Below are 115343 nucleotides of genomic sequence, written 5' to 3'. Positions count from 1 at the left end.
ATGGCCCAGTAGAAGATCTTAACCAAACCTCTCGTACTCAACCGGCAGTACTCGCTTCTTCTGTTGCCCTTTGGCGGCTATGGCAAAACCTAGGTTTAGATCAGCCAGCCTTGCTTGCTGGCCATAGCTTGGGTGAGTATTCCGCACTGGTGTGTGCTGGTGTAGTTGACTTTAAGCAAGCCATCAAATTAGTAGAGCTGCGCGGTCAGTTAATGCAAGAAGCCGTTCCGGCAGGCGTAGGTGCGATGTCGGCTATTATCGGTCTTGATGATGAGCTGATAGCAAAAGCGTGTGAAGAAGCTGCTCAAGGTGAAGTGGTTTCACCAGTTAACTTTAACTCGCCAGGCCAAGTTGTCATCGCAGGCAATAAAGATGCAGTTGAACGTGCGGGTCAGTTATGTAAAGAGGCCGGAGCAAAGCGCGCGCTGCCATTGCCAGTTTCTGTTCCTTCTCACTGTGCTTTAATGAAGCCAGCAGCAGACAAGTTAGCGGTTGCATTACAATCGATTGAATTTAATGCACCACAAATTCCGGTTATCAACAATGTGGATGTAATAGCAGAAATTGATCCGGCCAAAATTAAAGATGCGTTAGTTCGTCAACTATACAGCCCTGTTCGTTGGACGGAATGTGTACAGTTGATGAGTGAGCAAGGCATAGAAAAGCTGCTTGAAGTTGGCCCAGGCAAAGTTTTGACAGGCCTGACTAAGCGCATTATTAAATCGCTTGAATCAGCAGCAGTGAATGACATTGCTTCACTTGATGCCGTTAAGTAATCAAAGGAAAGAATAGATGATGAACCTAGAAGGCAAAATTGCTCTCGTGACTGGCGCAAGCCGTGGTATTGGCCGAGCGATCGCTGAATTATTAGTTGAACGCGGTGCAACAGTGATCGGCACGGCGACTAGCGAAAGCGGTGCAGCGGCAATCAGTGAATATCTTGGTAATAATGGTAGAGGCCTAGCGCTGAACGTGACGGATGTGGAATCTATCGCAGCGACGCTGAAAATCATCAATGACGAGTTTGGCGTGATCGATATTCTGGTGAATAACGCCGGGATTACTCGTGATAATCTATTAATGCGCATGAAAGATGATGAATGGTCAGATATTATTGATACCAACTTAACGTCTATCTTCCGCTTATCGAAAGCGGTGCTACGTGGCATGATGAAAAAGCGCAATGGTCGCATCATCAATGTGGGCTCTGTTGTCGGGACTATGGGTAACGCTGGTCAAACCAACTACGCAGCGGCAAAAGCGGGCGTAATTGGCTTTACTAAGTCTATGGCTCGCGAAGTTGCATCTCGTGGTGTGACGGTTAACACAGTTGCGCCAGGTTTTATCGAAACAGATATGACAAAAGCGCTGAATGATGACCAACGTACTGCTACACTAGCCCAAGTGCCAGCTGGCCGCTTAGGCGATCCACGCGAAATTGCGTCGGCAGTGGTATTTTTAGCTTCTCCAGAGGCTGCCTACATTACGGGTGAAACTTTGCACGTAAATGGCGGGATGTACATGGTATAAGTTGGTTTTTGAACGTTATTGATGAAATAAAGGCTTTGCTATTGTCAACAACGTGTAAAACTTGCTAACTATATGCGCAACATTTGTGCATGATTTAAGTCAAAAATGGTCTTAATTTCGGTTAAAATCGGTAAAATTGTGGTTTGACCAGCAATGACCCACTTGCAACTTTCCCTAGTTAGAATAAACTACGGAACCATCGCATTAGGCGAAATCTGTAAAGGAAAAGAAAACATGAGCAACATCGAAGAACGCGTAAAGAAAATCATTGTTGAACAGCTAGGTGTAGACGAAGCAGAAGTAAAGAATGAAGCTTCTTTCGTAGAAGATCTAGGTGCTGATTCTCTAGATACAGTTGAGCTAGTAATGGCTCTAGAAGAAGAATTCGATACTGAAATTCCAGATGAAGAAGCTGAGAAGATCACTACTGTTCAAGCTGCAATCGACTACGTAAACAGCGCTCAGTAATATCTCTCCCCAGGCGGCCCTCTGGCCGCCTGAGTTTTTCTAACTCTTCTATACCTCTCATAGAACTTTTCAACTCCGGAGAATATGATCGTGTCCAAGCGTCGTGTCGTTGTCACTGGCATGGGTATGTTGTCACCGGTAGGCAACACTGTAGAATCTTCTTGGAAAGCCCTGCTAGCTGGTCAAAGCGGTATCGTTAATATCGAACATTTTGATACCACCAATTTTTCAACTCGTTTTGCAGGTCTAGTCAAAGACTTTAACTGCGAAGAGTATATGTCTAAAAAAGATGCCCGTAAGATGGATCTCTTTATCCAGTACGGTATTGCGGCGGGTATCCAAGCACTTAATGATTCTGGTATCACAGTAACTCCAGAAAGTGCCCCAAGAATCGGTGTTGCTATCGGCTCTGGTATTGGTGGTCTTGACTTGATTGAAACTGGCCATCATGCCTTGGTAGAAAAAGGCCCACGTAAAGTGAGCCCGTTCTTTGTACCCTCAACGATTGTCAACATGGTTTCAGGCAACTTGTCTATCATGCGTGGTCTTCGTGGTCCAAATATCGCTATTTCTACCGCATGCACAACAGGTTTACATAACATTGGCCATGCGGCACGTATGATTGCATACGGTGATGCCGATGCGATGGTGGCGGGTGGTGCAGAAAAAGCATCGACACCACTTGGCATGGCGGGTTTTGGCGCAGCAAAAGCATTGTCTACGCGTAATGATGAACCGCAAAAAGCGTCTCGTCCTTGGGACAAGGGCCGTGATGGCTTTGTTCTAGGCGATGGTGCGGGCGTTATGGTTCTTGAAGAATATGAACATGCTAAAGCACGCGGTGCGAAGATTTACGCTGAGTTAGTTGGCTTTGGTATGTCTGGTGATGCTTATCACATGACTTCACCAAGCGAAGACGGTTCAGGTGGTGCGTTAGCGATGGAAGCCGCGATGCGTGATGCGGGCGTAACAGGTACTCAAATCGGTTACGTCAACGCGCATGGTACTTCGACTCCAGCTGGTGATGTTGCGGAAATTAAAGGTGTTAAGCGCGCTTTAGGTGAAGAAGGTTCGAAACAAGTTCTTGTCTCTTCTACTAAATCGATGACTGGTCATTTGCTAGGCGCGGCTGGTTCTGTAGAAGCCATTATCACCGTTATGTCATTAGTTGACCAAATTGTTCCACCAACCATTAACCTTGATGATCCAGAAGAAGGTTTAGGCATTGATCTTGTTCCACACACTGCCCGCAAAGTGGAAGGTATGGAATATGCAATCTGTAACTCTTTTGGTTTTGGTGGTACAAACGGCTCGTTGATTTTCAAAAAAATCTAATGATTGTGGTTGTGACACTTGAGTTTGAACGGCTTGATGCTTAGCATTGAGCCGTTTCTTTTTGTGGGGTAAGCACGATGTTTTGGGTAAATGGACAACCTAGTGACACTCTATCTCTTACTGATCGCTCTTTTCAGTATGGGGATGGTTGCTTCACAACGATTCTCGTTTGCGATGGTGAGCTTCAATATTGGGATATGCACGTTGAACGCATGGAATCTTGTTTGCGGTGTTTAGCTATTCCCGTCCCTGATTGGCGGCAAGTTGAACATTGGCTCTCAACGATCGTTCCTAGTACCGCAAAATCCGGTGTGAAAATTCATATTAGCCGCGGACAAGGTGGTCGGGGTTATAGCCCTGCTAACGTTGGCGATTCTCAAGTCACTGTCAGTACCTTTGAGTATCCAGCCCATTATGGTCAGTGGATAGCCGATGGTATCGAGCTTGGTGTTTGCCAACAGCGGATGGGACTCTCGCCATTATTGGCGGGTCACAAACATAACAATCGACTAGAACAAGTTTTATTGAAGTCAGAGATGGATGCAAAAGGGTACGCTGACGGCATCGCGCTAGACATCAATGAGCATGTCATAGAAACTACGGTTGCAAATATTTTTTGGGTGTCAGGGGATAGGTTATGTACGCCAAGCTTAGACAATGCAGGCGTAGCTGGGGTTATTCGTCGTGTATTATTGGCGGCGGCTACCGATCTCAAGGTTGAGGTGAGAGCATTCTCATTAGAAGAGTTATTGTCGGCAGATGAAGTGTTTATTACTAACTCCTTATTAGGCGTTGCGCCTGTCACGGCAATTGCAAATACGATTTTCCCTATTGGTAAAATAACACGCTATTTTCAGGAGCGTTTTAACTCGTGATTAATCGAATTCTCGTTGTATTACTACTGATCATTATCGCCGTTGGAGCTGGATATTTCTACATTGAGCGACAGGTAGATGCTTATTTAGAACAGCCTCTATCGCTTCCTTCATCGCAAGTCGTGACCATAAAATCTGGTACAAGCCTTAATGGCGTATTAACGCTATTGAATGAGAAAAAATGGATAACGGATTTTTCGATGTACAAGTTAGTGCGACGTCTGCATCCTGAAATAACCAAAATTAAGGCGGGAACTTACCAAGTACAACCCGGAGATCGATTGATCGATCTCTTAAGTGACGTGATATCCGGTAAAGAGCATCAGTTCTCTATTACCTTTGTCGAAGGGAGCCGCTTTAATGAGTGGCGAGCTCTGCTTGCACAAACCGAAGGCGTGACAAACACGATAGCTGATTTGGCAGAAGCCGACATTGCCCAAAAATTAGGCATTGAGCAGCAAAAGCTTGAAGGATTGTTTCTAGCGGAGACTTATCATTTCCCTTTTGGAACGACCGATCTTGAGATCCTAAAAAGGGCCAATAGACGTCTTGAGAAAATACTCGATCAACATTGGGCCAATCGCCAGCCAAATCTGCCAATTAAAACGCCTTATGAAGCGTTGATTTTGGCGTCAATTATTGAAAAGGAAACGGCTATTGCTTCAGAGCGAGGGCGCATTGCCTCCGTTTTTGTCAATCGACTCAATAAACGGATGCGGCTGCAGACAGATCCTACGGTCATTTACGGGCTTGGCGATGCCTACGATGGCAATCTTCGTAAAAAAGACTTAAGAACACCGACGCCATTTAATACTTATACTATTTTTGGTTTACCTCCTACGCCTATTGCGATGGCGGGGGAAGCCTCAATCAAAGCGGCATTAAACCCAGAGCAGAGTAATTATTTGTATTTTGTTGCCAGTGGCTCTGGTGGACACGTTTTTTCTAAAACATTGAATGAACATAATCGCGCTGTTCGCGCTTATTTAAAACAGTTAAGAACCCAGTCATGAATGCTAAATTTATTGTTGTAGAAGGTTTAGAAGGCGCAGGAAAAAGCACTGCTATTCAATCCATTAGAGAAACACTTATTGAGTTCGGCGTGACAAATATCACTCATACTCGTGAGCCGGGCGGGACTGTTTTAGCAGAAAAAATGCGCGCTTTAGTCAAAGAAGAGCATGACGGTGAAGTGCTTCAGGATATGACTGAGCTGCTATTAATGTACGCCGCTCGTGTTCAATTGGTTGAAAATGTGATTAAGCCTGCACTTGCGGCTGGTTCGTGGGTGGTTGGTGATCGCCATGATATGTCCTCTCAAGCCTACCAAGGTGGTGGGAGGCAAATTCCGCTAGAAACGATGCAAAACCTTAAAAAGGTAACGCTAGGTGATTTTAAGCCAGATTTTACTCTCTATTTGGACCTAGATCCGAGCATCGGTTTAGAAAGAGCCAGAGGTCGAGGTGAGCTTGATCGTATCGAAAAAATGGATATTGGTTTTTTTGAGCGCACGCGTGAACGTTACCTTGCCCTAGCTAAGGAAGATAAAAGCGTGGCTGTGATTAATGCTGAACAAACAATAGAAGCGGTGGCATTCTCTATCAAAGCAGCGTTAACCCAGTTTCTAGAAACCAATATGCTAGAGAGAAACTAGGGCTAAACATTGAGTAACAAATTAATGATAAATGATCTGTATCCTTGGTTAGAAGGCTATTGGCTTCAGTGGCAAACCAGCCTCAATAACCAGCAGTTCCCTGCGGCAAGCTTACTCATTTCTCCCTCAGGACTGGGCGCTGAACGGCTCATTGAGAAGTTGAGTGCAGCAGTGATGTGTTCGCACAGCCATTCAGAAGCGTGTGGGTTTTGTCATAGCTGCGAATTGATGAAGTCTGGTAGTCACCCTGATTTTCATCTGATCTCGCCTGAAAAAGAGGGGAAGGCGATTACCGTTGATCAAATTAGGCAATACAATAAGTTAGCTCAAGAATCGGCGCAGCTTTCTGGTGCTCGCTTTATCGTTATTAATCCCGCCGATTCCATGAATGAATCAGCAGCGAATGCACTGCTCAAAACGTTAGAAGCTCCGGGGCGCAATTGTTTTTTCTTACTTGTCGCCTCTCGTATCAACCCATTACTCCCAACCATTATCAGTCGCTGTCAAAAAACGGTGCTGACACCACCGAGCAGTGAACAAGTCTCGCATTGGTTAAGTGAACAGACATCGCAACCTGTCCCTCCTTATGCGGCGCATTTAAATGGTTATTCACCACTAAATACGTTGGCGTTTATTCAATCGGGAGAGTTAGCAAAATATCAGGCTTTTGAGCAAAATATTGCTCATTGCTTAACCGATGCCAGTGCCGATATTTCCGCTTGTGTGAAGCAGATTAATGAGGCGCCTACCCAATATTTGGCTTGGTTGTGGACCATGTTGACCGATACGCAAAAGGTACAATTTGGCGTGGTTGAACAGCAGCAGCTTCCTATTAGCCTTCGATTAGCAAAACAGATCTGCTACCCAGTACTTTATCGCCAAACCAAGGCATTAACTCGTTTGATGGAAGAACTAAAGACGTTTAGTGGGCTCAATAGCGAGCTACTGATCAGCGATTGGCTATTTAACTTTAATGATGAGAAAACATGTTTGTAGATTCGCACTGCCACTTAGATAAACTTGATTACGATACGCTCCATATCGATGTTGCTGATGTAGTAGAAAAAGCTCGTCAAGCCAATGTTAAGCAATTGCTTTCTGTTGGCGTAACGCTGGATTCTTTTGAACCAATGTTAGAGCTTATTCAGCCCTTTGATAATGTTCATGCTTCTTGTGGTGTTCATCCACTTGACGTTGAAAGTCATTTTGAATTGACCCGCTTCCGTCAATACGCGAGTCATCCCAAAGTGGTGGCGATTGGCGAAACGGGGCTAGATTATCACTATCAACCGGAAACGGCTGAGTTACAGAAGTTACGGTTTTCACAGCACATTGAAACCGCCGTTGCCCTTAACAAACCTTTGATTATTCATACACGAAATGCCCGGGCTGATACTCTTGAAATGCTCCGTGATGGTGGGGCAGAAAGGTGCGGTGGTGTTATCCATTGTTTTACTGAAGATCTTGCCTTTGCACAAGCCGCTATGGAGCTTGGCTTTTATATTTCTATCTCAGGAATTGTCACGTTTAGACAAGCGACAGAATTGAAAGAAGTTGTGAAGGCGCTGCCCTTGGAACGCTTGCTGATTGAAACTGATTCCCCTTATCTTGCGCCGGTTCCACACCGTGGTCAGCAAAATCAGCCAGCCTACGTTGTTGAGGTTGCTGCTTATATTGCACAGCTAAAAAGTCTGTCATTAAAAGTAATTGAAGAAAAAACGACCGAAAATTACCAAAATCTTTTTTTGCGACGGAAAGTTGAATTGTCGTGAGAAATGCGTGTAAGACGGCGTTTTTTATCAAATTAGCGTGATAATTAACAACTTATTACCTTGCTTACTTAATCTGTTGAAAAAATAAGCTTGAAAGTTAAAATTGTAATTTTGTTACTAAAAATAACAAGTGCGCTAATTTTATTCACTCTGTGAAATTAATGGTATTGTTAACAATATCATTATAAAACATAAAGTTATATTAATTGACTGGCAGGGTTTACACCCTCCCGCATTGTGATCGGTCTATTGTTTTGAAACAAAATTTCGTTACTAACTAGAAAGTTTGAGTGGCATCAAGATATATTTAGAGGCGAAAAATATAATGCGATATGTGGTTACATTTTCATTGGGTGCTAACATTTAGGCTACGGGGGTGTGCCGTTAGAACCCAAACAATTCTAATAACTTAATCAGGAGCATAAACATGTTTAAAAACCTTTTTGCAAACCTGCAGAAAGTTGGTAAGGCTCTGATGCTTCCAGTATCAGTTTTACCAGTTGCGGGTATTTTGCTTGGTGTGGGTGCAGCGAACTTTAGCTGGCTACCAGAAGTTGTTTCACATTTAATGGAACAAGCTGGTGGTTCGGTTTTTGGTCAAATGGCACTACTCTTTGCAGTAGGTGTAGCATTAGGCTTCACGAATAACGATGGTGTTTCAGGCCTGTCAGCAATTGTTGGCTATGGCATCATGGTTGCGACGCTAAAAGTAATGGCAGTCGTAATGGGTGTTGATAACATCGAGACAGGCGTTCTTGGTGGTATCCTTGCTGGTGGTGTTGCTGCTTGGGCATTCAATCGTTTTTACAAAATTCAACTTCCTGAATATCTTGGCTTCTTCGCGGGTAAACGTGCAGTACCAATCATTACGGGTTTCCTTGCGATTGCTCTAGGTATTGTTTTATCTATCATTTGGCCTCCTGTAGGTTCAGCTATCGCAACATTCTCTGATTGGGCTGCTAACCAAAATCCAGTAACCGCATTTGGTATCTACGGTGTTGTTGAGCGTTCATTGATTCCATTTGGTCTTCACCACATCTGGAACGTGCCTTTCTTCTATGAAGCAGGTACATGTACCAACAATGCAGGTACTACCGTTCACGGTATCATGACTTGTTTCTTGACTGCTGATGATGCGTCTCGCGCTGCAGGTAACGGTTTCGGTCAACTAGCGGGTGGCTACCTATTCAAAATGTTCGGTCTTCCAGCTGCAGCAATTGCAATTGCACACAGTGCTAAACCAGAAAACCGTGCCAAAGTAATGGGTATCATGGCATCAGCTGCATTGACTTCATTCCTAACGGGTATCACAGAACCTATTGAGTTCTCGTTCCTATTCATCGCTCCAGTACTTTATGTTGTTCATGCTTTGCTAGCTGGTCTTGCTTATGTATTGACTAACGCTCTAGGTGTTGTTCACGGTCACACGTTCTCGAACGGTTTCATTGACTTTGTTGTTCAATCTCCTCGTGCTGAAAACATGTTGCTATTGGTTGGTCTAGGTATTGCTTATGCAGTTCTATACTATGTCGTGTTTACTTTCGTTATCCGTACGATGAACCTGAAAACTCCAGGTCGTGAAGATGAATCTGAAGAAGCTTCTTCTGCTACAGGCAGTGAGTTAGCTGGTGAACTTGTTGCGGCCTTTGGTGGTAAAGAAAACATCACTAACCTAGATGCATGTATTACTCGTCTACGTGTTTCTGTTGCTAAAACAGAAGCAGTAAACCAAGAGAAATTGAAACAGCTTGGTGCTGCGGGTGTTGTTGTTGTATCGGGTGGCGTTCAAGCTATCTTTGGTACTAAGTCTGACAACCTTAAAACTGAAATGGATGAGTGGATCCGTAATCACGGTTAATTCATATCTTTTCATTCCCCTATAAAAAAGGAGGCGAAAGCCTAATGCCGATCAGTTAAGAGATAAATGATCAGTTGAACGATCCTGCAGATGGCTTATAAAGGCTCTAAGTTTCTAAAACTTTGAGCCTTTTATTTTGCAATTAACTACAGCCCTAACACTCGCCAATCGTTATGCCCCCAATACTGAACAGCTTGGAAAACTCAGTGACATTCTTTGCCATGATTTCATCAACCAATGCTTAGAAGCTTCCGGTGTGGCGACTATTCGTAAACGTCGTATCCCTCTCGACATGGCCGTTTGGGCGGTCGTTGCTATGTCGCTTTACCGACAAGAGCCTTTGTGGTCAATTGTCTCCAAAGCACAATTAATGTTGCCCGGGAAACGAAGTCTGGTTGCCCCGAGTGCTATCGTTCAAGCAAGACAACGGCTCGGGGCTGATGCCATGAAAGAAGTATTCCATCAAAGCCAGAGCTTATGGAATGAAACCGCTGACCATCCGACTTGGTGTGGATTAAAACTCCTCGCTGTCGATGGCGTGGTATGGCGAACGCCAGACACCAAGGAAAACCGCGATGCATTTCAATCTGCGTCAAATCAGAATGGTGAAGGTAGCTTTCCTCAGGTGCGTATGGTTTGCCAGATGGAGTTGACCAGTCACATGCTGGTCGCCAGTGCTTTCGCGAGTTACAAAACCAATGAGATGATATTGGCGGAACAGTTGATTGAAACAACACCAGACTACAGCCTCACCATGTTCGACAGAGGTTTTTACTCTCTTAGTCTTCTTCATCGCTGGGCAAATACAGGGACTGAAAGGCATTGGCTAATGCCAATGCGCAAGAATACTCAATTTACTGAAGTCAGAAAGCTGGGTCGCAATGATCGGATTGTCGAACTCAAGACAACGCCTCAAGCGAGAAAGAAGTCTCCGTCACTACCTGAAGCCATCGAAGTCCGCCTGATAAAGAAAACTATCAAAGGGAAAGAAGTGAGTATCTTGACCTCGATGACTGATCATCGTCGTTATCCGCCAGTGGAAATAGCAGAGCTTTACAGTCATAGATGGGAAATCGAAGTGGGATATCGGGAAATGAAGTCTTCACTTCTGAACAACGAGTTCACACTGAGAAGTAAGAAGCCAGAGATGGTAAAACAAGAACTATGGGGTTTATTGCTTAGCTATAACATTATTAGATATCAGATGGTTAACATGGCTAAAGCAGTGCCTGGCATCTACCCCAACCAACTGAGCTTCACAACGTGTGCTCACTCTATCATTCACGTAATTTTGGGGTTCTGGTTGGAGTCAGCGGGAACAATCCCTAAGCGCATTACACACTTGCAAGAGGAGGCGATACACCATGTCTTGCCCATTAAACGAGAAGAGCGGATATATCCGAGAGCAATAAAACCAAAGGCAAAGAAATACCCCAACAAAAAGAAAGCCAGTCAGCTTAACTGACTGGCATTAGGCGAAAGCCTCCTTTTCTTTTGCCGCTAACTCGTTCATCAGCCATCCCCTATTTTTATAAGTTGATCATTGCCATCTCATTTATTAGTTGAGTTGTCCGCTTGCGGCGATAAGACGGATCTCACGCTTGGCTTGTTGACTTAACTCTCTTTATCTCAAACGATAATCAAGTAAGGGCTATTTCGCTCTATTCCTTTGTTCACATCACTTGTTTAATTTTGCTGTGGTTTGGGTGGCATGAATAGGTTTGGCTTCAAGAGGCAGGTGTAGCGGTTGTCGACAGGCATAAAAAAAGCCGATGATGACATCGGCTTTTAGAATCAACAGGATTATTGTTTGTTCATGGCTTTTTTAATGCAGATGGCGGCGCCACCCCACGTAATGCCCAAACCAATAATCATCATAATAATTGCACTTGTCGTCATTAGTTGCACTCCTTGCGGCTTGTTGCATTGATTGTTACGCCTATAGCGAATAGTAACCCGATCATGACCCATCCTAGGGTGAGGTCATAACCACCGTAACCCTCTGTGAATAGAGCGTTCAGTTTTGTGGCGACAATAATGGCCAAAATCACAGGTGAGATAAAGCGCAGACAAATATCAAACCACACGCCAATATTGAAATCGGAAATGCTGTTCACGTATTTGCGTACGTCAGAAATCTTAAATAGCCATGCCATGAGCGTAAGTTCCACTAGACAGCTCGCCATAATGCCCACGTTGTTTGCGAAGTGGTCGACAAGGTCGAGTAGCAACAGGCCACCGTTGGTCGCAAAGGCCATTGAAACCAAAAACCCTACGCTGATAACTACATTAGCGGCCTTTTTACGGCTCCATTTTAGCTTATCGATGACGGCTGAGGTGACGGCTTCAATGATTGATATGTGTGAGCTTAGGCCTGCAACAACAAGTGCAAAGAAGAAGATTGGCCCAAGAATATAGGGCGCTGGCAATAGGTTGATAGCTGCTGGTAACGTAACGAATGCAAGCCCAACGCCCGCAGACACGACTTCTGTCAACGGTTTGCCTTGTTCATGAGCCATGTAGCCAAGAACAGAGAAAATCATAATCCCCGCCAGAATTGAGAAACCACAGTTGATCAATACTGTCATGAAGGCGTTATTCGTTATGTCTGATTTCTCAGGAAGGTAGCTGGAATACGCCAGCATGATGGCAAAACCAATACTTAGGGTGAAGAAAATCTGTCCATAAGCAGCAGCCCAAACCTTCACATCCCAGATCTTGTCAAAGTCAGGCTCAAACATGTAGTTCACACCATCTAATGCACCTGGTAGGAAAATCATGCGGCCAATCAAAAGCAGTACCATGATAAACAGTATTGGCATCATGATTTTTGAAGCGCGTTCGATTCCAGATTTCACTCCACCGACGATAGCAGCATAAGTAATGGCCCATGCAATCAGCATTGCAATGGCGATTTTCCATTGAATACTACCGAGATTTGTCGGTGAATTATCGCCTAGTGCTAAATAGTTGCTAAAGAAGAAAGCATTAGTATCGGTTCCCCAACTTTGTGTAAACGACATACCAAAGTAGGAAATAGCCCAGCCAATAACGGCCACATAATACACAGCAATAATAGCGGCAACCCCTACTTGGAACCAACCTAACCATTCAAATTTTGCGTGAATTTTAGCCAGTGTGGCTGGTGCTGAACCGCGATGCTTTTGACCCATACTGAACTCTAGGATCATAAACGGTATACCCGCTGTGATCATGGCGAAAAGGTAAGGGATGAAGAATGCACCACCCCCATTCTCATAAGCCATATAAGGGAAACGCCATATGTTTCCAAGACCGATAGCCGAACCTACGGCAGCCAGAATGAATCCTGCACGGGATCCCCATTGTTCTCGCTTCATTGTTTACTCCTTTACGACTTCCCTGAGGTATGAAGCTTCTCTTCGGCTGCGGAGCCAGTGTTGGAGTGATGAATACTATCGGTACACTAAATAGACCGTGAATATTTGCGCCATCATCCATGAACTGGCAAAAAGTTAGTGTTATATGTTGTCAGCTTTCCGAGAACTCAGAATATTGTTCTTAATAGTTCGATGTGTGTTTGCTGTATCTGAAATAATCAGCTACGCATGGGTTCGAGACTACAGACTAATCTAAGTTAAGGCAATAGATTGTAAATGTTATTCTCTGGTTTTTTGATGGTGTATTAGTTGTTAATTAATTGGGATTTAGGTGGAATGAACGTCATTTTTTAATAAGAATGGAATTTATAACTTCGTTGTCTAAAAAATATAAATGATAAAACTATTTTTTGTCGAAGAGTGTATGACTGAAAAACATACACTCACTAGTGAATCACACCACAATTTTATCTTGGTTTAAAAACGAACTGTTAGGCCGATATTAGCCGAAAATTGATTGATCCAATCAGATTTAAAACGAATCGCGCACGTTTCTGAAGAGGGCAGTGTGCAGGTTGCTGAAGTTTCGTTGTCAACAGAGGTACCTAACCAACGCACTTGGCTATTCAGCGCAATGTTATCGGTAAAGGCATACTCAAAACCCCCAAACAAGCTTGAAGAAAAACCATATTTATCTTTAGCCCAGTCAACATACGTATAAGAACCACCGATACCTAGGCCTATATAAGCGGTCAATTGTTGGCTTGTCGGATAATAAATGCTGCTTTGAAAGTGGAGATAATGGATGTTGGCATCCGCGTTAATGGTTTCAACAGAGGTGTTTTGAGTGGCATAAAACAGACCAATTCGGCCTTTTTCGTAATCAGTTTCTATAGCGAGGCCATAACCAGAGGAAGCTTTTAAATCATAGTCATTGCCAGCTTGATCCTCTACTTCTCCCCCAAGGGTATATCCAAAAAAGGGAGAAACGGTGACTTGTGCTTGTGTATAAGGAGCGGATAAAGTTCCTATGATAAGAATGATTTTATTACGTTGATGCATAATTATTAACCTAAGCCACTTTTTAACGATTAGGTTATTGTGATGGTAACTCCATAATTGTGCACGAAAAACCAACGATTCTTGAAGATACTTCACACTGATGTTATTACTTTGTTATCTGATAGGAGGTGGCTATGGAACTTGATCTAAAATATGCATTAGTGATTACTGCAACGGTCTTTACTATTCTCGTCGGTTTTGGTTTGATCGCTATCAGCCATTAATCAACGAGGGTTCTGCTGATGAACACTAGTGGAACTATCTCTGATAAAGAGACGAGAGCGGATTTAGATCGGCTCTCGAAGTACATTGGAGGAAAAAATGCATTGGTTGCCCAAGGTGGTGGCCAAAGAGGTATTTTTACCGCAGGTGTGTTAGATGCGTTGCTTCTTTCCAATTTTGACCCCTTTGATGAATTCTATGGCACCTCTGCAGGTGCATTGAATTTGTGCGCTTACCTATGCCGTCAGCATGGGTTAGGCAAGGCTTTTATTTTAGAACTCACCACGGATGCTAATTTTTTTAATCTATTTAGCTACGTTCGGCGTAAGCAGTTCATGAACTTGGATTGGGCTTTAGATCGCATATCGGAGTTTCCTTATCGGTTGGATGTCGATATGGGAGCCCAAGTCCTTGCGAAAAGAAAAGCTTATGCTGCTGTTACCTCAGCACACTCACTCCACGACCATTATTTCCCGATATTAGAAAGTAACTGGCGAGAGGTGTTGATTGCCACCTGTGCGATTCCCCGCTTATATCCGCATGAAGTCAAGCTGGGTGATGACCTATATATTGATGGTGGAGTATCGGCATCAATTCCAGTTCAGGAGGCATGGCGTAGAGGTGCCCGTTTTGTCGCGGTAATCCGCACTGAATGCCCTGATGTCGACGCGGTAGAGAGTGGGTTACCGATGAAGCCGTTGCCTTCTGCTAAGCCTTACAACGAGGCTCATTGGTTACATGAACCTTTGCAAAATATTCAAGGTCAGTGGCGACAAAAATTGTCTTACTGGAAGCAAGAGTGGAGTGGTCTTCTCCATCAACAAATAGAACGTTCTAAGCTACAAAAACGTGAGCAAATGAATTTGGAGCTACTCAATGGTGGACGCTGGTTATTTGGCGCTGATGATATTTATCGCTTGAGTCATTTAATTGGTGACAAGTTTGATTCGGGGTTAGCGGATATGTTAATGGTGCATTACCAAACTTATTCTCTTACTCAAGAATTTTTGCGTGCGCCGCCGGATGATGTTTACATCCTACAGATTGTGCCCAGCGAACCACTGAGGTCAAGATCTCTTTTAAGCAGTCAAGACGATCTGCTTTATGATTATGAGCTGGGACTGACGGCGGGTTATCGCTTTATCGACCAATTTAACCAAGCGCAGTCGGCATATCAGTCCCGTATTGCATCATCGGATTATTTTCCCCGCGACAATTAAATTAACGGGGAGCACGGGTTATTCAAGGACCGGCAGGATACGCATGCAGTTGGTTGACCCTTCGACATCCATAATGTCACCTTGAGTGATGATCACTAAGTCACCGAACTCTAACAGTTTTTTCTCCTTAAGCGTATTGAGAGCTGCAACGGCCACATCAAAACCAGTGTCTGCTTTGGTATCAAAATAGACGGGTGTGACTCCCCGGTATAGAGCGCAGCGGTTTAAACTTCGTTCATTGGGTGACATAGCAAAGATAGGCAGTACAGAATTTAAGCGTGAGGTCATAAGCGCTGTTCTTCCTGATTCGGTCAGAGTCACCATGGCTTTGATTCCTTCCATGTGATTGGCCGCATAGATAGTGGACATCGCGATGGTCTCTTCAGCAGTCACAAACGAAGTATCGATTCGGTAATTTTGTTGGCTAGCTTCGATCATTTTTTCCGCGCCGACACACACTTCGGCCATCGAACGAACCGTTTCTACTGGGTATTTACCAGCAGCAGTTTCACCTGAAAGCATCACCGCATCGGTTCCGTCAAGCACCGCATTGGCAACATCCATTACCTCCGCGCGGGTTGGCATTGGGTTCTCTATCATTGACTCCATCATTTGTGTTGCTGTGATCACTACTCTATTGAGTGCCTTAGCGCGGCGGATCAGCTTTTTCTGCACACCAACCAGCTCAGGATCACCAATTTCTACCCCCAAGTCACCACGAGCGACCATGATCACATCGGAGGCCATAATGATGTCATCAATATTGTGATCACTGGCCACGGTTTCTGCCCGTTCCACTTTCGCCACGAGCTTGGCCTCAAGGCCTGCATCACGAGCGAGGCGGCGCGCGTATTTCATATCTTCGCCATTGCGAGGAAATGAAATGGCCAGATATTCAACCTGTATTTCGGCGGCGAGTAGTATGTCTCGTTTGTCTTTTTCGGTCAGCGCTTCCGCCGATAAACCGCCACCCTTTTTATTGATGCCTTTGTTATTTGAAAGTGGACCACCGACGGTGACTATGGTGTGTATTTTAGCACCATCGACTGCTGTGACGAGTAGTTGTACTCGTCCGTCGTCCAATAGCAGCAAGTCATCCTGTTGCACATCTTGTGGTAGTTTTTTGTAGTCAATGCCAACCGAGTCTTGGTCACCTTGCCCTGGGGGGAGCTCTGCATCAAGAACAAATCGGTCACCTTCATTTAAGTAGACTTTTCCTTCTTTAAATGTGGAGACTCTAATTTTTGGTCCTTGTAAATCACCAAGTAAAGCGACATGGCGACCCAACTTAGCCGCGATAGCTCTTACTCGTTGTGCTCGCAGTTTATGGTCCTCGGAGCTACCATGTGAAAAATTCATGCGCACAACATTTGCGCCAGCTTTGATAATCGCCTCTAATATCTCGCCTTTGTCTGTTGATGGGCCTAAAGTAGTCACGATTTTTGTTCTTCTTAACACAGCGGTCATTGTGTTCTCCTGATGGGGCGGGAATCTAGATTGAGTATATGCAAGATCTGGCGAAAGAAAGGGGATAAGAGTGAAATTTATCGACAGGTGTCAGATGATTTTTGTCACAAAAAAAGAGGAGTTTCATATTTTTTGAATGTAAACAAATGGCAGTTTATTGGCTAAATACACGAAGATCTAGGTATATCCGTGATGCTTGTCACGGCAATATACTAAAGCGCTTCACAATTACTTCGCAAAGTAAAAAAATTGGCATGTTATTGATTTCTGGAGCTCCCAATGTATATGGCGCAACCAGGCCATATTGATCATATCAAACAGGTCAATGCTGGTCGTGTATATAAACTCATTGACCAAAAAGGTCCCATTTCTCGCATCGATTTATCGAAGGAGAGTGAGCTTGCTCCGGCAAGTATTACCAAAATTACTCGTGAGTTAATTGAAGCTCATTTAATCCATGAAACGACAGTACAAGAAGCGATCAGCCGTGGCCGCCCAGCCGTTGGTTTACAAACCAATAATGAGGGATGGCAATTTTTATCCATGCGTTTAGGGCGTGGTTACCTAATTATTGCCCTGCATGAGTTGGGTGGTGAAGTGTTGATCGACACCAAAATTGAGATCCATGAGCTAGACCAAGATGACGTGCTCGCTAGGTTGCTTTACGAAATTGAAGAGTTTTTTCAAACCTACTCGTCGCAATTGGATCGAGTGACTAGTATCGCAATTACCTTGCCCGGTTTAGTGAATTCAGAGCAAGGGATTGTGCTGCAGATGCCTCATTACAATGTGGAAAATCTGGCTCTTGGTCCTGAAATTTATAAGGCGACGGGCCTACCTGTATTTGTGGCGAATGATACCCGAGCTTGGGCACTGGCTGAAAAGTTGTTTGGCCATTCGCAAGGCAATGAAAATTCAGTTCTTATCTCTATTCACCACGGTTTAGGGGCCGGCATTATCCTTGATGGCAGGGTGCTGCAAGGTCGGCACGGGAATATCGGTGAGTTAGGTCATATCCAAATTGATCCGCACGGTAAACGTTGCCATTGTGGCAATATTGGCTGTTTGGAGACAGTCGCCAGTTCGCAAGCAATTCGTGAAGAAGTGGCGCTGCGTATTGCAAACGGTGAGGTTTCATCATTGACTGAGCACAGTGAAATCACTATTGAAGATATCTGTGAGGCCGCAGCAGAGGGTGACCCATTAGCGGTGGATGTGATAGAGAAACTAGGGCGTTATTTAGGGGCCGCAATCGCAATTGTGATCAACCTGTTTAACCCAGAAAAAATTCTTATCGGTGGTGTTATTAACCAAGCTAAGAACGTGTTATACCCTGCATTGCAAAAATGCATCGAAGAGCAGAGCTTACCTGTCTATCATCAAGATCTCGAATTAGTGGAATCACGTTTTTATAAACAGGCAACCATGCCCGGTGCGGCTTTGATTAAACAAGCTCTCTATGATGGACTTTTGCTGATGAAAGTTGTCGAAGGTTAATTTTTTCGCGGTTAGATCATTTATATTTTTTACAATTAACCCATATGGCTATACTGTTATGTGAGTTCACTATAATTTTCGGGATTTCGTATGTCAGGTGTTTTAAATACGGTTGACCAGCGCACCAATCTTGTCGGAGAGAATCGACTAGAGTTGCTTTTATTCAGCTTAAATAGCCGGCAAATTTTTGCGATCAATGTATTTAAGGTGAGGGAAGTGATCAAAGTTCCTCAGTTAACGAAATTGCCCGGTTCTCATCATAATATTACGGGTGTAGCCTCATTGAGGGGAGTGCCAGTTCCTGTCATTGATTTGCGCAGTGCGATCGGTTTTCCTCCATCTCGCTTGGATAGCCAGGAACAGAACCTCATCATCACAGAGTACAATCGAACCATTCAAGGTTTTTTGGTTGGGCAAGTTCGCAATATTATCAATACCGCATGGACTGAAATTCAGCCACCACCGCGTTTAGCTGGCCGGTCTAATTACCTTACCGCTATCACCCATGTTAAAGAGGTCAACAGTAGCCATATTGTTGAAATCATTGATGTTGAAAAAGTGTTAGCTGAGATTATTGATTATGACGTTTCTATCTCAGAAGGCGTTCTTGACCATGATTTGGTTGCGGAGATGGTCGGGCGAAAAATTCTGATTGTGGATGATTCTTCAACGGCTCGTAACCAAATAAAAGGGACGCTCTCACAGCTTGGTTTGGAAATTGTCGAATGCAGAGATGGCTTAGAAGCATTGAATCTTCTGAAGTCGTGGAGCGATGAAGGAAGAGATGTAACGAGTGAGCTTTTATTGATGATCACCGATGCTGAAATGCCAGAAATGGACGGCTATAAACTGACTTCCGAGATCCGTAATGATCCGAGAATGAAATCACTATTTATTACGTTAAACACGTCACTCAGTGGCAGCTTTAATGAAGCCATGGTACAAAAAGTGGGTTGTGATCGTTTTATCTCTAAATTCCAACCCGATTTATTAGTACAAGTGGCACAAGACCGATTACGTGATGTGCTTTCGTAAGATTTTTAGCCATCATTACAATAAAGTCGTCTCTAATGTAATGTGCTGACATGAAATAGTAACGTTCACCTCAAACGACAATGCCTTGCTGATGAGGCAAGGCATTGAAAGATTAAGAAAAAGCTAAGCCATTACTTTTTCGGTTGTGCATCGATACATTGACCATTCACAGCTTGGCCTTCCGGCGCCATTAAATAGAGATAAAGCGGCATGATATCTTTAGGCGTTTTCAACAACTCCACATCTTCAGCGGGATAAGCTTTAGCGCGCATGCCAGTACGCGTGCCACCGGGATTAATTGCATTCACTCGAATTGATGTGTTGCTTAGCTCATCAGCTAGCACTTGCATCATCCCTTCTGTGGCGAATTTTGACATAGCATAAGTGCCCCAAAAAGCACGACCATCATGGCCTACGGTTGAAGACGTAAATACAATTCGCGCATCTGGAGATTTGTGCAGCAATGGCAGCGCCGCTTGGCTGAGTAAGAATTGCGCTTTGACGTTGACCTGCATGACATCGTCATAAGAATCTTCACCGATCTGATCAAACGGGCTGATCACACCCAAAAGCCCCGCGTTATGTAGCACGCCATCTAAGCGACCAAACTGCTCTGCAATGGTATCGATCATATCGAGATAATGTTGCTTGGTGGCTCCTTTCATGTCCAGCGGAACAATCGCAGGTGTTGCGTAGCCAGCGTTTTCTATCTCATCATAAGTTTGTTCTAACTTTTTCACCGTGCGGCCGAGCAAAATGACGGTTGCGCCGTGGGCTGCATAGCTGATGGCGGCTTGTTTACCGATACCGTCGCCAGCACCTGTAACTAAAATGACTCTATCTTTGAGGGCATCTGCAGAAACTGAATAATCCACCTTGTGCTTCCTTATTGTTATGATTTGCTTTAAGTCTTCGTGACAAGGTGGTTACAATACACCAAATCAAAACCTATGAGGATTAGGACGTTGGAATTTTTATTGGACTACGGCCTATTTTTGGCCAAGATTGCGACAATCGTCGTCGCTCTTGTTGTGCTATTGGTCATTGTGAAATCGGTGGGCGGAAAAAACAGCGCGCAGAAAGGCGAGCTGGAAGTAGTGAATTTAACCGAGCGTCATAAAGAAATGGTCGAGCAGATGGAACACCATCTGCACGATGATGCTTTCTTGAAGGCTCGCGATAAAGCAGAAAAGAAAAGCGAAAAAGAGAAAAACAAAGCACGTGACAAAGCGATCAAAAAAGCGGCCAAAGAGGGAGCGCTAGATACCAAACGTGAACCGCATCTCTTTGTCTTGGATTTCAACGGCAGTATTGATGCCAAAGAAGTGAGTTCGTTACGCGAGGAAGTGACCGCCATTCTCGCCGTTGCTCGTCAAGGTGATGAAGTGTTGCTGCGTTTAGAGACTGGCGGTGGCATGGTGCATGGTTATGGTTTGGCTTCTTCGCAGCTCGATCGCATTAAAGCAGCTGGGTTACCCCTAACCATCGCAGTTGATAAAGTGGCCGCCAGCGGTGGTTATATGATGGCGTGTATTGCTGATAAAATTGTGGCCGCTCCTTTTGCGATTGTTGGATCCATTGGCGTTATTGCACAGTTGCCTAATTTCAATAAACTGCTTAAAAAACATGACATTGAATTTGAACAATTGACCGCAGGTGAATACAAACGCACGCTGACTATGTTTGGTGAAAACAGTGATAAAGCGCGCGATAAGTTCAAGCAAGAACTCGAAGAGACCCACGAACTGTTTAAAGATTTTATCCGCGAGCATCGCCCAGCGCTTGACCTTGAGAAAGTGGCCACTGGTGAACACTGGTTTGGGACTCAAGCTCAAGAGCTCGGTTTAGTCGATGAGATCAAAACTTCTGACGACTTAGTGGTTGCTGCGTGTAAAGATAAAACGGTACTGGCAATCCATTATGTGCAGAAGAAAAAACTGACTGATAAATTGGCTGGTGTTGCGGGCGAAGCGGCTGATAGCGTGCTTCTGAAATTGATCAGTCGCGGTCAACGGCCAATCGTTTAGGTTAGGCGCGTCTTTCTCGAAGCAGGCAGATTATTTTTCGGAGAGTATTAAGCGGAGAAGTGCGTTACTTCTCCGTTTTTTTTGATCTCAGCCATTCACCGATGGCGAGTATCAACCCGGCCAACATGCCTGCTAAATGCGCTTCGATAGCCACGCGTGCATTAATAAGCTCACTGGTGTTACTTGAAGCGCCGAAAATTTGCTCCCAGACAACTTTGACAATAACACCAACCACCAACAGCCAACTGCTGCGACGCCCTTGCAGTGCTTCTTGCAGCGCCAAATAGGCAAACATTCCATGGAGCGCGCCTGAAAGGCCGACATAGACTTGAATACGGCTCAAAAAAAGGCTGACGCCTACCATCAGGCTGGTTGCCAGAAGGCTGATTAACCATTTTTTACTGCTCGGCTGAAACACAAAATGGATAATCCACAGCCCTGCGAGGTTCATACCAAGGTGTGTAAAGTTGGTGTGTGTGAAATTTCCTGTTAGGATCCGCCACCATTGGCCCGCTTCAATGGCAGGCCGATTCCACGCACTAAGTGCGGCCAGCGGCGGCCATTGCAATCCCAAGCAGACCAAGCTGATAGCAAGTAGTGCAAAATAACGATTTTTTTGATGGTTTATGTTTAGTAAGCAAAGGCGAAAGTAATTCACGTTATGTCTCGATACTGTTCTCAATGTGGTAAAGCGCGAAAAGCCTGCATCTGTTCTTTGATCGTACCGCTTTCCTCGTCGGTCGAGCTTATCATTCTTCAACATCCGACAGAAGAACATCGCCCAATGGGCACAGCCCGAATTCTCGATTTATCTTTAGCGAATTGCAGGCGCTTTGTTGCCGAAGATTTTAGCCGGCACACTCAGCTGAATGAGTGCTTAGCTGAGCCGGATGTGCTCAACTATGTACTTTACCCGCATGAGACTGCGCAGCCCGTGTCGGCTATGAATATCAATGCTGATACCAGAAAAGTACGAGTTATTTTACTCGATGGTACTTGGAAGAAAGCGTATAAAATGTGGCAACTCTCGAGCAATTTACATTCGCTACCGTGTTTGCACTTGCCGACCGATCTCAAAGGCAATTATCGCATTCGCAAGGCACCGAGTGAAAACAGCTTATCAACTGTTGAAGCTGGTTTTCATATCTTGTCATTGCTTGAGCCTCGGCAAAATTTTCAACCGCTCCTTGATGCTTTTGATGCGATGGTTGCCTTTCAAATTAGCCAAATGCCAGCTGGGGTTTTTAAGCAAAACTATATCAGCGAGTAACCGCTATATCAGTGAGTAATGATGGCAGAAGCTACCACTCAACCAGCCATTAATAGTGATTATGAGCTGAGAAGAGTTGTTGATGGAGCCTTTGCGCATAGCCATCGGTCATAGCCGAAATATAGTCACAGATAACGCGCATACCATCGTTTTCATTGGTTTGGGCTTGCCACTTACCGCGCGTTGTTTCTGGCAGTAAGCGTTCAGGATCGGCGCTTAGCGCTTCAAATAGATCCATGATGATTTGTTGGCCTTTGTATTCAAAACGCTGCACTTGCGGAATTTGAATCACATATTGGCTCACAAATGATTTCAGTACTTCCAGTGCGGCGGCCATATTGGGTTCTAAATAGGCGTTGAAGGCGAGTAGTTCATTCTCGAAATGCGCATCAACGGCTTGAATATGAATGCTAGTCAGTAGCGCATTAACAATCCCGCCAATCGCATCTTTACGACGGTAATGTTTGCCTGCAAACAGCATTTCACTGATGGAAGCGATGTGTTCTTCAAACCACGCATCGCCGCATTCGGCCAGTTTCGAGGCTGCGGCCTCTTGCCACTGTTGGCGAGTCACCATGCCAAGCACGATGGCATCTTCTAAATCGTGCACGCCGTAGGCAATGTCATCGGCCAGCTCCATGATTGAGCAATCGAGTGATTTAAAGCGAGTCTTGTGATGTTGATAAGGCGTTGCGGGCTGACCACGCATTTGACTGAGTAGGGCTTTATCTTGCGCAGAGAGCGGCTCCGTTACCCAAGAAAAAATCGCGTGATCGCAATCGTATATTCCCTTAGCAGGCGACCACTCTTTAGCTTTCAACTGACGCTGGTGAGCGACTGCATTGGGTTGCTGTACGGCGCGAGTTTGGCTCAGCAGCGCAGGGTATTTTAATAATCCCAGCACAGTGCGGCGTGACAGGTTCATACCATGGTGTTCGGTGTAAGGCTCTAAGCTGGTCACAATTCGAAAGGTTTGTGCGTTGCCTTCAAAGCCGCCGTGATCGCGCATCATATAATTGAGCGCCACTTCGCCGCCATGACCATAAGGAGGGTGACCGATATCATGCGCTAGGCATAAGGAATCGATCAAACTATCCGAAGGCAGCAAATCACGAAACTCTGGTTGCTTGAGTTTAATTTGCGCCACTATACCAGTGCCGAGTTGCGCGGCTTCTAAGGAGTGAGTGAGGCGAGTACGATGGAAATCATTCAAGCTAGTGCCATGTACTTGAGTTTTAGCTTGTAAGCGACGAAATGCTGCCGAGTGAAGAATACGTGCCCGATCGCGTTGGAAAGGGCTGCGGTGATCATCGCGGCGGATTTTATGCTCATCATCTTGGCGTTCAAGCCATTTGGGGTCAATGGATATATCCATGCCATCTCCTGCAGTACATTTATGTTTTTCAAACACTTAACAAGTAACTTAGCGTGAGTTAGCTGATTTCGTCCAGCGTTAATTCGAAACTAGGGGCAAAGGTATTGAGAAAATACTCCATCTCAAGTGTATGGCGATCTCGTAAGGTGACGTCTAAACGTTTTTTGGCCAGCGCATATTCATGGTTGCCCGCGCTGAGTTCTTCTAAGCATTTGAGATAGGCGCAGAGTGAATCTGCCTGTTTGACTATCGCCACATCTTCAGGGTGCGCGGCGTCTGAAACGAGATATGGAGCAAAATCCTCACGCAGCTCTTTAGGCAACATCGAGAGCAGTTTTTGTTCGGCGGCGGCTTCTATCTTTTTGTATTCTTTCGCAATATCGGGGTTGTAGTATTTAACTGGTGTCGGAAGATCGCCCGTCAACACTTCACTGGTATCGTGGTACATACCTAAAATCGCAATCCGTTCAGGGTTGACCTTGCCGCCAAATTTTTTGTTTTTGATCACGGCTAAAGCGTGAGCGACAAATGCCACTTGTAGGCTGTGTTCAGAGATATTTTCACTGGAGATCGATCGCATTAAAGGCCAGCGTTGAATTAACCTCATTCGGGCTAAGTGAGCAAAAAAGTGACTCTCTTTCATTGCAATAAACATCCTTGCTGTGTCGGGGGCCAAGAGAAAAAATTGGCGATTAAAAGAAAACGGGCGCACTTTTAGTATCGAAAAGTGCGCCCGTTTAGCATATGGAAGTTTACGTCAGAATGCTACTGACTGTAGGTCGATAAGAAACGTTCGAAGCGGCCAATGGCAATTTCCAAATCTTCAATATGCGGTAAGGTGACAATGCGAAAGTGGTCCGGTTTTGGCCAGTTAAAGCCCGTTCCTTGAACCAATAGCACTTTCTCTTGTTTTAAGAAGTCGAGCACCATTTTTTGGTCATCTTTAATGCTGTACATTTTCGTGTCGATTTTCGGGAACAGGTACATGGCTCCTTTAGGTTTGACACATGAGACGCCGGGGATCTGGTTGATCAATTCCCACGCGCGGTCGCGCTGTTCGAGCAGTCGGCCGCCGGGCAAAATCAGCTCATTGATACTTTGATAGCCACCTAATGCGGTTTGAATCGCATGCTGCATGGGCACGTTGGCACACAAACGCATTGAGGCAAGCATTTCCAAACCAGCCACATAACCTTTGGCGATGTGTTTTGGCCCGGTAAGGAACATCCAACCACCACGGAACCCGCACACACGGTACGCTTTTGACAGGCCGTTAAAAGTGACCATTAAAACGTCATCAGCCAGTGTTGAAATAGGCGTATGGGTTGCACCATCGTATAAGATTTTGTCGTAGATTTCGTCGGCGAAAATGATCAATTTATGCTTGCGGGCAATCTCAACAATTTCCAGCAGGAAATCACGGCTATAGACAGCACCTGTTGGGTTGTTGGGGTTGATCAACACAATACCGCGTGTTTTGGGCGTGATTTTACTGTTGATGTCGTTGAGATCAGGATACCAATCGGCTTCTTCATCACACAAGTAATGCACAGCAGTGCCACCGGAGAGGGCGACCGAAGCGGTCCATAATGGATAATCAGGAGCAGGGACAAGCATTTCATCGCCATTATTAAGCAGCGCTTGCATCGCCATCACGATAAGCTCTGAAGCACCATTACCGATGTAAACATCTTCTACATCTAGGCTACGCAGCCCTTTTTTCTGGTAGTGCTGCACCACGGCTTTGCGCGCGGAATAGATCCCCTTTGAGTCGCAATAGCCTTGTGAAGTAGGCAGATTACGGATCACATCAACTAGGATTTCATCTGGGGCGTCAAAGCCAAATGGGGCGGGGTTACCAATGTTTAACTTCAGTATTTTATGCCCCTCTTCCTCCATGCGTTTAGCATGTTTGAGTACAGGACCCCTAATGTCATAGCAGACATTGTCGAGTTTTGACGACATCCCGATATTTTGCATTGTATAATTCCTGAAAAATAAATAATTTCTTTATTAAACTACACTAAATTGATGTTTGATAGAATAAAAATCTGCCACTGTCCGCTTTTAGGATACAGATGAGGATGCCCGTTATCACAGGAATCTGCAAAAGATAACTCGTAACCTTGATTTCGTTTCCCTCTCTAAATAGAGTAGCCGTCAGTAGAGCCCGTGTCTCAATGTTTTCGAGGTCGATTTGTCGCATTTTCATCAAGCTATTGCTCGGTTAATCGAGCAAATAAACGACGCGAAGGATGATGACGTTCGTTTTGTACAAATACTGCAAGAAGCTCCCCCTTTCGCGCCAATTGATTGGCTTGAAGCGCAACCCATTTTCCCTAAATTTTATTGGCAGTCACGTGATACGCGCGAAGAAGTAGTGGCATTAGGTCAACTGTATACTTTTTCTGAGGCTGAACCTGCCTACGCTATTCTTGGTCAGGAACAGCGAGTTTGGGGTGGACGTTCTTTTGATGGGCATACGGACAAAAATCGCCGTTGTCTATCCTCATTTTTCTTTTTACCGCAAATTGAGCTGATTTGCTGTGATGGTCAGTGGTCATTGGCGGCGAATATTACCGCTGAACGCCAACGAACCTTGGTCGCACTGCATAAACTGCAACTTGAAGTTAGTCCGTTACGTGGTATGACGTCACATATAAAACAGGTCACCCATCAACCTAATGAGGTGAAGTGGCAGCAGTTGGTCAATCAAGTGCTTGAGGGAATTGATCATCAAGCGTTTAAGAAAGTGGTGCTCGCGCGGCAAACGACACTCAGTTTAGATAAGCCGTTAAGCGCGGCGCAGTTGCTTAAGGCAAGTGCGGCGCACAATCATCACAGTTTTCATTTTTTATTAGCATTTGATCAAAAACACAGCTTTATGGGGTCGACACCTGAGCGTTTGTACGCTCGTCAAGGGCAGACTTTGTATACCGAAGCGCTGGCGGGAACTATAGGTAGGGGAGAAAATGCGAGCCAAGACATGGAGTTATCTCATTGGCTTACTCAAGACAGTAAAAATCTTAATGAAAATCAATATGTAGTGGATGACATTATTGAACGGTTAACGCCTCATTCTGAAAGGGTTGATGTTGAACAGGACGTCCGTTTAGTGCGTTTGCGCAAAGTGCAACATTTAAAACGGGGTATCCATGCGCAGCTGAAAAAGGGTGTGAATGGTGTACAACTGCTGAACGCGTTACAACCGACCGCAGCCGTGGCTGGCCTGCCGCGTAAAGCGGCGATGGATTTTATTCAGGCTAATGAGCCTTTTGCACGTGGTTGGTATGCCGGCTCAGTCGGTTATTTTAGCCATCAACAAGCGGAGTTTTGTGTGGCGATTCGCAGCGCTTTGCTGGTGGACAATCAGGTCCAACTGTTTGCCGGAGCGGGCATTGTTCCAGGTTCAGTTGCTGAGCATGAATGGCAAGAGTTAGACAAAAAAATGGCAACCTTACTGAGTTTGATCAGCGACCATTTTCCTCTAGGAGTGGCGTCATGAAGCATGACCAAGCAGTGCTGAACCGAATTTGGAGCCAAACGCTACTTGAGGAGCTTACTCGACTTGGGGTTCAAGAGATCTGTATTGCTCCGGGTTCACGCTCGACACCTTTGACCTTAGAGGCGGCCGCCAATCACAAGCTTTCAATCCATACTCACTTTGATGAGCGTGGGCTGGGCTTTTTTGCTTTAGGTCTTGCTAAGGCGAGCCAAAAACCAGTTGCGGTGATTGTCACTTCTGGCACGGCGGCGGCTAATTTACTGCCAGCGATTGCTGAGTCACACCTCACGGGTGAAAAACTCGTTATACTCACGGCTGACCGGCCCGTTGAGCTTGTAGGATGCGGTGCGAATCAAGCAATCAATCAAGTAGGTATTTACTCATCACATGTCACGCAGGCGGTGAATCTACCCAGTCCATCGACGACTATCCCATTGACTTGGTTGTTAACCACAGTGGATGAGGCTATGGCTAACCAAGATTATATGGGTGGTGCAATACATATTAACTGTCCCTTTCCCGAACCACTTTATGCCGAACATGATGTAGATCTCTACGCGGACTATTTGGCTGTGATTGAAGCGTGGCGTCAGCGTGAGCAAGCATTCAGCTCTCGCCAGTACCAAACCGAAACCAAAACGTTAGATGATGGTGCATGGCTGAGTAAAAAAGGGCTGGTGATTCTTGGTTCGTTGACGTTAGCTGAAGCGAAGAAGGCCAAGCACTTTGCCAACAAACTTGGCTGGCCAGTCTTATGTGATCCACAATCAGGCGTGAGCAGCGAATGGGCGTATTTTGATTTATGGTTGCAAAATGCGCGAGCACGTGAGCTGCTTAGTGAAAGTGAGGTGGTGATCCAATTCGGTTCACGGCTGGTCTCAAAACGACTTACTCAATGGCTAGCTAGCCATGCTCACATGGGTAACGTGCAGTATATTTACGTTTCACCCCAAATGGCACGTAATAATCAAAGCCATCTGATGCAACAGCAGTTTGTCACTGATATTGCGTGCTGGGTCGATCGGCATATTGGTAAATTAACGGCTTTAGGTGCGGCGCAAGCGGGTTGGTCGGATCGGATAAAAACGGTCGCGCAAGAGATTGCCCAACTGGCTAAATTGCATTTGAACGGTGACTCTTCTATTACAGAGATTGGTTTAGCGCTCGATATGGCCGAGCGTAGCGAAGGGGCCGACCTATTTATCGGCAACAGTTTGTTCGTCCGTTTAGCCGATATGTTTGCTCAAATTGAGGGACGTTCGGTTTACTCCAATCGAGGCGCTTCGGGTATTGATGGCTTAGTGGCAACTGCCGCAGGAGTACAGCGAGCCAATCATAATCCAATGTTGGTATTTATTGGTGACACGTCATTGCTGTATGATCTGAATTCTCTAGCTCTGCTTAGCCAAGTCAGCACGCCTCTGGTGCTGGTGGTGGTGAATAATGATGGTGGCGCTATTTTTGATCTATTACCCGTTCCCAAAACGCACAAAACCGCCTTGTACCAAATGCCCCATGGCTACCAATTTGAACACGCCGCACGGCAGTTTCGTTTAGGTTATGCGTGTCCGCAAACCTTATCTGCTTATCAAAGCTTGGTCCGTGAACATTTACAGCAGGGTACTGGCACCTTATTGGTTGAAGTGACCACGCCGTCTGGGCAAGCCGGTGAGCAAATCACACAATTTACCCAGCAAGTCTATGCTTTGTAGTCGTTTTTATTGCAGCACCAACACAGGTTCGACGTCGGTCGAGCCAGTGTTGGTTTTTCTACATGGTTTACTAGGCAGTGGGCGAGATTGGTCGAAAACGGCGCTTTTCCTTTCGCCATACTCGCAATTATGGATTGATCTTCCCGGTCATGGCGGTAGTCAGTCTCTCTTATGTGATGACTTTGATGAGTGCTGCGCTCACATTTCTGCAACCGTGCTTAAGCAGCTTGGCGAAAAAACACCTATCGTATTGGTGGGCTATTCACTTGGTGGAAGGCTGGCAATGTATGGCGTGGCGATGCAGCGTTTTTCGGCGTTGAATATTCAAGGTTTGATCGTTGAGGGTGGCAACTTCGGCTTGCAGAGTTTTTTTGAACGTGAACAACGATTGGAAAATGATCACCATTGGGCACATCGTTTCCAAACTGAGCAGATTGAGCGAGTTTTGGTCGATTGGTATCATCAACCCGTTTTTTCTTCATTAAATCATGAGCAAAGACAAACTTTAGTCACTCAACGCAGTGCTAATCTTGGGGCTGCAGTGGCTCACATGCTACTTTCGACTTCATTGGCAAAACAGCCTTATCTGCTCGCACAACTTGAGCAAGTCGCATTGCCAATGGTCTATATTTGTGGGGAGAAGGACAGCAAGTTTGTTCACCTGGCACAGCAAAGCGGTTTCGAATATCGCCAAGTGCGGGCTGCAGGGCATAATGTCCATCATGAGCAGCCCGAAGTATTTGCTCATCTTATTCAAGAATTTATCAGCCAATGCTAACGCGTTGGTTCAAAAACAATAATTAATAGAACAATGGAAAGCACCATGGCTAAAACAGTCGGTATTACTGAACAAGAATTGTATGCACCAGTCATCTGGAGTGACTGCAGCGCCGAATATGAAGATATTCACTATCACAAATCGCAAGATGGCATTGCCAAAATTACGATTGCCCGCCCTCAGGTGCGTAATGCCTTTCGCCCACAAACGGTTAAAGAGATGATCAGTGCGCTGGCCGATGCGCGTTATGATGAGCAAGTTGGCGTGATCATTCTAACTGGCCTTGGTGAAGCGGCATTTTGCTCTGGTGGCGATCAAAAAATTCGTGGCGACTACGGCGGCTATCGTGATGAGTCCGGTACGCATCATCTCAATGTGCTCGATTTCCAACGCCAAATTCGTACCTGTCCGAAACCTGTAATTGCGGCGGTTGCTGGTTGGGCTGTCGGTGGTGGCCATGTGCTGCATATGATGTGCGATTTAACTATAGCGGCAGAAAATGCCCAGTTTGGTCAAACAGGGCCCAAAGTGGGTTCATTCGATGGTGGATGGGGTGCGTCTTACATGGCCCGTATCGTTGGGCAGAAAAAAGCGCGTGAAATTTGGTTCCTTTGCCGTTTTTATGATGCTCAAGAAGCGTTGGACATGGGGCTGGTCAACACGGTTGTGCCAGTAGCTGATTTAGAAAAAGAGACGGTTCGTTGGTGTCGTGAAGTATTGCAGCATAGCCCTATGGCGCTGCGCTGTTTGAAAGCAGCGCTCAACGCAGATTGTGACGGCCAAGCAGGTTTGCAAGAACTGGCGGGTAACGCAACCATGATGTTCTATATGACAGAAGAAGGGCAAGAAGGGCGCAATGCCTTCAATGAAAAACGCCGCCCTGATTTCAATAAATTCCCTCGTAATCCTTAAGCGTAAAATCGGCTCAAATCATCCATTTTCCGTGATGATTTGGGCTAGTGGTCTCAATGAACAAAGTCGAATATCGAACAAAAGGTTGAAATTATGCGCAGAGCAACACTGTATCGCTACTGTTTACCGATGGATAGCGGCGTTATTCTCCGCAATCAGAAGCTGGTAGAACGTGAAGGTCTGATTATTGAATTACAAGATGATCACGGTTCAGCGTTGGGTGAAGTTGCCCCATTACCCGGTTTCAGTTTAGAGTCACTTGAGCAAGCACAGCAGCAGTTAATAGCGCAGCTTCAGCTTTGGGTTAGTGGCGAGCTTATTGCCTATGATGATCTTTTTCCTTCTGTTGCCTTTGGTTTGTCGATGGCGGAGTTAGAGCTGGATGGTGGGTTGCCTCAAGCCGGACACTATCACGCAGCACCTTTGTGCTCGGGAGACCCTGATGAACTGATCCCGCTTCTGAACGCGCTACCGGGCGATCATAGAGTTGCGAAGATTAAAGTTGGGCTGTACGAAGCGATTCGCGATGGGATGATCGTAAATCTGTTTTTAGAATCCATGCCTGATTTGCAATTGCGTCTTGATGCTAACCAAGCTTGGACACCCGCTAAAGCTGAAAAATTTGCTCAATATGTTTCTCCTTCGCTGCGTCAACGCATTGCGTTTTTGGAAGAGCCGTGTCCATCTCCCAGTGACAGCTTGGCTTTTGCTATCCATACGGGTATTGCGATTGCGTGGGATGAAACCTTACAGCAAGCCGTTCGCCGTGCAGATTTTCAGCTAGAAGATCTGACGGGAGCGAAAGCCATTGTGATTAAACCGACCTTGATTGGCTCGGTACAGCGCTGTATCGCTCTGATTGAAAAAGCTAAAACATTAGGCATTCAAGCCGTTATTAGCTCTAGCATCGAATCGAGCTTAGGGCTTTGCCAATTAGCTCGTTTTGCGCAGTGGCAACTGCCTAATGAAATTCCGGGGCTAGATACGATTAGTTTGTTTAAAGCACAACTCGAAAGCGCATGGCCCAACAGCGCATTGCCGATACAAACGCTCGCACAGCAAACGGTGGTTTGGCAATCTCAATGCGAGTAGGCGTTTCCTTTTGCCAAAAGCCGTGGCAACAACATGCTTTGTATTCGCCGCACGCGATCGCATTGCGTACGGCGAATCAAACCTACACTTGGCAGCAGTTAGCGAATCGTATTGACGCTTATGCTTTTGCAATGCAGCAACAAGGTTTGCAGAACCAAGATGTGCTGACGTTAGTGGGTAAGAACAGCCTTGAGTTAGTGTTAATCTACCTTGCGTCGTTAAAACTTGGCGTGATCTGCGCCATCACCATGCCACAACCTGTGATGCTGCTGAAACAGAAACTCAGTACCTTATACGGAGAGAATAAACCACATTGGTTATGGTTAGGTGAAGGAGCTAGGCTCAAGGAGAATGAGCTAACTTCATTGCTCGCTGACGCTAACATCCGGCTTTATACTCATGAACATGTTACTCATGAACATGTTTCGCAGCCCACGAGCGCTATGGTAAACAAGGCTGAGACACAGTTTGCCTCAATCATCTTTACTTCTGGCTCTACTGGGGTTCCTAAAGCCGTTATTCATACTTTTCAGCAGCATTGGTCGTCAGCCAGTGGTTTACTTGAGGTATTTTCATTTCGTTGCCATGATACGTGGCTGCTGAGTTTACCGATGTATCATGTGTCTGGGTTAGCCATTATTTATCGCTGGCTAGTAGCTGGTGCTTGCTTAAAAGTCGGCAGCGGCGATCTCACCCAAGATATAATTCATGTCACGCATGCTTCATTGGTTGCTACTCAACTGAAGCGTTTATTAGACAGTAAAACACCACTCGCATTAACGCATGTGCTGCTTGGCGGAGGGCATATCCCAAACTATCTCGCCCAGCAGGCGGCAAAGCATGGCATTGAAACTTGGGTGGGTTATGGTATGACGGAAGCGGCTTCCACTGTCACAGCAAAACGTGTTAACGCAAGCCAGAGTGTTGGTCATGTGCTACCCAAACGGCAAGTGAAACTACAAGGCCAGCGCATTTTTATTGGCGGTGAAACCATATCCAGTGGCTATTACCAACAAGGCTTAATCACGCCTCTTATGGATGAACAAGGATGGTTCGACAGCCAAGATCTTGGCTACTGGCAGAATGATGAGCTGTGCATTATTGGCCGCGTTGATAACCAATTTATCTCTGGAGGCGAAAACATTCATTGTGAAGAGATTGAAGCGGTATTATCTCACCACCCCGACATTGCTTTAGCTATGGTGATCCCTGTTCATGATGATGAGTTTGGCGCGCGCAGCGTTGCTTTGTTGCAATGCCAAACTATGCCTAAAAAAGAGGCGTTAGAGCAGTGGCTCAATGGCAGGCTTGAAAAATTTAAATATCCCATCGATTATTTTTTAATACCAAATCACTTGAGCGAAACGGGTATTAAAATATCGCGCAAGACCTTAAAAACATGGCTCACCGAACATCAGCTGCGTTATCGACCACTCAATGAGCGATCACCATTTGATGGTCTGGTGCTGCCAATCCACAAAACAGACGGGCTTATCTAACATTTCCTTTTGCTGAAGTTGATAAAGTTGCTTAGCCACAAACTCCGGTTCAAAGAGCTTATCGCTAGACACATTATGCTGAAATGGTTTAGAAAGCGGGGTGTCGGTGGTTCCCGGATGAAACAGAATGGTTTGTGTGTTGGGATGAGTGCGAGCTAGCTCTATCGCAAAACTTTTCGTCGCCATATTTAGCGCCGCTTTACTCATCCGATAGCTGTACCAGCCGCCACTGTGGTTATCCTCTAAGCTACCTATCCGCGCGCTAAAAACCGTAATTTTTGCAAAAGATTGACGATCAATAAGTGATGGTAAATATTGAAACCAACGCACTTGGCTCAAAACGTTACATTGTAAAAGCCATTGAAAGTAAGACTCGTCAAACCTTGAGATACGCTTTTCCGGTGTATAGGTGCCGTTGTGTAGTTGCCCATTAAAAAACACAATTTGATCAAACTTATGCCCGATGTCGGCCAATGTTTTGGCAATCAAGGCCGTTGATTCGATACTGTAGTCGGTTGGAAAATGTTCGCTTGAGGATTGGGCGAGATATTTTTGTCTTGAGACGGTAACGATTTCTGGCGCTAAAGTCTGCGCTTTGAGCTCCCTTATAAAAGCTTGGGCGATGATGCTTGAGGCGCCAATAATGAGGTATTTCATTGTTATCACTCTCTGTTTTTACAAACGCCATTACGGCATTGAGCATGACTAAACCAGCGAGATATCGACATGCGATGTTTTGCAAAAAGGAGATAAATTTGGTCGCTAATCCATTTTAGGATGGGCAAGCGCGTGATGAATAACCAGCGATGTTTGTTGACTAAACGCCAAGCTAGAACGGTCACATCCATCCCATAAAGCAGATTGCCTTGTTGATCTAAGCCATGCAGTATCGATAACGCCTTGCTTTTGTCGATAGAAGGAAAGCTACGCATAGCATCGCCGTCATTTATGTCGATAAGCTGAACCCGACCATGGTGATCGAAGGTTTTTAATGAACGCATTTCATTGCAGCATAAAGGACACTGCGCATCGAAAAAAATCACTAAAGATGGGGTACTCATATGTATGTCATCAGCCTAACAGCCCGTTAATAACATATTTGTACGTTCACTCTTCAGTATAAGATCAAGCTAGTGTTTGGTTTGCACTCAATCCCAATCTAACGCCAATCCCCCCTGAGTTCGGCGACTTTTTGTTGCATCACTTGTGTTGTTGCCTCTTTGGGGGGGACGGGCTCGCCAGCTTCAATTTCTATATGTGACCAAAAACGAGTCGGTAGCCCACAGCAGGCGCGCCCTTTGGCACGGCTAAAATAGCTTCCCCACAACCCCTTCAATGCCATGGGGATGACAGGCACAGAGCTGCGTTTTAAAATAATATCCATCCCGCGCATGAAATCGCTGATTTCGCCATCCGCGGTTAACCGTCCCTCTGGGAAAATGCAGACGATATGCCCCTCTGCCAATGCTTGTTCTATATCGTTAAAGGCTTGGCGGATAGAACCGCGACGCGTTGCGGAAATAGGTATCACGCCTGCACGTTTCAAAAAGCGACGAAGTGGCGGCAAATTGGCGTAATCCTCTTCCATCACAAAACGAATTAAGCGAGGGCAAACCGCGCTCAGCAACAGTGCATCCATATAGCTAACATGATTGCACACCAGCAGAGCTCCGCCCTTTTCAGGTAAGTGATGAAGATTTTTGTGGCTGACTCGATACATGGTATGCGTCAGTATCCACATTAGAAATCGCACCAAAAAGACCGGGACTTGGTAGCATAAATAGAGTGCAACAAAGCCATTAAGCAAAGCTAATATAATGAAGAACTGAGGGATCGTAAGCTCAAGAAAGCTCAAACAGACAATCCCTAATAGTGCGCTCGCCACCATAAACAGTGAGTTGTAGATATTTAAAGCGGCAATGACTTGTGCGCGTTGAGTGACTTTGGCACGCTGCTGCATTAGCGCATATAAAGGCACAATGAAGATGCCACCGCAGACGCCAATCAACAATAGGAAAAGAAACATCGGCCATAGTGATTGGTAGCTGATAAATTGATAAAAATCAGTAAATTGAGGCAGTTTTTCTGGCACGGAGGTTGCCATTAAATAGCCAAATAATGTAATGCCAAAACTGCCGATAGGCACGATGCCGATCTCTATTCTATGATGCGATAATTTGTCACAGGTCAATGAGCCAGTGGCAATACCAACAGAAAACAGTGCTAGCAAAAAAGAAACGGCGCTCTCTGTGCCATATAAATAGTGATGCGTGAAATTTGGAAATTGAGTTAAGTAGGCAGCACCTAAAAACCAGAACCAACTGATCGCCATTACGCATTGGAAAATAGTACGGTCTTGTTTGGCAATCGCAATGGTCTGCTTGGTTTGCTCAATGGGCTGCCAGCGAAAAACGAGATCGGGTGCGCAAGCAGGGGCTTTAGGAATATTACGGCTGGCTAAATAGCCTAACAACGCAAATAGCACCACCGCGCCAGCAGCCACGTATTTAGTGTAGGGCATCGAGGCAATGAGTCCTGCCCCCAATGTGCCTAATAAAATCGCTAAAAATGTGCCTGTTTCCACTAACGCATTGCCCGGAACCAATTCATTCGGTTTGAGTTGCTGCGGCAATAAAGCGTATTTGACTGGACCAAAAAAGGCCGATTGTGTCCCCATCAAAAACAGTAATAACAGTAAAATAGTGTAACTCTCAGTAATAAAACCGATCGCGCCAAGACACATGATGCCAATTTCAGCCAATTTCACTTTACGAATGAAAGCGGATTTTTCGTACTTGTCAGCAAGCACGCCGGCAGAAGCAGAAAAAAGGAAAAAAGGAAGAATGAATAGCCCTGCGGCAAGGTTAATAAATAAGTTACTGGAAACTGGTAACACGTTCGCTCCAGCAAACGCGACCAATAGCAGCAAGACATTTTTAAAGATGTTATCGTTAAATGCGCCAAAAAACTGGGTGATGAAATACGGAAGAAATCGTTGCTGAGTCAGCAATGAAGATTGAGATTGACTCATTGATGGTCCTTATCGCGCCCAGTGATTAAGATAGTTTGAGAGTAGGTTTTCAATCAGCTCTTTACCATCGATCAGTTCGGCGGCGAAAAATTTATCATCTACGCTTAATAAGGTAATACCATGTACGCCAGACCATAGGACTCGGCTTGCTTGCAGCACTTCTTGTTGCGAGTGTTGTGGAGCAAGGATGGTCAATAAACCTTCAAGCATGGCGGTCATGTTGTCGATGCGCTCTGCTTGCCACTGGGGAAGTAGTTCACCATTCATATTATGTTCAAAAATAAGTTGCCAGCGATTGGGGTGCAACTGAGCAAAATCGTGGTAGCAATAGGCCAATTGATACAACGCTTCTTTTGGATCGCTACACTTGCCTACCACTTTTTTCGCTTGCGAAGAGAGTTCATCCAAGGTTTGAGCTACCACATGCAGCAATAAAAGATTGTAACTGCCGAAGACATTGACCAAAGTGCTAGGCACGTAGCCAATCATGGTTGCGATTTTGCGCAGGCTGAGCTCGTGATAAGTGTGATTTTGAAGAAAATGCTTCGCGGTCTTGAGCGTCAATGCAATCAGTTCTTCTCGGGTGTGATCGTTTCGTCTGGCCATGGTTACGTATCAATTATGAACAACGTTCGATATTCTAGTGGGGTGGTGTATAAGCGTCAACTTATGGACGGTTAATTTGCAATATTCTGATACATGTCTGCGAGAAGCAACGGTTTTCTTGTCTATCCGAAGTGGTTATGATGAGTAAGCCTCAATAATTATAACCCTAAGGAAAAACATGAAACGTTTTTTTTCCCTTGTAGCACTGCTGATGGTTGCTGTTGCGATCACACCGATAGCAGAAGCAAAGAAATTTGGCGGTGGTAAATCGTTTGGTAAAAGCTATAAAACGGCTCCAGCACCCAAACAGCAGACTCAAAAAAATGACACCATTAAGCAAGATCAAGCAGGTAAAGCTGGTTCGACCAAAAAAGGTCTGATGGGCGGATTACTGGGTGGTTTACTCGCTGGTGGTCTACTGGCGGCTTTCTTTGGCGGCGCGTTTGAGGGTATCCAATTTATGGATATTCTGATCTTCGGCCTGATTGCTTTTGTGCTCTTTAAACTGATGCGCGGTATGCTTGGTGCGAAGCAGGGTAGCATGAATCGGCAGCAGCCTGCGTTTGGTGGCGTGAATAACCGGACGGAGTTTGAACAGCCTAACGTGCACAATTTTGAACAACAGCCTCAAGCCACAGGTGGTTTTGGAGCGAATGCACACAGCGATATCCCACATAACTATCCAGCCGGTTTTGATAAGGTAGCTTTCATTAATGGTGCGCGCGAACACTACCGTATTTTGCAAGGTGCTTGGAACCATAACCAACTTGAAACTGTTGAAGAATATGTATCGGCGAGCTTGTTTGAAGATTTAAAACAAGAGCGCGCAAAGCTAAACGGTGAACAGCACACAGATGTGATGTACGTAGACGCTGAAGTCGTTCGCGCCGATTACGATGCAAGTAAAGCGCAGTTGAGTTTGCAGTTTACTGGCCGCTACCGCGATTCCGTGGAAGGCATTGAAGAAGATATTAATGATGTGTGGCATTTAGAGCGTGATTTAACCGTACCTAATGCACCTTGGTTGATTGTCGGCATTCAAGGCTAAGACTTTTCACGATGCATCCAAAACGCCCAAGTTTGTCTTGGGCGTTTTGCTAGGTCACTAAGCTAATTTAGCCGTTGTTTCAAAGGCTTCTAATTTTGAAAGATAAGGTGTTAAATCACCAATATTGTTTTTCACCCAATCGGCACAGTAATAGGTATCTAAATAACGTTCGCCGCTGTCGCATAACAGCGTCACGATGGAGCCTGTTTCACCTCGTTGTTTCATCTCACTGGCAATTTGCAAAACCCCATAAAGATTGGTGCCGGTAGAAGGACCTGCTTTGCGGCCGAGTAGTTTTTCTAACCAATAGATTGTAGCGACACTGGCGGCATCCGCAACGGTGCGCATTTCATCGACTACGCCGGGAATAAAACTTGGTTCAACTCGTGGACGACCAATTCCTTCAATTTTGCTACCACACTGCAAGGTTAAGCTTGGGTCTCGGCTTTTGAAATAATCATGAAATACCGAGTTTTCAGGGTCGACGACGCACAGTTTGGTATTGTGTTTTTGGTAGCGAATAAAGCGGCCTATAGTTGCTGAGGTTCCGCCTGTGCCTGGGCTCATTACAATCCATGTCGGAACGGGGTGATCTTCCATCTGCATTTGGTTAAAAATACTGTCGGCAATATTGCTATTACCACGCCAGTCGGTCGCACGTTCAGCATAAGTGAACTGGTCCATATAATGACCATTCAGTTCTTTAGCTAAGCGGTGTGATTCGGCATAAATTTGATCAGAGCGATCGACTAAATGCGCTTGGCCGCCATAAAGCTCAATCTGCTCAATTTTTTTACGTGCAGTACATTTGGGCATTACAGCAATAAAAGGCAAGCCTAGTAAACGAGCAAAATAAGCTTCTGATACCGCAGTACTGCCCGATGAAGATTCAATGATAGTCGTTTCAGGGCCAACCCAGCCGTTACAGATGGCATACAGAAAAAGAGAACGGGCTAGGCGGTGTTTGAGCGAACCCGTAGGATGCGTACTTTCATCTTTGAGATAAATATCGACCCCAGCGACACAAGGCAAATCGAGCTTGATCAGATGAGTATCGGCCGAGCGTTGGTAGTCCGCTTCTATTTTTCGAATTGCGTTGTTAATCCATTGATGATCGGTGCACATGGTTCTCTCTCCATCGTTATTGTGAGGGTAATTTACCCTTAATGTGAGAGAAAAGCTTTGCTATGTTGCCTGTCATTTTGTAGTTTTAGAGAAAATTATTCTCTTATTCTGGGGGAGCTATGGAGCTTGATAGAATTGATCGCATGATCCTCTCATTACTGCAACAAGACAGCACTTTGTCGCTAAATGATTTGGCTGAAGCGGTGAACTTAACCACCACACCTTGCTGGAAGCGATTGAAAAAGCTTGAAGAATCTGGCGTGATTGCGCAGCGAGTTGCCCTGCTTGACCCAGAAAAATTAGATTTGAGTTTTACCGCGTTTGTGTTGATTAAGACCAGCGATCACTCTCACGAATGGTACAGCCATTTTGTCGTGACTGTGTCTGAGTACCCTGAGGTGATGGAGTTCTATCGTATGGCGGGTGAGTACGATTACATGATGAAAGTGTTGGTCAAAGACATGAAGTGTTTTGACCAGTTTTATAAAAAACTGGTCAATGGCGTGAAAGGGATTAATAACGTGACTTCAACCTTTGCAATGGAGTCATTGAAGTACACTACCCAATTGCCTCTGGCATAGCCTGCTCGTCCGAGTCTTTTTATTTGGTGAAGCGCATCACACCTTCTTGCACTGCTGTTGCGACTAAATCTCCTTGGCGGTTGTAAATCTCGCCACGCACTAAACCACGGGTATTGCTGGCCGTAGGGCTTTCTATTGCGTAGAGCAACCACTCATCCATTTTGAATGGGCGGTGGAACCAAATCGAATGATCAATCGTCGCGACTTGAAAGTTAGGTGTCATCAAAGAGACTTTATGAGGATGCAACGCTGTGACTAAAAACCCCCAATCAGACGCGTAACCGAGCAAATATTGATGGATGAGTTGGTTATTTGGCAACTCACCATTAGCGCGTATCCACAAGTACTGTTTTGGCTCCGCTTTTTGTGGTTTTAGCGGGTTAATTACGGTCACTGGACGCATCTCAATCGCTTTTTCGCCACAAAAAACCTTTTTTATTTTTTCAGGTAATAAGTGTGCAATCTGGGCCGCCAGTTCAGATTCAGAGGCAAAATTTTCAGGACCAGGGATGTCAGGCATGGTGTTTTGATGTTCAAAACCGGGCGCTTCACCGTGATAAGAAGCAGTGAGATAGAAAATCGGCCGACCATTTTGAATGGCTTTGACTCGTCTGGTACTGAAACTGCGTCCGTCTCTTAAATTCTCAACATCATAAATAATTGGTTTTTCAGGATCTCCGGGGTAAAGAAAATAGCTATGAAATGAGTGAACAGTGCGGTCGGAATCAACCGTATAGCGAGCCGCCGAGAGTGCTTGGCCAATCACTTGCCCACCATACACTTGTGGTAGACCTAAGTTCTCGCTCTCACCTCGGTATAAACCTTCTTCTAGCTTTTCCAGTTGCAGCAAATCCAATAGTTCATTTAATGGTTTACTCATAGACCCTCACCGAGATTCTTAATGTAATTATTATCATTGTTGACTAAGTCAATATCTTGTTAATACCAAATTGACGACCATGACAGCAGATAAAACCGAACCTATAATCATCACCTATCTAACACCATAACTGAGGTTTTATCCTTATGAAAAAGGCACTGTTGCTGATTATGTCGTCTGTTTTGGGGCTATACTTGTGGGTTGCCAGTCAGCGCCAAAATCAACCTCTTCCGAGAGCAATATTCAATCTATCATGGGTACGGTTTCATACCGTGAGCGTATTGCACTGCCGGATAAGGCGCTTGTCACTATCACTTTGCAAGATGTTTCATTGGCTGATGCACCCGCTAAAGTGATCGCAAAACACCGCTTTGAAACTAACGGGATGCAAGTGCCGCTTAAGTTTGACTTGGCATTCGACAACCGAAAAATTGATGCTCGCCACCGTTACAGCGTCAGTGCTCGTATCGAAGTAGATGGAAAACTGCGCTTCATTACGGATACCCATTACGCCGTGATTACTGATGAGAATAACACTAAACGGGTTGATTTGCGTTTGGTTGGTGTTAAACAGTAAAAACAGTAAAACAAGAAATGGTAAAACAGCCCTTTCCCGAGCTAGATAAGCGGGAAAGGCGCTTGACCGAAAGGGGCTTAGGGGCGCCACTGGTATAATCGAAGTTTTATTTTGCCATGCTCGTTCACTTCGACGCCTTCGGCGATCAATTTCTGTCGTTGACGTAATAGATCCTCTCCTTTTAGCGAAATCTCTCCTTTGCTGTTGATCACACGAAACCAAGGTAATCGGCTGTTTTGAGGTAGGTTACCTAATGCTTTTCCAACATGGCGTGCGTAGCCGGGGTATCCTGCTAAACGAGCAATTTCCCCATAGGTTGTCACTTTTCCTGCGGGAATTTGATGTATAACTGCAAAAATCTGCGCTAAAAATTGGTTCATGCTGACAATTCGTCCATACTAGCAGTGTCCTAGTTCGATAGTTACCAAGGAACGGTATAAGGAGAGGGCATGCTATTTTCTACCTTTCAATTTTTAATCACAACTGTGTTGGCTGTGGTTTGTGCAAGAGCCATAGGTTTAAGCGAAGGGGACATCCCTGTGCTGGCCATCGTGATCCCTGCGCTGTGGATTTTACCGCAAGGGGGTGTCGCGGGTGTGTTGTTATTGGCTGCAATGACCGCTTACGGTTTCACTTTATCTTATCAGCCGATCGCCCTTTCTGTCAGTGTTTGGGTGCTACTCCCGTTGTTGATGGTGGTCTTTTCTAAACGCAGTAGCATGGGTGTTATCTTAGTGAGCACGTTGATCGTACTGACGTTGCAAGTCGGTATCATCGTTACTCAATCGGCTGGGAAATTAGGCGGTACAGGCTGGCTTACTGCTATTCAGACTCTTTCTGTTATCGTTGTTTGGTGGTCGGTTGCGCACTGGAAGCCATCCAATAAGCACCGTTGGTGGGCGTTAGGGTTACTGCTACCGCTATGGATGGCCGATTTCTCGTATGCGGTGTTAGTTGCGTTAAGCATTACTGGCATTATGGCGTCGATGGAAAGTTTAACCCAATCCAAACCAGTCGCAGTGAATTGGAATGGTTTGTTATGCTGGACACTTCCAACGGTAGGCTTTGCAAGCTTAGTCGTCTCGCCCACAAGTGACGTACCAAACCCAGTATTCGTGGTTTGGATCTGTTTACTGGCTACTGCTTGGATGACTGATTATCTACTCAAGAGCACCGAAGAGAATACCGAATGACCAGAACACAACTGAATGTAGATTAGAGCATGTTGTGGGTGAAGTTGTGACTTCATTCTTATGCATATATAGAGCATTAGTATATGATGCTCACCTCTCATTACAATAATATAAACGTCATGGTTCGTGCATTTCGGCTAATAGGTCTTTTATGGCTAGCAACGGCGGCACACAGCGTCATCAGTGCTCCCATAATCAACGCTAAAACATATCGAGTAGCGACAGAAGCGGACGATGTTGTCACGCGTATTTTGTTTGATGCCATTGCTTACCAATTTCGCCTTGAGATTGACTATGTTAATTACCCCAGCTTTGATGCGATCTTGACCGCTATCGAACAAGGGGAGAGCGATTTTGCAGCCAATGTGACTTACACCGAACAGCGTGCTCAACGCTTTGATTTCTCAAGTCCTACCAATATTGAATATACCTATGCATTTAGCCACAGCAACGTACAGTTAACCGATCTGGCGAGGGTCGGGGTTCCCAAAGGAACGATTTATGGTGAGCTGATTGCCGCTTATTTTCCTCATATTATACAGGTTGAGTATGATGGTGCTCGGCGTGCCAAAGAACTTTTAAGCACGGCTGAAGTCGATGTGGTCGTAGACGCGATTAATCAATTAAAGCCGATGTTGATGGCAGGGCTCGATGCGCAATTGCTTAATGACCAACTGCCTATTCAGCCGGTTGCCATTATTACGCCAAAAGGGCACAACACTTTATTACTCAACAAAATTCAAGAATATGTACACTCAGCGTCGGTACAAAAACTGCTTAGAGAATCAGTACAAAAATACCAATTTGATATCCGCAAGCAGGCGTTGCGTCAATCCGTCATCGATAGTGGCTTAAACGTGCAGCGACCGTTAAAAGTAAAATTGGAGAACATCAGCCAATTTGCTCAGTATCAGCACGATGGTAAAGTGAAAGGAATAAACGCGGACATTGTTTTTAAAGCATGTGACATTCTGTTGCTCAAATGCGAACTGGCCAGCCAGCCAGACGAAACGTGGGAGAGTATGTATGCCGATTTGGTCAATAAACGCATTGATATCCTAGTACCAGTTACCGTCTCTCAACAACGAAAATCCGACGTTTATTTCAGTGACACGTATTACCAGCCTGAAGCCGTCTTGATTAAGCGTGAAAATTACAAAGACAATGTTTACAGCAATGTGTCTGAATTAATTGTTGAGCGCATCGGCGTGATTAAAGAAGATTTCTTTGAAGAGCTGTTAGGAAAAATGCTGCCCAATAAAGTGCTACATGTTTATAAAACTCAAAATGAATTGGTCAAAGCCTTGCTCGGTAAGGAGGTCGATTACATCGTTCTAAACCGTGCCAACTTTAACCAAATATTGCGCGAAGCGGATAACTTATTGCCGTTGGAGGAAGATCTATTTATCGGCAGTTTTTACTCGTCTGAGATTGCAATGGGCTTTCCCAAAAATAGCATGGGCGCTTCGCTGGCTCCTTTATTTACTCGTGCTATTAAGATGATTGATACGCAGAAAATCATCAACACCTATGATTATCAACCGAATTGGCGAGCAACGTTAGCGGCCGAGAAAACTTTTTCACGCCACACTCAATGGCTGTTTACGTTGGTATTTGGCTTCTTGTTAGTGGTCGCTTTCTATCTACACTCACAATCTGTTACCGATAATTTAACCAAGCTGCGTAATCGCCGAGCTTTATATCGCCGTTATTCGAGAGGCTTAAACAGCGATCTAACCTTGATTTATTTAGATGTGAATAACTTTAAGCCGATAAACGATAACTATGGTCATGAAGTGGGGGATGAAGTGTTGAAAGCACTTGCTAGCCGTATCGACTCTATTTGGCGTGGTCGTAGTTACCGAATCGGGGGTGATGAGTTTATCCTGATTGGGCAATATAGTGATGAGGAGCTTGAGCCTGTGTTAATGCAGTTAGAGTCCTTTACCTACAGCGATTCTGCTCGAAATTTAAACATAAAAGTCAATGTGGCGATTGGTGTGTCGAATTACAGAGATCATTTCATGAGCCTGGAAGAAGTATTGCACCAAACTGATATTGCCATGTACCAAAGTAAGCACCACGGTAGCGGCCAACGAGATAATACAAAGCCTCTTCTCAAGATAATCAGAAGTTCAAACAAGAGCTAAAATAGTTCACCTATTTTATTGAGTAGAAGAGAAAACAGAAGATTTGTTCAAATGGTGTTCACTTAAAACAAAAAGCTTCCATCCATTGGGATTTCGGCTTGCAATCATTACTATGATGCTTGATAATCGCCGCACTCTTTGGCTAGCAAGCCAAGAAAACAAATCAATGGAGGCTCTGGTCCTCCCGCAACACTAACTTGTGAACTCGGTCAGGCCCGGAAGGGAGCAGCCGCAGCAGGCGACGTGTGTGCCGGGATGTGGCTGGGGCCTCCACCCTTTTTGTCGCTGACAAACTTTATCCGTACACTCCCGATTTCTTCGTTTCAAAAGCTAATGCAATGATGTTTTATCATATTGCAATCTGAAACATACATTTTGTCCAAAGACATGCTGATTCATTTATAATCAATTATTATTGAAATTTGATTTATTAATAACTATTGGTTTATGACGACTATGCTCAATCCTATTTGGTTAAACACTTTTAAAACATTAGTCGATATTGGGCACTTTACTAAAACGGCTGAGTTACTCCATATGACGCAACCTGGGGTAAGCCAGCACATAAATAAACTAGAAGCTGCTTGCGGTTATCCTTTGATAAAGAGATTTAACAAGAAATTTGAGTTAACAATCTATGGGCGGAAAGTTTACGATTATGCTGTCAAACACTTTGAAGAAGAGTTTGAGTTATTACAGAATCTGGCACACGACGAACCTTTCCGTGGTCGCTGTACTATAGGCTGTTCGGGGACTTTCGCGTGGCTGATTTATTCACAATTACTTTCTTTGCAAGTGAGTTATCCAGGCTTATCCATTGAGTTAGAAGCAACGCCAAACCATCGTATATTTGAGCAGATATTGCAGGGGAAACTGGATATAGGTCTAGTGACAAAAGAACCTAACCCTAAATATTTCGCGAGCCGTATTGTTGGTGCGGAGTGTCTTGCTCTGGTATTGCCACTGTCCGCAGACGAAAGCTTGCCTATAAATGACTTGTTAATAGAATTGGGAGTCGTTCGTCATCCAGATTTCGCTCACTACTTCCAAACATATGTCAATCAAGCGAACAATGATTTGCTTCGTCTAGTCAATTTGGAAGATGTTTCGACGCAAAGCTATATTAACCAAGTGCACCAAATATTAGTCCCTATAGCTAAAGGGATCGGTTTTACAGTAGTTCCTCGATGGTGCGTTAACTTGTTCGCGGATAAAGAGCAGCTAAAAATATTCAACATTACCGAAGATATACAAGAACCTGTTTACTTGGTTAGCAAACTTAACTCACCTCTTGCTAGGCGTTATGAGCAAGTCATTGACGTTATTGATCACTCTTTTAAGATTGTTTGACTTGATTGAACCTCACATAAGCAGATGATATTGGCATTAAAGCTTCATAGCTGACCTTGCAATAGAAACCAAAAAGGGCTGGTTGTGCTACCTGCCCTTGAAATTTTATTAATGCATCAACGATCGACTATTCGTAATCAGAGGCATAAGTTTCTTCGTATGAGTGCGAGTAAAGCTCAAATAGGTTGCCAAATGGGTCTTCTAGATAAACCATTTTAGCGAGCTTGTTATCATCTTCTGGGTGGTAACGCATGATATCCATACGCGCTTTACCGCCATATTGTTCAATGCGCTTAATAGCGCCTTCAAAGTCGTCGGTTTGTAGACAGAAGTGGAAGATACCAAGGCGAGAGAAGTCTACTTCGTGACGCTCTTCGCGCTCTTTCATTTCAAACAATTCAACACCAATACCATCAGTTGTTACTAGATGTGCAATATTGAAACCTTTGAAACCCTCACCAAAAACAGCAATACACATGCGGCCAATCGCTGACTCTCGCTCTTCAATAACTTGTGTATTATTCATAACGATTTTTAAACCTAAAGCCTGAGTGTAGAACTCAACAGCTTTATCCATATCGCCAACCATAATACCGACGTGATTCATTTTCATAATTCGCTCCTAATACCTTTGATTTTTTGGCTTCGTTTCGATAGATGGGAGTATATGGAGATCGATGGATTAAATAAAATTATCAGTAATTATAAAAATGATAAATTATAATTATAAGCGAAACGCAAGATGTAACCGTGTTAGAACCAATACAAATGGCGATAGTAGAAAATGATAATTTTCCGTATCTAAGCCAATCCGTGACAGGCTCATTTAGAAAAATCGTTCAGTTCAGATTTGGCCACACATTTGCGAGTGAGCTAAGTGGTATCGGATATTCAACGGCTCCTCATTCATTGAGTTGAAGAAAAAATCTCTTATTAAGGGATTCTTAAGTTACGTCCGTTATTTTTGTTTACAGAGTAAGCAAAAAGGAAATGCCGATGAAAACCATACGCTCAGCATCTGATCTGCAATTGGCCGTAATTGATCCTTCTCATCCTCGCTGGTTGGAAGCCATACACCTTGTGCGCGAGCGTTATCAGCAAGCGTTTGATGCACGCCTTATCACTTTTATGCCTGCTTATTTAGCTTTGCTTGATCATGACGAAATGAAATCCGTATGCGGTTTTCGCGTAGCGCAGCAAGAGCCTCTATTTCTCGAACAATACCTCGACCAACCTGCCGATGAAATTTTATCGCAGCGTTTTGATTGCCGAGTATCCCGAAGTGCTTTGATTGAATTTGGCCAACTGGCCTCTTTCGGTCGTGGTTTATCGGCGCTGCACTTTACTTTGATCGCTCAACAGCTGGTTGATTTAGGGTATGAATGGTGCGTTTTTACAGCAACGGATCCACTGCATGCTTTGATGCGTCGATTCGGTTTACAACCGACATTGATCGCGAAAGCGTCAGCATCTTGCATTCCTAACGCCAACCAAATTTGGGGCAGTTATTACCAACACAGCCCTCGAATTTTAGCGGGAAATTTGGCGCAGGGGCTGGCGTTGCTCAACCGATTTCATTTAAACCAGAAACAAGCGTGAGGCCTTTGCTATGAACCGAATTTTATCGGCGCTTCATCAACATGCGCAGCAAAAGCCAGATAGCATTGCCTTCATTGGGCACAATGCCAAACAAGAAAAGATAGCGCTGAGCTATCAACAGCTCTTAGAAAAGGTGGAAGCCACAGCACGCACATTACGCCAGTGGCAGGTTCAGCGTATTGCATTAAAAGCTGAAAATAGTTTGGATTGGGTGATCATCGACCTTGCGGCCATGCACGCAAAAATAGTGCTCGTTCCTGTACCTACTTTCTTTAGCAAGGCACAGGTTGAACACTTACTGTATGAATCAGGGGTTGATGTTTGCTTAGGTGATTGGCCAACGCTAGGTGAACCTTTCTCAACGCTCAGCCATCTACCTGCTTTTGTCTATTTGGCGAATCCATCAGCACAGGTGTTGCCTTTGACGCAAAAAATCACCTTTACGTCTGGGTCCACCGGAACGCCGAAAGGGGTGTGTTTGAGTGACGAAAACATGCAAGCGGTCACGCTGGCGATCGCAGAGAAAATGTCCGCGCAAGTTGAGCGTCACCTCGTGATGCTGCCTCTCTCAACCTTGTTAGAAAACATCACGGGTGTGTATGTTCCTTTGGTTCTGGGTGTGACATCGACAGTTGTCTGTGGTGGCGAAGTAGGTTTGACCGGTTCTAGCCAGTTCTGTGGTGCAACGTTCGCACTCGCACTACAACAGTTTCAGCCGTCAAGCTTGGTGCTAACGCCTGCGTTATTGCTGGCATTAATTGAAGTCGTCAGGCAGAGCCCAGCTCTTGCGCTGCCTTTACGCTGGGTTGCCGTGGGCGGGGCGCGAGTGGCTCCTCAATTAATTGAGGCAGCTCGCCAGTTCGGCATTCCCGCTTTTGAAGGGTATGGTTTGTCTGAAAGTGTTTCGGTCGTGAGTATGAATACACCCCAACAAAATAAGCCGGGGTCGTGCGGACAGGTGCTGTCTCATCTTCAGGTTTCGCTGGCACAAGATGGCGAATTGTTAGTTAAAGGCAACACGGCTTTGGGGTATTTAGGTGAGTCGTTTAGCCACGAGTGGTTGTCAACTGGCGATATGGCCACAATCGATGATGAGGGTTTTTTAACCATCATCGGGCGTAAAAAGAACCTCATCATCACCAGTTTTGGGCGTAACGTGGCCCCTGAGTGGATTGAATCTCAAGCATTGGCTTTGATTGCACACCATCGATTTGTGGTGGTGGGCGACGGGCAGGCAGGCCTCACGGCCGTCAGTGACAGTCCTTTACCTGATCTCGTTACGCGCGTGCAACAGCTCAATAGCGTGTTGCCCGATTACGCACACATCACGCAGCTTTGGTTGGTGAGCGATATTCACTGCTGGCAAAAGTGGCTGACCGCTAATGGTCGCCCAAAACGCTTAGCTATTGAAAACGCACTGCAAGAGGCTCGCTTGGCGCACCACACCACTAATCCACAGACGGTTTTTATCTCTATTCCTTCCTTCTATTCAATGGCTGAGGAGCTTTAAAATGAGCAAATTTTTCCATATTTTAAAAACACAAACTGAGCCAGCACAGCAGCAGATGTTGCAAGCTCCGGTATTTGATGCCTGCGCAAGAGGAGAGATCAGCCTAGAGATGTATATTCGTTTTCTCACTCAAGCTTATCACCATGTTAAACATACGGTGCCACTGCTGATGGCATGTGGCAGCCGCTTAGGCGATGAATATGAGTGGGTACGAACGGCGATTGCCGAGTACATCGATGAAGAAAAAGGCCACCAAGAGTGGATCTTGAACGATATTAAAGCATGCGGTGGTGATGTGGACGCAGTGCGTCATAATGAGGGCGCAGGGCGCGTCAGCGCTTCCATCGAACTCATGGTGGCGTATCTTTATCACCAGATTGATCGCGCTAACCCGTTGAGCTTATTTGGTATGGTGTGGGTACTTGAAGGAACCAGTGTGGGTGTCGGTGGGAATATCGCACGGTTAGTCAAACAGCGTTTGGAGCTTCCTGATGCGGCGATGACTTATCTCACTTCGCACAGCGAACTTGATCAAGGGCACATCCGTTTTTTTGAGTCGTTAATGAACAACATTCAGTGTGTATCCGATCAAGAGGCCATCATCCGCTCTGCAAACATGGTGTTTGATCTGTATGGGCAGATGCTGCGAGAACTACCGCTTCCTTGCGAGTCAATGGTGCATGCAGGTTCGCAAGATTTAGCTTCGCAAGGTGTAAGGTCGCAATATGGATCTTAATCATCAACATGTTTTACTCACCGGCGCTTCCGGTGGTATCGGGCAACGCATCGCATTGCTGCTTGCTAAGCAAGGAGCCAGTCTAGTTCTGGTGGCTCGAGATGGTCAAAAACTCGAGCAACTTCGGCAAACGCTACCCATGCCTGAGAAGCATCTGATTTTGAGTGCAGATTTAAGCACAGAATCAGGAATAGAGCAGATCAACACCTTCATTCAGCGCTTTTTTATGGGCCAGAAACGAATCAGTGTGGTGATCAATAATGCGGGCATCAACCAGTTTCGCTTATTAGCCAGACGAACCGCAGTTTCAGTGCAGCAGGAGCTGCATTTGAATTTACTTGCTCCGATGCAACTGACTCAATCGGCGATACATTGGTTGAATAAACCGGGGATTATTTTAAATATTGGCTCAAGTTTAGGGGCTATTGGTTACCCGGGTTATGCCACGTACTGCGCGACCAAAGCAGGGTTGCACCGTTTTAGTGAAGCGATGCAGCGTGAGCTTGAGGGGACGGGTATCAAGGTACTTTACCTAGCGCCGCGAGCGACCAATACCGAGCTGAATAATGACACGGTGAACCAGTTCAACCAAGCCGTAGGCAACCACTGTGATGAGCCAGAGGTTGTTGCCCAACATGTGCTTAGTATGCTCGAAAGCGAATCAACAACTCGCTGGATTGGCTGGCCTGAAAAAGTGTTGGTGCGATTAAATCAACTATGGCCAGCAGTGATTTCGTCGGCAATTAAAAAGCAGCAAGCGACCATTCTTGCCTTTTTGAACCGTTAAAGCGTGATAATTCAAGGAGAACAACATATGAAAACTGTGTTTAAATGGGCCAGTGCATTGGTCATCTTTGCGGTAAGCACGACACCCGCTTTTGCGATCACTCCTTTAGCTCAGGTTCAATCTGATTGGGCCAAATGCCAATACAAAATGAAGTCGAGCGATGATCAAGAACGTTGTTTTGAGCGTGTCATTATGCGTAACACCTTAGAGATGCAATCAAGCAACAGTCCAGAACTCAAAGTGTGGCTTGCCATCAATAAATCCTCATTAGCGGGCGTAAAAGGTGGGTTGGGTGCGCTATCTTTAGTGAAAGAGGCGAAATTATTGTACGAAGAGGTTATCGATCAAGCGCCTAATACTTTAGATGGCTCGGCTTTTACAAGTTTAGGCACCTTATATTACAAAGTGCCCGGCTGGCCAGTGGCTTTTGGCGACGACGTTAAAGCGGAAGAGTTGCTGCAAAGAGCGCTGCTGATTAACCCGACAGGAATTGATGCCAACTATTTTTACGGTGATTTTCTTGCCGAGCAGGGCAGAACCGATGAAGCAAGAAAGTACCTGTTGCAAGCACAACAAGCACCAGCAAGGCCACAAAGAGCGATTGCCGATGCTGGGCGTCAGCAAGAAATTGCTCTTTTGTTGGAGAATTTAAAATAACGTATGCGTTTATTATTAGTCGAAGATGACAAACAACTGGGCGAGTCAATGCAGGTGGCGTTGACTCGCCAAGGTTATACGGTGGATTGGCTAGAAAAAGGTGGCGGCGTGGCGTGTGCGCTCAAAACTGAACAGTTTTCGGCGGTGATCTTGGATTTAACCTTACCGGATATGGATGGTCTTGAGGTGTTGCGTGGCATTAGAAACGCTGGTTATTCGCTGCCTGTGATGATCCTAACGGCGCGTGATGATATTAGCGATCGCGTCAAAGGGTTAGATGGTGGAGCCGATGAATACATTGGCAAACCCTTTGCGCTAGAAGAGCTATTGGCACGTTTACGGCTTATCATTCGTCGCAGCTCGGGCAGCGCCGATGCTCTGATTTCGATTGGTGATCTGAGCCTCTCTCTTTCCAAGCAGGAGATTGAATATCGTCAGCAACCCCTCAAACTGACGCGTAATGAATATAAAATTCTCGCCAGTTTGATCACTCAAGCAGGGCGAGTGATGAGCAAAGAGCTATTGCAACAAGCGCTTCATGGTTGGGACGAAGGCAGCAGTGACAACGCTATCGAAGTTCACATTCATAACTTGCGTAAAAAAATGCCAGAAAATGTCATCAAAAATATCCGTGGTGTGGGGTATATGATTGAAAAATAAAAAAATATTTTCGATTAAACGTCGTTTAACACAGTCGGCTGTATGGTTAAGCGGTGGCTTACTGCTCATTTCTCTTTATTTCAGTTTTTCTACTGCTCAACATGAAGTTGAGGAGGTCTACGATGCGCGCTTAGGTCAATCGGCAAAATTACTGTTGATGGCGACTTCTGTCTCTATAAAAGAAGGAGACAATGCCGATCTTCATCAACAGTTTGATCAGTGGATGCAAAGCATTGAACGTCTTTCGCAAGCCAACAAGGAGATGGCAACGCAGTATGGTCACCCTTATGAGCGGTACATTCTGTTTCAGTTTTATCGAGATGGTCAGTTGATGTATAGCTCTGATAGTCAGCAACCCGCTTTTAGCAGCAATGCCAGCAATAATGGATTTGGCAACGTCACCATTGATGGCCAAACATGGCGTTATTTTCAATTGGCGCAACCTCATCCTGATCACGGTTCGGAATACATTCTGGTTGCGGAAAAACAGAGTATTCGTGATGAAATGGTCAATGAAATTGCACTGTCGACCGCATTGCCGCAATTGATCCTGATCCCATGCGTTATCTTGGTGCTGGTGATGCTTATTGGCCGAAGTTTCAAACCACTGCAAGAACTAAAATCAGCAATCGCCATTCGCAGTGTCCATAAGTTGGATCGCATTTACGTTACAGAACAAACCACCGAACTCTCACCATTAGTAGAGACACTCAACCAACTGTTGGCTCAATTAGAATTGGCTTGGCAGCGAGAAAAACGCTTCACACGCATGGCTGCTCATGAACTTAAAACACCACTAACGGTATTGAGATTAAATGCCGAAAACGCGATGCTTAGCCAGAATGAGCAGCAACTGAAATATGATCTGGACATGATTCTTAAGGGTATTGAGCGTACTGACCGCCTTATTCATCAGTTGTTGATGTTAGCCAAAGTCGAAAGCACTATGGAATTGTCATCACAAACGGTCGATCTTTCAGTCTCTATTAAGCAAGTTATCGCAGACCTTGCGCCGTTAGCCTTAAAGCACGACCAACAATTGAGCTTTGAAGGGCAGAGTTTGTCGGTTCAAGGCGACGAGCTATTACTCGGCGTGTTGTTTAAAAACTTAATCGATAATGCGATGCGCTATTCTGGCGTACACAGTCACATTGATATTACGTTGCATGGCGATGATCAGTTTATTCAAGTGAATGTGACTGATAGCGGCCCCAACATCACGAACGAAGCCCGAGAAAAAATATTTGATAACTTTTATCGAGCTAACAGTGAAAAAGGCGATGGGGCAGGGCTTGGAATGTCGATTTGCCGTGATATCGCCGCGCTGCATAATGCCACCGTCGAGTTGCTGCCGAGACACAACGACAGCAACATCTTCAGGGTTTGTTTTCATCTAAGTTAACAGGCCTCTTCTGTTTTTATCCACACTCTTTAGCGGCATGGCGCAAAAATATCTTGCGCTTTCTCGTATGCATTGGTTGATACATCCATAATGCCAAGTAAAGAGTGAAAGAGATTACTTTGAGCATAGGGCTGAGTGGCTGTTTGACGTAAACAGGTTTGATTCACGCCTTTCGTTCGGGCAAATTCGTCAGATAACCAGACTAAAAGCGGTACTTGAGTTTGATAATCGGGTGCTAGGCTGTACGGCATACCATGTAAGAACAGTCCATTTTCTCCCAGTGATTCCCCATGGTCGGAGACATAAATCAATGCGGTGTTGTATTGCGCTTGCAGTGACTTTAGCTTTTCAATCAGCTGCGCCAAAACAAAATCTGTGTAACGAATAGTGTTGTCGTAAGTATTCACTATCTGCTCAACGCTGCAATTTTCAATATCCGCTCTTGGGCAATCAGGTTGATATTTCGCCATTTCTTTAGGATAGCGCTTAAAGTAGGTTGGCCCGTGACTTCCAATAATGTGCATGAAAATCATTCGGTTACCAGTTTGGTTAGCAATTTCTTCATCTAAGTTTTCTAGCATTGTGACGTCATAACAAGTGCTGCCGTCACATCGGCCTTCTCGCGCAGTTTTATCCAGCTCTTTCTGCGGAATATTTTTCGCGACACCTTTATCTCCTCCATCATTTTCTTTCCATAAGAGGTCGACGCCTGCGCGCTGCAAGATATCGAGGACGTTGTCTTGGTTATCCGCTTTGGTACGATCAAAATTATGACGATCCATATTGGAAAATAAACAAGGTACAGAGACCGCTGTCGCAGTACCACAAGAGGCGACATCACTGAAAAATATAGGCTGATAAGGCGCGGTATAAGCATTGGTATCACGTGTGTAGCCATAGTATTGGTAATTTTGTGCGCGAGCCGTTTCTCCTAGCACAAATAAGACTAAGGTTGGTTTTTCTGCATCACGGCTATGGGTAATTTTCGGTTGCTGCTGCGCATCAGCGCCGATAATTTGATACACCACGGGCTCGGTAAAATAACGATCTTTCACAAGACCATAAGCGCTATAGACAAAGTGAGTGGGGATGATCATTTTCTTGAGGTAACTATTGTTGCGTCCAACCGACGAATAGTTCTGATAATACAGCGCCGCAATAATGACGATGCCGAGTAAAGAGAGCAATATTGATAGTGCTTTATAGCCTAAAAAGCGGGAAATGGATTTTTCTACTTTAAGTGGCGAAAGCAGTAATAGAGCAGCAGGGAGGATGCCCAACGCTGAGATCCAGACAATGGAATAGAGACTGACATAAGAGCCTGCCTCACTGCTATTGGTTTCAACGACATTGAGCAACATGTCTCGGTCGACAATCGTGCCGTAATTGTAACTCGCATAACTCACCACAGCAGAAAGGATGAGTAAGACCGCGAAAAAAGGTTTTAGAAAATAAGGCCACGAAAACAGTTGGAAAATAACGTTCAGCGCCAAAAAGAAAAAAATCGGTATTGAGAACGCAAACCCCCAATTGAACTGCTCAGCAGCCGAAAAAATCTGTGCCAATTTGGCATAAATAGGGATGTTGAGTACCAAGCTGAAATAGAGAGCAAGCAACAAGGTAATACTTGCGTATGAGAAGCGAGGATTTTTCATTGTGGGTTCCATAACATACCGTGTGATGAGAAGACGTTATGGAACTTATAAAGATCTTTTCTTAATAAAGGCTTAAGAAATTCAATCGTTAGAATGAGATGAGTTTTTAGTAGTTACTTATCTTAGTACCTTGCGCACCTTGTCGAATGCTAAAAGTGATGGCGTAAATACTATTGCCGTTCGTCTTTAGGAGAGTCCATGACCACCATGGTGGTGATCGATTTCACCGTTAAGCACTCACCAAGCACATCGGCGTGAAAACGTTTATAGGCGCTGAGATCTTTGCTTTCGACACGCAGCAAATATTCGTTCATCCCGGTAATGTTGTGGCATTCGACCACCTCCTTGGCGTAGCGCACATGTTCTTCGAAACTGAGCTGCGCTTTTTTCGTATGGCTGTTTAAGCCAATTGCCACATAAGCGACAAACCCGACATCAAGTTGGGTTTTATTTAAGACCGCTCGATAGCCTTTAATGATCTGCTTACGCTCGAGATCCTGCACGCGGCGCAACGTGGCGGAGGGCGATAAGCCGATGCGTTCGGCTAACTCGACATTCGAGACTCGGCCATCAAGTTGTAGCTCTTGCAATATTCTCTCGTCAAATCTGTCCATGGCTTATTTTTATTGCTCAATATTGGTGGTATTGACCAATATAAGCACAATGTTGCCAGCCGATACCATTATTATTTGTTCATCATTATTAAATAGAGAAAGAAGATGGATTACACACAATGGTGGCCACTGGTGGCTTTTGCTTTTGTTTCGACCTTTTCACCGGGTCCAAACAACATCATGCTGATGACATCCGGTGCGAATGTGGGCTTTATGCGCACTATTCCGCACATGCTTGGTGTAACGTTTGGTTTTAGCATTATGGTGCTATTGGTTGGCGTTGGGTTAACGGGTTTATTCCATCGTTATCCTATGTTGCAACAAGGTTTGCAAATTGCCTGCACCATTTATTTGGTCTATTTGGCGATAAAAATTGCGCTGAGTAACCCTTCGCAGGGAGAGAAGCAGTATCAACCGATGTCATTTGTTTCGGCTGTACTGTTTCAATGGGTCAATCCCAAAGGTTGGTCGATGGCGCTGACTGCGGTGAGTGTATTTAACCAAAGTGCGAGCTGGGCGCAGTTAATGCTGATTTCATTGGTGTTTGCTTTGGTGAACATTCCGTCGGTCAGTGTTTGGACTGCGGCGGGTAAACAGTTGAGCCACTGGATGAATCACCCAAGTTATGTCCGCTGGTTTAACGGCGCGATGGGCGCGTTGCTGCTACTGTCCGTTGTTCCTATGTTGTAGAGATTTGGTGAGACGTTGCTGTATGGGAGCATTATCAACGCAGCAAAAGAAAGTGGGTACTGAGCGACCCACTTTGTTTCTCTAGTTTGCCTGATATTAACCGTTCGCTATATTGCCCATAAAATTAACGCCAATATTTGCGGTGAGAGTATGCGCAGGCACATCACTAACGGATAGACAGTGGCGTATGCCAACGCAGAGGCGCCACTGCTTTCGTGCAGCGCATTCGCAAAAGCAAGGGCAGGTGGATCGGTCATCGAGCCTGCTAGCATGCCACAGATGGTGAGATAGTTAATATGGCCTAAAACACGAGCCAGTATTCCGACGGTGATCAATGGAATACCCGTGATCAACATGCCGTAACCCATCCAACTGACGCCATCGCCTTGCACTAAGGTTTCAACAAAATTGCCCCCAGATTTTAACCCGACCACGGCTAAAAACAGCACAATACCAATTTCTCGCAGAGCAAGGTTCGCGCTGGGCGGCATAAACCAATACATTTTGCCAATGCTGCCGATACGCGCCAAAACCAGTGCGACAATCAGCGGTCCTCCAGCTAAGCCGAGCTTAATGGCGGCGGGGAATCCCGGTAGATAAAACGGAATAGATCCGAGTAATACCCCAAGTCCAATCCCAACGAAGACTGGTAGCATCTGCACATGCTGTAATTTTTGGTGCGCGTTGCCGACCATGCCACTGACCGCTTCAATCGCTTCTTGACGCCCGACTAAATTGAGAATGTCGCCAAACTGCAAGGTAGATTGGCTGGTTGGGATAAGCTCAACCCCGGCACGGTTTAAACGCGAAACGACGACGTCGTATTTCTCTTTTAAATCCAGATCGCGCAGCTTTTTACCAAGCACAATCTCGTTGGTGACGACTAAGCGCTGTACTCGCAGCTCCGTGCCGCGTGTCGAAAGTGATGCATCGACCTCTTCGCCAATCACCAAGCGTGCTTTTTCTAACGCTTTTTTATCGCCGACCAGATGAAGTAAATCATTCACTTCAACTCGTGAATCGGGTTTGGGCACGGAAAGGTGTTCACCACGTTTAAGGCGCGAGCACACAATATCGCCATCACTGAGCGCGGGAATGTCTTTTAAGAGCAGGCCATTTAAGTTGGGGTTTTTAATCGCAACGTTAATGGTGTGCAAGCTCTCTTTTTTGTGGCCGTTGTGGATCTCAAACTCTTCGGCTTCGGCGTCAACATTGACACGAAAGGCAATTCTGAGCAGCCACATGGTAAGCAAAATACCGCATATGCCAAAGGGGTAAGCAATCGCATAGCCCATACCCGTCAGGTCAAGCATGTTCTCTTGGCCACCTAACTCAGTCAGGATTTGTTGCCCCGCGCCTAATGACGGCGTATTGGTGACTGCACCGGAGAATACACCAAGAATAACGGGTAAAGGCACATCAAACAGATAGTAAAGCGCAACCGTCACCACACAGCCCAGCAACACAATCAGTGCGGCAAAGGCGTTGAGTTTTAGTCCTGAGCTTCGAAGTGAAGAGAAAAAACCGGGTCCGACTTGTATGCCAATGGTGTACACAAATAGGATAAGGCCGAACTCTTGAATAAAATGCAACGTATTGTAGTCAAGAACCACACCCCACATGCCTGTAAAGTGACCGACGAGAATACCGCCAAACAGCACCCCGCCGATCCCTAAACCAACACCGTAGACGCGCCAATTCCCTATCCACAAACCCAGCACAGCTACCAGCGAGAGAATGCTGATAGAAAGTGCAATGTCACTCATGATGAGTCTCCTGAACAATTAAAAAACGGCTGGTGGGCAAGCTTAATGAACGGCAGGGGTAGGCGTAAGAACTCGGTTAGTGGTTATGTCTACAGCTGGAGGGTTCAAATACGGCATTGAGAAGTCACCTAGTGAAATGAACTCTCGATGTCGTTTTGTGGTTGCCCTGAACTTATGACCAGTAATACTGTAATGAACTACAAATGTTAACTATAGGTATGCAAATTTGTGCACCGGAACGAATATTAAATTTCTCAGATAACTAATTGTTAGATAAGAGTTAAATTTATCCATTTCCTGTGCGTTGCTCACCACTATTTTTATCGAGAAAATAGCCCATACCGCGTTTAGTTTTAATCAGTGCTGATGAGAAAGGGTCATCAATTTTTTTGCGTAGACGACGCATATACACATCGACTACGTTGGTTAGGGGATCTTGATGGAGACCCCAAACATTAGCAAGAATCCGTTCTCGGCTAAAAATATGACCGGGTTTATGCATCAATAGCTCTAATATGGAGAGTTCTTTGGCGGTTAACTCAATGGCTTGCCCTGCCCGTGTTACGGCCATGGTTGATAAGCAGAGCGTTAAGTCTGCAATGTGTAGAGTGGGCATTGGCGCAGAGTCAGAATGTCGACGTTGCAGCGCATCTAGGCGAGCCAGTAACTCTTCAAAATGAAAAGGTTTTGCCAGATAATCATCCGCACCAATGCGTAGGCCCCGAACCCGTTCTTCAACTTCGCCCAGTGCAGAAAGCATCAAAATTCGCACATCAATACCGGCTTCACGTATTTGCTGGCAAAGAGTTAATCCATCGGTGTGTGGAAGCATTCGATCTAAAATTAAAATATCGGGCTCGCCGCTTATGAGTGTTTCAAGTGCGTATTGCCCATCATTTAGTCGCTGAATGTGGTGACCTTCTGCTTTGAGCCCTCGCTCAATAAAGTTGGCAATTCTGGCATCATCTTCAATTAAAAGAATTCTCATGATTCTTCCTCTTCCAGTTCAAAGGTAAGTGTAACGGTTGTGCCTTGAGCCAGTTGGCTTTGGAATGCGATGGTTCCGCGTTGCTGTTGCACAATGTTATAAGCCAGCGTTAAACCAATCCCCAAGCCATCAGGGCGATAGCGTTTGCCGTTCTCGGACCGAAAATAGCGTTGGAAAATCTGTACGAGGTCCTCTTGGTCAATACCAATACCGTGATCTTGCAATTGAAGATGAAATTGCTGGGGCTCAACTAGCAGAGTGAGCGTAATAGGCTGGTGATGTGGATCATAGCGCAATGCATTATCGACGATAATTCGTACGGTCATCAGTAGCTTATCTAAATCAGTATGAAAGATCCGAGCTTGCCAGTTTGCCTGTTGTGGGTGAAGACATTCAAGTTGCACTTGATGCGCGTGAGTTAAAAGGGTGGCCTGTCTCGTCACCGACTGCCATAGGTTCTCTAAGGTGATAGGGCTAAGAGCCGGTTGGAACAGCTTTTCATCTTGACGGATAAGCAGCAATAAATCGTCGATCCGGTAGGAAAGGTGGGTTGCCGATTCATTGATACGCTGTAGCGTTTGTCGATACTCTTCATCACTATTTTGACGACTGCGAAGGGTAATTTGCGCTTCTCCTAAAATGGCCGTTGCGGGAGTACGCAATTCATGGCTGACGTTCGCAAAAAACTCTTTCTGCTGACGTTTAGCTTGCTCCAATGTTTCGAGTGCATTGGCGAGTTCTTGGGTGCGTGCGGTGACTTCTCGCTCAATGAGTTGACGCGAAGCGATCTCCTTTTGCTGCGCATTTTCAAGGCTTTGTGCCATGTGATTAAAATGCTGCGCTAGGGTTCTGAGCTCACTTGGCCCGCTGACCGATACTCGATGGTTAAGATGGCCTTGTTCTAAAGCTGAAGTGCTTTTTAGCAGTTCCGCTAACGGTTTGGATAAGGTGCGCAGTAACCAGCCTCCTAGCAGCAAGCCAAAGACTACCCCTAGTAATGATAAGGTTACAATGACATTTTCTACATCAGATAATGATTTCATCGCGGCCGCTTCATAGCGTGCAGTACGTTGTTTCTGTAGAGAAATAGCTTGATTCAGCAGCTGGCGTAGGTCGGTGTTATCCACCTTATCAAAGGTGTCACTGAGTAAAAGCCAGCGATCATTATTGTCTGTGATTTTTGCGATTTCCCAGGATCGAAGCGCTGTTTTTAATCGTCCAAAGTTAGTTTCAAAGAGAGAAATGACTTTGATTTGCTGAGTGATCTCGGCAAAGTCTTGGTTGGTGATGCCGTGTTGTTGTGCTTGCTCGGTTAGCAAATAGAGCTCGCTGAGCAAATCTTCAATCTTTGAAAAGCGCATGTCTCGTTTGAGCGTGCTGCCATCTTTGGTCAATAAATATTCGGCAAGCCAAATTTTCAACTGCTGTTTTTCCGTGCTCAACTGCATAAAGCTTTGCAAGATTTGATTGGAGATCTGCCCGCGCTGAATGTGCTCATTAGCGACGTTATTTGACCATAAAGCGGTGCCAGCTTGGGCTAAGATTAGGGTGAGTAACAGAGCCAGTACGAGAGATAATTGATAACGAAACATAATGATCGCCGCATAAATTCAATAGGTGAGCAGAGTAAGCGATCCGTTGGTATTGGGTAAAGAATATTCATCTGAAGTTAATCTAAGCGCATGCTTTAGGTTCATCGAGAGGCCGTAAATTACTCCCATCAACCACATTACTCCCATCAACTAGATAATTAGATAAGGTCTTCATCATGCAACGTACACATAAAAGAATTTCTATTTCAGCATTATTACTCTGCGGGTTGTTACCGCTATCCGCTCAAGCTTCTAACGTATTAGTTAATAACAACATTAACCACCAAGAGGTGCTTGATGCCCAGCAAGCTTGGGGAGAAGCGTTAATCAAGATCAGCCAGACTTATGAACAAAAAGGTCATGCTGAAGCGAAGAAATTGGCACAGCAAGTGTTAGACCAAGCGTATGGCTATCAACAAGGTGCGGTGCTTTTCAAACCTACGCTTGCCAGTGGGGAGCAAACCTTTCGCACAGAAGTAGACGGAGCGCTATCTTATTTTGTCGGCAGTGATAAGCAATACCCACAAGATTCTGGCTTTGCACTAAAAGGTTGGAAGGAGTATAGCTTTGATAACGCAGCAGTCTACATCAACGGTGATGTGGCCTTAACCATGGGGCACGTTAAGCTCATCGACAATAAAGGAAAGCAAACCGTGGTGGATAAAAGCTGGGCATTTAAGAAAGATGAACAGGGCCAACTGCGAATTGTTCTGCACCATTCATCACTGCCTTTTCAACCTTAATTGAGGGGAAAGCTTTTAGATGTGGGTGATGGTAATACACCCACATCGCAGACCTTTCTGTTGTGCCAGTTAAACGCCAGCACGCTTGAGCAGGCCAGCCATCAGTGGCGAGCTTGAACGAACCTGTTTTGATTTGTTCTGTAATGTTTTAGCCAGCGTCGGGTTATTGATGCTTTTGGCAATGTAGGCCATTGAATGATAGAAATCTCCTGCGGATTTCATTTTATTGGCGTCATTTAATGGTGCTAACAGTTGCACCATGGTTGTGCCACTCATCGCTTGTTGGGTGGCGTACTCTTGTACTGCATCGAGTAGAAGATCGAGATCGACCATCGCTTCGGCACTTTCCACACCATGTTTTTTCATCTCTTTGCGGTTACGTTTACGCATTTGCTTAATGACAAAGGCCGGTTTGTTGAGCTTTTTAAAAGCAAAGTAACCAAGAACGACTGCAAGCACGACACCGCCCGCCACATAACCCCAAATAGAACCGGAAGATTCAACAACAGGCTTTAGGGTTTCAACGGTATATTCAACGGTAGTGGGTGTATCAGACATTATTATTTCCTTAGAATGCAGCTTCAAAATCAGAAGCTATTAATTAATCTGGCAGGGGGAAAAGCGCCTTGCGATGAATCAAAGATCCATGAAAAGGAGAGCTTCTGCCTCACATTACTCTCTTTTTGGGGTGAGGAGGCAAGAAAGCAAGTCCATTTTAGGGATTATTAATGAGTTTGTTGATAATTGTGCGAGTTGGTCACACAAATTACGCCATTGCCTCTGTGTGTATGAGCTTAACGAGGTGATATAAAGATTGAAATGCACAGTCGTCATGAGGTTTAATGTTACGGTAACATTCAGTTGGAAAACAGAATAAAAATGAGCAGTATGCAACGTAAAACTAGGCCTACCCTGCAAGATATCGCAGACCGCGTGGGGGTGACGAAAATGACCGTTTCCCGTTTTCTACGCGACCCCAACTCGGTCGCATTGGCAACCCAAGAAAAAATTGCCGCAGTGATTGAAGAGTTAGGTTATATACAAAATCGCGCCCCGGCGATGTTGTCGAAATCGTCAAGTAAGGCGATTGGTATTCTTCTGCCTTCCTTGTCAAACCAAGTGTTTGCCAATTTAGTTCAAGGGATTGAGTCGGTAACCAAAGCAAGAGGTTACGATACACTTATTGCCCACTTTGGTTATAACGTGCAAGAAGAGGAGGAGAAAATTGCCTCGCTGCTGTCGTATCAAGTCGATGGCCTCATTTTGACCGAAACACACCACTCCGAACGTACCATTCAAATGCTAAAAGCGGCGGGTGTGCCAGTGGTTGAAGCGATGGAGCTGCCAGACAAGCCGATCAATATGGCGGTGGGGTTGGATCACGAACAGGCCTCGTATCATGTGGTGACGCAGATGATTGATAGTGGCAAACAGCATATTGCCTATCTCGGTGCGCGTCTTGATACTCGAACGCAGTTGCGGATGAATGGCTATGATCGTGCAATGCAAGATGCAGGCTTAACCGCAGTTCATATCCTAACTCAAGAGCATTCAAGTTTTACTCTCGGCGGTGATTTACTCGAACAAGCCTTAGAAGAGAGGCCAGAGATCAATGGCATCTTCTGTACTAATGATGACATTGCAATTGGTGCCATGATGAAGTGTGCACATCGAGGGCTGAAGATTCCTCAAGATATTGCAATCGTGGGGTATAACGCGCTCGATATAGGTCAAGCGATTTCGCCAAAGCTAACCAGTGTAGAAACGCCTCGGTTTGAGATTGGCAAGAAAAGTGCTGAGCTATTATTGTCCGCATTGGCTGGTGAAGTGATTGAGCAGAAAGTGTTCGACTTAGGCTTTAGTGTCACCGATGGCGAGAGCCTGTAGTCAGCTTGTTATTCAGCCATTGAAGTGGTTGGGTTTGTCACTTCAATGGCTACATCAAACTCATGTTGTATCAATTAGGGTAGAGGAACGAAGCCCCTTGATTGGCGGCAGAGACATTATCTCGGCACACTTTAAACAGATCGCGCCCCCAAGTTTGCTGTGTGAGCTCAGTATCACAAGTGGCGATATCACGGCCTTCGGTTGGCGTTAAGTTCTCTAATCGGCCTGTCACCGCATCGACGCGGATCCTATCTCCCTCTTCAATAAGCGCAATTGCGCCGCCTCTTAATGCTTCCGGTGAGACGTGAATAGCCGCTGGAATTTTACCAGAAGCGCCGGACAAACGACCATCGGTTACTAACGCAACCTGATAGCCTGCTTTTTGTAAGTTGCCCAAAATCGGCATTAACTTATGCAGCTCAGGCATGCCATTGGCTGCTGGCCCATTGAAGCGGACTACAACCACGCAATCTTGATTGAGCTCGCCGCGTTGATACGCCTGCTCAACCTGATGTTGGCAAGCGAACACTTTGGCGGGCGCTTCAACAATGCGATGTTGCTCAGCCACGGCAGAGACTTTGATCACCGCTTGCCCAAGGTTACCCGATAACACTTTAATACCACCAGAGCGCTGAAATACCTTATCAGGCAGGGCGATTACTGAGGGGTTTTTAGTTTGAGTACAGGCTTGCCATTCTAATGTATGGCCCACTAATTGCGGTGATTTTAGCTGATCTGCAAATTCACCAAACACGGGTTTTACGTCGCTGTGAAGTAACTGCGCTTGATGCAGACGCGTCATCAACATGGGTACGCCGCCTGCGAGCTCAAATTCATTGATATCCGCCGAACCATTGGGGTAAACATTCACCACAAGAGGAACGACGTCAGACAGATCACTGATATCTTGCCAAGTCAGCACAATACCCGCCGCGCGAGCAACAGCCAGTAAATGAATGGTATGGTTTGAACTGCCACCAGAGGCGAGCAGAGCCACCAAGCCGTTGACCACACTTTTTTCGGTCACCACCTCATAAAGTGGACGGAAATGCGCCGTGCCATCGCTCATGGCGGCAAGGCGGATTGCGGCATGTTGCGTCAATGCATGGCGCAGTGGGGAAAAGGGAGCGACAAACGCTGACCCTGCCAGCATTAAACCCATCGCCTCAAACACTAATTGGTTGGTATTGGCGGTGCCGTAGAAAGTGCAAGTGCCCGGGGAGTGATACGAAGCGCACTCCATATTCAGCAGCGCGCTATCATCAACCAAACCTGCCGCGTGTTTTTGGCGAACATCGACCTTCTCATCATTAGTAATGCCCGTGGACATTGGCCCTGCGGGAATAAAAGCCGTTGGTAGGTGCGCAAACGCCAGCGCGCCCATCAGTTGTCCGGGCGCAATTTTATCGCAAATACCGAGCAGTAATGTGCCATCAAACATATTGTGGCTGAGTGAAAATGCCGTGGCTTGTGCAATCAAATCGCGTGAGAACAACGACATATCCATGCCTGCTTGGCCTTGCGTTACGCCATCACACATCGCAGGAACGCCGCCAGCAACTTGTGCCGTGTGGCCAAATGGGGCGAGCACTTTTTTGATTTGCTCAGGGTAATCTTTATACACTTGGTGCGCGCTAAGCATATCGTTGTATGCTGTGATAATGGCTAAGTTAGAACGCGTTAAATCGAGAATGTGCGCTTTTTCTTGAGAGCAAGAGGCGGCGACGGCATGAGCCAAATTACCACAAGAGAGTGACGCTTTACCCTTGCCACTGTGCTGTTGTGCCTTGGCGCGGTTAAGAAACTCATCACGCAAAGTACGGCTGCGCTGAATAATTCGTTCGGTGACGGCTGTGATGGTTGGGTTTAAGGTTGTACTCATGCTGACACCTTTTGACCATCTAAAGTGAGCTCGCGCAATGCCACTAGGGCGCGCTCTACAACCTCATCAATATCCGTATCGATATCAACGATAGCGACTTTCACTTCGTTGTCGGGGCGCTCTAGCGTATTGAACTGGCTTTCCACCATGTTCGCTTTCATAAAGTGGCCTTTACGCGCTTGCATGCGCTTCATGATTAAATCAAAACTGCCATCGAGAAAGAGAAAGGTCACATTTTGGTTACCGTCACGGATTTGATCGCGGTAGGTTTTTTTCAACGCAGAGCAAACAATCACGCCGTGCTCATTTTTACTCTCTAAGCTAAAAGCCGCGTCACGGATGCGCTCTAACCAAGGTTTGCGATCGTCATCATTTAGCGGCTCTCCGCCTGCCATTTTGAGAATATTGGCTTTTGGATGAAGGTCGTCACCGTCGATGAATTTCGCCCCTAATTTCTGGGCCAGTTTCGCGCCTACAGTGCTTTTTCCGCAGGCGCATACGCCCATTACAATAATGCTACTACCAGTCATACGGACTCCTTGAGTGGTATTCTGAGCTGGATCTCATTTTTTAAATTCACTTGGAAATATGACTTTATCTTATCCATGTTATCGGTAACATGTTACCCGTAACTTAGAGATTTGTGAACTGAAACACAAACAAAACAATACGTGATATAAGGTGAAGAACATGGAATTGATGACTCAAAGCAGTAACCCTGCTTACCTATTAGCAATCGCGGGATGTGCGATTGCAGCACTACTGATTTTAATCATGAAGTTGAAGATACACGCCTTCGCTTCATTAACCTTAGTCAGCCTCGGCACTGCAATTGCCACCGGCGTTGCGGCGGAAAAAGTGGTCCCAACCATGATGTCTGGTTTTGGTGGAACCCTAGCGTCCGTTGCTTTGCTGGTCGGCTTAGGTGCGATGATTGGTAAAATTTTAGAAGTGACGGGCGGTGCTAAAGTGCTGGCCGATACCTTGATAGGCCGCTTTGGTGAAGAAAAAGCGCCGTTTGCACTGGGTATTGCTTCATTACTGTTTGGTTTTCCCATCTTCTTTGATGCGGGATTGATCGTGATGATGCCGATCATCTTTAGTGTAGCGAAGCGCTTTGGTGGCTCACCACTGAAATACGCGCTACCTTCAGCCGGTGCTTTTGCCGTGATGCATGCCTTTGTGCCGCCTCATCCTGGGCCAGTTGCGGCTTCAGATCTTTTAGGTGCTGATCTTGGTCTGTTGTTGATTGTTGGTATCTTGGTCGCGATTCCTACTTGGTATTTTGGCGCTTACCTCTTTGGCCTGTATGCGGGTAAGAAATTTGATATTCCACTCTCGAAAGCGTTTTTTAATACCGAGCAAATTATTGATGAAAATAAATTGCCAAAATTTGCCACGGTATTAGCGATTTTAGTGATGCCAGTGCTGCTCATTTTTATGGATACAGGTCTTAATACCCTTGCGGTAGCAGGCGTGATTGACGGCAAAGCGCCATTGGTTGAATTCTTACGCATGTTGGGTAAAACCCCGGTGGCACTGTTGCTGACTCTGCTAACTTGTTTACTGGTGTTTGCCAAAGATTTTGGAATGAGCAAGCTGGAAAAACTGTGCAGTGACTCGTTAGCGCCTATCTGTGCGGTAATTCTTGTGACAGGTGCGGGCGGCATGTTTGGTGGTGTGTTGCGCGCCAGTGGCATTGGCCAAGCATTGGCTGACGTGTTATCCGATACAGGCATGCCTATCATAGTCGCGGCGTTTGTTATCGCAACTTGCTTACGTGTGGCGCAAGGCTCTGCCACCGTGGCACTAACCACCACCGCCGCTTTGATTGCGCCAATTGTGGCACAAACCACGGGTTTGAGTGAGTTGGATTTATGTTTTATCGTGATTGCGATTGCTGGTGGTGCAACGGTACTATCTCACTTTAATGACTCAGGCTTCTGGCTGGTTTCTCGCTTGATGGAAATGGATGAGAAAACCACACTCAAAACTTGGACTGTGATGGAAACACTGCTTGGTAGCATCGCGTTTGTGATTGTCGCTGTCCTAAGCTTCTTATTATAAAAAGCGTTTTACTATAAGGTTATGAAATGAAAACTCTTGAACAACGATTGAAAGAAATCAAAATCGTCCCTGTGATTGCGATTAATGATGCTAGCCAAGCGGTCCCTTTGGCCAAAGTATTGGTTGAAAATGGGTTGCCATGCGCGGAAGTGACCTTTAGAACAGAAGCGGCTGCAGAATCGATTCGTTTGATGCGTGCCGCCTACCCAGAGATGCTGATTGGCGCAGGGACAGTACTGACCACGGCGCAAGTAGACCAAGCCATTGAAGCGGGCGTGGACTTTGTAGTCAGCCCCGGTTTTAACCCAACCACGGTGAGATATTGCCAACAGCGTCATGTGGCAATTGTTCCGGGCGTCAACAACCCAAGTTTGGTTGAGCAAGCGATGGAAATGGGTTTGCGCACATTGAAATTCTTCCCAGCCGAGCCTTCAGGTGGCGTGGCCATGCTCAAAGCATTGACGGCCGTTTATCCGGTCAATTTCATGCCAACAGGTGGCGTTAGCCCAAGTAACGTTCAAGACTATTTGTCGATTAAATCCGTAGTGGCGTGTGGCGGTACGTGGATGGTACCGACAGATCTAATGGATAAAGGTGATTGGCAGGGAATTGCGGAATTGGTGAAAGCGCTATAACCCTTTCTATTTTCTTTAAGAACAACGGCTTGCTTCGGTAGGCCGTCTTTTTATTCCGTGCGCACCTCCGACCATTAACGATAAAAGTAATCGAGAGTAACGCGCGATCAAAAATCTCGTTACAATCGTTCTCCTACTCATTTCACGATAAGCCAAGCTATGTACGCAAACCGACGCGCAGAATTAATTTTAGTTATCACGACCTTATTGGCTGCTGCGGGCTGGGTGTTTTCCAAACAAGCCATTCAAGGCCTCCCGCCTTTTGGCTTTATTGGCGTGCGTTTTCTTTTAGCGTCGCTGTGCCTACTGCCATTTTGTCTTAAAGCGCTGCGCCAAGCCTCACTGCACGATTGTTTAAAATCGATGGGTGTGGGCGTGTTGCTAGGTGGCTCGATTTTTTGCTGGATCCACGCGATTTCCATTAGCGACACGCTAGGCGAGGGCGCATTCATCATGAGCCTCTCTATGCTGTTTGTTCCGTTATTAGCATGGCCGCTGTTTGGCACTAAACCGGCGCGCGCATTTTGGTTGTCGCTACCCATTGCACTGATTGGGCTTTTTTTACTGTCGTGGAATGGGGAGTGGGTCGTCGCGACTAGCCAGCTGTGGTTTATGGCTGCGGCCTTTAGCCTGGCATTGCATTTTAACTTTAACAGTCGTTTTTCGGCTAATCTGCCGCCGATGTTGCTCACCACATTACAACTGTTTGTTGGCGGCTGTCTTGGGGTATTACTCTCTTTACTGTTTGAGTCATGGCCAGATCACATAAGTTTGATGACATGGAAGTGGCTTGCTCTGAGCGTATTACTCGCCACCAGTTTGCGGTATTTGATGCAAACCATAGGTCAAAAGCACGCCAACCCCACCAATGCGGCGATATTAATGCTGCTTGAGCCAATCTGGACACTGGTTCTGAGCGTGCTGATTTATGATGAATCGATGCCAGCGAATAAGATTTTCGGCTGCGGCTTGCTGCTCTGTTCGCTTCTTTTCTATCGAATGGGCCATTTTCGTCATCGCTGAAATCATCGCAAATCTTTCAAAACGGTTTTGCTGCATAGTTTCTAGAGCCAAGGTGTGGGTTGGGCTGTAGTCATTGAATGCCTCTTTATCACAATGTGGTGCTATTGTGCATCGTCTAAAGGTTGACAAATATGCTTTTTGGCAGCTTACCAACAGGGTTGTTGATAAAGGTTTGCGCTTTGTTTTCAATGAAGTGAACGTATTTTAGATTATCGCTTAAAGCAGATGAGTATTTTTGCTTTATATACAGAGAAAGAGAAAATCTTTTATGACGTAAAAAAGCCCGATAAGAAGCAGTGTACTTATCGGGCTGAGGTACCAATTAGTGTACCGAAGAAGTGTCAACCGCGTATTTGGGTTTGGGAGCCAGCCAAATAAAGCAAGCCGCGAGTATAAAAATGGTCGCAATCGTCATAAAGAGCTGGTTAGTTGCCACCATTACACTTTGCTTTTGTACGATCCAATCAATCGCATTACGCACTTGATCTAAGCTCATTCCACTAGATTGCATGGTTTGGGTCGCCACACCATGTTGGTCGGTGAGCCCCGACAATTCAGAGTGGACATAGCGGGTATTTCGTTCCCACGCGGTATTGATCATCGAAGTGGCAAATGCACCGGACAATGTCCGAATGAAGTTCATTAAGCCTGCCGCCGATTCCATCTCACTCTCTTTGACACTCCCTAAGGCAATGGCCGTGAGCGGTACAAAGAACAACGGCATACCAATCCCTTGGAAGAAAATGGGCCAACTGACTTGGCTAAACGTCATATCTAAGTTGGCGTAACTTCGGATGAAAGTCCATAAACCCAACCACAACACACCACAAAAGACAAACGGACGAGGATCATATTTGCTCGATAAGTTGGCGATCAATGGCGCAAGAAAGACCGCTAATATCCCCATCACGGCTGTTGCGTAGCCCGATATTGTGGCTGTGTAACCCATGTAAATTTGTAACCACAAAGGCGTGATAACAGAGATGGAAAAGAACGCGCCAAAGGCTAATGAAAGTGTGACCATACTGGTGCTGTAGCCTCGATGGCGGAACACCTTCAGCGCGACAATTGGGTTACGTTCGGTCAACTCCCAAATGAGGAAAGAGACGAAGCCAATTGCCGCCACAACCGCTAAAGCCGCGATGCGTGTTGATTCAAACCAATCATGGTCCTTACCTTCATCGAGCATAATTTGCAGCGCACCGACCCAAATAACCAAGAGGATTATGCCAATAACATCAACGGGTGTTTTACTGGTTTTAGTTTCAAATTTACGCAAAATGCGCCAGCAAACGATCCCAGCAATAATGGCAAATGGCACTTTGCAAAAAAAGATGTAAGGCCAACTAAGTTGGTCACACAACACTCCTCCCAATATTGGGCCCATGATCGGAGCCACTAAGGTTGTCATACTCCAAATACCAATGGCCACATGACCTTTGTTTTTCGGGAAGATACGCATCATCAGTGTTTGCGACAGAGGCATCAATGGCCCGCCAGCTAAACCGAGAAAGACCCGAAACATCACTAAGGTCGACATGTTGGTGGCAAATCCGCACAGCAGTGAAAAAATGCCAAACAAGATAAAGCAGGTAACAAACACTCTGATTGCGCCAAAACGAGAGGCTAACCAACCCGTTAAAGGCACTGAAATCGCTTCTGCTACCGCATAAGAGGTAATGACATACGTTCCTTGGCTGGTGGAAGTGCCAAGGCTACCCGCAATACTTGAAACCGAAACGTTCGCAATAGTGGTGTCTAAGATGGCTAAAAAATTAGCCATCGCAAGGCACAAGGTTCCAAAAAAGAGGGCACTACCAGTCAGTGGCTTGATGCCTTCGGATGCTTGAGTCATCTTGACACCTTAACCTTGATCGCCGCGAATATCGTAGCGAGCACGAGTGAGGTAACTCACGTCTTCTTGTGACAAAGTATCGATAGTCACTGTCATTGAGAGGCCAACTTGCAGTGGGTGGTCATGCAGATCGCGAGGATCTAACTCGATACGAACGGGGAGGCGTTGCACGACTTTTATCCAGTTGCCAGTGGCATTTTGAGCTGGGATCATCGAAAATGCAGAGCCCGTACCACCAGAAATTCCCGTAACTAAACCGTGATAGCGCACATCATCACCATGCAGATCTGATGTCACAGTGACGGTTTGGCCAATCTGCAAATCACGCAGTTCACCTTCTTTGAAATTGGCATCAACATGGATCTGGTCGATAGGAACAATGGTGAGCAGTGGAGCGCCAACGGGCACTTTTCTACCCACTTGAACTTGACGCTTTGCCACAACACCAGCAATGGGCGCATGGATGACGGTACGGGCTAAATCGACTTGTGCTTGCTGATAACGCGCGTTAGCGAGTAGAACTTCGGGGTTGGTTTCCACCGATGTGCCTTGGATCAACGCCGCGTTGGCTTTTTGGTTACCAATGGTCGAAAGCCGAGTCGCTACCGATTGATTCGCCGCGGCCTTCGCTGCATTTAAATTGGCTTGGGCTTGAGTAAAAGACGTTTGGGCGTTCGAGAGTTCTTCACCAGACACTGAGCCTGATTTTACTAGGTCTTGACGGCGAGATAAGTCCAATTTAGCACGTTCAAAATTAGCTTGTGCTACGGCTAATTGGGCTTTAGTCCGGTTTTCATCGGCCATGCGCGCTCGCACTAGGGCATTCAAACCTTCATCGTTGGCAATGTAACTTTCGACTCGGCGTTTTGCCAAAGCCAGATCTGCCTCTGCTTGTATCAGTGCTAAACGTGCGTCGGTGTCGTCAAGCGTTACTAGCACATCCCCTGCATTTACCCATTGGGTGTCCACTACGTCAACTCGGGTCACAATGCCACTGACGGCTGGTGTTACTTCTGCAATTTCTACTGAGGCATAAGCATTGTCGGTAGTGACATAGCGTGAGGCAATGAAATACCAATAAGCAGTGCAACCAAGGGCTGCGATAAGGATAACAATGGCTAAGGCGGCAAAACCTGTAATTCGATTACGGCGCGCTTGATGCGCGTGATCAGATGGTGCGTGTGTCGTGTTCATGAATAGACCTATGGAAATTAAAGTGGGGTAGAGTGGTAACCACCACCCAAAGCATGGATAAGTGCGACATCTAAACTAAAAGAGCGTGATTCCAAATTGACCAAGGCTTGTTGGCTGTTGATCAATGCATTTTCGGCTGTCAGGACATCAAGGTAAGTTGATAAGCCGCCACTGTAGCGATGGCGAGAGGTTTGGTAAGCCACGCTGGCGGCATCAACCGCTTCTTGCATTTTAGCGATACGTGCACTGAGTTTTTGGTTGCTGGTGATGGCGTTGGCGACTTCTTGCAGTGCTTGGATCAGTGTGGCGTTGTACAAGGCGACGGCTTCTTCATAGTGTGATTCTGCAACGGTCAATTGGCCTTCAAGGCGTCCACCCGAAAACAGAGGAAGATAAATCGCGGCACCAACATTGCCGGCATCATTGCCACTGTTGAATAAGCTGTTTAACCCAAATGATTGGTAGCCGATAAACGCAGACAATTTAATGTCGGGATAAAACTGTGCTTTGGCATAGTCGATGCGATTCGCCGCCGCCTGAGCATGCCAACGTGCGATGGAAATATCGGCGCGATGACCGAGTAACCCTAGCGCTAAGTCATCGGGAATACCGATCGCGGTTGAGAACACCAAAGCAGGTCTTGATAGTGACAATCCACGGTCCGGCCCATTGCCAAGTAACGCCGCAATCGCGTTTTTTTGTAGCGCAATTGCTTCTTGAATACTCAGGAGATCGGCTTCGACTAAAGCGGCGGTTGAACGTGCTTGGCTGACGGCCACTTGTGTCTCAAGGCCATTGTTATAACGTTTTGTCAGTAGATCTAACGTGTGATGTTTGATGTCTAGCGCCGCAGTTGCAGTGTCTTGATTGGCGTATAAACGCGCAAGCTCAATGTAGTGATTAACCACGGAAGTGGAGAGAATCAGCGCTGCAGATCTTTGTTGCGCTTGAGCGGCCGCATAATCGAACTGAGCGGATTCAATGAGCGCCTTATTTTTGCCCCAAAAATCAAAATCGTAAGAAAAATCTAAGCCGACAGATCCATAATCATTCCAATTTTCTGGGGGCATATACGCTTGGTAGGCGTAGCTGACTTTGGTTTCAGACGCAGAAGCGGCCATACCCACATTGGGTTTATTCAACGCGCCCGCTTGCTGCGCCATACCTTGCGCATATTTCAAGCGTGCTTGCGCTACTTGCATATCAGGTGAACTGCGCAAGGCTTCATTTACTAATGCATTGAGTTGTGCGTCGTCATAGCGTTGCCACCAGTGATCGTTTGGCCAGTCAATCGCCTTTAGCTCATTTAGCGCCTGTGCATATTGAAAGTGTATTGCTAAATCTTGAGAAGGATCAGCAAGATAAGAGGGAGCAGAACAGGCTGAGAGTAAGACGATATTAAGTATCGAGAACACTCGCAGATGAATAGGTCGCCCTCTAAGGGTGAAGTGAGCACGGCGATGAATTTTCAATGTAGTTTCCTTATAACTAAACTGTACTGTACAGTTATATACTTGACAAGGTTTCGCTGTCAAGGGAAAATCAAAAGCTACAAATTAGAAAGTAGTGGTAGTTATGCGAGTTAAAAGTGAAGAACGTCGACAGGCTATTATCGATGTGGCAAGAGAAGAATTTATAAAGCAAGGATTTACCCGAACCTCTATGTCTGGTATAGCGAAAACCGTCGGTGGTTCAAAAGCGACGCTGTATAACTATTTCAGCTCTAAAGAGGAAATTTTCCTTGCCGTAATGGAATCTACCGCTGCCGAGCTGCGAGCGACCGCGTTCCAAACACTATCGACAAATAAACCACTCAAAGAGACATTGACCACATTTGGTTACCACTATCTCAAGTCAATTTTGTCGGCTGATCTCACAGCAATTCGCAAAATGGCCCTTTCAGAAGCAGAACATTCAGATGTTGGCCGTTATTTTTATCACAATGGCCCACGTAAAGGATGGCTAGAAGTGAGTCACTTTCTGCGCTCTTACATCGAACAAGGGAAATTGCGTGAATGTGATGAGTGGATAGCGGCAAGACAGCTGAAAGTGTTGCTTGAAGCTGAGTTGTTAGAGCCGTATGAACTTGGCGTTATTGCAGCACCAAGCAAAAATGAAATTGAAGCGGTTGTTACAAGGGCTGTTGACACTTTCGCGCTGATTTACGCTAATTGCTGATTAGGATCATCGAGTTCCTCCATCTTTTAGTGGGAGGCTAGCAGAGGGGTTTGCCGTCTCCATAAAACTCATTGAAGTTATTGAAAAAACACCCCACCCTAACCTCCCCCTAAAAGGGGGGAGGAACAGCACCTCTAAAGCATAAAGTAGCAAAACCAAGCCAGCGGTTATGTTGGCCGAATTGGTTCGTATTCTGGGCAGCTTAGCGCTCATCAATAATATTGACGAAGGGAAACGTTGAGCGCAGACTCCGCTCGTTTGTGAGTCCAGTTCGTGTTTGATTATTTTGGAGTTTGTCTTAATGTTCACCCTTCCTCCCGTCGTGATGACTATTGGGCTTTTGTTGATCAGCAACGTATTTATGACCTTTGCTTGGTACGCTCACTTAAAAGATCTCAGCCACAAACCGTGGATTATTGCAGCGTTAGTCAGTTGGGGAACTGCCCTGTTTGAATATCTCTTCCAAGTACCCGCTAACCGGATTGGCTATACGGTATTAAACCTTGGCCAATTGAAAATATTGCAAGAAGTGATCACCTTATCGGTGTTCGTGCCTTTTGCATTGATCTACATGAAAGAGCCTTTCAGGCTTGATTTTGTGTGGGCAGGGCTCTGTTTGCTTGGCGCGGTGTTTTTTATTTTCAGACCGCAAGTCCTCGAAGTACTTGCGAAAAGTATTGGCTGATTGCTGGTGAGTATTTGGCAGGCGACCAATATTTAAGAGGCAAATGCCGGATAAATAAACTCGTAAAAAAAGCCGTTGTGTGGGAAACGGCTTTTTATGGGATTATTCGCTGAATTTCTTAAAAATAATCGAGGTGTTGATGCCACCAAAAGCAAAGTTATTGCTCATTAGGTATCGCACATCCAGCTCACGTCCTGTGCCTGTAATGTAATCAAGATCGCCACATTGCGGGTCGATGTTATCTAGGTTAAGGGTTGGATTAAACCAACCGCTGCGCATCATTTCTAAACCCAACCAAGCTTCAACCGCGCCACATGCGCCCAATGTGTGACCAAAATAACTTTTCAACGAGCTGATCGGCACTTTACCCAACGCGTTTGCGGTGGCGTGACTTTCGGCTATATCACCCCGGTCGGTCGCCGTGCCGTGAGCCGAAACATAGTCAATTTTATCTGCACTTAACTTGGCATCACGCAGCGCCATCTCCATGCAGATTTGCATGGTGTCCATTTGTGGTTGAGTGACATGGGCGGCATCGCAGTTGCTGGCAAAACCGATGATTTCTGCGTGAATGACGGCACCACGTGCGATGGCGTGTTGATACTCTTCAAGCACTAAAGTTCCTGCACCTTCACCAATCACTAAACCATCACGCTGAGTATCATACGGGCGGGGGGTGGTTTTTGGCTGGTCGTTTTTGAGGCTAGTGGCAAATAAGGTATCAAATACGGCCGATTCGGTAGGGCAGAGCTCTTCACCACCGCCCGCCACCATTACGGTTTGGTAGCCGTGTTTGATCGCTTCATACGCGTAACCGATGGCTTGGCTACCAGACGTGCAGGCGCTACTGGTTGGAATGACGCGGCCTTTGAGCCCGAAAAATAGGCCTACGTTCACCGCGGCAGTGTGAGGCATCATCTGCACATAAGTGGTGGCGGTAATGGCTCGAGTGGTTTTTTCGTTGAGCATGACACCAAACGCACCGATGGCATCGGTACTGCCTGTTGATGAACCATAAGCGATGCCGGTTTGGCCATTCGTCAGCACTTCATGACCAATTAAGCCCGCCTGTAGCAGCGCATTTTCGGTGGCAACGGTCGCCAGTTGTGACACGCGGCCCATACCTCGGACTTGTTTACGTTTGTAGTGGCTAGGCAGTGTAAAGCCCATTATTGGCGCGGCGAGTTTAGTGTTTAAACCCTCATACTGCTCATAGGAAGGTATATATTGAGTGGCATTTTCACAAGCTCTGAGTTTTGGCTCAATACTGGCCCAGTCATTACCAAAAGCAGTCACGCCGGACATGCCTGTAACGACAACGCGACGGGTCATACTAAGCCTCCATTAACCGAGATAACTTGGCGAGTAACATAAGCAGCAATATCAGACATTAAATAGCTCACAAGGCCTGCGACTTCTTCGGGTTCACCCATGCGGCGTAAAGGAACTTGTGGCAGTGCGTGCTCTTTGACGTGCTCATCCACCATACCTGTATCGATTAAACCCGGAGCAACACAGTTGACGGTGATTTTGCGCTTAGCCAGTTCAAGCGCGAGCGATTTGGTCGCGCCAATCACGCCAGCTTTGGCGGCGCTGTAATTGGTTTGACCCCGGTTGCCTGTGATGCCCGACACCGACGCTAAAGTCACAATGCGCCCACCTTGGCGTTTTTGCACCATTGGCATCACACAAGGGTGGAGGACGTTATAAAAGCTGTCTAAATTGGTGTGAATTACACCATCCCATTCTTGTTCTGTCATGGCGGGAAACGCCGTGTCACGAGTAATGCCCGCGTTATTGACCACGCCGTAATAAGCGCCATGCAGAGCAATATCGGCTTCTAATACTTCGCGACACTGAGCTCGGTTGCTGATGTCAAATTGAATCAGTCGGCCTGAACCACCGTTTTGCTCGATGGTCGCTAGTGTTTGCAGGGCACCTTGCTGGTCGCCCATGTAATGGACGGCAATGGCAAAACCATCTTTGGCGAGCGCAATCGCAATCGCTTTGCCTATGCCTTTACTCGCACCAGTCACTAATACGTGTCGGGTCATGCTTGACTCCTCATTTTCATTTCTTCTAATTTTTGTTCTGATGGCACATACACATTTAATTGGCATTCGGCCAAAAGCTGGTGTTGGTGCTCGATTCTTGTCTTAAACACAGCCATGCCATTGTCTTGCATTAGCTGTTCAGCGTAGATATCGAGCGTTTGCCCTTTCAGGAATGCATCGCACAGCGCTCGATAACGGCGACTGCCGAGCAGAAAGCCAATCGGCGGTTGAATGCCTTGGACAAGTGAGTGATACCCAGACCACGCGGCAATGGCTTGTGCCATAAACTCGATACCGACATAGGCCGGTATGCTTTGTGTCGCCGGGTCAAAAAACAGGTGGTGCGATTCAATATCCACTTGGCAGTGGATAGATTCGCTCTGTACCTCAAGCGCGCGGTCAATCAAAATCATCGGCGCTTGATGAGGCAGCAGTTGATCAATTGCAGGAAGCTTTGTCATTAACGTAACCAAAAATGAGGCTAATATTGTTGCCACCAAAAGCAAAGGAGTTGCTTAAAATGGCCTTGTTTTCTAAATATTGAGTGGTTTCCACTAGCGTAATATCGATGTCTGGCGCTTTGTTAGCACAGCGCTGAATGGGCAAAGGCAATTGGTATTGCAGTATATGCCAAGCAATGGCGGCTTCGGTTGCACTGGCCGCGCCGAGCGTGTGTCCAGTGAGTGGTTTGGTTGAACTCACCGCAACGTGCTGGCCAAAAACGCGGGAAATCGCTTTACTTTCCATGCTGTCATTGAGCGGTGTTGCGGTGCCGTGAGCGTTGATATAGCCGATATCACTGGCGGTTAATTTGGCATCTTGCAGCGCGTTACGCATTGCCTGTTCTGCACCGTTTCCATCTGGGTGGGGCGCAGAAATATGGTGTGCATCGGAACTGTCGCCTGCGCCTAATAGCGCAATGGCGTGAGCGTGTTGCTGAGACGGCGTTTTACCCAGCAGCATAAAAGCGGCAGATTCACCAATGTTGATGCCATCTCGCTGTGCATCAAACGGTTTACACAAACGTTGAGACAGCGCTTCTAAACCGTTAAAACCATTGAGAGTTAAGCGGCACAAAGTGTCGGCACCACCGACAATCACCGCATCAACCAACCCAGCATTAAGCATTCTTTTGGCGGTGATAAAGACGCGGCCACTGGACGAACAGGCGGTCGAAATGGCGTAGCAGGGGCCGCTTATTGCAAAATAGCGAGCGATAAAATCACTGCAATTGCCTAATTCCTGTTTGTAGTAGTGGTAGTCGCTTGGGAATTCGCCCTGCTCTAATTTGTGGGCGAGTGCGATTTCGCCATCGGCAATGCCGGACGTGCTCGTGCCAACCACCACTGCGATGCGATCTGCACCATAGGTGGCAATCGCGTGGCGGACGCTCGGTTCAATCTGTTGCAGTGCAGAAAGAGCCAGTTGGTTGTTGCGCGTATTGAACGCACTTAAATGCGCTGGGATTTTTGGTAGCGGTTCACTCACTCGGCCTACGATGGTTGGGGTGCCAGTATTGAGCGACGTGCCGTCAGCCACCATGTTGTCACAATAGCCCTGCGCTAAACTTTGGTGAATGTGCGACGAGTCACTCCCCATCGCGCAGTGAAAACCGCAGTCTTGGACATAAATAGGTGAGCGAGAATCAATAGGAGAAGTCGTGGATGAGTTCATGATAGCTATCTACGGTTGTGTGGGCGGCAAAGGGTGCTGGGCACTGAGTGTTTTAATCGTAATGGTGTAATTCAATAATTGATTGTGGAAGCAAATATCGCCCTTCATCGCGAAGGGATGTTGATAATCAATAACAATCACTGTTTCACCCAGTTCATTGATGAGTGTTCGTCTATTCTCATCATCAATGATTTGCCACTTTACCTTATTTAACGAGGCTTCCCAAGCATTTCGCGGCCAGAGCGTGATCATCAGGTTAAAGAGTATCTGTTCGGGCTTCGGCAAGGTGTTTTCTAAGCCAGTGAGTACACTGGTCTCAATAGTATCTTGCTGATAATTGAGCGATAAAATCCTCGTTCCCCAAGATGAAAACCCTGCCAGCACAATCTTGTCATCGGTGACCTGCAACTGGACCGGAAGCTGTTGGTTATGCTGGCCGTTATCATCTTGCCAATGGGCGCTGATCAACTGACTTGCCGTGACTTGGTACCCAAGTTGCGCAGGTTTGGGCAGAGTAACGAATGTGTTGGGGCTAATTTCTACCTGCGTGGAGGCTTGGTTTGGCACTAAAGAGCAGCCAGACAACATCAGTAACAGCAAGGGCAGCGCACGGCGTATTCTCATCATCATAGTTTTTCCTCATGCGCTTTCATGGCGGCAGGTTGTGATTTGATCGCCATTGGTGAAAGCAACCAAGCAACGAAAATGCCGCTCAGTACCGTCAAACCAAAACTGTGGATGGCGTGAGTTTGGCTAAGAGCAAGCAGACCAAACGAGAGCAAAGTCGTTAGTGCCGAAAGGGTTATGGCAAGCAAGGTACTGTGACTGCGGGCTTGTTCGGCAAAAAAGAGCGTGTAATCAATACCGATACCTATCACTAATACCAGCGCTAATAGATTGAATAAATTGAGCGTAGAGCCTGTTGCGACGGTGACGGCTAACCCAGCGATGCAAGCAATCAGCGAAGGTAACATAATGCGAATACTGTGTTTCACGCCGTAGCGCCAAATAGTGAGAGCGCTGATCAAGGTCAGAGCCAGCGCAATTAACTCCATCACTTTAAGGCGATACTGCCCAAACAGGGTTGAGATCTCTTCGGTTTTATTCAAATAGGCGTAGTCGCTATTTTGCGCCGCAAACTGCTTAATTACTGCTGCTTGGTGAACCTCTTTCAACAGCACTACCGCCGCCACTTTTTGCTCAACTTCACCTAAATAAAGAAAGCGCAGCGGCTGGGAAACATCATGGGCTAAATAATGCGCCAGTGTCATGGGCAAAAATGACGCTTCCAGTTTAGGAGTCGAAGATAGTTTCAGCGTGTGAGCCAGTACTGCGCCTTGGTTTGCGTACAGTGCTTCAACCAGTGCGTAGTTTTCTTGCTGACGCTTAAGCGAGCTGATGTTTTGACTTAAACTTTGGTAGCCAGAAAGTACGCCTTGTTGTTGCCATTGTGAAAATTGCGTATCTAATTTTTCTAACTGCTGCATTAATGCTTCATCATCGTTGGCACTGACGACCAACATTTGCTGTGATGATTGAATACCAGTCAAGGCGCTGATTTGCAGCTCTTGCTGTTTCAAGTCGCTAGGCATGGCTTGTAATTGTCGAATGTCATCGTTGTAGTGCACTTGCGTCAGGGCAAGACTGCTGATGATCAATAACGCCGTGGGTAGGCCCCATTTAACCCATGGCTTTTGCCAAAGCGCAAACCATAAGGACCAATAAGTGATGCCGGGAAGCGTTCTCGATGGACTTGGTTTTTTGGCTAAAATCGGATACCAAGCCACGACCGTCGCGTAAGCGGCAACGAGACCTAAGGCGGAAAATAGCGCTAGCTGTTGTAAGCCGGGGAAAGGGGCGACCAGTAGACCGAGATAGCCAATTAAACTGGTGATTAACCCTAAGGTAATGGCCGTCAGAATATGCTTTAGTCCTTGCACGCTGTCCCATTGTTCATTTGCGGCAAGGCGATCGGTCAGGTAGTGAAAGGCGTAGTCGATTGAAACGCCAATCAGGCTGGCCCCAAACACTAAGCTAAACAGATGGAGCTGACCAAAAAACGCGGTGGTGATCACCATGGCAACCACTAACCCAACGGATACCGAGAGCAGTGCCAACAGTAAAGGCATGGCACTGCGAAAAACCAGCATCACCAACAGCACAATGCCGAGTAATGAGAAAAGGCCAATAGTGCTGATTTCTGACTTGGCACTTTGAGTGCCAAAATCGGCGTAAAATAAAACACCAGTGTGATAAATGTCCGCACTAAATTGTTGCTTGATGCGTTGTTGCCATTGAGCAATATCGGGCACCACTTGTTGCGCTTTGAAACTGTATGGTGAGTCGTTGAGCTGCGCGGTGATCAGCACGTATTTTTGGCCTTGATACTCGCGGGTTAAGTATCCATCTTGCAAACGAAAATGAGACGATAGCTGGCTAAGTTGTGCTAAGTAGTCGCGAAATAGCAGAAAAGGGTCGTGACTGAGCTCTTGCCCTGTTACCCCAGAAAAAGGGTTATATAGGGCTTGCACCACCGCTTGCATTTGTTGTTCGGGATGTTGACTGAGCTGATTGCGTTGCTCGTTGGTGAGCAGTTGTGCTCGATGTTGAAAGTAGTAACTGGCCCAAGCGCTCTGTTGAGTGGCATCGATTTTCCCAACCACATCCTTGAAATAGCCACTCTGCTTGAGCTCGCTTTCTAGCGCTGTAACGGATTTGAGCCGGTCAGCCTCATTGGGCGCAGTGACAATAAAGACCACTTTATCGCTCATACTGGCAGTGACTTTTTCAAACGCTTGCTCGGCGAGCACACTTTGCTGGTTGACCGGCAGTAGCTTAAGGATATCCGTCTCGATCGGTGAGGCTGCTGAAAAGAACCACTGCTTGAGTAGTAAGCCAAGACAAAGGGTCACAAAAGCCAACCAGAACAATGCCAGCCGGTTCGATTTAGAAGTTAAACTGTGCTTGCTCAGCATGGGTTAAACGCTCTGGCTGGTGGTTTTGGTTAGTAAACTGAATCTCGGTTTTGTCGCCTCGCACTTCTTGCAGGATCAAACCATCAATGTCATCTCTCCCCGTTAATGTTATCGAGGTAAACACCGAGCTCAGTGGCGCATTTCTCGGCGTTAAATTTAACTGCCACTGGCCATCTTCGCTGTGCAGCGTCATCGTAAATTGTTCATTCAATTGCTGCGTGTCACCATGAAATACCGACAAAAAGAGATGGCTGAAATAAAACGCCATTGGGTTCTCTTTTTCGGTAATCACCTGTGGTGGTTGGTTAGCAAAAGTTTGGCGAAGCTTGTCTTGAGTTAGCACCAAATTAACTGGAAATGGTGAGTATTGTTGCCAAAGTAAGCCATTTTGTTTATCGAGCAAGAATTTCCCGGCTGACGACAATGGTTGTTCGAACATCTCAATATGGCGGAGTTGAGTAAACTCTCCGCGTACGATCTGGTGTTTCGCCAACTGCGCTTGCAGTGAAGCAAGGTCGGTCACCTGTGCCCAGAGTAGGGGCGAGAATAGAGCTAAAGTTAGCCAGAGAAAACGGCGCATCATAATTTCCCATAGGTATGCCAGTGCTGCACTTTGTCGGTAAATATCGTTGGGGAAGCGAAACACATCTCTTGGGTGTCGATGCGAACCGCTACTTGAGTGGTGTGAGCTTTACACATTCGTTGCCCGGTCTGGCTATCAAAAATCATGTAGTCAACACGCAAGCGATTTTCCCATTCTGTCAAGGTCGCTTTGACTCGAATCGTATGGTTGAACGGGATCGCTTTCACGTACTTCACGTGGGTATCAATCACCGGCCATAGGTAGCCCGACTGAGTCATCGCGTGATAGCTGTAATCAATTTTTTCCATCAGCACGCGGCGTGCTTCTTCAAAAAAACGAAAATAATTGCCGTGGTAGATAACGCCCATTGGGTCGGCATCTTGAAACGAGGTGACTAAAGTCACCTCACTTTCCAATGGATGAAGTACATCGCTCATCGCGCTTCCTAGTAAAGTGTCCAGTGGCGTTGTTGAATGCGGCTAATAAAGTGGCGCAAATCATGTTCTAGGGGACGATCTTCCACCACAAAATCAAAATCTTGTAACACGGCTAAGCGCATCTGCTTGATATTGTGACTCATGTGTTGCTCATCCAGCTCATGATGACGTTTGCGCAATTCTATTGCTTGGGTCGCTGCTAGCAGCGAGGCGGCCGCCACTTGTTCTGTCAGTTCAAGCACACGTAGACAATCACGCGCGGCAATGGTTCCCATGCTGACTTTGTCTTGGTTGTGACACTCAGTCGAACGTGAAAAAACGCTGGCAGGCATGGTATGTTTCAAGGCTTCGGCCGTCCACGCTGAAATGCCAATCTGCACGGCTTTAAAGCCGTGGTTGATCGGTTTTCTTTCGCCTTCTGCGCCAGTTAAGTTAAACGGTAAACCGTTGTTGAATTTGTAATCCATCAATTGCGCCATTTGGCGATCGAGCAAATCGGCTAGGTTAGCAACCTGTGTTTTTAAGGTATCCATTGCCATGGCAATGTGGCCGCCGTAAAAATGGCCGCCGTGCAGTACGCGTTCATTATCGCCATCGATGATGGGGTTGTCGTTGGCACTGTTGAGCTCATTTTCAATCAGTTGACGTAGCCACGGCAGTGCATCTTGTACGGTGCCAATCACATGGGGTGCGCAGCGCAATGAATAGCGATCTTGCAGGCGATCACTGTTGCGAGGTGGGCGTTCTGCTTGTAAGTCATCGCGTAGCCATGCTGCGATTTGTTGCTGACCAGGATGCGGCTTGACGGCAAATAGTGCGGCATCAAAATGGAAGTCGTTACCCTGAATACCGACAGACACCATGGCGGTAATTTTGGTGCAGAGTTGAGTTAAATACTCGGCGCGTTTATAGGCTAAACAGGCCAAAGCAGTCATGACTGATGTGCCGTTCATCAGCGCTAATCCCTCTTTTGGTTTTAGCTTGATCGGGCGAATACCCAGTTCGTGAAACACATCTTGAGTTGGGCGCATCTCACCTTTATAAAGCACGTCGCGCTCACCAATCAGTGTGGCCGCGAGGTAGGAGAGTGGCGTTAAATCGCCGCTTGCCCCGACCGAACCTTCTTGTGGAATACGAGGGGCGATATCGTGGTTGATCAAGGTGACGATTTGGTTAAGTAGTTCATGGCTCACACCAGAGACACCTTGCGCTAGTGAACACAAGCGTGTTGCTAATACTGCGCGAGATTGCTGATGGCTTAATACCTCGCCTAAGCCACAGCCGTGAAAGCGAGTCAAATGCAGTGGTAATTGGTCTACTAGATTCGGTGGAATGGCAACGGTGCATGAATCACCATAGCCGGTGGTTACGCCGTAAATCACGCCTTCTTCTTTTAAAAGTCGTTCTAGAAAAGCGACGCCGCGATCAATTTTAGCGGTGAATTCCGCTGAAGAATTGAGGTTGGCCTGCGCGCCTTGCGAAATCGCGACAACATCTTCAATGGTGAGGCGATCGACGCCAAAAGTTATGCGGTTATCTGTCTGAATCATCATGCTGCTGTTTACTTAGAGTCCAAAAGTTGAAAAAGTTATACCACTGCAGTGGAGCTTGCAGTGTGTAATGTTCCAGCCGATCAGCGTAGCGTTGTACTACCTGCGCTAGCGCCGCTTGTCGCTCTTTTCTCGGTAAATCTATGTTGTCGCTAAAGTGCTCGAAATAGACGTTAAAATGTGGAGTTTTAGAACGTTCGTCTCTTAAGCCAAACAAAAGGTAGACGGGAGCTTTCAACACCGAGGCCAACATAAAAGGGCCTTGTGGAAACGGCGCGGGTTGGCCTAAAAAATCGGCCCATACGGCTCGGGTCTCTTTGCTGGTGGACGTTCTATCTCCGACGATCACCACCCATTCTCCCTGCTCTATTTTCTGTTGAAGCAAAATAGCGGTATCGGGGCCCAAACGGCTCACTTGAATGAGGTTCAGTTCTGAGTTGGGATTGATCGCTTTCATTACCGCATTGAAGCGTTCGGCGTGCTCGGTGAAGACTAACGCATTGATCTTAATATGAGAATGCCGACGTCCCAGAGCGCGGCACAGTTCAATATTTCCAAGGTGAGATCCTAAAAGAAGCACACCTTGTTTTCGTTCTGCTAAAGTTTGGAACGATTCTTGACCATGAATGGTCAAATTTTTTACCGAAAAATCGCCTTTCCATGCCGCCAATTTATCCAGCATAGTGTGGCCAAAAGAGAGCAGATGGTTATAGCTAGAGAGATGATTTGGCAGCGTGATTTGGCGACGGTTTGCGTAGCTTTGTAAGTGCTGTAAATACTGTTCAGAGGCTTGGCGAGCTTGTTTTCCGGTAAGGTAGTAATAGCTCATTACAAGTTTCAGCATCAGGTTAAAAATCGGTCGCCCGAGTAGGCTATATACCGCCAGTAACGCTTTAATACCCAGAACCGTTCCTCGTTCTTGACGCTTTGACCAGTGCTGGTTTGGCTCTGCGCCACTTTTGTTGTGCCTGCTTTGGTTGCGTTTCAGCAGTTGAGGAATACGCGGTAACATGCCAAAAAATAATTTGCTGTGCATCCAACTGATTTTGACGTTATCCCATAGTGCATCGAAATGAGAGACGCCTCCTTCAGGATAAATGACGCGAGTTTCCACAAAATCGATATCGACCCCGTGCCAATACATGCGAACTAAGATTTCGATGTCGAAATCCATGCGCGTGCCGATCTTATGGTTATTGAGCACCTCAACGGTGAGGTCTACAGGATACGCGCGAAAACCACACATACTGTCTTTGATCGTAAAGGATAGCGTTTCAATCCAAACCCAAATATGCGTTGCGTAACGGCCATATAAACGCGCTTTGGGTACGCTGTCATCGTAAATCGGCTGACCAGAAATTAGGTGGTTTGGATGTTGCTTTGACGCGGCCAGTAATTTAGGCAGCGCTTGTAAATCATGTTGGCCATCGGCATCAATTTGGATGACGTGGCTAAACCCCAACTGCTGCGCTTGGCGAATGCCAGCCATTACCGCGCCACCTTTTCCTTGGTTTTGTTCTAGGGTAATGAGGTGAACATGTGTTTGCTGGGCGACGTTGCTCAACGCCTGTTTTGTTTGCTGATTGCTGCCATCATCAACCAGTAAAATGGGAAGTTCAAATGCGCTGAGTGATGAGACCACTTCTGCTACTGTGCTGCCGTGGTTGTAGCACGGAATTAAAAAACAAGCTTGATAATCAGCCACAGATTTCACCCAACTTCATTTTTCCTGATGAGTGAATGATGTTTAAACCCTCACGCTGCGAACTATAACTAAACGCGAGTTTCTGTTTTTCCTCATCCCAACTTAATGCCAGTTGAACGGTCATGTCTGGCAAGATAGGTTCTTGGAATTTGATCACTTCCATACCTTGAAAGCTTGTGGGTACAGATAAGTATTCTCGTGCATAGCGCAGTGCCCAATCGATTTGGGTAACGCCTGGCAGCAATGGAAAATGTGCAAAGTGTCCTGAAAAATCAATAATGTCGGCGTCAACGCGCAGCGTCAAATTCACCGTGTGAGGCTGAGTTTCAGCACATAATAATGTGGGTGTTCTTTTGGCCATAATCTATTGGGCTTCGTTATTTTTATGGTTGGAATAGTGTTTCTAGTTCAGCAACAAGGCGCTTACCTTGGCTGTTGAGAGGGATCTCTTTTACCACTCTAAAGCGTCGAGGTACAGCAATAGGTTCTAACCATTGGCGCAGTTCAGAGCGCAGCAACAGCCAGAACTTCCCCTTTCCAAGTTGAGCTAATTTTTCAGTGCCGCTGGCTGACAGTACAATCGCTGAGATTAAGATCAAACGTTCACCGTCTTGCTGTGGTAACACGGCTGTTTCACTGATCCACGGCAGTTGTTCAATACGCTGTTCCACTTCAACCAGTGAGATCCGTTTTTCTTCGATTTTGATGATGCGATCGGTGCGACCTTTCAAGGTAAAGTGCCGTTGGTCGGAAAACTCACATTCATCGGCTGTTTGATACCAATGATTCGGATCAATGTGTGCAGAGCGCAAGGCTAAGCAGTTCTCGCTGTTAAGTCTTGCTTCAACGGAGGGGAAAAGCTGCCATTGCTGCGTTGCACTGTGCTGTTGCCGAAAAGCGATGCCGCCAGTTTCCGTACTGCCATACACTTCGATAGGTCGTTGCCCAAACAGGGTTTTTGCGTGACAAGAAGCAGAGTAGGGAAGCGGGCCACCGGAAGAAAACAGTGTGCGCAGTGGGCTTGGCTGGTGCTCTTGTGACAAGCGTTTCAATAGCGCAGGGCTACTGATCAGCAGAGTGTCCGGATGCGCATGTGCGGTCACTTGTTCTGGAAATTCCAAGTTATGGCGGGCAAATGCTCGCCCTGCACACAGTGGCCATAACACACGAAATAGCAGCCCATAAATATGTTGATGAGAAACCGTACTTTCCACTTTTGCACCAATGAGCTGTTCGCCCCAAAGTTGCTCTAAAATGGCGATTTCAGCTTCAAGCTGCCGCAGTGTTTTGATGATAGCCTTAGGCTGACCGCTGGAGCCTGACGTAAACAGCGTCACGGTTTGTGTCTCTAATGAAAGTGGTGCAAAACAAACGGCTTCATCGCGCATGTCGTTGGGTAGCGCTAAATAGTTAAGAGAGAGAGTTGGCGTAGAATTGGGTATTGTTATTGCCTCATCACACAGCAACAACTCAAAGTGTTGGCTCAGTTCTGCCAGTGCCGCAGGTTGATAATTACCGGGCAGAATTAATGATTTTTGCGTGTAACAGACGGCGAAAAAACCGACTGAGAACCGATAGCTATCGCCAGCACACAGTGCAATATGATGTTCATTTCGCGACGCTAATTGCCGGCTTAGTTGGCTGACATCGGCGACAAAGTTTGCCCAGTTAATGGTGTTATTGAGGTCAAAAGCAACACAATGCGAATCGTTTCTTGGTGAGGAGAGTAACGTTGCAAGCGAGCAAAAATCGGGGTTGCCGAAAGTCATAGCGTACCTAGCCTTTGCGAATCCTTTGTCTTACTAGCCATTCCGTTACAAAGAGGCTGCCAGCAAGGAGATAACTGATCAATCCGTTATACAACGTCCAGATCTCGATAGATTGGAAGCAGGTATAAAGTGCGATGGCTCCATTCATGATGAAGTAGAGGCACCACACTTTAGTGACCGTGCGTGTGTACTCAATGCCACTTTGAGGAAGTTCAGGCTCTTGCAGTCTCGCCAGCCGTTCAATCACTGTTTGCGGTTGCGTTAGGCTCAAGGCAAAAAGAGCCAAAAGACATACATTAACCACAACAGGGTAAAACAGTAGCCAACCATGCTGCTGAAAGAGCATCCCCAAAGTCACCAAAGTGATACCAACGAACCCACTAATCCAAGCCAGTTGCTTCAGTTCTTGAAGTTTGGCTTGCCAACCAGAAAGAATTCTTAAAGCAAAAATAGCGGCTAAGAAACCCCCTATAGCTTGCAAACCAAACTGATTAATCCCGAAGTAGACCGCGAGTGGGTAGGTAAGCAGGACGATTGCAGACAAAATCGTCAGCAATCGCCGCATTAGCTTTCCTTAACAAGTTCAATAACCGATTCCACTACATCATTGACGGTGCGAACGGTTTTAAACTCTTCAGGCTTGATTTTTTTGCCAGTCACTTTTTGTAAGTGAACGACAAGATCTACAGCATCAATACTGTCGAGATCGAGATCTTGATAAAGGTGAGCGTCTGGTTGAATATCGGCTTCATCAATTTCAAATAGTTCAACGAGAGCTTCTTTAACTTGATCAAATACTTGTTGTTGGTTTACTTCTGTCATAACGCTATCTATTTATTAGTGGCTAGTTTGAGATGAAATATAATTTGCTAAGTTTGCCACTGATGCAAAGTGTTGGCGAGTATTGGAGTCATCAGCGTCAATGACGATATTATACTTCTTTTTAATGGCCAAACCGAGCTCTAAAGCATCGATAGAATCTAAACCTAACCCATCGCCAAAAAGTGGTGCGTCAGTTTCGATATCGTTAACTGAGATATCTTCAAGATTTAGTGCGTCGATAATGAGCTGTTTTATTTCTGTGTGTAGTAATTCCACTTCAACCTACTTATATAATGTTCTAGCCGTTTTGAACAAAACCTTGATATACACTTCCCCACTTAAAGTTGCAGCGGTGTTGGCTACGTTCGCTCACCCCAATCATATCGTTATCTATACGGATGGGGACTTACTCACTTTCCGCTTCGCTGCAACTTGACGTTATGGGTCGATAACTTCAATAGTTTTGTCATTTCTGGTTATTGTTTTGGGGGAAAATCACCTCTGCAAGGTGGCGATTTAAACGTCGTGCTGCAGTGGTGGGGTTATCAGCACCTTCAATAAAAGGTGTGACGGCAACTTTACCCTTTATCTCCACATGGAAAAAGGGTTTGGTTTTAGGAACTTGGTACCACTTTTGCTCTTTTGTGAGAAAACTCGGAGAAACGGTAATATGTACGATGCGTAAGTCTCTTTGAGTTCGGATTGCGATTTGCGCCGCACCGCGCTGCAATTTGGGTTTAACACCGGGTGTGGTTCGCGTGCCTTCAGGGAAAATCAATAATACGTTTCCGCGGCTCATGCGTTCCTCGCACACATTTAACAAATCATCAGGTGTTTCATTTGGGATATAACCTGCGGCTTGAACAATCCGTTTCATAAAAGGATTGGCCCAGATAGCTGACTTAACCAAGCAATCGCACTGATGAAGTTGTGATGCAATGAGAACATAATCAATTAAGCTTGGATGATTGGCGATAATAAGGCAGCTTTTATCCTGTTTTAATAGTTCTGCGTTGGTTATTTTATAGTCGATGGCACCTGTTAATTTCATCAACTTACAAAATATATTGAATGAGTTTTGGATTGATTTTTGAACTTTATATTCTCGACGATCTGTTTGCGATGAAAATAATGCAATCAGTGGGATAATAATAAAACTCAGCGTTAATCCGCCTAAACCAAATATAAAAAAACAAAAACCTGTAGCAGCAATACGCCAGTAGCGGTTGAACTCTAACATTTTCGTTGCCATTTCCAAGCGCTTTGCGAGCCCTCAATGATCCATTCAGATTTTTCTGACAAATAGTGGTGAAGAAACGACAATGCTTGCGGCTGTTGTGGCTTGGTATCAGATGTCTGCATAGAGAGTGTAAAATCTGAACCGTGAGACAGGGTTAACCCTAAGGCATAGCCTTGAAACTGCCACTCTTCGTATTGTTGGTAGTCGCTAGGTAATGGCTCATCAAAATCAACCAACAGCACTTTGTGACTAGGGTGTTCATTTAAATAGAGCCAAGCTTCTAATATGGCACTTTGAAATGTGTTTTGTGCTGCTGCAATCGAGGTTAACGGGATCGGTTGTTTTGAAGCGATGGTTGCTAGGCCTGCCGCTGTATTATGAACAGATTGTGAAAACGCCATTGGTGAGGCTTCTTCGCCAATCAATATCGACTTCACGATTTCAACGCTACGATGAAGCTCGCCATGACGACATGAAAATACCATGTAATCAATATGTTGTGATTCTATAGCAGTCAGTGCAGTCTGCACGGCTAATTTGCTCAAACTACTCATTCTGCGGCGCATCATAGGAGGAATATGGTCTGTGTTGAGCGTATTATCGTCAGGCCAAATCTCTTCTCTTGCCCAATTTTGCCAATCAGAAGGGTGAGATAAGCCTGCAGAATTTGCAACCCAAGTATCAATATTTAACGTGATTATTTGCTGTTGATTTGACATAAGATATTGCATTGTTTTTGATAGGGTTAAATACTATGGCACAAGATTATTCTTCGCAACTATAAACGTTTGTATCCTTGACTTAAATATTGATTTTTAAGAATTGAGTCGAACTTAGATTAAGTGTTTGGATATTGTTCACAAATTAAAGTTAGGTTTTAATGTGTTAAATCAAAAAATAGATCCTTATAACGCTTTAGAGGCAAAAACCGAAGCTCAAAAATTATCTTTTGCCCCCATCGTTTTTCATACGGCGCGTACATTACGTGACTTAGGCATATTGGCTGCATTAGATAATGCTGGCGAAAAAGGTTTAAACGCAGAACAAATTGCTCAAGAAACGAGCGTGTCAGAGTATGGCGTTAAAGTATTACTCGATATGGCCATCAGTGCCCACATTGTTTTATGGGATAAACCGAATTATTCGTTGGCTAATCTAGGCATTTTTTTGCTGCATGATGGGATGACGCAAGCCAATATGGATTTCACGGCAGACGTTTGTTATGCCGCCATGATGCACTTAACTGAATCGATCACCGAAGGCAAGCCTGCTGGTCTGAAAGAACTCGGCGATTGGGATACCATCTACCAAGGTTTATCGCGTTTGCCCCAGCAAGCTAAAGACAGTTGGTTCAAATTCGATCACTTCTATTCCGATCGTTCTTTTCCTATTTTGCTGAAAGAAGTGTTTCGTAAAAAACCGAAACATTTGGTCGATATTGGTGGCAATACGGGTAAATGGGCACTGCAATGTTGTCACTATGATTCAGACGTTGAAGTGACGATTGTGGATCTGCCACAACAGTTGGAAATGGCGATGGCTAACGCGCAGCAACAAGGTTTTACGCAGCGTATTCATCCTTTTCCAGCCAACATGCTCGATAAAGAACAACCGTTACCAAAAAATGCGGACGTGTGGTGGATGAGCCAGTTTTTAGACTGTTTTTCGCCAATGGAAATTTTGAGTATTTTAAAACGCGTTCGCGCCAATCTTTCTGCATATTCGACGGTTTATATTTTGGAACTGTTCTGGGATTCACAGAAGTACGATGCGGCTTCTTATAGCCTCAATGCCACCTCTTTGTATTTTACCTGCCTTGCAAATGGTAATAGTCGCTTCTATCGCAGCGAAGATTTCTTAGAAATCGTTCAAGCAGCAGGATTACAGGTGATCAAACGGACCGACAATATTGGCCTTGGCCACACCTTGTTAGAGCTAAAAGCCCAAGCTTAATTAAAATCGATGCGAGTCAATTCATGAATAAAGAGATAACTCAAGTTGTTATCATTGGTGCGGGCCCTTCGGGTTCGACTGCCGCGGCATTACTCCATGCGCAAAACATACGTGTGTTGGTTATCGAAAAAGCACTTTTCCCACGCTTTTCTATTGGCGAAAGCTTATTACCTGCTTGTATGGAAGTGATAGAAGCGGCGGGAATGTTGCCTGATGTTATGCGTGCGGGTTTTCAATATAAAAATGGTGCAGCCTTTCGAAAAAATGGTGTATACGCTCAGTTTGATTTTACCGACAAATATTCGAATGGGCCGGGAACCACTTTTCAGGTACAGCGTAGTCAATTTGATAAAGTATTAGCGGATTCTGCTGTTAAGCAAGGGGTTGAAATTCGTTATCAACATCAACTGACGAATATCGAATTTGAAGAGAATAAATCACAATTATTGGTGACGGATCAACACGGCATAACGTATCAAATTGAAGCCGACTTCGTGCTGGATGCCAGTGGCTTTGGCCGAGTATTGCCTAAGTTACTCGGTTTGGAAGAGCCATCGTGTTTACCTCCGAGAAAAGCCATCTTTACCCATATCATTGATCATATCTCCCCTGAACAACCAGACTACGACCGAAACAAGATACTGATCTCCGTCCATCCGCGTAATCCTGACGTATGGTACTGGCTCATTCCTTTTTCTAACGGCACATGTTCATTAGGTGTTGTCGGTGAACCGTCGTTTTTTGACGGCTATCCAAGTGATAAAATTGCGGCGATTCAGCAGTTGGTGAATGAAATGCCTGAGCTGGCAGAACTGCTTTCGAAGTCCGAATACCCTAATCCTGCTGGTGAGCTAGGCGGCTATTCTGCAAATGTTAAGCAGTTGGCCACGGTAAATTATGCGTTATTAGGCAATGCTGGTGAATTTTTAGACCCGGTGTTTTCATCAGGTGTAACGATAGCCATGAAATCGGCTCAGTTAGCCGTGTCTTGCGTTGTACGCCAACTAAAAAAAGAAAGTGTAGATTGGCAGCAAGAGTATTCTCAGCCATTAATGGTGGGAGTGGATACGTTCCGCACTTATGTGGAAGGTTGGTACAACGGCATGTTACAAGAGGTGATTTTTTACCAAACGCCCAACCCAAGAATAAAGCAGATGATTTGCTCTATTCTTGCAGGATATGCTTGGGATCGTAGTAATCCTTATGTCGCTGAGCATCAACGACGCTTATCAAGTTTAGCTGAAATTATTCGTACTTCATCTCATTAATAATATCCGCACCGAAATTATGTTTTGGTGCGGATATGCATCTTTCATTCTAATTTTATGGGTTTATTCTCTTGTAAGATTATTCCTACACCGCATTAACGTGTTGATAAATATGTATTTTAACCAGTTTTGTTCTGATGCCCTATTCTTGGCAATGACGAGCAGGATCGTTAAACTAGTTGGATATTGGAATCAATATCACGAGAATGAATTTGTTACGTATCTACTTGCTGTTAATTTTAGCAATTAACATATTTTTTAATACTGTTTATGCCGCCGATTATTTATCAGATTCGGAACGTACCTATTTAAAAACAAAAAAAGTCATTGTAATGGGTGTATTGTCTGAACCTTGGCTACCTTATTGGGGCGGCATTGAGAATACAATCGGTATTCAGCATGATTATGCGGTAGGGATAGGAAAAGAGCTTGATGTCAAAATTGAATATCGTAGCTATCAATCGATAACTGATCTTGTCGCTGCTGTGCATGGTGGTGATGTGGATTTTGCCATTGGTTTTAGCAAAACAAAAGAGAGAGAAAAAAATATTTTATTTACCTTGCCACTCTATAATAACCTACGAGTAATTTGGCTAAGGGACAAAAAATTAAATCAGCAAGATATGAATCATTTGAAATGGGTTTGCGTACAAGGTTCATCTTATTGTGAAACATTAGAGCAGAGCCATTACCCACACATATTACTAGCACAAAGTTTCTTAGAATCATCAGAAATGATGAAGCAAGGTTTAGCCGATGCAACGATAACCAATTATATATCACTCAATCATTATATCAGCCCTAATTCTGGATATGACGGTGAGATTATTGCAGATGGTCGATTAGGTGTCGAAATAAATAGAATCATTTTGCCGATGAAAAATAATGAATTAAAAAACATTTTCGATAAACTCATTCTTGCTGAAGCAACTGGAAATACAGCTAATAAGATAGACTCGACTAATATTTATTTTTTGAATAATAAAGACAGCCTAAAATTATTAAGTCAAGAAAATAGCAATCAAATTGTCAGATACACCATAGAAGAAGATATATATCCACTCTCTTATTGTGATGAGGGTGATAATCAGGTGAAAGGATATGTCCATGATTTACTCAAGCTCATTGAATCAAAAAGCTTCCTTAAATTTCAGTATGTACCGGCCAATGGCAGAGATATTAGACAGATGCTTATCGATAATGAAGTTGATTTATTGCCTTCATTAAGTGTCGATGATATCGATAATCGTGATTTTATAGCGACCCCATCTTACACTAATTTGCAATTTGGTTATGTGGTCACTAAAAAGCCTTTTCAACAGAAAAAATTAGCGATATTAGATCGTACTGGTTACTTATATAGCCACTTAAAAATCTATGAAGATAATAAAAAAGTTAAAGTTTATAGAGATCTTAAAAAGGTTATTCTAGATTTAAAATCAGGTAAGATAACCCATGCCTTAATGAATCAAGATATTATAAATCAGCAAATGGCATATCTTGGTGATAAGTTCTTGATACTTCCAGCAATAGATAATGAAGGTTACTCTATTAATATCGGTATGGTCTTTCGAAAGGATGAGTCGATATTGTTTGAAATGCTCAGCCGATCTTTAACTATGGTAACTGAGTCTGAGATTAATGCACTAAAATCACTCCATAAGAAAGTGAATGTGAATTATGGTTATGATAAGCAGCAAGTTATAATCTATTCTTTGATTGCAATGTGTATTTTTTTGTTTTTATTATTATTTGGAATAATTATATTTTATAAGTTAAAAAGTTCCTTAAAATACAGTCAAATCAGTTCAAAACTTTCAGAAGTTCAAGTGCAATGGCTGACGGATTTGCTCGATAAAATACCCAGCATGATCTTTATTTCAGATGTGAATGGGAAAGTAGTGTTATCTAACCGTTCATATAAGCAATGTAGCAAGGCTTCTCTAATTAGTGATGATGTGAATTGCCTCATATGTACTGGCATCGGATCTGTCGATCTGTCGAATAAACACTATCAGATTGATGAGAAATATTATGTCATTAATCATGAATCGATTGCGCATCCCAAGAGTGGGGATACTCATTACTTGACCGTTTGCAGTGATATCACAGAACTCAAGCTCTCAGAATTAGCATTACGTGATTCTAATAATAAGGCACTAGAAGCCGTAGATGCGAGGAATCATTTTTTAGCTGTAATGAGTCATGAGCTTAGAACGCCAATTGCGGCCATGCTAGGGTTGATGGAGATTTTATCAACTCGAATTAAAAACGATGAGAGCCGTTTGCTATTGACGAATGCAATTCGTTCTGCCGAGAGAATTAAGCACCATGTCCATGAGATTTTAGATTTTTCAAAAATGGAAGCTCAGCAATTACAATTAGATATACGCCAGCATAATATTTTAGAAGAGTTATGTCCCACCATTAGAAGCTTTGAAGCGAGTGCTAAGTTGAAAGGCGTTGAGTTCGTTGTTGATTGGGTGCCGACAGCTATTATTTACGCAAAGTTTGATGCGTTACGCTTAAATCAGGTTCTTACCAATGTATTAGCCAATGCTGTTAAATTCACTACGGCAGGTACGGTTTCGATCCACGTTGAATTGACGGAAGAACAGATAGTCTTTGCCGTAAAAGATACGGGGTGCGGAATGAATGAAGCGCACTTGGATTCGTTATTTAAGCCATTTATGCAAGCGGATAAAACCATTACTCGCCAATATGGTGGTACTGGGCTTGGTATGTCAATAGTATCGAATTTAGTCAATCTAATGGATGGTCATATCACGGTTTCCAGTACGCTGAATGAGGGGACTCAAGTAACAATAGTGCTTCCCATTTGTGGTGAGCCGCTATCTGAACCGTTGAGTCAACGTAACTACCGTTGCACTAACGAACGCATTATCGAGTGGTTGAAGTGTTGGCAAGTTTCGGTGAGTCAAGGTGGTGTATCCTTGGTCGATTTTGACGCGATAATGACCAAAAAACATCTCTATCCTGACCTGCTTATTGATAAGATAAAAGATAGTGAACAAGTGCTGGTTCAACCGAAAAAAATGAAACTTTGTGGGCATGTTTTGGTGGTTGATGATGACGCTATTAACCGTTTGTTATTAAAAAAACAGCTGCATGAACTTGGTGTGCAAGCAACCATTGTTGGTGATGGAGAAGAGGCATGCCACCTTTTACAAAGCGAAGACAGCCAGTTCGATTTACTACTAACGGACTGCCATATGCCTAAAATGGATGGTTTCGCTTTAGCAAGATTTGTTAAAAATAATATTCCGCAAGAGAGATATAAGGTGGTTATCGGTTGTACGGCGGAAGACTCACGGTTGATCGCAGAGAAGGCTTACCAGTCAGGTATGGAACACGTGCTGTATAAACCCTATTCGTTGGCGTCGCTGTATACTATGTTGAGTGGTTATCTTTCTATGTATCCTTTAGTAAATGCTGACTCAAAAAGCTGGCTTGAGAGCTTTTTACCGGGTGAAAAAAGTGAAATTGCTTCTGTTGTGGCAGAATCTTTAGCGGCCGAGGTCGATAGACTCGAAAAGCATGATTCTGATTACAAAATGATAGCTCATCGTGTTAAAGGCTCTGCCGGGGCGCTTCAACTGGATTATCTCGCGAGTCTTGCGGTTAGCTTGGAGCGCGAATTAGAACCACAAGCTGTTGTATCTGCAAAACAACGACTGATAATGGAAATTAAAATCGTGATTACACAAGCACAAGAATGGTTAGATAAACAGCAACGAGTAGATGACGAATGAACATTTTGATTGTCGAAGATGATCGAATTCAAGCCACGAGTTTGAAACTGAAACTCAGACAACTTGGGTTGAATAACGTCGATATTGCAGCAAATGGACACCAAGCGTTGGCTTTATGCTTGCGCAAAGAGATATCACTGGTTTTTTGTGATATTCATATGCCGGAAATGGACGGAGTTACGCTTTTGTCGATGCTTGGGGATAAACATCCTTCACTCGGAATTATTATATTGAGTGCTGTTGATGATGCTGTGTTAGACCTTACTTATAACATGTGCTGTTTAGCGAGCTTTAATTTTGTCGATGTTTTACGAAAACCCTATTCTATTGAGCAACTTGAAACCGTGATTCATGCGTTTCATGTGAAGTGTGAACAACAGGCCGCAAGCATTACGCCTATCTCATTAGGGTACAAAGAGATAGAAACAGCATTCAGTGAAGATTGGTTATTCAATTACTATCAACCTCAGTTTGATTTTAAAACGGGTGCCATGGTTGGAGTCGAGGCACTTGTCCGATTAGATCACCCAGTTCATGGTGTATTAAGCCCTGCGCATTTTCTGCCTCTTATTGAAGAGCTGAATTTGATGGATAAGCTGTTTTTAATTGTTTTGGATAAAGCATTATCGGCTTTAGGCAGTTTGTCAGCCGATCTCCAGTTATCAATCAATATCTCCCAGAGTAATTTACAACAGCTGATCTGTGACCCCATTCTTACTCTCTGTCACAAATACGCGTTTCCCACCGATAAACTTACGCTCGAGCTCACAGAAGATCATGTCTATAACGGTACGACAGCATCACTGGCTAATCTTGCGCGTTTAAGAATGCATGGTGTTGGTTTATCCATTGATGATTTTGGCACAGGCTACGCCTCTCTAAGTCAGCTCTCGAAATTACCCTTTACAGAACTTAAAGTAGATCAAAGCTTTGTCCGTGATCTCTCCACCAATTATAAAAACCAGCAACTCACCAACATGTGCTTATTGCTAGCGCAATCCTTAGGCTTGCATTGTGTTGTCGAAGGTGTGGAGGATGAAGATACTTGGCAATATTTACGTCATTTAGGCGTGGATACTTGTCAAGGTTATTATTCGGCGATGCCGATGCCGATTGGCGATCTCGCTGAACTGTATAGCAAAAATATCAGCAAGCAGTTAAGCCATCAAAGTATTGAAGATGGTGTGTATTGCTTATTAGTTGGAGAAAATTCGACTAGCGCTAATGCCCTAAGAAAAATGTTGATGAGAGAAAAACGCGTTACGCAGGTGGTCGTTGCCAGTGATCTCGCTTGCGCTGTAAAGAGATTGCGTGATTTACCTTTTAATTTAGTGGTTGTGGATAGCTACTGCAGTAAAGACGCTAGTTTGCAGTTGCATCAGCATATTGAATCGATGAATTTTAAGGGAAGACTTATTTTTCTCAATGAATATCATGAAGCAATATCTGCAGAACTTGCACATGCGCGCCACATTGTGAAATCAGCTGCATTGACTGACACCATTCAGAGCATAATGGGGGAGGTTGGGCGAACAGTTAATTTTCAACCTAGTTTTCGACTCAATGAAAGACTATCCAGCAGAGAGTTGAGTGTGGCAAATTTGTTGATTCAAGGTTTGACCAATAAGCAGATAGCTAATCAACTGGATATTAATCAGAAAACAGTCAGTACTTACAAAGCGAGAATTCAAAGTAAATTGGGCATTCGTTCGGCCATGGAGCTGATTCGTTACATTGAGCTCGATCATCTTAGTGCCAGTTTGAGCATCGCTTAAACTGAATGTCGATTTGCGTAAGCATTAGATTACACTTTTCGGTGAAAGTGTTTATTTATTATTACCAATCAACACGTTGTTAATTTATTGTTAATCGATTTTAGTGACACTCTTCACGGATTTTATTTTCAGATGGCAGGATTATCCCTTTAAGTTAGATCTAACGTAACTAAGATGTTAAAAAAAGGCTGATTTTCCAGTGAAACGTGCTGAAAATGTACTCAACACTAGATGATTTAGCACTATGGTCTGACCAGATAGCGCTTGGTAACTTTAATTCACTGAGTTTGAGTTAATTGTTGGGCTATTTATCTATTCCATTAGGTAAACCATGGAATTATGCATTTTTTTGCTACGATTTTATGGCAAATTACTTCAATGGTTGCTAATGTGTGCCGCTATCCTTAGGAGTTTTTAGATTTTTCTGCTTAGTTTTTGCGCTAAATAAATCTAAAGTTCTAGCGATGCTAGAGAGCTCTCAAGGAAGTCATGGATGCAAAAATAAAAACTTGGAGTTTATGCATGTATAAAAATAAAATCACCCAAGCCCTTCTTCTAGGGGCGGGTATGGCAGTGGCTGCCACTTCTACTTTTTCTATCGCGGCTGATGTTCCAGCCGGCACCAAATTGGCCAAAGTTCAGGAAATCGTTCGTGGTAACGGTACTGAAGTCGCCACACTCGATCCTCACAAATCCCAAGGTGTTCCTGAGTCGCACGTAATTCGTGACTTATTGGAAGGGCTTGTGAACCAAGACGCGGATGGTAAAACCATTCCTGGGGTTGCAGAAAGTTGGGAAACGGCAGACAACAAAACATTCATTTTCCATTTGCGCAAAAATGCAAAATGGTCAAATGGTGATCCTGTCACGGCTGGTGATTTTGTTTTCAGCTTCCAACGTGCAGTCGATCCTGTAACGGCTTCTCCTTATTCTTGGTATATGGAATATACTAAGATGAAGAATGCAAAAGATATTGTGGCAGGAACGAAAGACAAAAGTGAGCTTGGTGTTAAAGCTAAAGATGACCACACACTCGTTGTTGAGCTTGAAGATGCTGTGCCTTATTTCGTCATGATGATGGGCCACACAACCGTGAAACCCGTTCATAAAGCAACCGTAGAAAAGTTTGGTGACCAATGGACCAAGCCTGAGCATTTTGTTGGTAACGGTGCCTACGTTGTTGATCAATGGGTTGTCAATGAGCGTTTAGTACTAAAGCGTAACGAGCAATACTGGGACAATGACAAAACAGTCATTAACAAAGTTACCTTCCTGCCTATTGAAAACCAAGTATCAGAAATGAACCGTTTCTTATCAGGTGAAATCGATATCTCTTATGAATTACCCACCGAGCATTTTAAGCGTCTGAAGAAAGAGCATCCAGAATCAGTATCGATTCAGGGTAACTTGTGTACTTATTACTACCTGTTCAATACCAAAAAGGCACCATTTGACGACGTTCGTGTGCGTAAAGCGATTTCTTACGCTATCGACCGTAACATTGTGAGTGATGCGATTTTAGGTCAAGGCCAAAAACCAGCTTATTTCTTAACACCTGAAATTACGGCGGGCTTTAATCCTCAAATGCCAGCATATGGCAAGATGACGCAAAAAGAGCGCGATGCAGAAGCGGTAAAATTGTTGGCTGAAGCGGGCTTTAATAAAGACAACCCTCTGAAATTCAGCCTCCTCTACAATACATCGGAAAACCACAAGAAAATCGCTGTAGCACTGGGTTCTATGTGGAAAAAAACGCTCGGTATTAATGTCGTATTAGAGAACCAAGAGTGGAAAACCTATCTAGATTCTAAAGATCAAGGTAACTTTGAAGTGGCACGTGCTGGTTGGTGTGGTGACTATAATGAAGCGTCTTCATTCCTAACCTTAATGGTGAGCAATAACACCACGGGTGGTTTGCACTACCAAAGCGCTGAATACGATGCAATTATTGATAAAGCGTTAAAATCAACCTCTGAAGAGGAGCGCACTAAGCTATATCTGGATGCAGAAAAACTATTAACCAAAGATATGCCGATTGCCCCTATCTATCAGTATGTTAAATCTCGTTTATTATCTCCTAATGTAGGCGGCTTCCCGATGAATAACGCGGAAGAGAAGATCTACTCAAAAGATCTTTATATCACAGCAAAGTAAGTCCACTTACGCTGATAAAAATATAACGACTTAGACACTGCATGTAGCTATCTTCAGATAGTAATTTACATGCAGCGTCTTTCTAATTTTCATTGTCACAGACTGAAAGAGTGAGTTTATGCTTAAATTCATCGCAAAAAGGATATTAGAAGCGATACCAACCATGTTGGTGTTGATCACGGTATCTTTCTTTCTCATGCGTTTCGCTCCTGGTAACCCATTCTCAAGCGAACGTCCTTTACCACCGGAAGTGATGGCCAACATTGAAGCCAAATATGGCTTAGACAAACCCGTGTCTGAGCAATACTTCACCTACTTGACCAATATTTTGCAAGGTGATTTTGGCCCATCATTCAAATACCAAGATTATACGGTGAATGAATTGATCGCCGTTGCCTTGCCTGTCTCGGCAAAAGTCGGCTTTATCGCTTTTATTTTTACCGTTATCGCGGGTGTTTCCATTGGTACGATTGCCGCACTAAAACACAACACTTGGATTGACTACACCATCATGTCGACGGCAATGATTGGCGTGGTGATGCCGTCGTTTGTTCTCGCCCCAGCTTTAATTTATCTCTTCTCCTTGCATTGGAAAATATTCCCAGCTGGTGGTTGGTTAGATGGAAGTTTCCAATATTTAGTACTGCCAGTGCTGGGTATGTCGATGCTCTATATTGCCACCTTTGCCCGTATCACCCGTGGTTCAATGATAGAAACACTCAACAGTAACTTTATTCGCACGGCACGCGCGAAAGGGTTGAGTTATCCCTATATCGTTGTTAACCATGCTTTGAAGCCAGCTTTACTGCCTGTTGTGTCGTATATGGGGCCTGCATTTGTCGGTATTATTACGGGGTCTGTGGTGATTGAAACGATTTTCGGTCTACCGGGTATCGGTAAGCTGTTTGTTAACGCTGCATTTAACCGCGATTACTCATTGGTGATGGGTGTAACCATTTTAATTGGTTTCCTATTTATTCTTTTCAACGCCATTGTTGATATTTTGCTTGCGGTCATTGACCCGAAAATTCGCTACTAACAGGGACGTATGGTTATGTTAACGAAAAGAGAAAACCTAGCCGCGGTTGAGAAGTTTTCTGAAAACTTAGAAATAGCTGGCCGCAGCTTATGGCAAGATGCGCGAATTCGCTTTATGCGTAACAGAGCGGCAATGGTCAGTTTGTGTATTTTGACGATGATGACCCTTGCGGTGATCGTACTACCGATGATGGCCCCGTATACCTATGACAATACGGACTGGTATTCAATGCACGTTGGGCCCAATGCGGATCATTGGTTCGGCACCGATAGCCTTGGGCGTGATTTGTATGTGCGTACCTTAGTTGGTGGGCGAATTTCGCTGATGGTTGGCGTAATGGGCGCGCTGGTTGCTGTTCTGATCGGCACACTTTATGGTGCGGCGTCGGGCTTCATCGGCGGTAAAGTAGACCGCATTATGATGCGTATTTTGGAGATTCTATACGCTGTTCCTTTCATGTTCCTTGTGATTGTGTTGGTCACGTTTTTTGGCCGCAATATCGTACTTATCTTCGTCGCTATCGGTGCGATTGCATGGCTTGATATGGCGCGAATTGTGCGTGGCCAAACCTTGAGCCTACGCAGCAAGGAGTTTATTGAAGCGGCGCATGTGTGTGGCGTCAGCAACTGGAAAATTATTACACGTCATATTGTGCCAAACGTGTTGGGTATTGTAGCGGTCTATTCGACGCTGTTGATCCCAAGTATGATTTTGACAGAGTCATTTTTATCTTTCCTTGGTCTTGGTGTTCAAGAGCCGATGACAAGCTGGGGAGCACTTCTACAAGAAGGTTCACAAACAATGGAAGTCGCTATTTGGCAACTTGCTTTTCCAGCCGCGTTCATGGTGGTCACCCTGTTTTGCTTTAACTATGTCGGTGATGGTCTGCGCGATGCGCTTGATCCTAAAGACCGATAATTAAAAGATTAAGGAAGCAATAATGAGCTTATTAGATGTCAAAGATCTGCGGGTCGAATTTACCACTCAAGATGGTATTGTTACCGCTGTCAACGATTTAACTTTTTCACTGGAGCAAGGCGAAACCCTCGGTATCGTAGGGGAGTCTGGCTCTGGTAAATCGCAAACCGTGTTCGCTATTATGGGTCTACTTGCCAAAAATGGTATTATCACGGGTAGCGCAAAATTTGAAGGGAAAGAGATCCTCAATTTGCCAGAAAAAGCCTTGAACAAAGTGCGCGCTGAACAAATTGCGATGATCTTCCAAGATCCAATGACGTCACTGAATCCTTATATGAAGGTCAGCGAGCAGTTGATGGAAGTGCTGATGCTGCACAAAGGAATGAGTAAGTCGGCTGCGTTTGAAGAGTCGGTACGTATGCTAGAGGCGGTTAAAATCCCCGAAGCGCGTAAGCGAATTACCATGTATCCGCATGAGTTTTCTGGTGGTATGCGTCAACGCGTTATGATTGCAATGGCGTTGCTATGCCGGCCTAAGTTACTGATTGCTGATGAACCCACCACCGCATTGGACGTAACGGTGCAAGCCCAAATTATGGATTTGTTGAATGAACTCAAAAGCGAATTTAATACCGCCATTATCATGATCACCCATGATCTGGGTGTGGTTGCGGGTTCATGTGACAAAGTATTGGTAATGTATGCTGGGCGTACGATGGAATATGGCTCTGTGGATGAGATTTTCTACAACCCGAGTCACCCTTACGCTGAAGGCTTATTAAAAGCCATTCCTCGTTTGGATACGGAAGGTGAAATATTACCAACAATTCCTGGAAACCCACCTAACTTGCTACGATTGCCACCGGGTTGTCCTTATCAAGAGCGCTGCCACCGAGTGACAGAACGCTGTAAACGTGAAGCACCTATTTTATTGCCATTTGCCGATGGTCGCCAACGTGCCTGTTTTTCTGATTGGGAGGCTTGGGTTAAATGAGCGAACAAAAACCATTATTACTAGATGTAAAGAACCTCAAAGTTCACTTCAATATTGCCTCTAAATCCGCGTGGCCGTGGTCTAAACCATCCAACCTAAAAGCCGTAGATGGCGTTAATGTGCGCCTATATGAGGGTGAAACTCTCGGTGTAGTAGGCGAATCAGGTTGCGGAAAGTCTACTTTTGCGCGAGCGATCATTGGTTTAGTCGAAGCCACCGAGGGTGAAGTGGTGTGGCTAGGAAATGATTTGACGAAAATGCATGAGGTTGAGCGTCGCAAAACCCGTAAGCAAATTCAGATGATTTTCCAAGACCCACTGGCGTCATTGAACCCAAGAATGTCGGTTGGCGATATTATTGCAGAGCCACTTCAAACCTTTTATCCAGAACTTTCGAAGCAAGAAGTAAAGGATCGTGTAAAAGAGATGATGACAAAAGTCGGTTTATTGCCGAACGTCATTAACCGCTATCCCCATGAATTCTCTGGTGGCCAGTGTCAACGTATTGGTATTGCCCGTGCGCTCATTTTAAAACCGAAAATGATCATCTGTGATGAGCCAGTTTCTGCTTTGGATGTTTCAATCCAAGCGCAGGTGGTTAACCTGCTCAAAGAGCTGCAAAATGAGCTTGGTTTAAGTTTGGTTTTTATTGCCCATGATTTATCGGTAGTGAAACACATCTCTGATCGTGTACTCGTGATGTATTTAGGCAATGCGGTCGAGCTTGGCACCTCTGAGGCGTTGTTTGCGAATCCATCACACCCTTACACCAAAGCTTTGATGTCGGCTGTGCCAATTCCAGATCCAAAACTGGAGCGTGCTAAGAAAATTCAGATGCTAGAAGGGGATTTACCCTCGCCAATCAACCCGCCTTCTGGATGTGTTTTCCGTACCCGCTGTCCTCAAGCGACGGAAATTTGCGCCCAGCAAAAACCGCAGATTAAAGGTAGTGATGAACATGCTGTGTCTTGTTTGCATGTCGAACTCTAAATTTAGCCTGTGACAGGCTTAAGCGCGACGAATTTCTGGGTCGCGCTTTTTTTATCTGTGCGCTTAGGTATAGACAAATCGGGTATAGATAAATCGCACTGTTCAAAATTTCTGAATAACAAGGACAACTTCCTCCGGTTTTACCATTTTCTATCCTACTTATAATAAAAAAGTCATCGGAATGAGGAGTGGAGATTATGGGAAAATTAGTTGAAGGCGTCTGGCACGATGTTTGGTATGACACCAAAAGCAGCGCTGGGCATTTTGTACGCGAAGATGCAGGATTCAGACACTGGGTCGACAGCCAGCCAGATGCACGATTTCAACCAGAATCGGGCCGTTATCATTTGTATGTCTCTTTGGCATGCCCTTGGGCTCACCGTACATTGATTTTTCATCAACTCAAATCACTCACCGAACACATTGATGTCACTGTCGTTTGTCCTGACATGCTAAGTGAAGGTTGGTCTTTTGGTATCCCTGAACCTCTGTTCGGCTATACCAAGCTCCATCAAATCTACACCAAAGCAAAGGTAGATTATTCAGGGCGAGTAACTGTACCTGTGCTGTGGGATAAGAAGACCAATACCATTGTTAGCAATGAATCTTCTGAGATTATTCGCATGTTTAACAGTGCTTTTAATGAGTTAACGGGTAACCAGCACGACTACTATCCGCAAGTACTCAGCAAAGCTATCGATGAATGGAATGCGTATATCTACCCCAATATTAATAATGGCGTTTATCGATGTGGGTTTGCGACCACGCAAGAGGCTTATGACGATGCTTATGATGCACTTTTCACTGCGTTAGATAAGGTCAACAACCATCTAGCAACGCATCGTTACTTGATCGGTAACCAGATCACCGAGGCGGATTGGCGTTTATTCACTACACTTATCCGTTTTGACGCTGTTTATGTCGGGCATTTTAAATGCAATAAACAGCGGATCGCCGATTATGAGAACTTAAGCGGTTACTTAAAAGAGCTGTACCAAATTGACGGAATCAAACAAACGACCGATTTTTACCACATCAAACGCCACTATTATTTCAGCCATATCGGCATTAACCCAACGCAAGTGGTACCTAAGGGGCCGGATCTTGATCTTGATACGCCCCATGAGCGCGGCTTTATTGGGTTATAACGAGGGTGGAAGTGTGCTATAAAAAAGGCTCTTATGTGATACATAAGAGCCTTATAATCAGCAAGTTAAGCTAAGAATTTTATTTTGTTTCTTGGCTTGCTTGAATCGCCGTCAACGCGATTGTGTAAACAATATCGTCAACCAACGCACCGCGAGACAAATCGTTTACTGGTTTACGCATGCCTTGCAGCATTGGACCGATAGAAACAAGGTCTGCTGAGCGTTGTACAGCTTTGTAAGTTGTATTACCTGTGTTTAGGTCAGGGAAGACAAATACCGTTGCTTTACCAGCGACTGGAGAGTTTGGTGCTTTAGAAGCCGCCACGTTTTCCATGATTGCAGCATCGTATTGCAAAGGACCGTCGATAATAAGATCTGGACGTTTCTCTTGAGCAATGCGCGTCGCTTCACGCACTTTATCTACATCAGCACCCTTACCTGATTCACCTGTCGAGTAGGAGATCATCGCCACGCGCGGGTCAATGCCGAATGCTGCCGCAGAATCGGCCGATTGAATCGCAATTTCAGCAAGCTGTTCAGCATTTGGATCTGGGTTGATGGCGCAGTCGCCGTATACCAACACTTGATCAGGCAATAGCATGAAGAAGATAGAGGATACAATCGAGGCATTTGGCGCGGTCTTAATGATTTGGAATGGAGGAACAATGGTGTTGGCTGTGGTATGAACCGCACCAGAAACCAAACCGTCAACTTCATCCGCTTCAAGCATCATTGTGCCAAGGAATACTGAATCTTGCAGTTTTTCACGAGCCACAACTTCCGTCATGCCTTTTGAACCACGCAGCTCAACCAAGCGAGCAACGTAGTTTTCGCGCACTGAGTCAGCATCGATAATTTCAACGCCAGCACCTAACTCAACGCCTTGCTGCGCAGCAACACGGCGGATTTCATCAGGGTTACCAAGTAGAACACAAGTCGCAATACCGCGCTCAGCACAAATAGAGGCCGCTTTCACTGTGCGTGGTTCATCCCCTTCAGGAAGCACAATACGTTTACCTGCACGACGAGCATACTCAGTTAACTGGTAACGGAATGCTGGCGGGCTAAGGCGACGAATACCTTGCGTGCCCTCAGTGAGCGAATTAATCCAAGGGCCATCGATGTGGCTAGCAACATGATCGCTGATGAACTCGATACGTTCTTTATCGTCAGCTGGAACTTCTAGGCTAAAGCTTTGCAGGTTGAGTGACGTTTGCCAAGTGTTACCTTGCGCTTTAAAAATAGGCAATCCGCTTTCAAAGGCTGGTTTACATAGGTTCACAATCTCTTGTGGCATATCGTAACCGCCAGTCAGCAGTACCGCACCAATTTCAACGCCATTCATTGCGGCCAGAGAGGCGGCAACAATCACGTCAGGACGATCGGCCGATGTCACTAAGAGTGATCCTGGCTTAAAGTGCTCAATCATGTGTGGCAAAGAACGCGCACAGAAAGTGATGCTCTTAATACGGCGAGACTTAATTTCACCTTCATTAATGATTTCAGCTTTCAGGTGTTTGGCCATATCAATAGCACGAGTCGCGATAAGATCGATACTCCAAGGCACACAACCTAACACACGAATTGGGCTGGTGTTGAAGATCTGCATCACTTCTAAATTAGCTTGTTTCGCGCTATCTGCATCATCAAAAATTTCTGATAAGTCAGGGCGAGTGCGACCTGCTTCATCAACAGGGGCATTAAGCTTGTTGATAATAACACCTGAAATGTTTTTATTTTTTGTTCCACCAAAGTTTGAGCACGCAACTTCAATACGCTCTTTCAACTGAGTTGGGTTGTCTGTTCCCGGTGTCGCGACAAACACAATTTCTGCGCCCAGTGTTTTGGCAATTTCTGCGTTCACTTGGTTCGCGAATGGGTGTTTGCGTGTTGGCACAAGGCCTTCAATCAGCGTTACTTCAGAATCTTTATTGATGTGGTTGTAACGCTCAACGACGGTTTCAAGCAACACATCCATCTTTTCGCTACCGATCAACGTTTCTGCCGCTGACATCATCATCGGTTCTGCAATGCTGATGTCGCTGTTGCGACCGATAATCGTTGAAGTGAGATCAGGTTGATCGCCACCCGAGCGAGGTTGTGCAATAGGCTTATAAAAAGAAACGCTAACACCTTTACGCTCCATGGCGCGAAGGACACCCATGCTCACGCTGGTAAGACCAACACCAGCGCTGATAGGGATAAGCATAATAGTACGGGACATGAGTAGAGTACCTCAAACTATTGAAATCAATCTAACCGAAACTAGATTGAAAAAGGAACAAAGCCCAACATGACCTTCTTCGGAAATAAGCCTGCTGACCTAAATCGCTAGAAACTAAGGGTTGAGCCCCGGTAAAAAACTGGCTAACTCAGAGAGTTAGCCAGAAAGTCAATTAAAGGCCTGCCAGACGAGCAGTATCTTCAGCAATCACTAGCTCTTCATTGGTCGAGATAACCATAGCTGGAATACGGCTGTTTGCCGTTGTGATCACACCTTCGCCGCCAAAACGTGCTTTTAGGTTTGCTGCGCTGTCGACTTCGATACCGAAGATAGCCAAACGGTTTAGTACCATTTCACGGATAGGGCCTGAGTTCTCACCGATACCACCAGTGAAGACGATAGCGTCTAGGCGACCGTCAAGGCTTGCTGTGTAGCCAGCCACGTATTTTGCTAGGCGGTGGCAGAACACGTCCATTGCACGAGTCGCTTCTTCTTTCTCACCGTAGTTATCTTCAACAAAACGGCAATCCGAAGTCACTTGAGTTAAGCCTTGTAGGCCAGACTCTTTGGTTAGCATAGTGTTGATTTGATCAACAGAGTAACCCAGTGCATCGTGCAGGTGGAAGATGATCGCAGGGTCGATGTCACCACAACGTGTGCCCATCACCAAACCTTCAAGCGGCGTTAGGCCCATTGAAGTATCAACTGATTGACCGTTTTTGATCGCACAAACAGAAGCACCATTGCCTAGGTGACAGTTGATGATGTTAACTTCTTCAACTGGCTTGTTGAGTAGGCCTGCAACTTCACGAGTGATGAATAAGTGTGAAGTACCATGCATGCCATAACGACGGATACCGTGCTCTTTGTATAGATTGTACGGAAGAGCGTATAGGAAAGACTCTTCAGGCATAGTTTGATGGAACGCAGTATCAAACACAGCTACGTTTTGAAGCTCAGGGAAGTTTTTCTTAGCGGCTTCGATACCGATGATGTGTGCTGGGTTATGAAGCGGTGCAAAGGTTGCAGCGTCTTGAATACCTTTCAGTACATCATCAGAGATAAGTGCAGATTGAGTGAACTGCTCACCACCGTGTACGATACGGTGACCGATAGCGCCAAGGTTAGCTTTAAGCTCTGGCTTAGAAGCAAGAATAGTTTCAACCATAAACGCGAGTGCTTCTTCGTGCGCTGCACCTTCGCCTAGTTGCGCTTCGTGTTTACCGTCAAGTTTCCACTTGATACGTGCTTCAGGAAGGTGAAGACATTCAGCAAGACCTGATAGGTGCTCAGCACCTGTTTCTGCATCGACAACAGCAAATTTAAGAGAAGAACTACCGCAGTTTAAAACTAAAACTAGCTTAGACATGTGTGACTACCTGTAATAATCGGTTAGGATAAAAATCATTCACAAGAATAGTAGAACCGTTGTGGAGCGCTACTAATCTTGGTCAATAAAACTTGAATTTCCGTATAATGAGACGGGGCTTTTAACGTAAAGTCGTCGATGCATTCCTTGCAGATTTCATCTCGGAGTTGCCTAAATTGTAAATAACGGCAACAATGAGATTGAGGGCTCGCAAAGAATAGCGATAATGGGCCAATATAACAAAAAAAAATTGAAATAATATTAACTTCTATCAATTTTTTACTAGATTAGTTGAATCATTAAACTATTTTTTAGTTGAATGGGCAGCATCGAGAGTGAGGGCGCGCTATGAATAACAAAGTTGGAATCGTTCACAGCCTGAAAGATGGTCAGAAATATATGGATGTTTGGCCTGTGCGCAAAGAGCTAGGCCTCATTTTTCCTGAGCAACGGATCATTAAAGCCACGCGTTTTGGCGTGAAGGCTATGCCAGCTATCGCCGCAATCAGTGTACTGACACAGATGGTTTTTGAAAATACACAGGCGATGCCCCAAGCAGTGGTAGTGGCACTTTTTGCCATAAGCTTACCGCTACAAGGTATGTGGTGGCTGGGAAACCGCGCCAATACCCAACTTCCACCTTCGCTTGCTGGGTGGTACCGAGAGCTGTACCAGAAGATTGTCGATACTGGTTTTGCTTTAGAGCCAATCAAAGCGAAGCCGAGATACAAAGAGCTCGCTGCTATCCTCAACCGAGCATTCCGTCAGTTAGATGAAGCCGCGTTAGAACGCTGGTTCTAGCCACCCAGTTAGCATGTGAATAAAAGGCAAAGAGGACTTCCGCAGTGAACTCCTCTTTGTTATTCAACTTTCGCCTTATTCTTATCTCTCTTTTTGTTACTTTACTGTTAAACCTCACTTCCCTTTAGCCTGAGTTACTGGTAATAATGTTGTCAGCGACGCTCAGTGCGCGTACATAAAAATATTAAAAACACAACATCCAACATGTATACCCAAACAATATGAAGTTGTAAGCAATCTGCAATGGGATGAATCCTAATGTGGCACAGGTTAATTGTGTTAACGGGATGAGCGCATTTGCTAGCACTGCTACCGCTTTAAGTAGGAAGGGTATAATGCTTAAATCAAGGAGTTAAGATGAAAGCAGGCAAAGCCATTGTTACCGCCGTTTTTGCAGGAGCAGTATTACTCTCTTCCACAAGCATCATGGCCAAAACAGCGAAAGTCGCCGTATCGCAAATTGTTGAGCACCCAGCTTTAGACGCAACCAGACAAGGTTTACTTGATGGTTTAAAAGCAAAAGGTTATGAACAAGGCAAAAATCTAGATTTTGATTTTAAAACCGCGCAAGGCAACCCAGCGATTGCTGTTCAAATTGCGCGCCAATTTGTCGGGGAAAATCCTGATGTGTTAGTCGGCATCGCAACCCCCACGGCGCAAGCGCTCGTCTCTGCAACCAAAACTATTCCTGTCGTGTTCACGGCGGTGACCGATCCTGTCGGTGCTAAATTGGTGAAAAAACTTGAGCAACCGGGTAAAAACGTGACCGGGCTTTCTGATCTATCGCCAGTTGAACAGCACGTTGAGCTGATCAAAGAGATCATGCCAAACGTGAAATCTATCGGTGTAGTGTATAACCCCGGTGAGGCTAATGCAGTGAGCTTGATGGAACTGCTTAAATCGAGCACTCAAAAACATGGCATTAAACTTATTGAAGCGACAGCCTTAAAAAGCGCAGACGTACAAACTGCGACACAGGCGATTGCCTCAAAATCAGACATTATCTATGCCTTGATTGATAATACCGTCGCCAGTGCGATTGAAGGGATGATTGTTTCGGCAAACCAAGCTAAGACCCCAGTATTTGGCGCAGCAACCTCTTATGTTGAACGCGGAGCGATTGCTAGCCTTGGCTTTGATTATTACCAAATTGGCGTACAAACCGCGGACTATGTTGTCGCTATCTTGGAAGGCCAAGCACCGGGTAAACTGGATGTTAAAGTGGCCAAAGGGTCTGATTTAATGATCAACAAAACCGCAGCGGAAAAACTGGGCGTAACGATTCCTCAGTCAGTACTTGATCGTGCTACGAGCGTAAAATAAAGACCATTCAGAGCTAGAGCGAAGGCTTTAGCTCTGTTTAAGCAGAGAAAGGAGTTGTTATGTCTGCTTTTGCTTTTTTTGGCGCTCTAGAGATAGGGCTGCTGTACGGATTAGTGGCATTGGGTGTTTACCTCACTTTCCGTGTCCTTGATTTCCCCGATTTAAGCGTTGACGGCAGCTTCCCGATGGGCGCTGCGGTGGCCGCAACGGCGATTGTGGCAGGTATTAACCCTTGGGTCGCTACAGGAATGGCAATACTTGCGGGTGCCTTTACCGGTTGGGTGACTGCATTTCTTGCGGTTCGCTGCGGTATTTTGCATCTATTGGCGTCGATTCTCACCATGATTGCCGCCTTCTCCATCAATATTCGTATTATGGGACGCCCCAATATTGCTCTGCTTGGGGAGGAGACCATTCTTACGCCCTTTGAAGCCATGGGTGACTCGGTTTACATTCGCCCGCTGGTCGTGGGTGTATTAGTCTTGATGTCGGCCTGGTTTGTGGTGCGATTATTAAACAGTGACTTTGGACTTGGACTGCGTGCTACGGGCGTTAATGCCCGCATGGTGAGAGCACAAGGCGGAAGCACCTCGTTTTATACCTATTTTGCTCTTGCGTTATCGAATGGTTTTGTCGGTTTTGCTGGGGCACTGTTTGCGCAAACCAACAGTTTTGCTGATGTAACTTCGGGCGTAGGGACGATTGTCGTTGGCCTTGCTGCTGTGATCTTGGGGCAGACGTTGATCCCTGGTCGCCGGATCTGGGTTGCAGTGCTGGCGGTCATCGTCGGTTCAGTGCTGTACCGTTTAGCGGTCGCCTTTGCTTTGAGCTCGGGCATGTTCGGTTTGCAGGCGTCTGATCTCAACTTAGTTACTGCTGTGCTGGTGGCCATTGCACTGATTGCGCCAAAAATGAAAAGGAACTTCAAAGCAAAAAAGGGTAATTCTCCTGCTCAGAAGTCGGTTGTTGCTAAGCAGGATAAAGCGTCAGGAGAAACATTATGATTCGTTTAGAAGATATTCAAGTCACGTTTAACCCTGGCACAATTTTAGAAAATAGAGCGTTAAGAGGTGTTCACCTCGAAGTACCTGAACATCAATTTTTAACTGTGATTGGCTCAAATGGTGCTGGGAAATCGACATTATTAGGCGCTGTAACGGGCGAAACGCCCATGATGGCAGGCAAAGTACTCATCGATGAAGTCGATGTCACGCGCCAGAGCGTGGATCAGCGTGCACGTTTATGCGCTCGCGTGTTCCAAGACCCACTTGCCGGTACATGTGGCGATTTAACCATTGAAGAGAATATGGCTTTAGCCTACATGCGCGGCAAGCGCCGAGGGTGGGGGCTGTCACTTTCTTCATCACGTCGCAAGTTGTTTCAAGAGCGAATCGCTATCCTTGGTTTGGGATTAGAAGATCGTTTAGGCGATAACATCGGCCTACTGTCTGGTGGGCAGCGTCAAGCGGTTAGCTTAGTGATGGCAACCTTATCTGACAGTAAATTGTTACTGCTTGATGAGCACACTGCGGCTCTGGACCCTAGAATGGCGGCCTTTATCATTGATTTGACCAAAACAATCGTCAAAGAATTTAACTTGACGGTGATGATGGTAACGCACTCGATGAAAGATGCCTTAGCGTGTGGTGATCGCACTGTAATGCTTCACCAAGGTGAAATTGTTCTTGATGTGTCTGGTGAGCAGCGTGCCAATATGAAAGTGCCTGATCTACTGGAAATGTTTTCGAAAGTTCGAGGCGAAGAGCTGGCAGATGATAGCCTTCTACTCAGTTAATGGTTTTATTTCGTTATCACAGAGGGTTAGTTAACACAGTGGTTGACTAAGCAGCAACAGGCTTTCTCGGCGTGATGTTGAGAAAGCCTGAAGAAAACGCATTACAAGGTGTTTTGTAACCGATCACGGTAACGCTGAATGTGCTCCACGATAGGTTCCGATTTGGTGAAGGTCCTGATTTCGCGAAATAGCTCGTTAGCTTGAGGATATTCTTGACGCAAGTAGGTAAACCATTGCTTGACTCGGTTGGGATAGTAAAAGCCTTTATCGCCTCTAATTTCAAATTGCGAATAGCGCAGGAGCAGATCAACCACTTCATGCCAAGGCATCACTTTATGGTTATGTTTCACCACATTGCCTAAATTGGGAACGTTGAATGCGCCTCGACAAACCATCAATGACTCTACGCCCGTTGCTTTAATACAGGCTTGACCATCGTCATAGTTCCAAATTTCGCCATTAGCGATCAGAGGCAGAGACGTCTTCTGGCGTATCTGATTAATGTAATCCCACTTAATTTCACTGGCGCGATAACCGCCCGCTTTTGTTCGGGCATGAACTGTGAGCTCGTTTGCTCCAGCTTGTTCAATCGCATCGACAATTTCAAAGCAGTCGTTAGGGTCTTCCCAACCTAAGCGGATTTTAGCCGAAACAGAGATCGCTTTCGGTACCGCATCTCGGCATGATTTTACCACTTGATAAATCAATTCCGGATGTTGTAACAGCGCCGCACCGCCTTTGTGTTTGTTGACCGTTTTCGCTGGGCAACCAAAGTTCAAGTCAATGCCGTGCGCGCCTAATTCAGCAACTCGTGCGGCATTTTCTGCCATCCAATGTGGCTCTTGGCCGAGCAGTTGAACGTGCACGGGAACACCTGCTTGTGTTTTTGAGCCTGTTTTCAGTTCAGGACAAAGGCGATAAAAAACGTGGTCAGGCAATAATTGGTCAACGACACGCACAAATTCAGTCACGCACAGATCGTAATCATTCATCTGGGTGAGCAGTTCACGCATCAAGTGGTCTAGCACACCCTCCATTGGGCCTAAAATTACACGCATCATCATTTCGCCTTAAAAATTCGAGGCGAGATTGTAGTGGTTACCGAATCAAAAGTCACTAAATGCAAGAGTTGGTATATAATCCCTGGTCAACCATTTTAACTGTACAGATTTTCATGACCTACTCATTGCTCTCTCTTCCTCAATCAGCTCCTCAATCCGCTCATTTTTTTGAAGGGGCTATTTTGGCATCCAATTTCGCCACTAAGCCGTTAGAACCCACAACTTGGTTAGAACCTTTAGTGGGGGAGCAAGTCAAAGCACTTGAACCAGCGGTGATGGCGCAAATTAATCTGCAATATAACTTGCTCAAACGTAGCGAATATTCGGCGTTAGCCTTGCTAGATAATGCGACTCAGTGGGCTGATTTTGCTGAAGGGTTTATGAGCATCTGGCCAGTCGTTGAACCGCAATGGTTAGAGACTCAAATTGGTGATGGCAGCCTGCGCATGCTGCAAGCTTTGTTGACCACCTTCATGTTAGCCATCGATGAAACACAAACACAGCAGCAGATGAGCGAAGCGGGTTTTACAACACCACCCAGTTTGAGTGATTTTGCTGAGCAGTTGGATGTCATGATCACTGAAGTGGCGTTAATGGCTGATGAATTAATGCTCGGCATGAAAACTCAGCGGGTTAACCCATTTAAAGGGATTGGACGCAATGATCCTTGTCCGTGCGCTAGTGGCAAAAAATTCAAACAGTGCTGTGGCCAGTAAAGTACGCCGCCTGAGGTTTAATCTCAACAAAACGCTGACAAACCCAAGCAAATAAGCCCTTATAAACGAGTTATTCTGATAAATAAGTTGTTCTGATAAGCGAATGCTTCTTAAGAGAAGAGGGCCTTATCAATAAACGTTATAGAAAACGTTATAGACAAAAAATTGTTATCCATGGAGTGTGGTAATCATGAAAAGAGTGTTAGCCCTGTTGCTGTGTAGTTTTTCTGTCGCTGTTTTGGCTGCGCCAAAAGACGAGTTGAGCCAACGCCTCGCGCTGAACGCTGGTTTTAGCGCTACCTTTGCCCAGCAAGTGATCAGCCCTGAAGGTGATATTGTGATGGAAGGTCAGGGGAAAGTTGAT

At 45.4% G+C, this 115343-nt stretch carries 107 protein-coding genes, 1 other RNA gene and 1 pseudogene (2 of these 109 cut by a window edge); 61 read left to right on the top strand and 48 right to left on the bottom strand.

Going from position 1 to position 115343, the window contains the following annotated elements; all coding sequences use genetic code 11:
- From fabD to AACT42_RS07630, 11 genes are all read left to right on the top strand, one after another.
- A protein-coding gene (gene fabD / locus AACT42_RS07680; protein ID WP_094133162.1) for an ACP S-malonyltransferase crosses the window boundary here: on the top strand, positions 1–776 show its 3' portion. 148 nt of this gene lie to the left of the window's left edge; only the last 776 of its 924 coding nucleotides appear in the window; its start codon lies beyond the left edge, outside the window; it ends in the stop codon at positions 774–776.
- A gap of 19 nt (positions 777–795) precedes the next feature.
- The gene (gene fabG, locus AACT42_RS07675; RefSeq protein ID WP_161441975.1) at positions 796–1530 is read left to right on the top strand and encodes a 3-oxoacyl-ACP reductase FabG; all 735 of its coding nucleotides are present in this window, start codon (positions 796–798) and stop codon (positions 1528–1530) included.
- Positions 1531–1764: 234 nt separating this feature from the next.
- A complete protein-coding gene (acpP, locus tag AACT42_RS07670; RefSeq protein ID WP_014204679.1) occupies positions 1765–1998 on the top strand; it encodes an acyl carrier protein in 234 nt (77 codons plus the stop codon).
- Positions 1999–2088: 90 nt separating this feature from the next.
- The gene (fabF, locus tag AACT42_RS07665; RefSeq protein ID WP_094133168.1) at positions 2089–3333 is read left to right on the top strand and encodes a beta-ketoacyl-ACP synthase II; all 1245 of its coding nucleotides are present in this window, start codon (positions 2089–2091) and stop codon (positions 3331–3333) included.
- A 77-nt stretch (positions 3334–3410) separates the two neighbouring features.
- On the top strand, positions 3411–4208 hold the full coding sequence (pabC, locus tag AACT42_RS07660; protein WP_094133164.1) for an aminodeoxychorismate lyase: 798 nt from the start codon (positions 3411–3413) through the stop codon (positions 4206–4208).
- On the top strand, positions 4205–5221 hold the full coding sequence (gene mltG, locus AACT42_RS07655) for an endolytic transglycosylase MltG (RefSeq protein WP_017049103.1): 1017 nt from the start codon (positions 4205–4207) through the stop codon (positions 5219–5221). The genes pabC and mltG overlap by 4 nt, the downstream gene beginning before the upstream one ends.
- The gene (gene tmk, locus AACT42_RS07650) at positions 5218–5862 is read left to right on the top strand and encodes a dTMP kinase (protein ID WP_013856410.1); all 645 of its coding nucleotides are present in this window, start codon (positions 5218–5220) and stop codon (positions 5860–5862) included. The genes mltG and tmk overlap by 4 nt, the downstream gene beginning before the upstream one ends.
- A gap of 9 nt (positions 5863–5871) precedes the next feature.
- Positions 5872–6858 carry a DNA polymerase III subunit delta' gene (gene holB, locus AACT42_RS07645; protein ID WP_094133165.1) on the top strand — a complete coding sequence of 329 codons (987 nt, stop codon included), beginning with the start codon at positions 5872–5874 and terminating at the stop codon, positions 6856–6858.
- Positions 6849–7634, top strand: a complete 786-nt coding sequence (locus AACT42_RS07640) for a TatD family hydrolase (RefSeq protein ID WP_013856412.1) — start codon at positions 6849–6851, stop codon at positions 7632–7634. Before holB ends, AACT42_RS07640 begins: the two co-directional genes overlap by 10 nt.
- A gap of 427 nt (positions 7635–8061) precedes the next feature.
- Positions 8062–9492 carry a PTS glucose transporter subunit IIBC gene (ptsG, locus tag AACT42_RS07635; protein ID WP_013856413.1) on the top strand — a complete coding sequence of 477 codons (1431 nt, stop codon included), beginning with the start codon at positions 8062–8064 and terminating at the stop codon, positions 9490–9492.
- 136 nt (positions 9493–9628) lie between these two features.
- Positions 9629–10957, top strand: a complete 1329-nt coding sequence (locus tag AACT42_RS07630; RefSeq protein ID WP_094132147.1) for an IS4 family transposase — start codon at positions 9629–9631, stop codon at positions 10955–10957.
- A 338-nt stretch (positions 10958–11295) separates the two neighbouring features.
- On the opposite strand, the gene AACT42_RS07625 is transcribed toward AACT42_RS07630, so the two are convergent.
- The 3 genes from AACT42_RS07625 to AACT42_RS07615 form a co-directional block, all read right to left on the bottom strand.
- Complete coding sequence (locus AACT42_RS07625; RefSeq protein WP_010319106.1) at positions 11296–11391, bottom strand: MetS family NSS transporter small subunit; 96 nt, start codon at positions 11389–11391, stop codon at positions 11296–11298.
- Complete coding sequence (locus tag AACT42_RS07620) at positions 11391–12851, bottom strand: sodium-dependent transporter (RefSeq protein WP_017045264.1); 1461 nt, start codon at positions 12849–12851, stop codon at positions 11391–11393. Before AACT42_RS07620 ends, AACT42_RS07625 begins: the two co-directional genes overlap by 1 nt.
- A 477-nt stretch (positions 12852–13328) precedes the next feature.
- A complete protein-coding gene (locus AACT42_RS07615; RefSeq protein WP_176429082.1) occupies positions 13329–13913 on the bottom strand; it encodes an outer membrane protein in 585 nt (194 codons plus the stop codon).
- A gap of 134 nt (positions 13914–14047) precedes the next feature.
- Here AACT42_RS07615 and cydH point away from each other — a divergent pair, with 134 nt between their 5' ends.
- On the top strand, positions 14048–14137 hold the full coding sequence (cydH, locus tag AACT42_RS07610) for a cytochrome bd-I oxidase subunit CydH (protein ID WP_094123948.1): 90 nt from the start codon (positions 14048–14050) through the stop codon (positions 14135–14137).
- Between the two features lie 18 nt (positions 14138–14155).
- Positions 14156–15355, top strand: a complete 1200-nt coding sequence (locus AACT42_RS07605) for a patatin-like phospholipase family protein (RefSeq protein WP_094131625.1) — start codon at positions 14156–14158, stop codon at positions 15353–15355.
- Positions 15356–15373: 18 nt separating this feature from the next.
- Here the strand turns inward: AACT42_RS07605 and pyk are convergent, their stop codons facing one another.
- On the bottom strand, positions 15374–16822 hold the full coding sequence (gene pyk, locus AACT42_RS07600; RefSeq protein WP_017045267.1) for a pyruvate kinase: 1449 nt from the start codon (positions 16820–16822) through the stop codon (positions 15374–15376).
- 279 nt (positions 16823–17101) lie between these two features.
- On the opposite strand from pyk, the gene mlc reads away from it, so the two are divergent.
- Both mlc and AACT42_RS07590 read left to right on the top strand, forming a co-directional pair.
- A complete protein-coding gene (gene mlc / locus AACT42_RS07595; RefSeq protein WP_013856420.1) occupies positions 17102–18319 on the top strand; it encodes a sugar metabolism global transcriptional regulator Mlc in 1218 nt (405 codons plus the stop codon).
- Positions 18320–18409: 90 nt separating this feature from the next.
- Complete coding sequence (locus tag AACT42_RS07590) at positions 18410–19354, top strand: chemotaxis protein CheV (protein WP_017048555.1); 945 nt, start codon at positions 18410–18412, stop codon at positions 19352–19354.
- Between the two features lie 131 nt (positions 19355–19485).
- Here the strand turns inward: AACT42_RS07590 and AACT42_RS07585 are convergent, their stop codons facing one another.
- A complete protein-coding gene (locus tag AACT42_RS07585) occupies positions 19486–20229 on the bottom strand; it encodes a YciK family oxidoreductase (protein ID WP_013856422.1) in 744 nt (247 codons plus the stop codon).
- A 90-nt stretch (positions 20230–20319) separates the two neighbouring features.
- Here AACT42_RS07585 and sohB point away from each other — a divergent pair, with 90 nt between their 5' ends.
- Positions 20320–21381, top strand: coding sequence for a protease SohB (gene sohB / locus AACT42_RS07580; protein WP_026028277.1), 1062 nt, complete (start codon positions 20320–20322; stop codon positions 21379–21381).
- Positions 21382–21445: 64 nt separating this feature from the next.
- On the opposite strand, the gene rrtA is transcribed toward sohB, so the two are convergent.
- Positions 21446–22039, bottom strand: a complete 594-nt coding sequence (gene rrtA / locus AACT42_RS07575; protein ID WP_094131624.1) for a rhombosortase — start codon at positions 22037–22039, stop codon at positions 21446–21448.
- 3 nt (positions 22040–22042) lie between these two features.
- Here rrtA and AACT42_RS07570 point away from each other — a divergent pair, with 3 nt between their 5' ends.
- Positions 22043–22651, top strand: coding sequence for a tRNA-uridine aminocarboxypropyltransferase (locus AACT42_RS07570; protein ID WP_088732716.1), 609 nt, complete (start codon positions 22043–22045; stop codon positions 22649–22651).
- 49 nt (positions 22652–22700) lie between these two features.
- On the opposite strand, the gene AACT42_RS07565 is transcribed toward AACT42_RS07570, so the two are convergent.
- The 3 genes from AACT42_RS07565 to AACT42_RS07555 all read right to left on the bottom strand — a co-directional run bounded on the left by AACT42_RS07565 (position 22701) and on the right by AACT42_RS07555 (position 26006).
- Positions 22701–24026, bottom strand: a complete 1326-nt coding sequence (locus AACT42_RS07565; protein WP_026028279.1) for an anti-phage deoxyguanosine triphosphatase — start codon at positions 24024–24026, stop codon at positions 22701–22703.
- 58 nt (positions 24027–24084) lie between these two features.
- Positions 24085–24669 (bottom strand): 5'-deoxynucleotidase, encoded by a 585-nt coding sequence (gene yfbR, locus AACT42_RS07560; RefSeq protein WP_094131623.1) that lies wholly within the window; start codon positions 24667–24669, stop codon positions 24085–24087.
- Between the two features lie 122 nt (positions 24670–24791).
- Complete coding sequence (locus tag AACT42_RS07555) at positions 24792–26006, bottom strand: pyridoxal phosphate-dependent aminotransferase (protein WP_013856428.1); 1215 nt, start codon at positions 26004–26006, stop codon at positions 24792–24794.
- Positions 26007–26223: 217 nt separating this feature from the next.
- Here AACT42_RS07555 and AACT42_RS07550 point away from each other — a divergent pair, with 217 nt between their 5' ends.
- The 6 genes from AACT42_RS07550 to menE all read left to right on the top strand — a co-directional run bounded on the left by AACT42_RS07550 (position 26224) and on the right by menE (position 33524).
- Positions 26224–27531, top strand: a complete 1308-nt coding sequence (locus AACT42_RS07550; RefSeq protein ID WP_013856429.1) for an isochorismate synthase — start codon at positions 26224–26226, stop codon at positions 27529–27531.
- Positions 27528–29243 carry a 2-succinyl-5-enolpyruvyl-6-hydroxy-3-cyclohexene-1-carboxylic-acid synthase gene (menD, locus tag AACT42_RS07545; RefSeq protein WP_094131621.1) on the top strand — a complete coding sequence of 572 codons (1716 nt, stop codon included), beginning with the start codon at positions 27528–27530 and terminating at the stop codon, positions 29241–29243. The genes AACT42_RS07550 and menD overlap by 4 nt, the downstream gene beginning before the upstream one ends.
- The gene (menH, locus tag AACT42_RS07540; protein ID WP_094167965.1) at positions 29233–30021 is read left to right on the top strand and encodes a 2-succinyl-6-hydroxy-2,4-cyclohexadiene-1-carboxylate synthase; all 789 of its coding nucleotides are present in this window, start codon (positions 29233–29235) and stop codon (positions 30019–30021) included. The genes menD and menH overlap by 11 nt, the downstream gene beginning before the upstream one ends.
- A 45-nt stretch (positions 30022–30066) precedes the next feature.
- Positions 30067–30933 carry a 1,4-dihydroxy-2-naphthoyl-CoA synthase gene (gene menB / locus AACT42_RS07535; protein ID WP_026027256.1) on the top strand — a complete coding sequence of 289 codons (867 nt, stop codon included), beginning with the start codon at positions 30067–30069 and terminating at the stop codon, positions 30931–30933.
- Between the two features lie 93 nt (positions 30934–31026).
- The gene (menC, locus tag AACT42_RS07530) at positions 31027–32025 is read left to right on the top strand and encodes an o-succinylbenzoate synthase (protein WP_094133556.1); all 999 of its coding nucleotides are present in this window, start codon (positions 31027–31029) and stop codon (positions 32023–32025) included.
- Entirely contained in the window at positions 32016–33524 is a 1509-nt protein-coding gene (gene menE, locus AACT42_RS07525) for an o-succinylbenzoate--CoA ligase (protein WP_094133557.1), read from the top strand. The genes menC and menE overlap by 10 nt, the downstream gene beginning before the upstream one ends.
- On the opposite strand, the gene AACT42_RS07520 is transcribed toward menE, so the two are convergent.
- From AACT42_RS07520 to AACT42_RS07505, 4 genes are all read right to left on the bottom strand, one after another.
- The gene (locus tag AACT42_RS07520; protein WP_047687875.1) at positions 33471–34181 is read right to left on the bottom strand and encodes an SDR family NAD(P)-dependent oxidoreductase; all 711 of its coding nucleotides are present in this window, start codon (positions 34179–34181) and stop codon (positions 33471–33473) included. The two genes, menE and AACT42_RS07520, sit on opposite strands and share 54 nt — an antisense overlap.
- Before the next feature lie 5 nt (positions 34182–34186).
- A complete protein-coding gene (locus AACT42_RS07515; RefSeq protein WP_094133558.1) occupies positions 34187–34585 on the bottom strand; it encodes a thiol-disulfide oxidoreductase DCC family protein in 399 nt (132 codons plus the stop codon).
- A gap of 98 nt (positions 34586–34683) precedes the next feature.
- Positions 34684–36555, bottom strand: a complete 1872-nt coding sequence (locus tag AACT42_RS07510) for an MFS transporter (RefSeq protein WP_094133559.1) — start codon at positions 36553–36555, stop codon at positions 34684–34686.
- 9 nt (positions 36556–36564) lie between these two features.
- The gene (locus AACT42_RS07505; RefSeq protein WP_094133560.1) at positions 36565–37161 is read right to left on the bottom strand and encodes a TetR/AcrR family transcriptional regulator; all 597 of its coding nucleotides are present in this window, start codon (positions 37159–37161) and stop codon (positions 36565–36567) included.
- A gap of 178 nt (positions 37162–37339) precedes the next feature.
- On the opposite strand from AACT42_RS07505, the gene AACT42_RS07500 reads away from it, so the two are divergent.
- Positions 37340–38209 carry a Tim44 domain-containing protein gene (locus tag AACT42_RS07500; RefSeq protein WP_017048570.1) on the top strand — a complete coding sequence of 290 codons (870 nt, stop codon included), beginning with the start codon at positions 37340–37342 and terminating at the stop codon, positions 38207–38209.
- A gap of 57 nt (positions 38210–38266) precedes the next feature.
- On the opposite strand, the gene AACT42_RS07495 is transcribed toward AACT42_RS07500, so the two are convergent.
- Positions 38267–39334 carry a PLP-dependent cysteine synthase family protein gene (locus AACT42_RS07495; RefSeq protein WP_017045283.1) on the bottom strand — a complete coding sequence of 356 codons (1068 nt, stop codon included), beginning with the start codon at positions 39332–39334 and terminating at the stop codon, positions 38267–38269.
- A 119-nt stretch (positions 39335–39453) separates the two neighbouring features.
- Here AACT42_RS07495 and AACT42_RS07490 point away from each other — a divergent pair, with 119 nt between their 5' ends.
- Positions 39454–39915 (top strand): Lrp/AsnC family transcriptional regulator, encoded by a 462-nt coding sequence (locus tag AACT42_RS07490; protein ID WP_010319994.1) that lies wholly within the window; start codon positions 39454–39456, stop codon positions 39913–39915.
- A 19-nt stretch (positions 39916–39934) separates the two neighbouring features.
- On the opposite strand, the gene tesB is transcribed toward AACT42_RS07490, so the two are convergent.
- Positions 39935–40795, bottom strand: coding sequence for an acyl-CoA thioesterase II (tesB, locus tag AACT42_RS07485; RefSeq protein WP_013856442.1), 861 nt, complete (start codon positions 40793–40795; stop codon positions 39935–39937).
- 146 nt (positions 40796–40941) lie between these two features.
- Here tesB and AACT42_RS07480 point away from each other — a divergent pair.
- Positions 40942–41372: pseudogene (locus tag AACT42_RS07480) on the top strand (YbaY family lipoprotein).
- 77 nt (positions 41373–41449) lie between these two features.
- Here AACT42_RS07480 and AACT42_RS07475 read toward each other — a convergent pair.
- On the bottom strand, positions 41450–41752 hold the full coding sequence (locus AACT42_RS07475; protein ID WP_013856444.1) for an MGMT family protein: 303 nt from the start codon (positions 41750–41752) through the stop codon (positions 41450–41452).
- 69 nt (positions 41753–41821) lie between these two features.
- Here AACT42_RS07475 and AACT42_RS07470 point away from each other — a divergent pair, with 69 nt between their 5' ends.
- The 4 genes from AACT42_RS07470 (at position 41822) to AACT42_RS07455 (ending at position 46065) form a co-directional block, all read left to right on the top strand.
- Positions 41822–42565, top strand: coding sequence for a hypothetical protein (locus AACT42_RS07470; RefSeq protein WP_094131912.1), 744 nt, complete (start codon positions 41822–41824; stop codon positions 42563–42565).
- 83 nt (positions 42566–42648) lie between these two features.
- Positions 42649–44715: a GGDEF domain-containing protein gene (locus AACT42_RS07465; protein WP_094145255.1), complete on the top strand. Its 2067-nt coding sequence runs from the start codon at positions 42649–42651 to the stop codon at positions 44713–44715.
- A gap of 173 nt (positions 44716–44888) precedes the next feature.
- Positions 44889–44985: signal recognition particle sRNA small type (gene ffs / locus AACT42_RS07460), an RNA gene on the top strand.
- Between the two features lie 186 nt (positions 44986–45171).
- Entirely contained in the window at positions 45172–46065 is an 894-nt protein-coding gene (locus tag AACT42_RS07455; protein ID WP_176429092.1) for a LysR family transcriptional regulator, read from the top strand.
- 127 nt (positions 46066–46192) lie between these two features.
- Here AACT42_RS07455 and AACT42_RS07450 read toward each other — a convergent pair whose 3' ends face one another.
- Positions 46193–46678, bottom strand: coding sequence for a VOC family protein (locus AACT42_RS07450; RefSeq protein WP_047687889.1), 486 nt, complete (start codon positions 46676–46678; stop codon positions 46193–46195).
- A gap of 377 nt (positions 46679–47055) precedes the next feature.
- On the opposite strand from AACT42_RS07450, the gene AACT42_RS07445 reads away from it, so the two are divergent.
- From AACT42_RS07445 to AACT42_RS07415, 7 genes are read left to right on the top strand one after another with little or no spacing between them, the layout of a single operon-like run.
- Positions 47056–47664 (top strand): thermostable hemolysin, encoded by a 609-nt coding sequence (locus tag AACT42_RS07445; protein ID WP_013856449.1) that lies wholly within the window; start codon positions 47056–47058, stop codon positions 47662–47664.
- A 10-nt stretch (positions 47665–47674) separates the two neighbouring features.
- Entirely contained in the window at positions 47675–49174 is a 1500-nt protein-coding gene (locus tag AACT42_RS07440; RefSeq protein ID WP_094132808.1) for an AMP-binding protein, read from the top strand.
- Position 49175: 1 nt separating this feature from the next.
- The gene (locus AACT42_RS07435) at positions 49176–49910 is read left to right on the top strand and encodes a TenA family transcriptional regulator (protein ID WP_013856451.1); all 735 of its coding nucleotides are present in this window, start codon (positions 49176–49178) and stop codon (positions 49908–49910) included.
- On the top strand, positions 49900–50697 hold the full coding sequence (locus AACT42_RS07430; protein WP_094123787.1) for an SDR family oxidoreductase: 798 nt from the start codon (positions 49900–49902) through the stop codon (positions 50695–50697). Before AACT42_RS07435 ends, AACT42_RS07430 begins: the two co-directional genes overlap by 11 nt.
- Positions 50698–50724: 27 nt before the next feature.
- A complete protein-coding gene (locus tag AACT42_RS07425) occupies positions 50725–51354 on the top strand; it encodes a tetratricopeptide repeat protein (protein ID WP_176212345.1) in 630 nt (209 codons plus the stop codon).
- A 3-nt stretch (positions 51355–51357) separates the two neighbouring features.
- Positions 51358–52014: a response regulator gene (locus AACT42_RS07420; protein WP_094132810.1), complete on the top strand. Its 657-nt coding sequence runs from the start codon at positions 51358–51360 to the stop codon at positions 52012–52014.
- Entirely contained in the window at positions 52004–53416 is a 1413-nt protein-coding gene (locus AACT42_RS07415) for a sensor histidine kinase (protein WP_047687897.1), read from the top strand. Before AACT42_RS07420 ends, AACT42_RS07415 begins: the two co-directional genes overlap by 11 nt.
- 29 nt (positions 53417–53445) lie before the next feature.
- Here AACT42_RS07415 and AACT42_RS07410 read toward each other — a convergent pair whose 3' ends face one another.
- Positions 53446–55083, bottom strand: coding sequence for a phosphoethanolamine transferase (locus AACT42_RS07410; protein WP_094132811.1), 1638 nt, complete (start codon positions 55081–55083; stop codon positions 53446–53448).
- A 158-nt stretch (positions 55084–55241) separates the two neighbouring features.
- A complete protein-coding gene (locus tag AACT42_RS07405; protein WP_019280913.1) occupies positions 55242–55685 on the bottom strand; it encodes an Lrp/AsnC family transcriptional regulator in 444 nt (147 codons plus the stop codon).
- Between the two features lie 105 nt (positions 55686–55790).
- On the opposite strand from AACT42_RS07405, the gene AACT42_RS07400 reads away from it, so the two are divergent.
- Positions 55791–56375, top strand: a complete 585-nt coding sequence (locus tag AACT42_RS07400) for a LysE family translocator (protein ID WP_013856459.1) — start codon at positions 55791–55793, stop codon at positions 56373–56375.
- Between the two features lie 107 nt (positions 56376–56482).
- Here the strand turns inward: AACT42_RS07400 and AACT42_RS07395 are convergent, their stop codons facing one another.
- The 3 genes from AACT42_RS07395 to AACT42_RS07385 all read right to left on the bottom strand — a co-directional run bounded on the left by AACT42_RS07395 (position 56483) and on the right by AACT42_RS07385 (position 60721).
- Positions 56483–58141, bottom strand: a complete 1659-nt coding sequence (locus tag AACT42_RS07395; RefSeq protein ID WP_064625634.1) for a putative transporter — start codon at positions 58139–58141, stop codon at positions 56483–56485.
- A 286-nt stretch (positions 58142–58427) separates the two neighbouring features.
- Positions 58428–59129, bottom strand: coding sequence for a response regulator transcription factor (locus AACT42_RS07390; protein ID WP_013856461.1), 702 nt, complete (start codon positions 59127–59129; stop codon positions 58428–58430).
- Positions 59126–60721, bottom strand: coding sequence for a sensor histidine kinase (locus AACT42_RS07385; RefSeq protein ID WP_094132813.1), 1596 nt, complete (start codon positions 60719–60721; stop codon positions 59126–59128). Before AACT42_RS07385 ends, AACT42_RS07390 begins: the two co-directional genes overlap by 4 nt.
- Positions 60722–60897: 176 nt before the next feature.
- On the opposite strand from AACT42_RS07385, the gene AACT42_RS07380 reads away from it, so the two are divergent.
- A complete protein-coding gene (locus AACT42_RS07380) occupies positions 60898–61464 on the top strand; it encodes a phosphoribosyl-AMP cyclohydrolase (RefSeq protein WP_094128911.1) in 567 nt (188 codons plus the stop codon).
- Positions 61465–61533: 69 nt separating this feature from the next.
- Here AACT42_RS07380 and AACT42_RS07375 read toward each other — a convergent pair whose 3' ends face one another.
- Entirely contained in the window at positions 61534–62022 is a 489-nt protein-coding gene (locus AACT42_RS07375; protein ID WP_010319103.1) for a hypothetical protein, read from the bottom strand.
- Between the two features lie 321 nt (positions 62023–62343).
- On the opposite strand from AACT42_RS07375, the gene AACT42_RS07370 reads away from it, so the two are divergent.
- On the top strand, positions 62344–63351 hold the full coding sequence (locus AACT42_RS07370) for a substrate-binding domain-containing protein (RefSeq protein ID WP_094132814.1): 1008 nt from the start codon (positions 62344–62346) through the stop codon (positions 63349–63351).
- Positions 63352–63421: 70 nt separating this feature from the next.
- Here AACT42_RS07370 and edd read toward each other — a convergent pair whose 3' ends face one another.
- Together edd and AACT42_RS07360 are read right to left on the bottom strand one after the other, a co-directional pair.
- A complete protein-coding gene (gene edd / locus AACT42_RS07365; protein WP_094132816.1) occupies positions 63422–65233 on the bottom strand; it encodes a phosphogluconate dehydratase in 1812 nt (603 codons plus the stop codon).
- Positions 65230–65763: a gluconokinase gene (locus AACT42_RS07360; protein WP_013856467.1), complete on the bottom strand. Its 534-nt coding sequence runs from the start codon at positions 65761–65763 to the stop codon at positions 65230–65232. Before AACT42_RS07360 ends, edd begins: the two co-directional genes overlap by 4 nt.
- Positions 65764–65923: 160 nt before the next feature.
- Here AACT42_RS07360 and AACT42_RS07355 point away from each other — a divergent pair, with 160 nt between their 5' ends.
- From AACT42_RS07355 to AACT42_RS07345, 3 genes are all read left to right on the top strand, one after another.
- Positions 65924–67300, top strand: coding sequence for a GntP family permease (locus AACT42_RS07355; RefSeq protein ID WP_029388227.1), 1377 nt, complete (start codon positions 65924–65926; stop codon positions 67298–67300).
- A gap of 26 nt (positions 67301–67326) precedes the next feature.
- Positions 67327–67935, top strand: a complete 609-nt coding sequence (locus AACT42_RS07350; RefSeq protein WP_017047051.1) for a bifunctional 4-hydroxy-2-oxoglutarate aldolase/2-dehydro-3-deoxy-phosphogluconate aldolase — start codon at positions 67327–67329, stop codon at positions 67933–67935.
- 159 nt (positions 67936–68094) lie between these two features.
- Positions 68095–68958: a DMT family transporter gene (locus AACT42_RS07345; protein WP_088728988.1), complete on the top strand. Its 864-nt coding sequence runs from the start codon at positions 68095–68097 to the stop codon at positions 68956–68958.
- A gap of 322 nt (positions 68959–69280) precedes the next feature.
- On the opposite strand, the gene AACT42_RS07340 is transcribed toward AACT42_RS07345, so the two are convergent.
- The 3 genes from AACT42_RS07340 to AACT42_RS07330 are packed head-to-tail and all read right to left on the bottom strand — an operon-like array spanning position 69281 to position 73473.
- Positions 69281–70813 (bottom strand): DHA2 family efflux MFS transporter permease subunit, encoded by a 1533-nt coding sequence (locus AACT42_RS07340; RefSeq protein ID WP_094132818.1) that lies wholly within the window; start codon positions 70811–70813, stop codon positions 69281–69283.
- A 9-nt stretch (positions 70814–70822) separates the two neighbouring features.
- Positions 70823–72007: an HlyD family secretion protein gene (locus AACT42_RS07335; RefSeq protein WP_094125463.1), complete on the bottom strand. Its 1185-nt coding sequence runs from the start codon at positions 72005–72007 to the stop codon at positions 70823–70825.
- Between the two features lie 17 nt (positions 72008–72024).
- Entirely contained in the window at positions 72025–73473 is a 1449-nt protein-coding gene (locus tag AACT42_RS07330; RefSeq protein WP_141192789.1) for an efflux transporter outer membrane subunit, read from the bottom strand.
- Positions 73474–73582: 109 nt separating this feature from the next.
- Between AACT42_RS07330 and AACT42_RS07325 the strand changes: the two genes are divergently transcribed.
- On the top strand, positions 73583–74185 hold the full coding sequence (locus tag AACT42_RS07325; RefSeq protein WP_047687917.1) for a TetR/AcrR family transcriptional regulator: 603 nt from the start codon (positions 73583–73585) through the stop codon (positions 74183–74185).
- A 301-nt stretch (positions 74186–74486) separates the two neighbouring features.
- The gene (locus tag AACT42_RS07320; protein ID WP_094132822.1) at positions 74487–74870 is read left to right on the top strand and encodes a DMT family protein; all 384 of its coding nucleotides are present in this window, start codon (positions 74487–74489) and stop codon (positions 74868–74870) included.
- A gap of 102 nt (positions 74871–74972) precedes the next feature.
- Here the strand turns inward: AACT42_RS07320 and AACT42_RS07315 are convergent, their stop codons facing one another.
- The 17 genes from AACT42_RS07315 to AACT42_RS07235 form a co-directional block, all read right to left on the bottom strand.
- A complete protein-coding gene (locus AACT42_RS07315) occupies positions 74973–76202 on the bottom strand; it encodes a beta-ketoacyl-ACP synthase (protein ID WP_094132824.1) in 1230 nt (409 codons plus the stop codon).
- Positions 76199–76924: a 3-ketoacyl-ACP reductase FabG2 gene (locus tag AACT42_RS07310; RefSeq protein ID WP_017045136.1), complete on the bottom strand. Its 726-nt coding sequence runs from the start codon at positions 76922–76924 to the stop codon at positions 76199–76201. The genes AACT42_RS07315 and AACT42_RS07310 overlap by 4 nt, the downstream gene beginning before the upstream one ends.
- Entirely contained in the window at positions 76921–77385 is a 465-nt protein-coding gene (locus AACT42_RS07305) for a hotdog family protein (RefSeq protein ID WP_013856475.1), read from the bottom strand. Before AACT42_RS07305 ends, AACT42_RS07310 begins: the two co-directional genes overlap by 4 nt.
- Entirely contained in the window at positions 77363–78598 is a 1236-nt protein-coding gene (locus tag AACT42_RS07300) for a beta-ketoacyl-[acyl-carrier-protein] synthase family protein (RefSeq protein WP_094132826.1), read from the bottom strand. Before AACT42_RS07300 ends, AACT42_RS07305 begins: the two co-directional genes overlap by 23 nt.
- A 9-nt stretch (positions 78599–78607) precedes the next feature.
- A complete protein-coding gene (locus AACT42_RS07295; RefSeq protein ID WP_094132828.1) occupies positions 78608–79228 on the bottom strand; it encodes a DUF3261 domain-containing protein in 621 nt (206 codons plus the stop codon).
- Complete coding sequence (locus tag AACT42_RS07290; protein WP_094132830.1) at positions 79225–81573, bottom strand: MMPL family transporter; 2349 nt, start codon at positions 81571–81573, stop codon at positions 79225–79227. Before AACT42_RS07290 ends, AACT42_RS07295 begins: the two co-directional genes overlap by 4 nt.
- Positions 81545–82156: a LolA family protein gene (locus AACT42_RS07285; RefSeq protein WP_017045141.1), complete on the bottom strand. Its 612-nt coding sequence runs from the start codon at positions 82154–82156 to the stop codon at positions 81545–81547. Before AACT42_RS07285 ends, AACT42_RS07290 begins: the two co-directional genes overlap by 29 nt.
- A complete protein-coding gene (locus tag AACT42_RS07280) occupies positions 82153–82593 on the bottom strand; it encodes an acyl-CoA thioesterase (protein WP_094132832.1) in 441 nt (146 codons plus the stop codon). Before AACT42_RS07280 ends, AACT42_RS07285 begins: the two co-directional genes overlap by 4 nt.
- Positions 82594–82601: 8 nt before the next feature.
- A complete protein-coding gene (locus AACT42_RS07275) occupies positions 82602–84146 on the bottom strand; it encodes an HAL/PAL/TAL family ammonia-lyase (protein WP_017050415.1) in 1545 nt (514 codons plus the stop codon).
- Positions 84127–85857, bottom strand: coding sequence for a glycosyltransferase family 2 protein (locus AACT42_RS07270; protein ID WP_081989654.1), 1731 nt, complete (start codon positions 85855–85857; stop codon positions 84127–84129). Before AACT42_RS07270 ends, AACT42_RS07275 begins: the two co-directional genes overlap by 20 nt.
- Positions 85841–86209: an ApeI family dehydratase gene (locus AACT42_RS07265; RefSeq protein WP_017045145.1), complete on the bottom strand. Its 369-nt coding sequence runs from the start codon at positions 86207–86209 to the stop codon at positions 85841–85843. Before AACT42_RS07265 ends, AACT42_RS07270 begins: the two co-directional genes overlap by 17 nt.
- A 22-nt stretch (positions 86210–86231) precedes the next feature.
- A complete protein-coding gene (locus AACT42_RS07260) occupies positions 86232–87617 on the bottom strand; it encodes an AMP-binding protein (RefSeq protein ID WP_094132834.1) in 1386 nt (461 codons plus the stop codon).
- A gap of 7 nt (positions 87618–87624) precedes the next feature.
- Positions 87625–88182, bottom strand: a complete 558-nt coding sequence (locus AACT42_RS07255; RefSeq protein ID WP_017050412.1) for a septation protein IspZ — start codon at positions 88180–88182, stop codon at positions 87625–87627.
- Complete coding sequence (locus AACT42_RS07250) at positions 88182–88439, bottom strand: acyl carrier protein (RefSeq protein ID WP_013856486.1); 258 nt, start codon at positions 88437–88439, stop codon at positions 88182–88184. The genes AACT42_RS07255 and AACT42_RS07250 overlap by 1 nt, the downstream gene beginning before the upstream one ends.
- Before the next feature lie 15 nt (positions 88440–88454).
- Positions 88455–88715 (bottom strand): phosphopantetheine-binding protein, encoded by a 261-nt coding sequence (locus AACT42_RS07245; RefSeq protein WP_013856487.1) that lies wholly within the window; start codon positions 88713–88715, stop codon positions 88455–88457.
- A gap of 190 nt (positions 88716–88905) precedes the next feature.
- Complete coding sequence (locus AACT42_RS07240) at positions 88906–89679, bottom strand: lysophospholipid acyltransferase family protein (protein ID WP_026028155.1); 774 nt, start codon at positions 89677–89679, stop codon at positions 88906–88908.
- Positions 89673–90410 (bottom strand): beta-ketoacyl synthase chain length factor, encoded by a 738-nt coding sequence (locus AACT42_RS07235; RefSeq protein ID WP_094132836.1) that lies wholly within the window; start codon positions 90408–90410, stop codon positions 89673–89675. Before AACT42_RS07235 ends, AACT42_RS07240 begins: the two co-directional genes overlap by 7 nt.
- Positions 90411–90525: 115 nt before the next feature.
- On the opposite strand from AACT42_RS07235, the gene AACT42_RS07230 reads away from it, so the two are divergent.
- The 10 genes from AACT42_RS07230 to AACT42_RS07185 all read left to right on the top strand — a co-directional run bounded on the left by AACT42_RS07230 (position 90526) and on the right by AACT42_RS07185 (position 105690).
- The gene (locus tag AACT42_RS07230; protein ID WP_013856490.1) at positions 90526–91632 is read left to right on the top strand and encodes a class I SAM-dependent methyltransferase; all 1107 of its coding nucleotides are present in this window, start codon (positions 90526–90528) and stop codon (positions 91630–91632) included.
- A gap of 23 nt (positions 91633–91655) precedes the next feature.
- Positions 91656–92900, top strand: a complete 1245-nt coding sequence (locus AACT42_RS07225) for an NAD(P)/FAD-dependent oxidoreductase (RefSeq protein ID WP_094132838.1) — start codon at positions 91656–91658, stop codon at positions 92898–92900.
- A gap of 206 nt (positions 92901–93106) precedes the next feature.
- Entirely contained in the window at positions 93107–96673 is a 3567-nt protein-coding gene (locus AACT42_RS07220) for an ATP-binding protein (protein WP_094183106.1), read from the top strand.
- The gene (locus AACT42_RS07215) at positions 96670–98448 is read left to right on the top strand and encodes an EAL domain-containing protein (RefSeq protein ID WP_017048098.1); all 1779 of its coding nucleotides are present in this window, start codon (positions 96670–96672) and stop codon (positions 98446–98448) included. Before AACT42_RS07220 ends, AACT42_RS07215 begins: the two co-directional genes overlap by 4 nt.
- 522 nt (positions 98449–98970) lie before the next feature.
- Positions 98971–100602, top strand: coding sequence for an ABC transporter substrate-binding protein (locus AACT42_RS07210; protein WP_141192786.1), 1632 nt, complete (start codon positions 98971–98973; stop codon positions 100600–100602).
- A gap of 118 nt (positions 100603–100720) precedes the next feature.
- Positions 100721–101641 carry an oligopeptide ABC transporter permease OppB gene (oppB, locus tag AACT42_RS07205; RefSeq protein ID WP_013856495.1) on the top strand — a complete coding sequence of 307 codons (921 nt, stop codon included), beginning with the start codon at positions 100721–100723 and terminating at the stop codon, positions 101639–101641.
- A gap of 15 nt (positions 101642–101656) precedes the next feature.
- Positions 101657–102559 (top strand): oligopeptide ABC transporter permease OppC, encoded by a 903-nt coding sequence (gene oppC / locus AACT42_RS07200; protein ID WP_026028150.1) that lies wholly within the window; start codon positions 101657–101659, stop codon positions 102557–102559.
- A 22-nt stretch (positions 102560–102581) separates the two neighbouring features.
- Complete coding sequence (locus AACT42_RS07195) at positions 102582–103553, top strand: ABC transporter ATP-binding protein (RefSeq protein WP_010319733.1); 972 nt, start codon at positions 102582–102584, stop codon at positions 103551–103553.
- A complete protein-coding gene (gene oppF, locus AACT42_RS07190; protein ID WP_010319732.1) occupies positions 103550–104542 on the top strand; it encodes a murein tripeptide/oligopeptide ABC transporter ATP binding protein OppF in 993 nt (330 codons plus the stop codon). The genes AACT42_RS07195 and oppF overlap by 4 nt, the downstream gene beginning before the upstream one ends.
- Positions 104543–104739: 197 nt before the next feature.
- Complete coding sequence (locus AACT42_RS07185; RefSeq protein ID WP_094132232.1) at positions 104740–105690, top strand: glutathione S-transferase family protein; 951 nt, start codon at positions 104740–104742, stop codon at positions 105688–105690.
- A gap of 79 nt (positions 105691–105769) precedes the next feature.
- On the opposite strand, the gene pta is transcribed toward AACT42_RS07185, so the two are convergent.
- Positions 105770–107914 carry a phosphate acetyltransferase gene (gene pta / locus AACT42_RS07180; RefSeq protein WP_013856498.1) on the bottom strand — a complete coding sequence of 715 codons (2145 nt, stop codon included), beginning with the start codon at positions 107912–107914 and terminating at the stop codon, positions 105770–105772.
- Positions 107915–108086: 172 nt separating this feature from the next.
- Entirely contained in the window at positions 108087–109283 is a 1197-nt protein-coding gene (locus AACT42_RS07175) for an acetate kinase (protein WP_013856499.1), read from the bottom strand.
- A gap of 348 nt (positions 109284–109631) precedes the next feature.
- Between AACT42_RS07175 and yfbV the strand changes: the two genes are divergently transcribed.
- The 4 genes from yfbV to AACT42_RS07155 all read left to right on the top strand — a co-directional run bounded on the left by yfbV (position 109632) and on the right by AACT42_RS07155 (position 113202).
- Positions 109632–110084: a terminus macrodomain insulation protein YfbV gene (gene yfbV, locus AACT42_RS07170; protein ID WP_017045157.1), complete on the top strand. Its 453-nt coding sequence runs from the start codon at positions 109632–109634 to the stop codon at positions 110082–110084.
- 357 nt (positions 110085–110441) lie between these two features.
- The gene (locus AACT42_RS07165) at positions 110442–111407 is read left to right on the top strand and encodes an ABC transporter substrate-binding protein (RefSeq protein ID WP_013856501.1); all 966 of its coding nucleotides are present in this window, start codon (positions 110442–110444) and stop codon (positions 111405–111407) included.
- A gap of 59 nt (positions 111408–111466) precedes the next feature.
- Positions 111467–112411, top strand: a complete 945-nt coding sequence (locus tag AACT42_RS07160; protein ID WP_017050406.1) for an ABC transporter permease — start codon at positions 111467–111469, stop codon at positions 112409–112411.
- Positions 112408–113202 carry an ABC transporter ATP-binding protein gene (locus AACT42_RS07155; protein ID WP_010319725.1) on the top strand — a complete coding sequence of 265 codons (795 nt, stop codon included), beginning with the start codon at positions 112408–112410 and terminating at the stop codon, positions 113200–113202. The genes AACT42_RS07160 and AACT42_RS07155 overlap by 4 nt, the downstream gene beginning before the upstream one ends.
- 101 nt (positions 113203–113303) lie before the next feature.
- Here AACT42_RS07155 and dusC read toward each other — a convergent pair whose 3' ends face one another.
- Positions 113304–114260: a tRNA dihydrouridine(16) synthase DusC gene (gene dusC / locus AACT42_RS07150; RefSeq protein ID WP_088721490.1), complete on the bottom strand. Its 957-nt coding sequence runs from the start codon at positions 114258–114260 to the stop codon at positions 113304–113306.
- A 62-nt stretch (positions 114261–114322) separates the two neighbouring features.
- Between dusC and AACT42_RS07145 the strand changes: the two genes are divergently transcribed.
- Positions 114323–114979 carry a YecA family protein gene (locus AACT42_RS07145; RefSeq protein WP_017042318.1) on the top strand — a complete coding sequence of 219 codons (657 nt, stop codon included), beginning with the start codon at positions 114323–114325 and terminating at the stop codon, positions 114977–114979.
- A 190-nt stretch (positions 114980–115169) separates the two neighbouring features.
- Positions 115170–115343, top strand: partial view of an outer membrane lipoprotein chaperone LolA gene (lolA, locus tag AACT42_RS07140; RefSeq protein WP_047687948.1) — the 5' portion only. It continues 429 nt past the right edge of the window; only the first 174 of its 603 coding nucleotides appear in the window; it begins with the start codon at positions 115170–115172; its stop codon lies beyond the right edge, outside the window.

The organism is Vibrio sp. V15_P4S5T153 (genome assembly GCF_963874485.1).
GTDB lineage: Bacteria > Pseudomonadota > Gammaproteobacteria > Enterobacterales > Vibrionaceae > Vibrio > Vibrio anguillarum.
The sequence above is the reverse complement of the archived record's forward strand: the minus strand, read 5'-3'. Positions and strand labels throughout refer to the sequence as shown.

What these genes read in the sequence shown, in the direction of transcription:
- AACT42_RS07380 (WP_094128911.1), top strand. Translation starts at nt 60,898, where the DNA reads ATGCAACGTACACATAAAAGAATTTCTATTTCAGCATTATTACTCTGC.
- AACT42_RS07570 (WP_088732716.1), top strand. Translation starts at nt 22,043, where the DNA reads ATGTCTCGATACTGTTCTCAATGTGGTAAAGCGCGAAAAGCCTGCATC.
- AACT42_RS07220 (WP_094183106.1), top strand. Translation starts at nt 93,107, where the DNA reads ATGAATTTGTTACGTATCTACTTGCTGTTAATTTTAGCAATTAACATA.
- AACT42_RS07440 (WP_094132808.1), top strand. Translation starts at nt 47,675, where the DNA reads ATGAACCGAATTTTATCGGCGCTTCATCAACATGCGCAGCAAAAGCCA.
- AACT42_RS07505 (WP_094133560.1), bottom strand. Translation starts at nt 37,161, where the DNA reads ATGGCCAGACGAAACGATCACACCCGAGAAGAACTGATTGCATTGACG.
- AACT42_RS07640 (WP_013856412.1), top strand. Translation starts at nt 6,849, where the DNA reads ATGTTTGTAGATTCGCACTGCCACTTAGATAAACTTGATTACGATACG.
- pyk (WP_017045267.1), bottom strand. Translation starts at nt 16,822, where the DNA reads ATGACCGCTGTGTTAAGAAGAACAAAAATCGTGACTACTTTAGGCCCA.
- AACT42_RS07435 (WP_013856451.1), top strand. Translation starts at nt 49,176, where the DNA reads ATGAGCAAATTTTTCCATATTTTAAAAACACAAACTGAGCCAGCACAG.
- AACT42_RS07225 (WP_094132838.1), top strand. Translation starts at nt 91,656, where the DNA reads ATGAATAAAGAGATAACTCAAGTTGTTATCATTGGTGCGGGCCCTTCG.
- AACT42_RS07250 (WP_013856486.1), bottom strand. Translation starts at nt 88,439, where the DNA reads ATGACAGAAGTAAACCAACAACAAGTATTTGATCAAGTTAAAGAAGCT.
- AACT42_RS07360 (WP_013856467.1), bottom strand. Translation starts at nt 65,763, where the DNA reads ATGACTGGTAGTAGCATTATTGTAATGGGCGTATGCGCCTGCGGAAAA.
- AACT42_RS07495 (WP_017045283.1), bottom strand. Translation starts at nt 39,334, where the DNA reads ATGTGCACCGATCATCAATGGATTAACAACGCAATTCGAAAAATAGAA.
- AACT42_RS07395 (WP_064625634.1), bottom strand. Translation starts at nt 58,141, where the DNA reads ATGAGTGACATTGCACTTTCTATCAGCATTCTCTCGCTGGTAGCTGTG.
- AACT42_RS07335 (WP_094125463.1), bottom strand. Translation starts at nt 72,007, where the DNA reads ATGAACACGACACACGCACCATCTGATCACGCGCATCAAGCGCGCCGT.
- fabG (WP_161441975.1), top strand. Translation starts at nt 796, where the DNA reads ATGAACCTAGAAGGCAAAATTGCTCTCGTGACTGGCGCAAGCCGTGGT.
- yfbR (WP_094131623.1), bottom strand. Translation starts at nt 24,669, where the DNA reads ATGAAAGAGAGTCACTTTTTTGCTCACTTAGCCCGAATGAGGTTAATT.
- AACT42_RS07490 (WP_010319994.1), top strand. Translation starts at nt 39,454, where the DNA reads ATGGAGCTTGATAGAATTGATCGCATGATCCTCTCATTACTGCAACAA.
- menD (WP_094131621.1), top strand. Translation starts at nt 27,528, where the DNA reads ATGAAGCATGACCAAGCAGTGCTGAACCGAATTTGGAGCCAAACGCTA.
- AACT42_RS07405 (WP_019280913.1), bottom strand. Translation starts at nt 55,685, where the DNA reads ATGGACAGATTTGACGAGAGAATATTGCAAGAGCTACAACTTGATGGC.
- yfbV (WP_017045157.1), top strand. Translation starts at nt 109,632, where the DNA reads ATGAATAACAAAGTTGGAATCGTTCACAGCCTGAAAGATGGTCAGAAA.
- AACT42_RS07475 (WP_013856444.1), bottom strand. Translation starts at nt 41,752, where the DNA reads ATGAACCAATTTTTAGCGCAGATTTTTGCAGTTATACATCAAATTCCC.
- AACT42_RS07295 (WP_094132828.1), bottom strand. Translation starts at nt 79,228, where the DNA reads ATGATGATGAGAATACGCCGTGCGCTGCCCTTGCTGTTACTGATGTTG.
- AACT42_RS07350 (WP_017047051.1), top strand. Translation starts at nt 67,327, where the DNA reads ATGAAAACTCTTGAACAACGATTGAAAGAAATCAAAATCGTCCCTGTG.
- pabC (WP_094133164.1), top strand. Translation starts at nt 3,411, where the DNA reads ATGTTTTGGGTAAATGGACAACCTAGTGACACTCTATCTCTTACTGAT.
- AACT42_RS07470 (WP_094131912.1), top strand. Translation starts at nt 41,822, where the DNA reads ATGCTATTTTCTACCTTTCAATTTTTAATCACAACTGTGTTGGCTGTG.
- AACT42_RS07510 (WP_094133559.1), bottom strand. Translation starts at nt 36,555, where the DNA reads ATGAGTCAATCTCAATCTTCATTGCTGACTCAGCAACGATTTCTTCCG.
- AACT42_RS07620 (WP_017045264.1), bottom strand. Translation starts at nt 12,851, where the DNA reads ATGAAGCGAGAACAATGGGGATCCCGTGCAGGATTCATTCTGGCTGCC.
- AACT42_RS07215 (WP_017048098.1), top strand. Translation starts at nt 96,670, where the DNA reads ATGAACATTTTGATTGTCGAAGATGATCGAATTCAAGCCACGAGTTTG.
- AACT42_RS07160 (WP_017050406.1), top strand. Translation starts at nt 111,467, where the DNA reads ATGTCTGCTTTTGCTTTTTTTGGCGCTCTAGAGATAGGGCTGCTGTAC.
- AACT42_RS07345 (WP_088728988.1), top strand. Translation starts at nt 68,095, where the DNA reads ATGTACGCAAACCGACGCGCAGAATTAATTTTAGTTATCACGACCTTA.
- menE (WP_094133557.1), top strand. Translation starts at nt 32,016, where the DNA reads ATGCGAGTAGGCGTTTCCTTTTGCCAAAAGCCGTGGCAACAACATGCT.
- acpP (WP_014204679.1), top strand. Translation starts at nt 1,765, where the DNA reads ATGAGCAACATCGAAGAACGCGTAAAGAAAATCATTGTTGAACAGCTA.
- AACT42_RS07320 (WP_094132822.1), top strand. Translation starts at nt 74,487, where the DNA reads ATGTTCACCCTTCCTCCCGTCGTGATGACTATTGGGCTTTTGTTGATC.
- AACT42_RS07400 (WP_013856459.1), top strand. Translation starts at nt 55,791, where the DNA reads ATGGATTACACACAATGGTGGCCACTGGTGGCTTTTGCTTTTGTTTCG.
- AACT42_RS07500 (WP_017048570.1), top strand. Translation starts at nt 37,340, where the DNA reads ATGAAACGTTTTTTTTCCCTTGTAGCACTGCTGATGGTTGCTGTTGCG.
- AACT42_RS07340 (WP_094132818.1), bottom strand. Translation starts at nt 70,813, where the DNA reads ATGACTCAAGCATCCGAAGGCATCAAGCCACTGACTGGTAGTGCCCTC.
- AACT42_RS07450 (WP_047687889.1), bottom strand. Translation starts at nt 46,678, where the DNA reads ATGAAAATGAATCACGTCGGTATTATGGTTGGCGATATGGATAAAGCT.
- AACT42_RS07515 (WP_094133558.1), bottom strand. Translation starts at nt 34,585, where the DNA reads ATGAGTACCCCATCTTTAGTGATTTTTTTCGATGCGCAGTGTCCTTTA.
- AACT42_RS07565 (WP_026028279.1), bottom strand. Translation starts at nt 24,026, where the DNA reads ATGGATATATCCATTGACCCCAAATGGCTTGAACGCCAAGATGATGAG.
- AACT42_RS07590 (WP_017048555.1), top strand. Translation starts at nt 18,410, where the DNA reads ATGTCAGGTGTTTTAAATACGGTTGACCAGCGCACCAATCTTGTCGGA.
- ptsG (WP_013856413.1), top strand. Translation starts at nt 8,062, where the DNA reads ATGTTTAAAAACCTTTTTGCAAACCTGCAGAAAGTTGGTAAGGCTCTG.
- AACT42_RS07290 (WP_094132830.1), bottom strand. Translation starts at nt 81,573, where the DNA reads ATGCTGAGCAAGCACAGTTTAACTTCTAAATCGAACCGGCTGGCATTG.
- AACT42_RS07275 (WP_017050415.1), bottom strand. Translation starts at nt 84,146, where the DNA reads ATGATGATTCAGACAGATAACCGCATAACTTTTGGCGTCGATCGCCTC.
- AACT42_RS07155 (WP_010319725.1), top strand. Translation starts at nt 112,408, where the DNA reads ATGATTCGTTTAGAAGATATTCAAGTCACGTTTAACCCTGGCACAATT.
- AACT42_RS07265 (WP_017045145.1), bottom strand. Translation starts at nt 86,209, where the DNA reads ATGGCCAAAAGAACACCCACATTATTATGTGCTGAAACTCAGCCTCAC.
- AACT42_RS07315 (WP_094132824.1), bottom strand. Translation starts at nt 76,202, where the DNA reads ATGACCCGTCGCGTTGTCGTTACAGGCATGTCCGGCGTGACTGCTTTT.
- AACT42_RS07410 (WP_094132811.1), bottom strand. Translation starts at nt 55,083, where the DNA reads ATGGAACCCACAATGAAAAATCCTCGCTTCTCATACGCAAGTATTACC.
- AACT42_RS07175 (WP_013856499.1), bottom strand. Translation starts at nt 109,283, where the DNA reads ATGTCTAAGCTAGTTTTAGTTTTAAACTGCGGTAGTTCTTCTCTTAAA.
- AACT42_RS07325 (WP_047687917.1), top strand. Translation starts at nt 73,583, where the DNA reads ATGCGAGTTAAAAGTGAAGAACGTCGACAGGCTATTATCGATGTGGCA.
- AACT42_RS07255 (WP_017050412.1), bottom strand. Translation starts at nt 88,182, where the DNA reads ATGCGGCGATTGCTGACGATTTTGTCTGCAATCGTCCTGCTTACCTAC.
- AACT42_RS07615 (WP_176429082.1), bottom strand. Translation starts at nt 13,913, where the DNA reads ATGCATCAACGTAATAAAATCATTCTTATCATAGGAACTTTATCCGCT.
- AACT42_RS07420 (WP_094132810.1), top strand. Translation starts at nt 51,358, where the DNA reads ATGCGTTTATTATTAGTCGAAGATGACAAACAACTGGGCGAGTCAATG.
- edd (WP_094132816.1), bottom strand. Translation starts at nt 65,233, where the DNA reads ATGAGTACAACCTTAAACCCAACCATCACAGCCGTCACCGAACGAATT.
- AACT42_RS07430 (WP_094123787.1), top strand. Translation starts at nt 49,900, where the DNA reads ATGGATCTTAATCATCAACATGTTTTACTCACCGGCGCTTCCGGTGGT.
- AACT42_RS07235 (WP_094132836.1), bottom strand. Translation starts at nt 90,410, where the DNA reads ATGCAATATCTTATGTCAAATCAACAGCAAATAATCACGTTAAATATT.
- AACT42_RS07425 (WP_176212345.1), top strand. Translation starts at nt 50,725, where the DNA reads ATGAAAACTGTGTTTAAATGGGCCAGTGCATTGGTCATCTTTGCGGTA.
- AACT42_RS07305 (WP_013856475.1), bottom strand. Translation starts at nt 77,385, where the DNA reads ATGACAAAGCTTCCTGCAATTGATCAACTGCTGCCTCATCAAGCGCCG.
- cydH (WP_094123948.1), top strand. Translation starts at nt 14,048, where the DNA reads ATGGAACTTGATCTAAAATATGCATTAGTGATTACTGCAACGGTCTTT.
- AACT42_RS07240 (WP_026028155.1), bottom strand. Translation starts at nt 89,679, where the DNA reads ATGTTAGAGTTCAACCGCTACTGGCGTATTGCTGCTACAGGTTTTTGT.
- oppC (WP_026028150.1), top strand. Translation starts at nt 101,657, where the DNA reads ATGTTAACGAAAAGAGAAAACCTAGCCGCGGTTGAGAAGTTTTCTGAA.
- mlc (WP_013856420.1), top strand. Translation starts at nt 17,102, where the DNA reads ATGTATATGGCGCAACCAGGCCATATTGATCATATCAAACAGGTCAAT.
- AACT42_RS07555 (WP_013856428.1), bottom strand. Translation starts at nt 26,006, where the DNA reads ATGCAAAATATCGGGATGTCGTCAAAACTCGACAATGTCTGCTATGAC.
- AACT42_RS07210 (WP_141192786.1), top strand. Translation starts at nt 98,971, where the DNA reads ATGTATAAAAATAAAATCACCCAAGCCCTTCTTCTAGGGGCGGGTATG.
- dusC (WP_088721490.1), bottom strand. Translation starts at nt 114,260, where the DNA reads ATGCGTGTAATTTTAGGCCCAATGGAGGGTGTGCTAGACCACTTGATG.
- AACT42_RS07185 (WP_094132232.1), top strand. Translation starts at nt 104,740, where the DNA reads ATGGGAAAATTAGTTGAAGGCGTCTGGCACGATGTTTGGTATGACACC.
- AACT42_RS07300 (WP_094132826.1), bottom strand. Translation starts at nt 78,598, where the DNA reads ATGAACTCATCCACGACTTCTCCTATTGATTCTCGCTCACCTATTTAT.
- AACT42_RS07445 (WP_013856449.1), top strand. Translation starts at nt 47,056, where the DNA reads ATGCCGATGAAAACCATACGCTCAGCATCTGATCTGCAATTGGCCGTA.
- oppF (WP_010319732.1), top strand. Translation starts at nt 103,550, where the DNA reads ATGAGCGAACAAAAACCATTATTACTAGATGTAAAGAACCTCAAAGTT.
- AACT42_RS07285 (WP_017045141.1), bottom strand. Translation starts at nt 82,156, where the DNA reads ATGATGCGCCGTTTTCTCTGGCTAACTTTAGCTCTATTCTCGCCCCTA.
- menC (WP_094133556.1), top strand. Translation starts at nt 31,027, where the DNA reads ATGCGCAGAGCAACACTGTATCGCTACTGTTTACCGATGGATAGCGGC.
- pta (WP_013856498.1), bottom strand. Translation starts at nt 107,914, where the DNA reads ATGTCCCGTACTATTATGCTTATCCCTATCAGCGCTGGTGTTGGTCTT.
- AACT42_RS07260 (WP_094132834.1), bottom strand. Translation starts at nt 87,617, where the DNA reads ATGACTTTCGGCAACCCCGATTTTTGCTCGCTTGCAACGTTACTCTCC.
- AACT42_RS07280 (WP_094132832.1), bottom strand. Translation starts at nt 82,593, where the DNA reads ATGAGCGATGTACTTCATCCATTGGAAAGTGAGGTGACTTTAGTCACC.
- AACT42_RS07375 (WP_010319103.1), bottom strand. Translation starts at nt 62,022, where the DNA reads ATGTCTGATACACCCACTACCGTTGAATATACCGTTGAAACCCTAAAG.
- AACT42_RS07390 (WP_013856461.1), bottom strand. Translation starts at nt 59,129, where the DNA reads ATGAGAATTCTTTTAATTGAAGATGATGCCAGAATTGCCAACTTTATT.
- AACT42_RS07455 (WP_176429092.1), top strand. Translation starts at nt 45,172, where the DNA reads ATGCTCAATCCTATTTGGTTAAACACTTTTAAAACATTAGTCGATATT.
- AACT42_RS07355 (WP_029388227.1), top strand. Translation starts at nt 65,924, where the DNA reads ATGGAATTGATGACTCAAAGCAGTAACCCTGCTTACCTATTAGCAATC.
- menH (WP_094167965.1), top strand. Translation starts at nt 29,233, where the DNA reads ATGCTTTGTAGTCGTTTTTATTGCAGCACCAACACAGGTTCGACGTCG.
- AACT42_RS07165 (WP_013856501.1), top strand. Translation starts at nt 110,442, where the DNA reads ATGAAAGCAGGCAAAGCCATTGTTACCGCCGTTTTTGCAGGAGCAGTA.
- tmk (WP_013856410.1), top strand. Translation starts at nt 5,218, where the DNA reads ATGAATGCTAAATTTATTGTTGTAGAAGGTTTAGAAGGCGCAGGAAAA.
- AACT42_RS07385 (WP_094132813.1), bottom strand. Translation starts at nt 60,721, where the DNA reads ATGTTTCGTTATCAATTATCTCTCGTACTGGCTCTGTTACTCACCCTA.
- menB (WP_026027256.1), top strand. Translation starts at nt 30,067, where the DNA reads ATGGCTAAAACAGTCGGTATTACTGAACAAGAATTGTATGCACCAGTC.
- AACT42_RS07520 (WP_047687875.1), bottom strand. Translation starts at nt 34,181, where the DNA reads ATGAAATACCTCATTATTGGCGCCTCAAGCATCATCGCCCAAGCTTTT.
- AACT42_RS07465 (WP_094145255.1), top strand. Translation starts at nt 42,649, where the DNA reads ATGATGCTCACCTCTCATTACAATAATATAAACGTCATGGTTCGTGCA.
- oppB (WP_013856495.1), top strand. Translation starts at nt 100,721, where the DNA reads ATGCTTAAATTCATCGCAAAAAGGATATTAGAAGCGATACCAACCATG.
- AACT42_RS07145 (WP_017042318.1), top strand. Translation starts at nt 114,323, where the DNA reads ATGCAAGAGTTGGTATATAATCCCTGGTCAACCATTTTAACTGTACAG.
- AACT42_RS07605 (WP_094131625.1), top strand. Translation starts at nt 14,156, where the DNA reads ATGAACACTAGTGGAACTATCTCTGATAAAGAGACGAGAGCGGATTTA.
- AACT42_RS07310 (WP_017045136.1), bottom strand. Translation starts at nt 76,924, where the DNA reads ATGACCCGACACGTATTAGTGACTGGTGCGAGTAAAGGCATAGGCAAA.
- AACT42_RS07195 (WP_010319733.1), top strand. Translation starts at nt 102,582, where the DNA reads ATGAGCTTATTAGATGTCAAAGATCTGCGGGTCGAATTTACCACTCAA.
- tesB (WP_013856442.1), bottom strand. Translation starts at nt 40,795, where the DNA reads ATGAGTAAACCATTAAATGAACTATTGGATTTGCTGCAACTGGAAAAG.
- AACT42_RS07370 (WP_094132814.1), top strand. Translation starts at nt 62,344, where the DNA reads ATGAGCAGTATGCAACGTAAAACTAGGCCTACCCTGCAAGATATCGCA.
- AACT42_RS07625 (WP_010319106.1), bottom strand. Translation starts at nt 11,391, where the DNA reads ATGACGACAAGTGCAATTATTATGATGATTATTGGTTTGGGCATTACG.